We start from the raw sequence: 114,439 nt of genomic DNA on the forward strand, positions 1-114,439 counted from the left end.
GGCGCTGCGCGCCCAGGAGAGAACGGGGGCGCTTCGCGCCCCCGAGCCGCCTTCGGCGGCTAACCCTCCGCTTCGCTACGGGTTCCTGAGCGCTGCGCGCTCAGGAAGGGAACCGCCTCGCTGTGCTCGGCGGGCCCGGCTCCGCCGGGCCAGAGCCGGCCCTCCGGGCCGGTGTCCTGCGCTACGCTGCGGACAGGTTCGGGGTTCCGCTTCGCTCCACCCCAGGCGGGTTGCTACCAGCTTGCGTCATCGACCGTCCGGTGCCAGCGTCGCCCCTCCGGGCAGGACAGGTCAGTCCTGGGTATCGACGGGCAGAGGCTTGACGATCGTATGCGTGATGACCTGCCCCTGGATGTGCTTCGTCTCCAGCTTCTGATGCCCCGCCACAACGGTCGGCTTCTCCACCGGAACCTGCTCGGGGGTGGCCTCGACCTCTTCTTCGTCAGCCATGACGTCTCTCCTTCTTCCACGTACCACTAGACCTGATCAACCTCCCCAGCAAGCCTCCCGGATAACCGACGAATACAAGCCCTCACCGGAGACGACAACCAGGCCAACACTCCACACAGGCCCTTCCCCGTACTCCCGCGCTACACACACGCCGGGCAGTGGCCCGCCGTGCAGCGCGAGGGACTCGCGCAGGGTGAGCCCGGGTACACACCGGGGGGGACCCCGTTTCACCGGGCCCTGGCCTACGGCCCATTGGGCGGTCCGCTCCACAGCCCTGCCCGGGTCCTTCCTGCTTCGCCTCCAGGACCAGCCCGCTTCACGGGCTCTGGCAGCCAGAGTAGGGCGCTTCTGCTTTGTGGGACTGCGGAGCTCCTGCCATGGGCTTAGCCCGAAAAGGGTTCGCACTGTCGTGAAGGTTCTCCTACCGTCTTCGCAGTGGGGCGCGGCAGTTCCCCACTGGTTGCGGAGTCGTGGCAGAGCGGCCAATTGCGATCGGCGTGAGGAAGGCCCTCCTCTCGTCCGACTGACCGGGTACTGGGCGGGCTTGCCTCCCCCGGTCCGCGGGTTCAAATCCCGCCGACTCCGCAACCACCACCCGAACGGCGCCTTCACCAGTCAGGGACCTTCCTGCTTCAAAGTGAGTCACGGATCAGCTCTGGGATATACCGCATGGGGCAGTACCCGCATCCCTAGATCGAATCCCTCGCCCACCTCAGCGAGGAGCGGGTGCGGTGGCGAGGTCGTACTGGGGGCCCACCATCGGCCGGGCCCTCGTTACGGCTCAGCGTGCACTTCCTCGGCCTTGCGACGGTGGTAAGCACGCTGCCTGCACACCGAACCCCAGTACCGGATATCCGCACGCCCAGCCGCAACAAGGCGGCCACATCGGCCCTCGCCCCCCCCGTTACCTTTTTCATGGCTCCGCAACGGGGCCTCCGGCCTTCGGGTCCGGCATGACTTCCCCCCCTTGTTGTTCATGATCCGGGGGGTGGTGTCACCGGGCCCGGAGGCATCGACGGACCGCTGATGAGGGGCTTGAGCACCGGCTTCATCCAGGCCGGAAGAGCTCTCCGTAACGTGGATGTGGCAGCTCGGTGCCGTGGCAGGCCGGACGAAAAGCGTGAGCGGAGGGGCCTGCACGTGATCGACACCGGCGCCATCGACGTCTTCCTCGGCCTGGACGTCGGCAAGGGCGAACACCACGCCACCGCCGTCACCCCGGCCGGAAAGAAGGCCTTCGACAAGCGGTTACCTAACACCGAACCCAAGCTCCGCGAGCTCTTCGCCAAGCTGAAGGCCAAGCACGGAACTGTGCTGGTCGTGGTCGACCAGCCGGCCTCGATTGGCGCCCTGCCGCTGGCGGTCGCCCGCGACATGGGCTGCCCGGTCGCCTACTTACCGGGCCTGACGATGCGGCGGATCGCCGACCTCTACCCGGGCGAGGCCAAGACCGATGCGAAGGACGCGTTCATCATCGCGGACGCGGCCCGCGCGATGCCTCACACGCTGCGGGCCATCGACGGCGAGGACGAGACCATCGCCGAGCTGGAGATGATCGTCGGGTTCGACGACGACCTGGCCGGCGAGGCAACCAGGGTCGCGAACCGGCTGCATGGCCTGCTCACGCAGATCCATCCGTCGCTGGAGCGGGTGCTGGGGCCGCGGTTGCAGCACCCGGCCGTCCTGACACTGCTGGAGCGGTTCGGGTCACCGGCCCAGATCCGCAAGGCCGGACGGCGCCGCCTGGTCACGCTGTTACGGCCCAAGGCCCCGAGGATGGCCGAGCGGCTGGTCGAGGACATCTTCACCGCCCTGGACGAGCAGACCGTCACCGTTCCCGGCACCGAGGCGGCCGCGCTGATCGTCCCGAGCCTGGCCGGATCCCTGGCCGCCGTCCTTGACCAGCGCAAACTCCTGGCCGGGCGGATCGAAGAACTCCTGGACGCCCACCCTCTTTCGAAGGTCCTGACGTCGATGCCGGGAGTCGGCGTCAGGACCGGAGCCCGCATCCTCATCGAGGTCGGCGACGGCAGCACCTTCCCGACCGCAGGCCACCTCGCCGCCTACGCAGGGCTCGCCCCCCGCGACCCGAAGTTCCGGGTCCTCGATCCGCGGCGAACAGCCCTCCAGGAGAGGAAACAAGCAGCTCAAACGAGCCTTCTTCCTCTCCGCCTTCGCCGCCCTGGGCGACCCGGCATCGCGGATCTACTACGACAAGAAGATCGCCCAAGGGAAGCATCACACCCAGGCCCTGCTCTGCCTCGCCAGACGCCGGGCCGATGTCCTCTTCGCCATGCTCCGCGACGGCACCTTCTACGAACCCCGGCCAGCCTCAGCCAGCTGAATCCTCAGCAGCCTCGCCGCACACAGGACAGTCCCGCTCGTCGACCGAGTCCATCACGACCGAATGACCGCAAAAGTCGCACGGCCGCATGCCCTCGACCGCCGACTCCCGAACAGCCACGTCATCACTCATGACAGCCACACTGCCACCCGACCACCTTGACCAAAGACATAGGGGCACCCCCCCGTTACGGATCCGCGTACGGGACGTGCTGCACGCTGGCGAGCACAGGACGTACTCCAGCCGTCCCTCATCACGGCGCACCAGCACCTGCCCGCACACCACGCATGGCTCTATTCACGGGTTGTGGGTTCTGGCACAGATCATGGGGAATCGCCGCGGAGCGTTACCCCTCCGTTCGAGTGCGATGAGACGGGTTCGCGTGAGACCGCGTACGCCTTGTCGTCCAGCGATCTCAATTGACGCTCCCTCAGGTCCTTGCCGCCCCTGCTCCAGCCAGTTGTGGCTGGTGATGGTGCTGGTCATGCAGACCGATACGCCGTTCTGGGACTCACTGGTGTTCGACGGAATCGACGATGTGGATGTCGAGGCCGTCACAGCCGCGTTCGGCACGGTTGAGGTGGCGGCGAGAAGCCGCGCCGCCACCTCTGCCTGTCCGGATTGCGGCCGTTTCTCGGACCGAGTCCACGACTGCTACCAGCGCGGGCTGAAAGACCTTCCACTCGCTGAGCAGGGCTTTGTCATCCAGCTGACGGTCCGGCGCTTCATCTGCGGGGCGGCGACTGCCCGCGCCGGACGTTCGCCAAGCCGTTCTCGCAGCTGGCTGCACCGCACGCACGGTTCGCCACTCGGCTCAACCACGCCCTGGACCGAGTGGGGCTCACGCTGGCCGGGCGGGCTGGCGCCCGGCTGGCCGCCCAGCTGGGCTTCGGAGCCTTCGGGAACCATCACGACGTGCCATCCGTGCTGCCGTACATGCTCGATGACCGTCTGATCCATGCGGTCCGTTTCGTCCCGATCGCCGTAGTCATGGCAGAGGACGCAGCGGCACTGGAACGGATCATCAGTCATGTGCGGAGGGTACGAGGTGGGCATTCACGTCGAGCAACCGGGGTTTGGACCCCTCATTCGAACGGCGCCGTCACCCTCCGCGACGCGCTCCCCAAGATCTGTGCCAGAACCTATTTCTCATGAACATCTACGGGTCTCAAGATCCGCAACTGCTGCCCAAACCGGCGGACAAACGCTGCCTCTAGAAGTGAACAAAGCCACCACGCACGACACCGGCTCCAGCACCCGGCCCCGGCCCACCAGGCCCCACCACTCCACATTCGCCGTGCGCCGGGCCAAAGACAGGCGCGTCAACCCACTCTCCCCATCCGCCGCACCCGCGCGGTAACAGGCCTCGCAGATCACCAGCCAGCGCCTGCGCCAGGCCCGTCGGCCTACCCACAGCACGCGCCCGCAGCAGACGGCACATCAGGACCGCCCCGGCCACCTGCCGGGTCCGCAAGCGGACTCGAAGGCGGGCGCACCTGCGCCGTTCGCCATCTGCGTCAGCCGGACGGCTCCTGACTCTGCGTCGGCACATCCAAGCGGCGCTCATCCCCGGCCGGCTCGGCATGCAGCAGGGCGAGCGCCAAGGTCTGTGACCTCCCCGACCGTGCGGTCCCTGGCCGCCGCCCGCATCAGCCGGGCGGCTACCTCGCCGTGCCCGTTCGTCCCCAGGCTCCTCGCCAGTGCGGCGACCTCCGCCGGGGACCGGGTCGCCTCGGCCTCGACCAGGACGTCGTGCGGGGCGGGCGGGGCCGGCACGGCTTCCCCCGCCGTGTCCGGCGCCGGCTCCTCACGGCTGGTGTGCCAGGCCGACTGCATCCAGGAACCACCGCTCCGGCGTCTCGGCCCCGCAGGCCTCGGTGATCGCCCCCACGACGTCCGGCCTCGGAGGCCAGGGCTGGTTCAGCGCGTCCGAGATCGTGCTCCGGGGCACACGAGCATGCAGTTCGAGCTGCCTGAGCGTCGGGCCGGACGCCCGCACCAACGCCCGCAGCGCCTCCTGGAAGCACTGGAGGTCGGCGCGCGGCGGGAGAGCAGGCCTGGCCCCGGCAGGACTTGGCTGCCGCGACGCGGGGCTCAGCATCGCCCGGTGCCGCTCCCTTTGCGGCTTGTCGTACTGGGCCCATCACGGCCGTCAGCTCATGACCGTCGGCGCCGAGGGCCAGGGCGGCTGTCTCCACGACCCACGCGGAGGGCAGCGGTCTATCCGAGAACAGCCGGGACAGGGTGGCCGTCGACGTCGAGGTGTAACTGCCCGGCCTTCTCGCACTGGTCGCCGTCCTGTGGCTGATCGTGCCCAGGGTCGGGTTCCCGCGACCCTCCCTGGGGCGGCGGAGCGGGCTGCGGCCGGTACACCGCGCCCGGTACTCGCCCGGGACGCGGGCGCGTTCCCGCTGTGGGTTCGCTTCGGCAAGGGCGGCATCGAGAAGACCGGCGGGGTGATGGTCCTCAACATCCGGGACGCTGTCCGGGGAGTCCTCGACGGTAGGCGCCGTGACGCTGCTCGTTCAGCTGCGGCGCAGTGACCCGTAGCTCGGGGTGACGGCCGTCACGGACGGCAGTCGAATACACGAGCCTCTCGGAATCCACCCCCGCAGGCCCGTCATCTTGCCACCGGCCCGAACCCCTGCCTCGTTGTACCAGCTGGGTGCGGCTATCCGCACCCGCGCCGCAACGTCAGGAGAACATGGTGCGTCTGCGCTGGTCCATCCCGCTGCCCGGTCCGCTGTCCCTCGGGGGCTCCATCCCTCTCTGGGGAGGCCGGAGTCGAGGCGGTGGTGCCGGCGGCGGAGCCGCCCTCTTCGTCGGCGCGGTCAGGCTGTGCGGCTACATGCTGGTAGCCGAGATGTGGGTCTTCTGGTGGTCCGTGAAAGGCTGGTACGTCCTCGGTGTCCTGGCGCACCGGAAGATCACCGGCCGGCCCACCCCGATCTGGCGTTCCCCTGGCGGCTGGTGGTAGCCACCGAGGTCGGACTGGGACCGGCCCAGGAATCGGGGCGGCTGTCAGAAGTTCGGAGGGCGGTGATTCGGCGCCGAGCACGCCATCTCTCATAAACAGTCGTTTATGGGACCTGAGCGTGCGGGAGCGGGCCGCAGTGGCGCAGACGCGGAGGCCGTCGGGAACCGGGGCGCCGGGCGCGGTGGGCAGGGCGCGCAACGTGGCGCCGACCATGCGGCCCGCGAGGGGTCAGCAGACCCAGCCGGTCCCTGCGCTGGACTGGTCCGCGACGCCGTAGCCCCAGACGCAGTTGCCCAGGGGCAGGTAGACCGGACCGGCCGCGTACTTGAACACGCCCTTGTCCGGGACGGCGGCGGAGCCCTCCTGGCCGGTCAGGTTGATTCCGGTGTAGAAGGGATAGCCCCAGTAGACGCCCTGGTGGACGTTGACCGCGCACCAACGGGTGGCTTCCCTGTTGATCTCGATGCGGGCCAGAACTTCACCCTGCTGAACGATGTCCCTGGTGGCAACCCTGGTTCCGCCACAGCCGGGCACCTCCGCGGCGTGCGCGGGCGCCCCTGTGAGAGCCAGTGCCGCCGCCGAGAGGATCAGCGACGCGAACACGTTGGCCGTTTTCCTGTGAAACACAGTTCCCCCTTGCCCCGTCCGGTCTGATACGCCGTCACGGTAAAGGACACATGGACGACGGCACGAGACCACCCCTGAGGGTTGGCCCGTTCTCACCGCCAGGCGACCGACAGGCCTCCCCCACGCACTGCCGCCTCACCGCCCCCGGGTTCCGGGGGCGGCGAGCCCCGCCCGGCATAGCCGAGGCCATCCGCATCCACTGGATGTACGTGAGCACCTCCGGCGGGCCCGCGAGTTCAGTCAGGTCCCGCCGGTCCAGTACAGTGCCGGCGCTTGCATGGCGGCAATGGAGCGCCGTGCAGCGGGGCACGCCGGACGGGGCGCAGGGGGCCCGGTGGTACCCCCGATATCGGCACCGGGCCCAGGCGGGCCCGTCCTGTCAACCCTTCTCGCGGCGACGAACGGTGTGGGCCAGCCCGCCACCAGCGGGAGCCGGGTCAGGAATCGGCTCCGGGTCGGGGGCGGCCGGATGGTAGATCTCGGACGTCCAGCGCCGGCACCGTGTTCACCAACTGGGCCGGCTGCGGCCAGCAGAACTCCAGCTCCTGCCACACACCGCCGACGAGCATCTGGATCCGTACCTGACCGGGCTTCAGACCAGGGGCACGCCCAGGTCCCGGATCACCTCGCTCCCGTTGCTGTCCAGCGTGACGGGGAACTCCTGCCCCTCCCCACCCGCCAAGAAGCGTTCCGGGAGCCCGGTCACCGCGGGCACCACCGGAGCACCCTGCTTTCTGCGCTCCGCCGCCGGATCGAGTGCCGACACAGCCGGCGGAACGGCCTCGTTCGCCAGTGCAGAGGAGGCCGGCCAGGCGGCCGGAGTCAGGACCGAGACGGCAGCGAGGACCGCAATGCGGGTGGATTTCAAGGGAATCGTCGTTTCGCAGGGATGGACGGGACGATTCCACCCTGAAACGGTCGGCGCTCCCCCGGTACCCCGCCCCGGATTGTCGACCCGTAGACGGCGCTTATCACCCACCCGCCAACACAGGCCCAGCTCGAACCCGTCGCGGCAATCAACCCCACGTCCAGGCCCTCCAGGCCTGAACCGACCGGTGGGGCCCCGGGCCGTCCTCCGGGCGTTCCTCGGCGCCGCCCGAGGCGCTCGCCGAACGGGAACGCAGCGCCACCCTGATCATCACGACCGGGGACGTCGTCCACCCGCAGAGCCTGGACCCGGACACCGCACAGCCGCAGGGTCGCGGCCTCCCCGCAGGCACGGCGGCGAAGACGCAGCAACGTGTTGAGGCCGCCCGAGTCCATGAAGGTCACCGTCGGCATGTCCACGGTGAGCTCCAGGCCCGTCAGGGTGAGAGCGTTGGTGGGCTCGATCAGGTCGGGGGCTGCTGCCGTGTCGAGTTCACCGGCCACGGGGCGACGCCGTCGTAGCGCGTCTGGCGCCAGCCCTGCTCGTCAAGCGGGTAGGCGATCAGCTTGGCGGGCACGCACCCAGCCTCTCCCCCGTCCTTCCCTACCGGCGCCCGGCCACGCGCGAACGGGTGACGCATGCCACGGACAGCAGCTCGCGGACAGCCGAACCCACGCCTCCGGCCGCGGAGTACCTTCGGGAGTGCGGGGTGCGGCCCTGGCCCCCGCGGCTGCGACGGAGGCCGCGGGCGAGCCGTCCGGCGTCGTTGCGTTGTCGCAGAGGTCGTGAAGGCGATCGACGAGCGGCATCGCGGAGCCCCGCTTGGTGGTACTGGGCATCACCGGCGGGAACGAGGACGTCGTCCGGGCCGTCATGGCCACGCTCGAAGAGCGCGGCCCTCGGCCAGCGGCCCGGTACGACGGGATCCCGGCGAGCCAGGCCTGCGGGCCGGGGCATACGCCGACGTCCTGCGCCCGGGGCGGGAGAGGTCGTAGCCGAAGCCGCCTCTCGCGGGGGGGGGGGCTTGCCCAGGATCGTCTTTGGCCTGCCCAGGCTGTCACGACTGCCGCTACTTCAGAGGGATGCGGAACTCTTCGAAGTCGGGGACCCCGTCGTGGTTCACGTCGGCCGTCATGGCCTTCCTCACCTCTTCAGCGAGGTGCCCCTGGGCGCCCTCGGCCTTGAACCCCTCCGCCCGCTCGACGATGCCGATCCGCCCGTCGCCGTCCGTGTCGATCTCGGCGAACAGCGCCCTGAGCTCGGCCTCGTTCATGACATACCCCTCTCGCGTCGCTCTGGGCTTGACATGAAATTCGGGTGCCGGGCGCTGTATCCAGCAGCCTCCGCGACTCGTCCTGGGATGATCATCTTCTCTGACGGCGTGCCACAATGCCTGCTGGTGTCTGAACATGAGGAGCCGGAAGAGGATGCTGACGGAGTCGGGCCGTACGGCCCAGGACCTGGCTGCCGAGCTGGCGGGCCTGCGTGGTGTGGACTGGGCCTCTGTGTGGGAGGGCCCGCCGCAGGGCGGTTCTTCGGAGTGCAGGACGTGGTGCGAGCGTAACGGCTGGGAGCCGCAGACGGCGGATCGCAACCTCGTCGTGCACAGCAACGCCGGGGGCAGGTGGAAGCTCGAAGCGAACGGCAACTGGCACCCGGTCGAGAGTCTCACCCACTGGGCGTGGCACGTGGGTGCGGCCGACGCGGCGGAGAACCCCGAGGTGCTCGCGCACGCCGCGAGGGTGTGGCCGGAGTTCCTCATGGCAGCCGAAGGGGTATTGGGGCCGGCGGCCTGGAGCGGGCCCTGGGACGCACAGGACTTCCCGGAGCCGCCGGTGACCGGTTTCTGGCCGGGCCGGGACTACCGGCTCAAGACGCGCACCCCGTATCGCATGGCGTTCTGGCAGCCTACGGGCGGTCACCCCGGCCAGCCGTGGATCGTGCTGGTCCAGTCGGTGTCGTTCGCGGCGTGGAGCTCTGACACGCCCGGTGGCTCACGCCTTCGACTCAGCGTGGACGCCCCTGAAGGCGCAGGGCGGCAGCAGCCGTGAGGCCTGATGCTCCTCCTACGCCGGAGGAAGTAGCCAGGGCCTTCGCCTTGCAGAAGCAGCATGCTGAGGCGGCTCCCAAAGACCAGGAAGCGGGGGCCCTGGTGGCGGAGAGGATATACCGGGACTACCAGGCGAGCTATCCGGAGGGGGGGTCCGACGCTTCCGGACTTCATCGAGGGAATCGGGCGGGACGGATCGGTCACCAATGACGCCCGGGGCCCCCACCGGGCCTTCTGGTCCTACGAGTCCGAGCTCGATGGCGTGGATGTCCCGGTGCCGAACCGGTTCCTGGCGCGGGCGTGCGGCGAATCGCGCGGCCTTCAGGTATTGGAGGACACTCCGGCTGGGCACCAGTTGAATTCCTACGCACTGGACAATCGTCACGTGCTGGAAGGCCTCGTAGAACACTTCGCCTTCGATCCGGAGGAACTGGACGCCGTCCACGGCCAGGCCTGGGATTCGCTCTCGGACCGGTTCGCCAAGGCGACCGAGGGGCTGGCGATCCCCTTCGCCGCCGACGTCACCAGGGGCTCGGTGCTCGGCAGGATCGAGACGCCCGCGCTCCTCAAGAAGGCCAACGTCGGCAAGGAGGGCATCAAGTTCGCGACGCCGCTGCCCCCGCACGAGCATCTGCCGAAGGAGATCCACGAGCTCATCTCCGCCGACCCCGTTCGCTGCCAGCTGTTCAAGGACGACTACGCCGTCACGAAGTCCCCGCAGAGCTTCGCGGGTGCGCTGGCCGCCATCGACGTGCCCGAGAGCCACAAGTCGGCGCACAAGCAAGCCGTGGACCGGCTGGCGGGGGCGAGGAGCTACGGCGAACTGAAGGTGAAGACACAGGCCAGCGCCTTCCTGCCCGGCGTGACGCTCCCGACCAGCCTCACCCAGACCGCCACCCGTAGCCGTGGCGGGCACGGCGTACTCAACCCGGTGACCGCCGAACTCCCACCGAACACCAAGGGGTTCGAGCGATGACTGCCGGCCGATTTGGTCCGAGAACAGCTGGGCGTACCGGGTCTCGGGTCTCCTCCGTCGGCTGAGCCCGTCGCGTGGGGCAGTGCCACGCCGCCGGTGATGGCGGTGTCCTGCGGCGAGCACTCGCCACAGCGTTGCCCGGCGCTCGGTGTCGGCGGGGAGTTCCCCGGGCCGAGTGGTCCCGGCTCCGGACGTCCGCGGCTCGCGTGGTCGTGGTCGGCGGGGGAGGCGTTGGACGCGGCCGCCGCGCGGGCTGCGATGCCGCGCGAGCATCCGGTTGAACAGGTGGACGACGCCCGTTCCCGGTCCGGGGGACGGCGACCGATCCGCTGCTCGGTCCTTCAGGGTGTGTAGCGTGGCGTGATAGGGGCACGCCAGAAGCGCCAGAGTTCGGCAGCACGTTCCTCCACCTGTTCACACACGCCGGAACCGACCCGCGGCCCTGGTCACCTCGGCTCTCACACCGCAGGCGGGCGGCCGTCCTGCGGCGGCGCAGGTACACGCCCCCGCAGGGCAGACCGATGCGGCCGAGGCCGCCGAGAAGCAGTGGCGTGCCCCGCATGCCGGGGACTTCGCGGACGAAGGGTGGGAAGGGGTGGGGTCTTCGACGACACCGTTATCGGCAAGGCCTGCGACAGCATCTTCGAGACTGCGGACGACCTCTTCGAAGAAGTCGACGGCATGGTCGGCAGACTCCTTGGCGGAAACGGCTAACGGACCGGCAGATCAGACGGCCACCCCAGGAGCCCTGGTCATGGACCGCTCATGTCACCCTCGCCGCCGCCTCCGAAGCCGATCCGCCGGGCACCCTGTAGCAGCACCCTGCCTCGCCACCGAAACCACACACCACCACCGGCAACACCACGACTGGCGCCGAAAGGGGCATCCCGCGCCCGCGTCCCGCCCGGCAGCCAGCTACGGCCGCCGGCAGGGTGGACCGCGTCCAAGCCCCCCTCCCCCGAAATGGCCAAGGCCGTCCGCGCGGGGCACGACTTGCGGCGCAGGTCGGTGATCGCACCGGGATCGGGCGCGGTCAGCTCCCCGGCTCTCCGGCCACTGCGAGGACGGCGCCCTCCCTGCACTCGAGCAGCGCGGCGTATTGGCGGCTGCTGATCATCAGCAGCGAGCGACATCGTCCCAGGTCAGCGATCTCTATCGCTGTTGCGGAGGCAGCAAGGCCGACCCCAGGACAGCTAGGCGCGGTCAGCGGAGACTGAAGGGGTGGACTGGTGATCCAGCAGCCTGAGGAGCGGCGATGACTGTGTTCACCCCGAACTTGGTCTGGGCCCACGTGGTGCCCGGTACGACCCGTACCCGGGACCTGTGGATCAGTCGTCTCTCCACCACCGGGGCCCTGAGGCTCCGTATCGAAGGTGCCGGTCCGCTTGTGGAAGTGGGCACCGTTGTCGTCTCGGAGCCCTTTCTTCGGCCGATGACACCCATGGAGATCGAGGAGCTGCCCGCGTCCCCACCCGAGATCCGCGAGAGCGCCCGACGGCACGGCCTCGTCGAGGGCGTGGTGGAGCTCCGCCGAGGCACTGGAAGGGAGCCCGTCGAAGTGGGCACCGGCCAGGTGGTCAAGGCCGAGCTGACCTGCACCGCGACTGCGGGAGCCGCTGCGCACTGGCAGCTCGGCCGGCTGGTCGCCGAGGTGGACGGCGCGCCCGTCGGCGAGGTGCCGTTGTACGTCGCGGTCGGTGCGGGCGATCATGAGCCGCTCGTCGAGCCCGAGGACATCGATGTGGCGATGGAGCCGGGCCAGACCGCCCAGGGCTTCGTGTTGGTCGCCAAGGCCCCCTCGGCGCCGGACCTGCGGGCGTTCCTCATGGGAGGCGCCCCGGTGGCCCGCTCCTGGGAGACCGTGGTCTCGCGTGCGGAGCGGCTGACCTACGAGGAGGCGGACCGGCTCGGGCTGCTCGGCGAGATGACACCAGCGCAGCTGGAGCGGGTGCGGCGCGAGGGCCTCTTCACCTTCCATGACATCGACCGCGCCGCGAACACGGATTCCGTGCGGCTGGTGCGCAATGACCAGGTCAGGACGGACATTGCCTTCGCCGCCCCGGAGGGCTGGGGCGGCGTCGTGAACGCGACACTCGCGCTGGTCGCGCCGGGATGGACGCCGGTGGAGATCGATGTGCGGGCGCTCGTCGCGGACGTGTCCGTGGCGTTGGAGAACGACACCTTCGCCATCGGCCAGGGCTTCGGCGTCCATCTGGCGGTTACGGTGTCTTCGGGGCTCGATCTCGGGGGTGAGGTGACGTTCCACATCGAGGGGCACGACATGATTCTGTCGGTGCCGGAGATCCACCTGGCGTACGAGCCGATGGCGCACCGCACTATCAGTCTCCCCTTGAACGTCGCGCGCGACGCGCCCCTGGGCCCGGTGCTCTTCACCAAGCTGGTGGCCTCCTTCCATGGCGGAGAAACCTCCCGCTACCTCGATCTGAACGTGACGGTGGTGCCGGGGGCGACGACGGTGGAAACGAGCCCCCGCAGCCTCGGCGTGCAGACGGGCGGAAGCGGGCAGCTGACGGTCACCGCAACCTCTGGCGGCGGCTACAAGACGATCCGCCTGTCGCCCGCGGCGCTGCCGCCAGGTGTGACGGTCGGGTCCGCAACGCTGGAGCTGGATCCCCTCGACACCCAGAAGACCGTGCCCCTGCGGGTCGACGTCCACGCGGATCTTGCCCGCCCCGCCGTCCGTCTGCCGCTCGGCATCGACTGGGTGTCGAACGACGGCGCGCAGGGCGGCACCGCCGTGTCGGAGCTGACGATCATCCAGCGGCCGGAGACGAAAACGTTCACCCATTTCGTGGTGACGCCGGACGGGATGCCGCTGGGCGGGCGCGTCGACTTCGTCGTCAACAGTGACGGAAGCGGACGGTTCAAGGGGTTCATGGAGGCCACCGGCCTCACCTCGTACGACTTCTGCATCCGCGCTGTGCTGCGCTCGGCGAACGGTCTGGTCGCCACGATGGCCCAGGAGGCCGGGACCGTGTACGGCTGGGACAGTCCAGGAAGCGATGAACAGCACGACTGGGACCAGGAGGTGTCCGACCCCCGCATCCAGGCATTCTGGCCGGACCTGAAAACCGGGACGATGACCGTGACCCGCAGCTCCGAGCTCGCCGGCATCCTCGGTGGCGCGGCGGAGCTGGCGGGCGACATCCTGGAGTTCGCGGCCACATCGTCCCTGCTTCTGCCGCTCGGGCCCGCAGGTCAGTGTCTGGCCGGGCTGGTGTTCGTCGGCAGCCAGACCGGCGCCATCGCAGACGGCTCGATCATCGGTGTGGGCGGTCTGACCGGCCTCGCGGCGGCCGGCGGCGCAGCGTTCCTGCTCGGGCCCCACATGATCATCCCGGCGTTCGTGGGCGGGGCGCTGGCCGGTGCGGCGCTGGTGCACAGCCGTCCGCTCTGGCCCTCGGAACGGGCCTTGGCCGAATCGGTCTTCAAGGACTCCCTGCCCTGGGACAAGATCAGGCTCACGAATCTGTCCGGGCAGGACGGCCAGGCATTCGTGACGCCCAGCGACGACGGCACGATCCTGGTGAACCTCGGTGTCGCCTTCGAGAACCCGCTGACATCGGTCGATCCGCCGAAGGGGTACGAGGCGCCGGGGCAGATCTTCATCCACGAACTCACCCATGCCTGGCAGATAGCCCACAAGGCCTTCCCCTCCGAGTACTTCTGGAAGGCGGCACTCGACAAGATGGGGGGCGAGGCCAGCTATTCCTACGGGCCCGCCGGCCCGCCGCGGCGGCAGTTCGGCATCGAGGCGCAGGCAACCATCGTGGACCGGTGGTACGCGGGATCCACGAACGGGTCAATCGGCGGCTTCCCCCCGAAGTTCATCCGCCCCAAGTGCAGCGAGGACGACCCGTACTTCCGCTACATCGCCGACAACATCCGCATAGACGAGCCGTAGCCACCCCGATCTACCGCCCGCCCCCCCCGCGATCCCTTGCGCGATCCCTTGCGGGTCCCAGCCGGTCACGTCGAGCGGCTGCACGTCCAGGGGGCCGCCGACCACTTCCACGTAGTCATGGCCTGGCCGCGGGCCCGGCTCCGGTTCGTCCGGCTCCGATCGGCTCACACCGAAGGGTCGGCCATCAACGATGACCGACCCTTCGAGCGAGCCGCGCGTCCACACGGTTTCGCCGCAAAAGCACTGGTCACGTGGTTGCACCCGGTAGGCAGGGCATGCGCCACCAAGGCTTGAAGCGGACCGGCTGCCGGTAGACGCCGCCCCGGTCGATCGTGCGGTCGTCGCTGATCTCCGCCACCACCTCCGGGCGGCCGAGGACCGTGTCCACGACGTCGCGCGAGCTCCAGGCGGCCGCGATCCGTACCCGGGTCCACGGGTGTTTGGGGCCGGCGGCGGTCAGGCGCTCGCCGACCTGCCGGGCCTGATCCGGGCGCGGCCTGTCACTTCAGGAGGACGGCGACGGCAAGACGGGCGGAGATGCGCACGGAAGAACTCCATGGGAGGTGGGAACGACGGGACGGTCGGGCCGTCCCCGCAACGACGAGAACCCGAGCCGGGGCGGCCTGCCCATCCATCGGTCACGCCCCTCCCGCCGCCCTACCTCACTGCTGCCGTGGCGGCGGTTAAGTCGGCCCGGCACGGCTCGTTCGGGACGAAGCCACGTCCCGGCCGCCTCGCTGAAACGAGGGCGACGGGTGCACCTCGCCCGCCCGGGGCCGGGGCCCGCAGTGAGGGCTGGGAGGTGTTTCCAGTCAGCCACGAGTACCGGTTGGGAGGTCCTCGTCCAAGTGGTCCGGCAGGCCGAAGAGCGGGAACAGGCGTTCGGTGTCACGGAAGGCCGTGATGCCGGCGATCCGGTCGCCGGAGAACTCCACGACCTGCAGGGCCCAGGGAAGGTAGCCGGCGCCGTCCGGGTGGGGTCGGTACTGTCCGAAGGCGGGGGAGCCGTTCGCCGCAGTCGGGACAAGACGCGAGCCGCGGCAGCCGACCGCGGGGCCGCCCAGCCATGCCTGGATGTCGGGCACACCGCGCATCCATTTCGCGTACGGGGGCAGGCACAGCGTGGCGTCGACATGGAGGAGCATGTTCAGCTCCTCCATGTCGTAGCGGGAGAACGCTGTCGCGTATCGGTCAGCCAGCAGTCGAAGGACCCCGTCGTCGCACGGCCGGGCGGCCGGCAGGTCCGTTCCCCGGCGACGGCCGGCCAGTGTGGCGCGGGCCCGCTGCAGGGCGCTGTTGGCCGACGCGACGGTGGAGCCGTGCAGGTCGGCGACCTCGCGAGCCGAGAAGCCCAGGACGTCCCGCAGAATCAGCGTGGCCCGCTGTCTGGGCGGAAGGTGCTGCAGCGTGGCGACGAACGCCAGCCGCACGGACTCGCCCGACGCCGCGGCAGCCTCCGGATCGCCGCCAGGGCACGGCTCCACCCACAGGGCGAAGTCCTCCGGAGGTTCCGGCGGCGAGCTGCCCGCGCTCGGGCCGGACAGATCCATCGGCAGCGCCCGCCGCTTGCCGGAGGCAACAGCGTCCAGGCAGGCGTTGGTGGCGATGCGGTACACCCACGTCCTCAGCGCAGACCGCCCCTCGAAGCGGTCGATGCTCCGCCACGCCCGGACCAGCGTCTCCTGTACGACGTCCTCGGCCTCGGCGTACGAGCCCAACATCCGGTAGCAGTACCCGGTCAGCTCCCCCCGGAACTCCTCAAGCCCCTCCACCGCCGCGCCGACCGCCGAGATGTCCCCCACACCGCACTCCTCACGACAGAAAGGTCCAGGTCACTGGCCCTGGAGCCTCACTGTAGGGCCGGGCCGGAGCACGATGCCCAGGGCCCCTGGCTGGTCGCTGAGCGCTCCAGTCGGATGCCCGTGCACTCAGTACCGTGAAAGGCTGAGGCATGCCCCATCACCTGCGGTTCTTCTTCGAGTACGGCGTCGACACGCCGTTGTGGCCAGGCTCGTCGGACATACCTGATTTCGACAGCCGCTACGGGTACCCCTGCGCTCCGGAGAAACTGCCCATCACTTCCGTCACCAGCAACGAGCTCACCAGGCTCGCCGACCTTTACCAGTCCTCACTCGACTGGGACCACCCGGCGGGTCCCTCGCCTTGGTCCCGTGAGCAGCAGGAATCGTTCCGGCGGGAAGCCGATATCGCACTAGAGGCGTTGCGCCGCGAGTTGGGGCACGGCTGGACGGTTGAGGACCGAAGGGCCTGATGGCCAACAAGGCTCAACTGGCCAGCTGTGGAGCTCAGTCACACGCGACCGCCACGCAGGACAGCGCGGCAAGTCCCCCGAGTGCCTTCGGGACACGCTGGGGGCGCAAGTCAGCAGCAGGGGCCGGCATGGCGGTTCTCCTCGGCGAGGTCGGTGAAGGGGATGGGGCAGCACGTGCTGGACGCGCGGACGGTGAGGTCGTCGCGGCCGGCTGCGAGGGCGGTGCGGATGGTGGTCAGGTCGGCGGTCTTCGCGTCGACCTCGGCGAGCTTGGCCGCGGCGCTCATAGTGACGCAGAGTCTGGATGTTCACCCCGGCCGCCTCGGCGACCTGGCCGCTGCGCAGGCCCGTGCTCACCGCTGCTCCCTGGCGGCAGAGGTGCGTACGGCGAGGGCGTCCAACTCGCCAACGCCGAACTGTGCACCCCCGGATATCGGGGCGTGGCCGCGTACGCGGGTGCCGGCGCCCGGGTTTCCGCCGAGGCCAGTCCTCACCCCCGGCATCAGGTCTGCCAGCACACCCGAGCCGGGCAGCGGACGCATCGCGTCAGCGGCCCGGCCCGGGGCGGGTGCGCCTTGTCCGCCCGCCCTACGCGCGCCCTCCGCACCCCACTGCGCGAGACCATCACCCGTCCGGCCTCGTGACGCACATAATCGGATCCTGGTGGGTACGGGGACGAGGGGGCGCACATGCGGGAGCGGGACGTGCTGGACGGGCGGTACGAGCTGACCGGGTTACTGGGGCGGGGCGGCTTCGGCGAGGTGTGGCGGGCCTTCGACACCCGGGTGCGCCGGACGGTCGCGGTCAAGATCGGGCATCCGCGGTCGGCCGAGGACCGGGAGCGGTTCGCTTCCGAGGCGCACCTCGCGGGCACTCTCGTCCACCCGTGCATCGCGGCCCTGTACGACTACGGCGAGGCGCAGTACGAGGGGCAGCCGCTGGTCTACCTGGTCATGGAGCTCGTGGAGGGGGAGACCCTCGCCGCCATCGTGCGCCGCGGGGTACCGCCCACCGCGTCCGCCCTCGTCTGGGCCCGTGACGTCTGCGAGGCACTCGGAGCCGCTCATGAGCGGAACGTGGTGCACCGGGACGTCAAGGCCCTGAACGTGATGATCACCGGGCACGGCGGGCCGGGTACGGGCCGCGCGAAGGTGCTCGACTTCGGCATCGCCAAGTACCTGCACCAGCCCGGCCTCACGGCCACGGGCTTCGTCATCGGCTCGTTGGAGTACATGGCGCCGGAGCGCCTGCTCGGCGCGCCCTCCGTCGACGGACGAGCCGACCTCTACGCCCTGGGCTGCCTCCTGATGCAGCTCCTGACGGGGCAGCTCCCCTTCCCCGTGCAGGAAGCCGAGGCACTGTCCTACGCTCACGCCCACACGGAGCCGCCGCGGCCCGGCTCGCTGCGGTCCGGGCTTCCCGCCGGGGCTGATCGGCTGGTGCTGGACCTGCTCGCCAAGGACCCGGCGCGGCGACCGGCCGGAGCCGCCGAGGTGATCGACCGGCTGGACGCCCTGATCCGCGGGGACGCGGAACCGCCCTCCGCCCGCGACACCGCCAAGCAGACTCCCGCAGACCCCCGCGGACCCCACCACCGCACGCCCACCCGCATCCGCCCGGCCGCGGGTGACGACGCCGTACGCCCGGTCCTCGCCGCGCGGCTCGCCCGGATCCTGGCCTCGGGCCGCACGGGTGCCGGCCCGGACTTCGCACGGCAGCTCGACCTGCTGATCGCGGACCTCGGCGAAGCCCTCGGCGCCGACGACCCGCTGACCGCCGAGGTGGCCTACCACCGCTCCATGTACCTGTGGCGGTCGACGGGCGACCCGACGGAGCTGGAACGCGTACTCCCCCGGCTGCTGGGCGTCCTGGGCCCTGAGAACCGGCGGACCATCGACGTGCAGGCGGTCCTGGCCGGCTCCGCCGCCGCACGCGGTCAGGTCGACGGCCGGCCGTGGCTGCCCGTGCTCAGGGAGGTCATCGAACGCTCCACCCGGCTGCTGGGCGCCGACAGCGAGATCACCCTGATCGCCCGGCTGGACCTCGCGGAGGCCCTGGACCGCGAATACGACGGCCATGACCGCCCGTTGCCCACCCCGCGGGAGCGCACCCCGGAGCGGGCCACACGCCGCCGGGACCTGCTCGCGCCGCTGCTGCCCGACCTGGTGCGGGGCCTGGGCCCAGACGACCCGCGGGTCCACGACGCCGCCCTTCGCCTCGCCCTGGACAACTACGTCCTCGGCACGTACCGCGAAGCCCTGCCGTACTACGAGCAGGTGCTGCCGAGCAGCCCCGCGGGCCTGGTGAGGACACCCGTGGGCCTGCGGATCCAGCACGCCCACTGCGTCGCCGAGTCCGGGGACCCTCGGCGGGCGGTGGCCCTGCTCGACGCCGTGCTGGAGCTCCTGTACAGCAAGGCGGACGCCCAGTCCGTCCAGTGGGAGAAGCAGGCGCGCGCCCTGCGGTCGGACGCGAGGAAGAGGAAGCGGCAACAAGGGAAAGGCGGCCTGCGCGGCCGGCTCCTCGGCTGACCCGGCCGGGTCGACCAGGCGCACCACGAGCGGGGCGGGTGGATCCCGACCCCTTCGCCGCGCGACTGCCGTTCCCCGTCGAACGCCGTCTCGCCGAACCGGCCACCGCCAGACCTCCCCGGCTACGACCAGTTCATCAGGCGACGGACCGTCATGCCGACTGCGGTGTCCGTCAGTTCGGCCGTCGCGTCGGCGGCTTCGTCGGTGGACCAGCCCGACAACGCGGAACCGGCGCACAGCTCCCCCGGGCCGGCCAGCATCGGTGCCGACGGCGCCAGTTCACCACCGCGACCCGACCCGCCCGGGCAAGTCCGCGTCGCGGGCGAGTGGGGAGCGGCGGCTGGCTGTGACCGTGCGCACGGGCCGTTCGGCCGTGAGAGCCATCGGGACCCGGATGCCCATGTCCACGGGGCGGGAATCCTGTCTCACGTTGTGTGCACGAGGTGGCAATCTTTGCCAAGTTGTGTAGCTTGATGCCGCGCCGCCTGGACGGGCTGTGCACGCGGGGGCGGCGGGACCGGGAGGGACGGCGGCACGCCCCGCTGAGCGCGCCGGTGCCGGCGCGAGGGGGGACGGTCTGCGATGCCGGTGGCGATGGTCAAGGCGGTTCTGCTCGCCCGCAAGAACGAGGAGCGGTTCAAGGAACTGCAGCGGCGGCGCAAGAAGTTGGAGCGGCACATCCGGCAGGAGGCCGAGGAGCAGGAGCGCCGCAGGCGGGCCGTGTACGACCGGGCGCTCGTCCCGTTCCAGGAGGTTTTCGCACGGCTCAAGCACGTCGATCTGGCGGAGCTGGCTGCGGTGGAGCCGGCCGGAACGGGCGTGGCGGACGTGGAGTTGCGGGAGCTGCGGCACGTGGCGGCCACGGCGGTGGCCTCGCTGACGGGAGGCGCCCTTGCCGGAGCGGGGGTCGGGGCCGTGGCCTACGCGGCGGTCGGAGCCTTCGCGACCGCGTCGACTGGAGCCGCGATCTCGGGGCTGTCCGGGGCCGCGGCCACCAGCGCCACTCTGGCCTGGCTGGGCGGAGGGTCGCTGGCGGCAGGCGGTGGCGGGGTCGCGGCGGGCACCGTGGTGATGGGGGCGCTGGTGGCCGGTCCGGCTCTGCTGGCGGCGGGAGTCCTGCTGGAATGGCGCGGCCGCGCGGTGAACGACGAGCAGAAGAAGTTCGCCCGCCGGCTGGCCGAAGCCGCCCGGGAGCTGAAGGAGGCCCGGGCACAGATGTCGCCGGTGCTCCAGCGCAGCCGGGAGATCCGGCTGGTCCTCAAGGACCTGTGCCTGGCGATGCAGGCCCGGCAGGCGGCGTTCGCCGAACTGGTGGACCGCAGTGAGGACTACGGCTCGTACGGTCCGGGCGCACGGGCTCTGGTGAAGGAGATGTTCGACCTGGCCGTGGCCACCGTCGCCGTGATGGGGGCGCCGCCCGCCGGGGAGGACGGACGCGTCGGCAAGCTGTCGGGACGGGCCGTCGCCGACGCCCGTGCGCGACTGGCGGCGCTGGATCCCGCGGCATGACCGCCGAAGGGGCTGCCGGTACGGGCACGGCAGCGGGCCCGGCCGCATCGGCCGTGCCGTCGGCCGCGGGTGCGGCCGCGTGGATGGCGGCGGATGCGGCGACCCGCGGGTTCGCCGCGGCCACCTTGGAGACCCTGGACGCCAGGGAGACGGTGCAGCGCCTCGCCCGCCGGTACGCGGGCCTGGCCAACGCCCAGCGGGCCGGCCACCTCTTCGAAGTGGAGCACGCTCTCTCCTTCAACCAGGCCGCGGCCCGGGCGGGGTCCGGGGTGCGGGCGGTCGTGTCGGAGTGGATGGTGGGGGGATCGCACACGGCTGCCGCGGACATCCTGCTCGTCGACGGGACCAGGACGGTCGGCGAGGTGCAGGCCAAGCTGATGGCATCGGTGTCCGGCACCGCGCACCAGCTCCGCCGTGAGCACTACACGGGCATGCAGCGCCTGGTGGCCGGGGACAAGGTGGCCGCCGTGGACAGCCTCCTCGAACGGCGCCTGACCATGCGTCCGGACGGCGTGGGCTTCACCGCGTACGCGGACGCCCGCGCCCGACTCGGCGACACCGTCCGGTACGGGGACATCGCCTCGCAGCCGGTGGACCTGGCCGACGCGCACCGCCACGCCACGGACCCCGAGAAGTGGATCGGCGGCCAGGTGCGCGAGGCGGCCGGCCGGGAAGCAGCCGCTGCCGCGGCCACCGGCGCGGCGACGGGCGGGGCGGTGGCGGCCGTCATCGCGGCTGCCGGGCAGCTGGGCCGGATCCGCGCCGGGGAGACCTCACCCGCCCAGGCCGCGCTCACCGCGGCCGCGGCGGCCGCCCGCGGCGCGGCCCACTCCGGCGCCCTCGCCGGGCTCTCCTCGGCCGTCCGCTCCGCGGGGCGCGCCGGCCGCCTGCCGGCGGCGTTCGGCGGCGGTGAACTCGCCCCGGCGACGGCGGGCGCCGCCCTCGCCGTCGCCGCAGCGGGCCTCGACTTCGCGCAGGGACGCATCGACGGGGGCGAGTTCGCCGCACGCGGCGCCGAGGCCGCGCTGCGCGCCTCGCTCGGCTGGGCCTGCGGTGCCGTCGGCCAGAGCGTGATCCCCGTACCGGTCGTCGGCGCGCTGGTGGGCGGACTCGTGGGCCAGGCCGCCGGGACCGTCATCGTCCAGGGGTTGCAGGCAGCCGTCCTCATCGCCCGCGGCACCCGCATCACCGGCACCCGCTCCCTCGAACACGAACTCCTCGCTGCTTCCCTGACCAGCGGACTCCTGGCCGCGGCAGCCGCCTCCCTGGGCCCCCGTACACACGCCCAGGCCACCGTCCTGCCCGCGCTCGGACCGGTCCGCGACCACCTCACCGGCACGGACCCCGCCCGTGCCCTGTCGTCCCTGGCCGCGCTCACCTCCCGTCACGCCGGACTCCCCCTGCACCTCACCCCCGAGGAATTCGACAGCTGGATGACCGGCCCCGACCGGATGCCGCTCGTGCTGGACCCCAACTGGTGAACCCCACCCGCCCTCTTGAGGGTGTGATGGGGCGCTACGGTGCCGGGACGAGTGACCCCTTCGCCTCGGGCGAGGATCATCCGGCGCGCGAGGTCCGTCCCTCGAAGCGGCTGCCGGGCGAGGGTCGGGGAGTCGCCGCACGGCGGCCGGATCGCTGGTCCCGACGGGCCGCTGGGCCTCCTTCTCGGCGGCACGGCGCTGTGCCTCCGCCGTGTCGGCGCGGACAGCCTGGGCATGGTGGACGGCGTCGCCGTCAGCGTCTGCTCGCGTCCCTCCCAGACGTGGAGGCGCAGGGACGGCCGGATACGCCAAGGGCCTCCCCGCGCGCCATCGGGCACGGCATGATGGGGTGCCGCGGGAGTACCAGGGGGAACCGTGAACGGCCGCTTACGCTTCGACGACCTCATCGTGGTGCTGCCCGGGATCGGGGGCAGCACGCTCCACCGCGGACACGTCCCCGTGTGGAAGCCGCCGTTGGCCCTGGGGGGCGGACTGCGCCCCTTCGGCCGGGCCCTGGAGGAGCTGGCCGGGGACCCCCGCCTCCTCGACGAACCCGAGTACGACGACGGCATCGTCCCCTCGGGCCTCATCGGACTCCCCGTCACCATCCCGGGCCTCACCAAGCTCAACCAGTACGGCAGACTGCGCCGCGCCCTCCGCGAGCACTTCGAGCTCGTTCCGGGCGACTGCGCCGCCGACGGGCCCCCGGCCAACCACTTCGAGTTCGCCTACGACTGGCGGCGCGACAACCGGGTCTCCGCGCTGAGACTCAAGACCCTCATCGACCGCGAACTGCCCAAATGGGCGAGGACCCTGCCCTACGGCCGTCCCAAGACCGTCCTCCTGTGCCACAGCATGGGCGGCCTCGTCGCCAAGTACTACCTCGACGTCCTCGGCGGGTGGGAGCACTGCCGCGCGCTGATCACCTTCGGCACCCCCTTCCGCGGCACGCTCGCGGCCCTCGACCTCCTCGCCAACGGAGTGCACGTCCTCGGCACCCGTCTGAACGCCGTCGCCGACGTCCTCGGCGCCTTCACCTCCGTCCACCAGCTCCTCCCGCGCTACCCCGTTCTCCTCGACCGGCGCCCCGGCACTCCGCCCGGGCAGGGCCCCGGCCACGTCCACCGCTCCCCGGTCCGCCTCGGTACGCTCGACCCCGCGCGCGCGACGGACGCCTACGAGCAGTTCCACCGCCGCATGGACCGGCACTCCCCCGGCCCGGCGGCCCCGCTGCTGCCCATCGTGGGGTACGGCCACCGCACCCCGCAGACGGCGGTGTTCGACGGGACCCGGCTGCGGATCACGACCGACCCGGCCGCCCTGGGCGCCGAACGGCGGCAGTTCGCCACCGGCGACCGGAGCGTCCCGGCCGTGTCCGCGATCCCCGTCGAACTCTCCGAGCGCTCCACCTGGGGCTGGGAGAACGCCACGCACTCCACGATCCACGCCACCCGCGACGTACTGGAGCGGCTCCTGCGCCTGCTCGCCTCCGGCGGGAACGTACTCGCGGACCTCCAGTCGCCCGGGGACCCGCCGCCGGGAACCGACGACGCGCGCGGCTTCTTCCCCCTCGCGCCCGACCCCCACGCCCTCGGACTCGAAGTCGGCGACGTCCACGCCGCGGGCCGGCCCGTCGTCCTGACCTGCCGCGGCCACGGCATCACCACGGGCCCCCACCCGCCCACGCTCGCACTCTCACCGCCCTGCCCGCCGGACCGCATCACCCTGGACGAACACGGGGGCGCGGCACGCTGGACCGTCACCGGCCTCGCCCCCGGCACCCACGAGGTCACGGTGTCCTTCGCGGGGCGAGCGGTGACCGACTTCTTCGAGGTCTGGTGACCGGACCGACGCCGACGCCCGGCCGGTGGGAGAAGTGGAAGAAGACCGAACCGGCCCGGCTCGCCTGCTACGTGGACCCCGAGGAGATCGCCCGCCGGTACGCGGGACCCTCACCGGGCCCGACGTACCTCCAGCGCGCGGCGGACCGCCGCGCCGCCGTCGGGACGGTCTACGACGCTCTCGCCGCGCAGGGGCTGCGCTACGAGACCGCCGCGATCGACTTCCGTCGCTTCCACCCCGCCGAGCAAGTCGTCCGGACCCCCGCCGAGATAGCGGAGCAGGGCGGCAACTGCCTCGAACTGACGCTGCTGTTCGTCGGCCTGTGCCTGGCCAGCAAACTGCGCGCCCTCGTCGTCCTGCTGGAGGACCACGCCCTGGCGGCCGTCTGGCTCGGCGGCGACCTCGACCCCCTGTGGGCGCCCGGCAGCCCCGCGGCGACCGGCCACCTCATCATGGACCAGGGCCTGATCAACGCAGCGGCCGGCTTCACGGCCGTACGGACCACCCTGACCGGACAAGTCGCCGACGGAACCTACCTGCTGGTCGAGTGCACCGGTGTCACGGCCGAGGAGGAGCCGGGGACGCGCTCGCTGCGCCGCACCTTCGACGAGGCGGTCGCCGAAGGACTGGACCGCACCGGACGGGGGAGCCTGGTCGACCTCGTCGACGTCTCCTTCCACCAGCGCGGCACGCTCTACCCGCCCTACGCGATCCCCGCCCCGCCACCCCCGCCACCCCCGCCCGGGCCGCCGGAGCCGGCGAGCCCGGCACCGGGCCGCCGGAGCCGGCGAGCCCGGCACCGGCCCGCCCCGAACACCCCAGCGCGCTCGGAGAACGGGCCCTGGACACCGCCCTGCGCCGGGCCGCCGCGGCCCACCCCGCCCTCGCGGCCCGGCTCGACCCGCCCCGCCGCACCCTCGCGGAACTGGTCCGCGTCCTCGACACCACCGACACGGCACCCGAAGGCCCGGAGCTGCGGCGGCTGCGCGAGGTCGCCGGAGCCCTCGCCCTGGCCCTGGACGCCCACGCCTTCATCGCCGCCTGGATGCCCCAGGCCGCCCACCCGGCCGCGCTGCGCCGCGCCCTCCTCGACTGCGTCGCCGACACCCCCGGACTGCGGCCCGGCGGACTCGCCGAACACCTCGACGCCGCCGTCCTGCACCGGCCCGTCGACGACCCCGACGGCCGCGCGACCCTGCTCCGCTTCGTCGTCCGCCTCGCGGCCACCGCCGGGCTCGACACCGGGGACGATGCCTTCACCGACTGGTGCCACCGCGCCGGCCAGGACCTCGCCACCGCCGAACTGCTGCACCGGAGGTTCAGGAACCTCGCCGACGACGCCCGCCGACGGCTCGTCGTCCACCTGCGCGGCACCACACCGGCCGACGACCGGCCCGGCTCCGCCGACGCCTGGCTCCTCGACGACAGGGGCCGCCCCACCCACACCCGCCCCACCACACCCTGCGGGCCCGACCCCGACGGCCTCGCCGACACCCTCGCCGACATCCTCGACTGGGCGGACGGCGTCCTCGGCACCGCCCTGCTCCACCGGGTGGACATCGCCCTCCCCGCCCCGACCCTCCTGCACTGGCGCCCCGAGGAGGCCGACGTCGGGATCCGGCTCGGCGCCCACCACCAGGTCGTCCTGCACTGGGGCGCCCGCATCCACCCTCCCGGCCACCTGCGCCGGCTCTCCCGCCAGGCCGCGTACCGGCTGCGCCACGTCGAGGACGGCGGCGACGCCGTGTACGGCAGCGTGGACTGGGTGGACCCCGCGACCGCCGGGAACCGGGAGGACTTCGAGGAGCGCCTCGGCAGGAACGACTACCCCGGCGCCCTCGGCCTGCGCTTCGCACCCGCCGACCCCGACCCGGACCACCAGTTCGAGGCACTCCTGGCCCGGTTCCCGATCCTCATGTGGCAGGACCGCGCCGTGACCGCCTGGCCGGCCGTCGAGGAGGAAGTACGCGACCGCTGGGTGACCCTGCCCGACGGATTCACCCACGCCTACCGCACCGCCTGGACCTGCGCCGAGGACGCGGCGCCCCCGCTGGCCCGGCTCCGCGCCGTCTGGGACGACGGGCACTGGCTCGCGTTCTGCCGCACCAGCAGCACGCACACGGCCGGCATCACGGCGGCCGCCGGCGGCCGCCGCACGAGAGGACGACGATGAGCTGGACCCCTTACTACCGCGGCGACGGCACGGCCCGCGAAGACGAACTGCCCGGCCCTCCGCCCTGGCGGCTGGCCCCACCGGCCACCGCCGCAGCCACCTTCCGCCCCCCGGACGGGCTCCGCGAGGCCGTCAACGCCGCCCTGTGCCTGCGCCGCCCCCTGCTGCTCACCGGCTCGCCCGGAACCGGGAAATCCACCGTCGCCTCGGCCGTCGCCCACGAACTGACCCTCGGCCCCGTCCTCAACTGGCACGTCACCTCGCACAGCACCCTCACCGAAGCCCTCTACCGCTACGACGCCCTCGGCCGCCTGGAAGCCACCCGCCGCAACGAGGACGACGGCATCGGCCGGTTCCTGCGGCTCGGGCCCCTCGGCACCGCCCTGACGCCGGCCGACCGCCCCCGGATGCTCCTCGTCGACGAGATCGACAAGAGCGACATCGACCTGCCCGGCGACCTCCTCAACGTCATCGAGTCCGGCAGCTTCGAGATCCCCGAGCTCACCCGGCACGCGGAACCCGACGTCGCGGTCCGGCTGTGGGAGTCGGACGCCACCGCGACCGTCCACAAGGGCGTCGTCCCCTGCACCGAGTTCCCGTTCATCGTCATGACCAGCAACGGCGAACGGACCTTCCCGGCCCCGTTCCTGCGCCGCTGCATCCGCTTCCGGATGCCCGACCCCGACCACGGCGAGCTCGTCAAGATCCTCGAAGCGCACCTGGGCGGAGCCGCCGCCCGGCAGGCCGGCGGCGTCCTGTCCGAGTTCGAGGCCCGGATCGCGCGCCGCGAGAGCCTGGCCACCGACCAGCTCCTCAACGCCGTCCACCTCGTCACCGGGGAGCTCGGCCCCGACGACCCGCTCCGGGCCGGCCTGGTAAACCTCCTCCTCCACGACCTCAACGCCCCCTGACATGCTCGAATCCCTCATCCGCGGACTCCGCCGGGCCGGCGCCGACGTCGACGTCGTCGCACTCGCCGACGCGCTCTGGCTGGCCCGCGCCATGGGGGACACGGCCGGCCCGACCGGACCCCCGGACCCGGCCGGCGCCCCTGCCGTGCCGGCCCCCGGCCGGGAGCCGTCCGAGGACCCAGCCGGCCCGGAAGGAACTCCGGAACCGCTCGCTCCGTACCCCTCCCGGCCGGAACCCGGCACCTACGACACGGACGGCGTCCCCGACGGCCCCGGCACCCTCGCCGCCGTCACCGGCCGCGTCCGGCGCGGCAGCGCCCTGCCCGACGGCCCCGCCCTCGCCCGGGCCCTGCGCCCGCTCAGACGCCGCCGTCCCGGCGGCCGGGAAGTCGGGCTGGACGTCGACGCCACCGTCACCCTGTACGCGCGCACCGACGAGCTGACCCCGGTGTTCACCGCCCTGCCCGAACGCTGGTTCCGGCTCGACCTGGTCGTGGACGCCTCGCCCTCCATGCAGGTCTGGCGGGACACGGCCGACGACCTGCACGTCCTGCTGCGCCGCCTGGGCGCCTTCAGCACCGTGCGCCGCTGGACCCTGCACCCCGGCCCGGACGGCGCACCCGTCCTCCACGGCCCGGCCGGCGGGCCCGTACCGCACGCGCTGCTCCGGGAACCGCGGGGCCGGGCGCTGCTGCTCGTGCTCTCCGACTGCGTCGCGGACGGGTGGCACGCCCCGGACACCTGGCGGATGCTGCGCGACTGGACCCGGTCCACGGCCACCGTCCTGCTCAACCCCCTCCCGCGCACGCTGTGGCCCCACACCGGCCTGGACGGTCCCGTGGTGCCCCTCGCGGCCCGCGGACGCGGCGCCCGCTCCGCCGATCTGGCCGCCGGGGTCCCCGACGGCCTGCGGCGGCTCCTCGCGGCCGCCTACCCGGAGGTGACGGGCCCGTGGCTGCCCTGCCCGGTGGCGGGGATCTCGGCCGCGGCGGCGCAATCCTGGGCCGGGACGCTGATGGCCGTGGGGGAGGCGGCCTGCGAGGGGGTCCTGATCCCCCCGGACGGCCGCCCGCCCGAGCCGCAGGACGAAGACGACCCGTACGACTACCCGTACGTCTACCCATACCCGCACCCCGACCCGGATGCAGAGCTCCCTATCGCGGAAGCGGAGCTGCTGGTGGACGCCTTCCGCCGGGTCTCGTCCCCGCAGGCCCGCCGGCTGGCCGTCCTGTGCAGTCCCCAGACCGAGCTGTCGCTGCCCGTCCTGCGCGCGGTGCAGGCGGCGATGGAGCCCGGCTCGGGGGTGGACGTCCTCGCCGAGCTGGTGGTGAGCGACCTCTTCGAGCACGTCCCCGGTACGGAGTCCGGGGAGCTGCGGCTGCGGTTCCGGCCCGGGGTGCGCGAGGAGCTGCGTACGTCCCTGTCGGCGGAGGACGCCTGGCAGGTCTACTTCGCCCTCAGCCGCTTCGCCGACGCGGAGGCGACGCGGGGCACGGGCCACGCGGTCGCGGTCGCCGCCGAGCGGGGCACGGCCCGCATCCCGGACGGGCTCCCGCCGTTCGCGGCGGCGAGCAGGGCCGTGCTGCGTCTGCTGGGCGCGGAGCCGGAGCCCGCCCCGCCGGAGGCGGTGACGGCCCGTCCGTTCCCGCAGGACGGACTGTGGATCCGGATCGGCAACAGCGTGGCGGACCCGAGGGCCTACACGGTGGAGGCCCGGACGCTCGGCGACCGGCGCTTGACCGCCTCGGAACACGTCCCGGGGTTCCGGCAAATGCAGAGCCTGGTGACCAGCACCATGGACGGCTGGGCGGCGCTCGGCCCGCAAGCACCCGGAAGCACGATCACGCTCGACGTGCCCTGGGAACTGCTGGGCTTCCTCTTCGAGACGTGGGCCGGCCCCGGGAGCGAGCCGCACGCACTGCGCCACCCCGTGGTGTTCCGGTCCACCCTGGCGGACCGTGAGCCGCACGCCGGGCACGACCGCTGGGAACGCCTGCTCAGGGCGGGCGGGCGGGTCCGTCCCCACGAGGTGCACTGGCCGGGCGACGGGTTCACCTCGTCGGCGCTCGTGAGCACGCTGCGGGCCGACGAACAGCTCATGTGCCTCGTGGTCGACCACCCCCCGATCAGTGACCCGTTTTACGACGAGCAGTTCCGGATCGCCCAGGCGGAGGGGATCCCCGTCGTGGTCTGGAGCCGTGAGGAAGGGGACGGGACGCGCTTCCGGGAGTACGTGAACCTCCTGTTCGCCATGGAGACCAGCCTGCCCGAGAGCCTTCTGGCCCTCCACCGGCGGGCATGGCTGGAGTCGGGGGCACTCGCCCCCCTCGCCCTGCTCTGGAACGACCCCGCACTGGAGCAGCCGACGGCCGCCGTGCCCCCGGTCGCGGCACCCGGGCCACTGCCCCGGAGCCGCACGTACGCGGTCGTCGTCGGGGTCGAAGCGTACGGCGCCGAGAATCACCGCCTGGACCTGGACGGCCCCGCGCACGACGTCAGGGGCATCACCGAGTGGCTGCTCTCCGAAGGCGTACCGCCGGACCACATCACGGCGCTCGTCTCGCCCGTGGAGGACAACTTCGAGGTGACGGAGGGGATGGGTGTACCGACGCGCGAAGCCACCACCGCCAACGTCATGAGGGCCCTGCTCCAGGAGACGGCCGCACGCACCGACGCGGACCTCCTCCTGGTCTTCTGGAGCGGACACGGCACGATGGACGCGGACGGCTCGCAGTACCTGCTGACCGCTGATGACACCGCCGGGACGAACGTCTCGCTCACCGACCTGCTCGGCCGCTTCCGCTCCCCGCAGGTCAGCACGTGCGACGAGCAGTTCTGGTTCATCGACGCCTGCGCCACCGCGGGGGCCCGGGTCGAGGAGGAGGAGGAGGGGGGCCGCTCTGAACCCCCCAACCCCGGGGACGACCTCCCCGGACGCCCGCACCCGCGCCGCCGTCAGTACGTCTACATGGCGAGCGGGCCGGAGAACGGCGCGGTCGAGGAGCCCGGCAGGGGCGGGCTGTTCTCCCTCCAGCTGATCGAGGCGCTGCGCGAGGTCAGGCCCTGGGACGCGGACGCGCCGTCAACGCTGTACGAGACGATGCGGGAGCGCATCGCGCGGCAACGGGAGCGCGGCCGGACCCGCCAGACCCCGATGTTCGTCCACTACGGCGGACAGCGGCCCCGGGGCGACTCGGCCGGCCGCCCGTGAGTCGACCGGGCCGGTCCGCGTATGCGCCCCGTGGAAGTGGTCTTGCGTCGTGCGGCGCCGCGGTCAGGCGCCATGCGGGTGGAGGTCGAGTGCGATGTGCGGGGCGAGTGCGTGCAGGAAGTCCGCTGCGTCGAAGATCTCTCCGGCGGAGGCGACGCCCGTGGACTTGGTGCGGCCGGTCAGGACGCGTTCGAGGGCCTCGGCGACCAGGGGCGCGGTGACGGCGTAGATGTCCTGGCCGCCGGCCGTCGCCCGGCGTTCGACTCCGCCGGAGCGTACGACGGCGTCGACGAGGAAGGTCTGGTCCGAGCGCCCGTCCTCCTCGGCGGCGATCGGTGCCGGTGTGTGGGGGGCGGCGACGTCCCGGACCGCCTCAACGGTCATGTAGGTGGTCACGTCGGGGATGGACAGGTGCTGGGGAACGGTGACGACGTCCGCCATCGTGAACTCCCCGATCACGTCCCGGACCCCCATCGGTTCCGGGAAGGTCCACCGGAGGGTGGGCGGGGCATCGGTGCGGCGCTCCCACTGCCCGCCGCTGTAGCGCAGGCGGACGTCCCCGCGCCGCTCGCGGGAGACGGCACCGGACAGGCGGGTGCCGGCGGTGGGGCGCCAGCTGCTGAGCGCGTAGGCGATGTGGGCCTCGTCCGCTGCGGTCCAGTCGCCCATCGCCGCAGTGGCCAGCAGGTCGCCGAGGCCGCCGAAGAAGGCCATGGCCGGGACGATCACCGCGCCCGCTTCTCGGGCCCGGTCCCGGTAGTGGGCGAAGGTGTCGAGGTTGGCCTCGAGCTCGGCGGCCACGTCCAGGTACGGGATCTTCGCACGGAGCGCGGCCTCGATCACGGGACCGGTGGTCGTCGCGAAGGGGCCCGCGCAGTTGATGACCGCCACCGTGCCCGCCAGGGCCCGGTCCAGCGACGCCGCGTCCTCGGCCGTCGCCGGCCGGGGCTCAAGGCCGTGCTCGTCGGCCAGCTCCCGCAGGGCCTGGGCGTTGCGCCCGGAGGGCACCGGGACGTACCCGCGCGCGGCCAGCTCCGCGACCACGAACCGGCCGGTGTGACCGTACGCGCCGAACACCGCCACCAGCTGACCTGACCCCATGAGACTGCTCCCGTGTACTCGAACCACCCCGCCGCAGTGTCGATCCGCCGCGGCCTGACACCCACATCCTGTCCTCGCGACAGCCCCACGCACGAGCGTCGGAAACGACATGACGCGTACAGTTTCGGACATGCCCTCTGTCGTGCTGGCCGTCACCGACGGCATGCTCCACTACGAACTCTCCGTGGCCCTCGAGGTCTTCGGCGCCGATCTGACCCACATCGTGGATCCCTGGTACGACTTCTCCGTCTGCGGAAGCGGTCCGGTGCACGTCGACCGCTTCCGCCTGGAGCCCGACCACGGACTCGACCAGCTCGCGCACGCCGACACGGTGATCGTCCCCGGCTGGGCCGACACCGACCGCGAACCGCCCGCCGACCTGGTCCAGGCGCTGCGTACTGCCCACGAGGCCGGCGCCCGCGTGGCCTCTCTGTGCACGGGCGCCTTCATCCTGGGCGCAGCCGGACTGCTCGACGGCAGACGCGCCACCACCCACTGGGCACACACCCGGGAACTGGCCCGGCGCCACCCTGCGGCCACCGTCGACCCCGACGTCCTGTACGTCGACAACGGCGACGTCCTCACCTCGGCCGGCAAGGCCGCCGCCATGGACCTGTGCCTGCACCTGGTCCGCCTCGACCACGGCGCGGCCAACGCCAACAAGATCGCCCGCCGCCTGGTCATCCCACCCCACCGCGACGGCGGCCAGGCCCAGTTCATCGCCACCCCGCTGCCGGAGCCCGGCAACCACCCCCTGGGCGAACTCTTCCCCTGGGCGCTGGAGCGACTGGACCAACCGCTCACCGTGGAGGACCTGGCCCGCCGGGCCCGGATGAGCTCACGCCACCTCGCCCGCCACTTCAAACACCTCACCGGCACCACACCGCTGCAGTGGCTCCACACCCAGCGCATCCGCCACGCCCAGGAACTTCTGGAAACCACCAACGCCACCGTCGACACCATCGCCACGGCTACCGGCATGGGCACCGCCACCACGCTGCGCCGCCACTTCCACCGCAGCGTCGGCGTCCCACCCGACACCTACCGCCGCACCTTCCGCCCCCAAGAGCCAGTCCCGAGCGCACATCACGGAGTCGGAAGCTGAACTTCGACGGCGGCCGCGAAGTGGAACCACCGGGGGCGGGATCGCCGCCACGGACTACATCCGCTTCAACATCGCCAGGATGAAGGGCGCCGGACAGGCCAAACGAGGGCGGCGCTCCGGCCTACTCGGGGAGGCTCTGCGCGGCCGAGACGGGAACGGACATGGAGGTGGCCACCAGCTCGCAGGGCATCGCGGTGGTCGAGGCGACGGGGGCCACCGTGCACGACCCGAAAGCCGTGGGCGCCGACAACCCGGATCTGGTCACGACCCCCGTGAAGGTCGTGGAGGTGGTGAAGGGGCAGTTCGCCCCCGCCATCGGTGTCTCCCAACGCGTCAGGCCGGGCGGCTCGCAGGGGTCCTTCGAAGTGGCCACGTCGAACCGGGAGGTGATGATGGAGCCGGGCGGCCGGTACGTCGTCGCGATCGGCCCCGGAGACCTCCAGGCCCATCCAGGAACCACCACCTCCGCCACGCTGATCCAGCCCGCGACCAGGGGAGCGGGCGCCGAGGCCGACTACTGGCGGAAGGTGGTCGCGCAAGCCCCACCGCGCCCGGTGTGCGACGACACCCCATAGGCCGCGGGTGCCTACGGGCCCGCCCCACGGGGTGGTGGTCAGCGGGCAGTAAGCCGGATCGCGTGGAAGGCCCGGCTGAGGCGCTCCGCCTCCCCGAGCATCTCCCTCTGCTCAGCGGTGGGCAGTTCCGTTCGGCAGTAGTTCTTCACCTCGGCGCGTAGCTCCTCGGGAATGTCAACGGCATCGCTGAGGTAGAACAGTTCGGTCCGCGCTTCGTCGAGGTCCGGATCCTCTGGCCACGCCATCGCGGAAAAGAGGGCGATTCCCTGCAGGAGCTTGCCGACCTCGAACCAGCGGAACTCGGCGCGTGTGGTCCGCTCCTCCACCAGACCGACCACTCCCTCCACCACGTGCCCGCACGCGATCAGGGTGTCCCTGCCCGGAGGGTCAATCTGCTCCAGCAGGGTCCTGACCTCACGCAGTTGTGCGGTTTCGGCCTCGCTCAGACCGACCCGGCGAAGCGCGCCGAGGAAGTCCTCGAACCGACCGGACGCGGTCAGCTGGAGCGTGAGAGCACTGCCGACGGCTGACCCGGCCTGGAAGAGCGCCAGCAGACGGTCCTCGGCGGGCGCCGGGGCCGGCACGGCGGGCCGCCCGACAACCGTGCTCCTGAGGAGGCGCCCCGCTCTCGCCGCTCCCTCGGCTCGCCCAGCCGCGACCTTGCGCAGTTCGCGCAAGGCGTTCACGTCCATACCCAACACTTTGCCCAGTGCCACGACCGTGCTTTCCCTCGGTACAGCCCCATTGGCGAAGTTGTGGAGGGTGGTGCGGCTCACCCCCGCCAGTTCGGCTAGCCGGGCTGCTGTCATCCGCTTGTTGATTCGTCTGTCGTGCACCCGCCTGCGTAGCTCGACGAGTGCCTCCTGAGGCCCAGGATTCTCCGTGCCCATTCGCCCCCCCCTGCGTCGGGAGTCCGGCAGCAGTTGTCCAGGTGTACAGCTTTGTCCACGTGAACCGCGTTGCACACCGGTTCCAGGAAAGTCGGTCACGTCAACACCCCGACCTCTGCTTGGAGATCGCCGTGAACCGCATCGCCGTCGCCCTGCTCACCATCGCCCTGGTCGTCGTGCTCGCCCTCTTGGCCGGCGCTGCCGCGGGCGTGCTCGCCCGCCTCGACGGCGTCACCTACCCCGCCGCCGTAGCCCGCGCTTGCGCAGCCTTCGCCGCAGTCCTCGCCCTTGCCGCCGCGACCGCCGGCGTGCTCTCACAGGTCCTGATCTGATGCTGCGGCGCCGGACGCCTGACGCCTGACGCCTGACATGACGGTGGGCCCGTACGCGTTCTCACGCGTACGGGCCCACCGTGCCGGTTGGCAGGTAGCGACTCGTCGTCGCCGTCACCCGGCCGCCGGAGCCCCGGCATGTGCGGTTCCGCCCGCCCGCCCCTGAACGGACCGCGCCCGTGTTCCGGACACGCACACCCACCTGTGTCCTCACCGGAACCGCCTTCGTCCACATGGCCGCAGCAGGCCTGCTGGACCCCGCCGACCCACCAGCCGAGCAATGCCTGTACCCGACGGGGCTCTTCGGACGGGGCCACCGCGTACGCCGACTGCGCACAGGGAGAGGTGGGGCAGTCACTTCCGGTACGGCGGTCCGGCACCGCAAGGGTGCTGTCCGTGCCGGAAAGTTATTGGCTTGCCTTTCGAGTAGAGCGCATACAGACTGATCGCCGTTGAATCGAACGCGTTCAACTGAACGTTTTCCACATGGGGGGTAAGGAATGGACTTCAACCGCAAGCGTGCCGCCTGGACGGGTGTGCTCGCCGCCGCCGTCTCGGTGGGTGTACTCGCCTCTCCGGCGGCCCAGGCCGCCGGTGGCAAGACCGACACCCCGGCCGCCGTCAAGGTCGCGGTCAAGAAGCCGCAGGGTGGTGTCCCGGCCAAGAGCGCCGCCAAGAACCAGCAGCGTGCGACGGCCCTCGCCGCGACGGCCAACGTCTCGCTGAATCCGGGCGACGTGCTCGCCTCGAACGAGTACATCGAGACCGAGAACGGCTTCCTCTACATGCAGCCGGACGGCAACCTCGTCCTGGACCACAAGGCCGGCGCCGAGCTGTGGGCCTCGGGCACCTACGGCAACACGGGTGCGTACGCGCTCTTCCAGGCGGACGGCAACTTCGTCGTCTACAAGAAGGACGGCGGCCCGACCAAGGGCGGGGCCTTGTGGAGCTCCCGCACCTGGGGCAACCCGAACGGCCACCTGGACTTCCAGGACGACGCCAACCTCGTCGTCTACCGCGCGGACAACTCCGCCGCCTGGTCGACCAGGACCTGGAAGGTGGGGAACAACACGCTCACAGGTGGTCAGAACCTGGAGCGCGGCACCTGGATGTCGGCCGCCAACTCCATCCTCGCCCAGGACAACCGCGGTTACTTCGCGGTGTTCTACCGCGGCAAGGACTACGGCCGCGGCTTCTGGAACTACAGCCCCGGCGCCTACACCCGCATGCAGAACGACGGCAACCTCGTCACGTACAAGAAGGACGGCGGCGAGGGCAAGGGCGGCGCGCTCTGGGACACCAAGACGTGGGGCCAGAACGGCGCCTACCTCACCTTCGGGGCGACCGACTCCACCCTGTTGCTGCACAAGTCGAACGGCGACGTCCTCATCGACTTCAAGACCGGCGACGACCAGCAGTAGATCCGGTTCTGAACAGGCAGCCGTTCGGCACCGGTGCGGCCTGCTGGAGGTTGCACGGCCGGCAGGCGGGCCTCGACCACGCGATCGTGGACGAGGCCCACGGAACCGCCGGTGACCTTGGGCCGCGATCCACGACAGCGCCCGCATGCCGGCGGGCTTCCGGCTCTGCCTGACCGCGAACTCCGCGGTTCCTGGCGGCGGCACAGGCTGTCCGGGGCGATCGAGCGGGGCACCTTCGCGGGGTTCGGATCTACGTGTGTGAGATCCGGGCCCCGTCTCCGCGTTCGCGGGAGGCCCGGGTCTGGTCGGCCTGGCTGTGCGGCGACCACCTCCTGACCGAGCGGCGCGAGGCCCTGCGCTCAGGGGAGCGTGTGGGGGCCAGACGAGGAGACCTGGGAGGCCACGCTCGCCGCGGTCGACAAGGACTGGAACTGCCCCTGGCCTTCGGCCGGCAGCGGGAGTACCGCGTGCCAGCGGACCTGGTCGACGCCGTCGGGCAGCTGCCCAAGGCCTTCCCGCGTCGGGGCGGGAAGGGCTGCTCCTACGTCCCGGCCCGCAGGGCGGGCTGCGGCAGGGGCGGCTTCGCTGGCGGCGGCGCTCCCAGGAGGGTGGTGGCGAGGGCGTGGGACTGGGTGCGGAGTTCGGGGATGGCGGTGGATTCCAGGAGGGCTCCGCGGCGGAGGGAGCCCAGGGTCCAGAGGGGCGACGGCGGGTGGCCGGGGGCGGGGTGGAGGCGGCCCGTGGGGGTGACGCGGAAGCCGAGGCCGGTGGGGTCGGGGGTGGCCAGGCGGGAGGCGAGGAGGGCGGTGATGAGGGGGTCGTCCAGGCGGCGGACGTCCTCCTCGGGGCCGGTGCAGTTGATGACGGTGCCCGCGTGGAGGGTGCGGCCGTCGCGGAGGTGGATGGTGAGGGAGTCGGCCGCCTCCCGCACGTCGGTCACCTCCCCCTGGGTGACTCCGATCCGGCCCGCGGCCATCTCCTGCCGGAGGGCGCGGGCCGTGGCCGGGGGGATGCGGTGGCGGTGCACGTTCCACAGGGTCTGGTGGTGGCGCAGGAAGCGGATCCGGTCGGTGAGGGAGAGCTGCTGCCAGAGCTCCGCGGTGACCGGGCGCAGGCTGTCGATGCCGACCCGCCAGTCGCCGTAGCCGCGGCGGCAGGCCGAGACGTGGCTCAGCAGGGCGCGGCGGAGTTGCCGGAGGCCCGCGCCCGGGTCGGGGGTCGGGGGCGGGGCGGTGGGCAGGGGTGAGCCGGTGTGCGGCTGGGGCAGCAGGCCGTGCCGGGAGATCGCCCGTACGGTGCGGCCGGCGCGGGTGAGGGTGAGGGCGACGTCGACCATGGTCAGCCCGGTGCCCACCAGGAGGACGGGTCCTTCGCCCGGCAGGGCGTCGAGGGCGCCCGGCGCCCAGGGGTCGGGCAGGTAGCGGGGGGAACGGCGCAGGGCGGCCGGGGCCCATGCCTGGCCGGGCGGAGAGTTGCCGGGGGCGAGGACGGCCGCGTCGGCGCGCAGCGGTGTCCCGGAGCCGAGGGTGAGGGTCAGGCCGCCGCCGGCGGGGCGTACGTCCACGACCCGCTCGTGGACGCGGTGCAGCCGCGCCGGGCCGGGCGCCGAGGCAGCATCGGCCAGCACGTCGGCGAGGTACGCGCCGTAGAGCGCCCGGGGTACGTGGTCGGCGGGGGTGTGGACGCCGGGTGCGCGGCGGTCCAGCCAGGCGGTGAAGTCCCCCGGCCGGTCGGGGTGCGCGCTCATCCGGGCGGCGGGGACGTTGAGCAGGTGGTGCGGGGAGGCGGTCGCGTAGGCCAGGCCCCGGCCGGTGGTGGCGGCCGGGTCGATCAGCGATACCTCCAGGGCGGCCCGGAGCGCGGCGGCCCGGTGGAGGAGGTGTGCGGCGGTGAGGGTTCCGGCGGCTCCGGCGCCGATCACGGCGACGCGCACGGGTGCGCCGGTCACGGCCGGCCTGCCATGGCGGCGGTGAGGGTGGTGCCTTCGGCCGGGTCGATCAGCAGGAACGATCCGGTGCCGCGCTGGTCGGCGTACGCGTCGATCGCGAGCGGCTCCGCGGTGCGCAGCACCACGTGGCCGATGTCGTTGGCGTTCAGCCCGTCGGGGGCGGGGTGCTGCTGGAGGGTGTTGATGTCGAGCCGGTACGCGACCTTCTCGACCCGTGCGCGGACGGTGCGGGTGGTGTGCTTGAGCAGGACCCTGTCACCGGTGCGCAACGGGCGTTCGTGGAGGTGGCAGACGGTCGCGGTGATGTCCCGGGTGGGGGCGGGCGCGGCTGTGGCGGGAGCGATGAGGTCGCCCCGGGAGACGTCCACGTCGTCCGTGAGGCGCAGGGTGACGGACTGGGGGGCCCAGGCGGTGTCGACGGGCTCGCCCAGCGCGTCGATGCCCTGGATGACGGTGGTGCGGCCCGAGGGGAGAACGGTCACGGGGTCGCCGACGCGCAGGACGCCGGAGGTGACGCGGCCCGCGTAGCCGCGGTAGTCGGGGTGTTCGGGGGTCTGCGGGCGGATCACGTACTGCACCGGGAAGCGGGCGGGTCCGGTGGTGAGGCCGTCGTGCAGGGGGACGGTCTCCAGGTGGTGCAGGAGGGTGGGGCCGTCGTACCAGTCCATGTGGGCGGAGGGTTCGACCACGTTGTCGCCGGCGAGGGCGGAGAGGGGCAGGGCGGTGATGTCGTGGAGGCCGAGGGCGGTGGCGTAGGCGGTGAACTCGGCTGTGATGGCGGCGAAGACGCCCTCGTCGTAGCCGGCGAGGTCCATCTTGTTGACGGCGAGGACGAGGTGCGGGACGCGCAGGAGGGCGGCGACGGCGGTGTGGCGGCGGGTCTGCTCGGTGACGCCGTTGCGGGCGTCGACGAGGACCACGGCGAGGTCGGCGGTGGACGCGCCGGTGACCATGTTGCGGGTGTACTGCACGTGGCCGGGGGTGTCGGCGAGGATGAACCGGCGGCGGGCGGTGGCGAAGGAGCGGTGGGCCACGTCGATGGTGATGCCCTGTTCGCGTTCGGCGCGCAGGCCGTCGGTGAGGAGCGCGAGGTCGCAGGTGTCGCGGCCACGGTCGGCGGAGGCCCGCTCCACGGCTTCCAGCTGGTCGGCGAGGACGGACCGGGAGTCGTGGAGGAGGCGTCCGATCAGAGTGGACTTGCCGTCGTCCACGGAGCCGGCGGTGGCGAGGCGCAGCAGGGGGGCACGGGTCGTCACGGCTAGAAGTACCCTTCGCGTTTGCGGTCTTCCATCGCGGTCTCGGAGGTTCTGTCGTCGGCGCGGGTGGCGCCCCGTTCGGTGAGGCGGGAGGCGGTGATCTCGGTGATGACGGCGTCGGGGGTGGTGGCGTGGGAGTCGACGGCGCCGGTGCAGGACATGTCGCCGACGGTGCGGTAGCGGATCGTGCGGCGCTGGAGGGGTTCGGTGGGGTGGGGGCCGCCCCAGGGGCCGGGGGTGAGCCACATGCCGTCGCGCCGGAAGACGTCCCGTTCGTGGGCGAAGTAGATGCCGGGGAGTTCGATGCCCTCGCGGGCGATGTACTGCCAGACGTCGAGCTCGGTCCAGTCGGAGAGGGGGAAGACGCGGACGTGCTCTCCCGGGGCGTGGCGGCCGTTGTACAGCTGCCAGAGTTCCGGGCGCTGGCGGCGGGGGTCCCAGGTGCCGAACTCGTCGCGCAGGGAGAAGACGCGCTCCTTGGCGCGGGCCTTCTCCTCGTCCCGGCGGCCGCCGCCGCAGACGGCGTCGAAGCGGCCGGTGCGGATGGCGTCCAGGAGGGGGACGGTCTGGAGGGGGTTGCGGGTGCCGCCGGGGCGCTCGCGGAGCCTGCCGGTGTCGAGGTACTCCTGGACGGAGGCCACGTGCAGGCGCAGGCCGTGCCGGGTGACGGTGCGGTCGCGGTGGGCGAGGACCTCGGGGAAGTTGTGGCCGGTGTCCACGTGCAGGAGGGCGAAGGGGAGCGGCGCCGGGGCGAAGGCCTTGAGCGCCAGGTGCAGCATGACGAGGGAGTCCTTGCCGCCGGAGAAGAGGACCACCGGCTTCTCGAACTCGCCCGCCACCTCCCGGAGGATGTGCACCGACTCGGCTTCCAGGGCCTCCAAGTGGGAAAGGGAGTACGGACGTTGCGTGCCGTGGCCGGGCCCGTCGGCGCGGACCGGGGTGTCGGTCGCGATGGTCACGCGGGCTCCTCTCGGTCGGGTCTGGGCGGGTACGGGCAGCACGGTGTGCGGGACGGGGCCCCTCGGGGCGGGTTGACGCACATCGGCGGGGTGGGGCGGGCCGTTCGTGGCGGCCTGCGGGAATCCTCGCCCGGGGGCGGGCGGGCGGCACAGTCCCGAGTGGGCGGGGCCGGGCCGGCGGTCCCGGCGGCGCGGGACCTGGCGGCCGGGCCGAGGGGGTGTCTTGTGGATCAAGCCGGATCAGGGAGCGGCGTCTGGTGCCGTGCATCGCAAGGCCGAGGAGGGAGTCAACGCGGAGCGTTGGCGACCGACGAGAACGCGGCGAGGCGCGGTGCCAGACGCCGCGAGCCCGGCTTGATCCACAAGACACCCCCTAGAGGGGTGGAGCGGGGGTCAGCTCGCCACGGTCAGGGCGTCGACCGCCCGGCGCACGGCCGGGCGGCCGCCGGAGCGGGCGGCGAGCAGTTCGGCTGCCTCGGCGAAGGGCAGCCGGACCGGGGGTTCCGGCTGCTGGAGGGCCCGGGCGAGCTGTGCGGTGGCGCGGCGTTCGACCGCCGCGACGGCCAGTTCCACGGCCTCGGCGTCGCCGACGGCGGCGGGCGGGGTGAACTGGCGCCAGAACCGTACGGCGTGCTCCAGCGCGCTGGGCAGGTTCACGCCGGCCAGGAAGGGAACGGCGAGTTCGTCGGCGAGCTGCCGTACGTACCGGCGCGGGCCCCGGCTGCCCGGGGTCACCCCGGAGAGGGACAGCAGGGCGAGGGTGCGGACCCGGTCGTTGACCACGCCGCCGGGCAGCCCTCCGGCCGACTCGCCGGAGGGCAGGAAGACCGGTGCGAGCATGGCGTGGTAGGAGTCGGTGCGGGGCGCCGTCCAGGCGATCCGTTCGAAGGCGAACCCGCAGTCGATGACGGTGAGTTCGCGTCCGGCCGTGTCCTCCACCGTGCCGTACCAGTTGATCTCGCCGATCTCCAGGCCGCCGCTGTTGAGGTCGGCGCGGAGGCCCGCGTACGGGCCGTAGGCGCAGCTTTCGTCGGACAGGGCGACGGTGGTGTCCCGGGCGGTGACCCCGACCGCGGAGAGGCAGTCGAGCCAGAGGTCCAGGTGGTCGGCGAGCCGGTCGATCAGGGCGGGCCCGCCGACCTCCAGTGAGGAGAGGTTGACGAACGACGAGGAGACGGCTTCCTCCCGTCCGGCGACGGGCAGGTACCGCCACCGCACGCACGGCTGGGCCAGGACCATGGGCCCGGACGGCGCGGGAGCGCCCTGGTGCACCACCGGGTCGAGGTACTGCAGCGCGGAGACCACCAGGTCGGTGTCGCGCGCGGTTCCGCGCAGCCCGGGCATGGCGAAGGGGGTCAGGCCCCGCGTCTCCAGGACACGCCGGATCCGGGTCCACTGGGCGGCCGGGCCGGGGTGCGGTGCGCCCGCCGGCGCGGTGGCGGGGGTGGTGCCGGGGCACCAGTCGCTGCCGCAGACCGGGCTGCCCTTGCCGTAGTAGGAGCGTCCGCAGGACGGGCAGGCGGTGAGCCGCCAGCCGTTCGGCAGGAGGTAGCCGGCGAGGGCCCGGTGGAAGGGGGTGTCCGTCGGGTTCGTCGTCGTCATGGCGTCACCGGACGGCCGGGCGCTGCCCGCCGGCGGGACGGACGGCGATGACCTCGGTGCCCAGGTAGGGCACGAGGAGATCCGGTACGCGCACGGAGCCGTCCTCCTGCTGGTGGTTCTCCATGATGGCGATGATGAGGCGGTCGCAGAATCCGGTCGCCGAGATGGTGTGCGGGAAGCCCTTCTCCTCGCCCACCTTGTAGCGGATCCGGCCGCGCCGGGTCTGGAAGTCGCCCATGTTGGTGTTGGACGTGGTCTCCCGGTAGCGCTCCTGGAAGGGCAGCCATGCCTCGGTGTCGTACTTGATGCGGCCGGGTGCGCCGAGGTCCTTGGAACCGGTCAGGACCACCTGGTAGGGGATGCCGAGCTCGCGCATCAGCCATTCCTCGTTGTCCAGGCAGAGCTGGTGGTACTTCTCGCTGTCGTCGGGGTGGCAGTAGACCAGCTGCTCCAGCTTGTGGAACTGGTGGACGCGCAGGATGCCCGCGGTGTCGCGTCCGTAGCTGCCGGCTTCGGTGCGGAAGCACATCGAGTCGCCGAGGTACAGCAGGGGCAGTTCGGTGAGGGTCTCGCCGATGTGCATGCCGAGGAGCGACTGCTCGCTGGTGCCGATCAGGGACAGGTCGCCGTCGTTGACGGTGAAGTTGTCCTTGTCCTGGAAGGGCAGGTAACCGGAGGCGAAGAGGGTCTCACGTCGGGCCAGGTAGGGCGGGGAGACCAGTTCGAAGCCCTGGGCGCGGGCACGCTTGACGAAGAGGTCGGTGAGCGCGTAGCGCATCTGGACCGCCTCGTTCATCAGCAGGTAGAAGCGGGAGCCGGCGACGTTGACACCGCGGGGGATGTCGATGGTCGCGGTGAGGCGGCCGATCTCCTCGTGGGAGCGGGGGGCGAAGTCGAACGTGGTGGGTTCGCCGACGGTGCGGACGACGACGTTCTTCTCCTCGCCGCCGACGGGGACGCGCGGGTCGAGCATGTTGGGCAGCCAGGAGACGAGCTCCTGGAGCCGGCTCGCGACCTCTTCGAGCTCCTGTTCCAGGCGGGCCCGCTCGGCCTTGAGCTCGTTGGCCTTGCGGCGGTGCTCGTCCTGGTCGGTGGTGTTCTTCCACTCGCGGCCGAGGACGGCCACCTGGTGGCGGGTGTCCTCCAGCCGGGCGAGTATCCCCCGGCGCTCACGGTCGAGGGCGGTGATCCGCTCGATGTCGACGTCGTATCCCCGGCGCGCGCAGTTCTCGGCCACCTCGTCCGGATTCTGCAGAATGAATTTGAGATCGATCATGGTTCACCCTTTGACGATGTTCTGTGGTGTTGCGCTCACCATGGCGAGAAAGCGCTGGTAGGCGGTGACTTCAGCCTCTGCCACGACGCCCCACGAACAGTATCGTGCGGCGAACTTCCTGGCCGCTGAGCTTTTCTGGCGTAGCGTCACCTCGTCGAGCAGCTCGTCGGCGGCCGCGGCGAGGGCGGTGGTGTCGCCGTAGGGCAGGGCGCGGACGGCGGTGGTGTCGCCGTAGACGGCGCGGGCGAAGGGTACGTCCCAGCAGACGGCCGGCAGTCCGCAGGCGAGTGCTTCCAGGAGGCAGAGCGAGAAGGTGTCGGCGGATCTCGACGGGTAGCAGAAGACCTTGGCGGAGCTGAGCGCCCGGTACTTCTCGGGGCCGGTCAGCCAGCCGGTGAGGTCGACGGCGCCGCGCAGCCCGTACCGTTCGACGGTGCGGCGGAAGCGCCTTTCGACACGCGGCTGTTCGAAGGATCCGATCACCAGCATCCGGGCGCCGGGCCGGACGGCGCGTAGCCGCCGCAGGGCCGCGAGTGCGTCGAAGAGCCCTTTGCCCTCGGTGAGTTTGGCCATGAAGGCCAGGTCGTAGACCCGCCCGGGGGCCTGGGCGCCTTCGATGGCGGGCAGGTCGATGGCGTAGCCGGGGACGGCTCGGACGCTGGGCGCGGTGGGGAAGTAGCCGTCGAGGTAGTGCTCGACGGTCTCGTTGATCACCACGCGGGGCAGGGTGCGCATCAGCGGGGCCTGGTGGGCGTGGGTGAGCAGGTAGCGCAGTGCGTGGCCGCGGCGCTCGGCGAGGACGCGGCGCACGAGGTCCCTGCTGAAGGAGCGGGAGGGCCGGGGAAGCGCGTCGAGGAAGGGTACCGAGTGCGGCATGACCAGGAAGGGCGTACCGAGCCGGGCCAGGACCGCGGGCAGGGCGTGCATGAGATCCCAGATCTCCCGGTAGAGCACCACCAGGTCGGGCTGTTCCCGGCGGACGGCGGCCTCGATCACGGCGAGGAGCCCGGGCAGGTCCCGTACCCGCCAGCCGTCCAGGGCGAAGGGGGCCGGGTGGGCGGTGACACCGGCGGCGGCGATGGCGTCGGCGCAGAACGGGTCGGGCTCCCCCAGGACCACCAGGGAGACCTCGGCGCGGTGGCTGAGCTCGGGCAGGACGTGGGCCAGCCGGGTGACCGGGCCGCGCCCGGTCTCCACGCGGGCATCGCTGATCAGCAGCACTTTCATGGTGCCGCTCCTTCCAGTTCGCCGGCCCGGGTCGCGTCGGCCAGCCGGTCGGCGGCGCGGGCGGCGAGGGCCATGATGGTCAGGGCGGGGTTCTGCCACCCCGCGGTGGGGAAGCAGGCGCCGTCCGTGACGAGCACGTTGGGCACCCGCCAGAGCCGGTGGCCGGCGTCGACGACGCTGTGGGCGGGGTCGGTGCCCATGGCGGCGCCGCCGAGCTCGTGGACGGAGGATCCGGGGGGCAGCGGCCGGTCGTTGACGTCGAGGACGGTGAAGCCGGCGGCCCGGGCCATCGCGGTCATCTCGGTGGCCTGGTCGAGGGCCATCGCCCGTTCGCCCGGTCCGTACACGAGCCGGATCCGGGCCTGCGGGACGCCCCAGGCGTCGGTCCGGTCGGCGAGGGTGATCCGGTTGTCGGGGTGCGGCAGCACTTCGCCGCTGGCCCACATGCGGAACGGGGTGCCCCCGGCCGATGCCCAGGCGGCGCTGCCGCTGTTCTTGGGCAGCACCTCGGGGGCGAAGACGTTGATGCCGTAGCCGCCGGGGAACGGCCGGGTCGCGTCGCCGAAGTCGGGGATGTGGCAGACGGGGACGAACCCGGGGCCGGGCAGCGGGCGGGGCGGCCCCTCCAGCCCGGGGACGAGGCCGCTGACGCAGACCCCGGCGGTGTGGTCGAGCAGGTACCGGCCGAGCTGGTCGGTGTGGTTGCCCAGGCCGTCGGGGTGGTGGCGGGTACGGGTGTTGAGCAGGATACGGACCGATTCGACGGCGGAGGCGCACAGGAGGACGGCTGCCGCCCGCTGCCGGTGGGTGCGTCCGGTGCGGCGGTCGACGAAGACCACGCCCTCGGCGCGGCGGCCCCGGTCGTCGAGCTCCAGGCGGGTGACCACGGCGTCGGGGCGCAGCCGGGCCCGTCCGGTGGCGAGGGCCGCCGACAGCACCGATCCGGCCTCGGCGACGGCGGTGCGGCTGGTGATGACCTGCCGTCCGGGCCAGCGGGCGGCGACCGCTTCGGCGAGCCGCCGCTCGCCCCGGGTGAGCGGACGGCGGCGGACGGCGGCGGACGGCGGGGCGGCGGGGGTGGGCTCGCCGCCGCCGGTCACCCGCAGGAACTCCTCGACGCGGGTGTAGTACGGGGCGAGGTCGCGGTGACGGACCGGCCAGGCGCGGTGGTGGGGGGCGTCGGGGGCGGTCCCGGCGAACTCGCGGTCGGACATCCGCAGGCTGACTCCGGCCCACAGCAGCATGCGTCCGCCGGCCTGGCGGCCGCGGAACCAGTGGAACGGTGCGTCGGGGGGCGTCTGGTAGGGGTTGTCGAGGTCGTCGACGAAGAGGTGGCTGTTGGCCTGTTCGTACGCCGAGCAGCGGGACTGCACGGGCTGGCGCGCGCCCGTGTGGGCGGCTCGGTCGACCCGGTGGTCGCCGGCCAGCAGCGGCCCGGCTTCCAGCACCAGGACCCGCAGCCCCCGTTCGGCGAGGGTCTTGGCGGCCCAGCCGCCGGCCGCGCCGGATCCGACCACGATCACGTCGTAGGTCATCGTGCGGCGGCCTCCGCCCGGGCGGGGGCGAGCATCCTGTGCCCCTCGGCGACCAGCCGGATCAGCTGGTCGTCGGTCAGCACCAGGGGTTCGAGGTAGGGGGCCTCGGGCAGGGCGTGGCCGTCCGCGGACCCCTGCGGGCCGGTCAGGCAGCGGGCCACCGAGCCCAGCAGGCCGTGGGCGACGACCAGCCGGGGGCCGGGGAGGGCGAGGCAGTCGAGCAGCCCGTCCAGCATGCGTGCGACGGCGTCGCGCCAGGACTCCTCGCCGCCGGGGGGTACGGCGCCGCGGCCCGCGTCGCGCAGCCAGGTGCCGTAGGCGAGCCAGGGGCCGCCTTCGAAGGAGCCGTAGCCGATCTCGTTCAGCCGGTGGTCGGCGTCGAGGGGCACCGTCCGGCCGGCCAGCAGGGCGTGCGCGGTCTGGCGGGTGCGGGTGAAGCCGCTGGTGCGGCAGGAGACCACCCCGGCCAGCCAGCCGGGCCGGTAGGCGCGGCTGGCGGCCAGTCCCGCCGCGTCGAGGGGCACGTCCGCCCGGAGGGAGCCGTTGACCAGGTGGCGGGCGCTGTAGGAGGTCTGCGCGTGCCGGATCAGGTAGGTGGTGTCGGGGTTCACCGGTAGCTCCCTTCGGTGGCCGGCGTGAGGTGGTACTCGGGGACGGGCCCGTCGGTGAGGCCGAGGAGCCGGGCGACGGCGGCGGCGCAGCGCGGGGCGGCCCGGCCGTCGCCGTACGGTCCGACGGCGGCGGCCATCGCCTCGTGGAGCTGCCGGTCGGTCCAGAGCAGCTCGATCTCGGTGCGCACCCGGTCGGGGTCTGTACCGACCAGGCGGGCGCCGCCCGCGGTTACGGCCTCCTGGCGCTCCGTCACGTCCCGCAGGACCAGGAGGGGTTTGCCGAGGCCGGTGCATTCCTCCTGGACGCCGCCGGAGTCGGTGACGACGAGGTGGGCGCGCCGGATCAGCCGCAGGAAGGTCGGGTAGGGCTGCGGGGGCACGGTCAGGACGTTGGGGCGGTCGCGCAGGACGGGCAGCAGCATCGCCCGGACGGCGGGGTTGGCGTGCAGGCAGGCGACGACCAGCATGTCCGGGTGCCGGTCGGCGGTCTCGGCCACCGCTCCGGCGATGTGCCGCAGGGGGTCGCCCCAGGACTCGCGGCGGTGGACGGTCAGCAGCAGTACCCGGCGCGGGTCGTCGTCCAGGACGGTGAGCCGGGGGTCGTGCCAGCCGTCGGCCCGGGCGAGGGTGTCGCGCATCGCGTCGATGACGGTGTTGCCGGTGACCACGACGGTCGCCGGGTCGACGCCCTCGGCGAGCAGGTTCTGCCGGGCGTGCGGGGTCGGTGCCAGGTGGAGGTTGGCGGCGAGCGCGGTGACCCGCCGGTTGAACTCCTCCGGGTAGGGGGCCCAACGGTTGCCGGAGCGCAGTCCGGCCTCCACGTGGACCAGCGGCACCCTGCGGTAGAACGCGGCCAGGCTCGCCCCGAGGGTGGTGGTGGTGTCGCCGTGCGCGACCACCGCGTCCGGGGCGATCCGTTCGAGGGCCCGGTCCAGTCCTCCGAGCACGGCGCCGGTCAGCTCGGCGAGGCTGTGGCTGGTCCGCTTCACGCCCAGGTCGAGGTCGGGGCGGATACCGAAGCCGGGCAGGACCTGGTCGAGGAGTTCCCGGTGCTGTCCGGTCGAGATGACGACCGGGCGGAACCGGGGGTCTTCGCGGAACTCCCGGATGAGCGGGGCCAGTTTGATCGCTTCGGGTCTGGTCCCGAGGACGACGGCGACGCGCTGTTGCACTGTTGCTTTCCTTTACTGTCGGGTCCCCGGCTCAGACCAGCAGGCGGATCCATGCGTCGGGGACCGGGCGGCCCGCCGTGATCCGGGCGTGGAAGGCCAGGGCCTGGTGGGCGAACATGGCGCACCAGGTGTTGCCGTACGCGGCGCCGTCGTCGAAGGGCAGCGCGCCGTCCGGGCCGATCCGGTCCGCCAGCAGGGCGGCCAGCCGGTCCAGGGCGGCGCGCCCGGCGCCGTCCAGTTCGCCGCGGCCGGCCAGGACGCAGCCGATCCGCAGCAGTTGGGCCACCACGTCGCTGCGGACGCGGCTGTCGGGCCGGCCCGCGTATTCGCGGGGTACGCCGTCGGGCTGCGCGGCCAGCCGGAGGTAGCCGGGCAGCAGTTCCCCGGAGTGCTCCCGGTGTCCGGCGGCCTCCGCCTGGAGAAGGCCCTCCAGGGCGTAGAGCCCGGGGTGGCTCATGGCGGGCAGCCGCGCCGCGAGTCCGGGGGCGTGGCGGGCGACGGTCTCCCGGGCGGCCGCCAGGACCGTGGGGGCGTGACCGGGTCCGGCCAGGGCCAGGACGCCGCCCGCGGCCTTGAGCAGGTGCGGGCCGGAGGTGGTGGACCAGCGCTCGGGCAGCGGGGCGGCGCCGGGGTGCGGGCGAGCGCCGAGCCAGGAGCCGTCGGGGGCGCGCATCGCGTCGAGCAGGTCGGCGGTGCGGGCCAGCAGGGCCGCGGTGCCGGGGCCCGGGGCGGCGGCGGCCCCGCGGTGGACCATGCCGAGGTCGAAGGTGAACCGGGCGTGGTTGCGCCAGTCGGCGGCCGCTTCGGGGGTGGCGGTGAGGTGGCAGCGGGTCCGCGGGCCGTCCGGGCGGCCGAGCTCGCCGGTCAGCCAGCGGACGGTGGCCTCGCGGGCTGCGGCGGTCGGGGCGGCGTCGGCGGTCCGGGCGGGGTCGGCGGGGGTGGTGTCGGCGGGGGTGGTGTCCGGGTGCGGGTCCTGGTCCGTCGCGGTCAGGAAGGCCAGCCAGGTCAGGTAGTAGCCGGCGATCTCGGGATAGACGTAAGCGGCGGTCCCGGTATCGCCCATCACCCCGCCCGCGTGCGGGCCTTCGGCGAGCCGGGGGTGGTCGAGGAGCCAGGCGCGCAGCCTGGCGGAGGGGGTGCTCATGGGTGTCCTCGCTTCGGTCGGGGCGGCTCAGTAGAGCCGGACCCGCGCGGCCAGGAGGTCCTCGGTGATCTCGGTGATGTCCGCCAGCTCGGACTTCACCATGACCTCGACGAGGTTGGGGTCGACCGGGCCCTCGTGCGCGACGGTCACCTCCCACGGGTCGCTCAGCTCACGGCCGGCCTGCCCGACCACCCAGACCTGGAACGCGGTGCCGTGCTCGGCGGCGAGCGCGTCGGCGATCCGCTGGGCGGCCACGGTGTAGATCTTGCCGGTGTGGTAGACCGGGTTCTTCCCGGCGACGCCCTCCATGGTGTACGGACGGGCAGTGGCGATCAGGCCGTTGGCCCGGTTGCCGCGGCCGACCAGGCCCTCGTCGCCGCTCTCGATGGAGGAGCCGGTGGCGGTCAGGTAGAGCTCGGGGATCGCCGGGTTGTCGCGGGTGTTGGTGTGCAGGGTGATGTCGCGGCCGGGCAGCAACCGCTCGGCCAGCTCGGTGATCAGCCGGCGGGCGGTGGCGATGTTGGCCAGGTAGGTGTCCAGGTCGGGCACTTCGTCGGCGATCTGCGGCAGACAGGTGGTGATGTCGACGGTGAGGCCGTTGCGCACCGCGAGGACCTTGATGTCGGTGCCGAGCCAGGGCAGGTCGTTGTTCTCGTGCAGCTCCCGCTCGACCGCGAGCACGAACTCCTCGAGCGGGCTGTACGGGGCGTAGGCGGTGCCGATGGAGGTGTCGTTGCAGACCAGGTGCTGGAGCTCGCGCAGGTCGGAGAGGTCGCGCGGGGAGAACCAGTGGCGGCGGTAGGACTCCTTGTCGGTGCTGGCGTCGACCTGGCCGGGGCTGCTGCCGCTGCTGAGGTTCCACAGGAAGGTGAGGTCCTGGGTGGGGTCGATCTTGGGCAGCCGCTCACCGAGGAACTGCCGGGTGGTCTCGACGATCAGCTCCTCGACGGGGATCTCGCGGTCGCCGAAGCGGTGGGAGGCCCGGCCGTTGACCAGGACGCGGATCGGCGAGGTCATCCGTCCGCTGCCGAAGTCGACCTCGCTGCGGCCGCCGAGCAGGCCGACCTTGTCGAAGTTGTGGTGCAGGACCGCCCCGAACTCCTCGCGGGTGTAGTTCGAGTAGGCCACCGACAGCGCCTCCGCGAGCCCGTCGGACAGCGAGTCGGGGTGTCCTGTGCCCTTGCGCTCGATGACCTCGAAATCGGCGGCCGGCGGCACCTCTGAAATGTTGAAACGCATGTCGGTCTCCTGTGTTTGCGACTTTCGGACCGCGCTTCGATGCCCGGTCCGTATGCCATTGAATTCTTCACGGAGAACCGCATCGGATGTCAATTCCCGAGCGCTCGAGTATGCCGGGAATATACCGCCCTCGAAATATGGCGCACATATACCACGACTCATATACCGGAACTGTTCCGACGCCTTCTAGCATCGCCGGTATGAATGATTCTCTCGTTCCGCCGGTTGTCACTCCGGAAAGCCGGAGGGACCCGTACCCGCTCTTCCGTCAATTGCGCGAGCATGCGCCGGTGCACTTCGACGGGGCCACCTCCTCCTGGTACGTCAGCCGCTACGCCGACGTGGCCGCGCTGCTGCTCGACCCGCGGCTCGGCGCGCACGACTTCCCGGAGTGGATCCACACGCTCCCCGAGCCCGGCCGGTCCGCGATCGTGCCGGTCGAGGAGCATCTGGCGCGCTGGCCGGTCTTCTCCGACCGCCCCGCCCAGCTCCGGCTGCGGCGGCTGCTCCAGCCCGCGCTGACCCGTGCGGCCGCCGGCAAACTGGAGCCGGAGATCGCCGGCGCGGCCCGGCGGCTCGCGGCGGCACTGCCCGCCGGGCCGGCCGACCTGCTGGCCGGCTTCGCCCGCCCGGCCGCCCGGTGGACCGTGGCGCGGCTGCTGGGCCTGCCGGAGGAGGCCGGGCGGCAGCTGGAGGAGTGGTCGGACCCGCTGATCGACTACGTGGGCACCCCCGGGATGGACCTGCCGGCGGCGCTCCGCGCGGCCCCGGCCGTCACCGCGCTGACCGGCTTCGTCCACGAGGAGCTGTTGCCCGGGGCCTCGACCCCGGTCGCCCGGGCGCTGGCCGGGGCCGTACGGCATCCGGAGGTCGAACCGGAGGACGTGGTCGCGATGGTCGCCCAGCTGGTCACCGGCGGTATCGAGCCGACGGCGACGGCCACCTGTGTGGCGGCGCTGCGGGCGGCCGGCCCGGGGGGCGGGCCGCAGGGCGCCGAAGCCGGGGTCGAGGAGGCGCTGCGGGCCGATCCGCCGTTCCAGATCGCGGTACGGGAGGCGAAGACCTCGTTCGACTACCTGGGCCACCGTTTCACCGAGGGCCAGCGGGTGGTGCTGCTGCTGGCCTCGGCCGGGCAGGACGACTCCGTCCCCCGGGGCGGCGGCTGTCCGGTGACCGGTGCGGGGCGCGGCGGCCCGTCGCACCTGGCCTTCGGCCGGGGCCGCCATTACTGCCTGGGCGCCCCGCTGGCGCGGCTGCATCTGCGGGCCGCGCTGTCGGCGCTGTACGAAGCGGGGGTCCCGGCCCGGATCGACGGGGCGGCGGTGGTGCGCGGCGAGTTCTTCGGCCTGGCCGCCTACCGGGCCGTGCCGCTGCGGGCCCGGTGACCGCGCCGCAGGGCCGGCCCGCGCCGATCGCGGGCCCGCGCCCCGTCACGGGGCGCGGCGCGGCGGGCGTCCGGCGGCGTGCTTCAGTCGTGGTAGCCGAAGCGGCTCAGGTTGTCGCGCATCAGGAAGGTCGACAGCAGCCGCTCGGCGGGCTTCATCTCCTTGCGCCAGCGGCCGGTCTTGCCCGGGTTGAACGGCTGGCGGTAGAGCTGCTCGGTGAAGTACGCCCCCTCGAGGGCGACTCCGGTCTCGTGCTCGGTGATCGTCTCCGGGTGGTGCTGGCGTTCCTCCACGCTCAGGCCGAGGAACCGGAACAGCCGCTGCAGTTCCGGCTCGGGGTCGGAGACCAGCTTCTCGAACTCCACCAGGTGCACCCGGTCGCGCAGTTCGGGGCGGGAGGTCAGGGCGAAGTACTGCTCGGCGCTGGCGTTCCAGTAGCGGCAGACGTTCAGCAGGGTGTCCGGTTCGGGGTTGCGCTCGCCGAGCTGCCGGTAGCGGCGGTTGACGTCCTGGTGGGAGAGCAGGACGTCGCGCCCGTCCCGGACGACGGTGACGAAGACGGCGTCCGGCCAGAGCGTCAGCAGGGTCTCGGCGACGGCGAGGTTGCTGGGGGTCTTCTCGGAGACGAAGGCGGCGCCCGGCTTGCGGGCCGCGACGCCGGTGAAGAAGCCCTCGTAGAACTGCTTGAAGGAGTCGGCGAGCCCGGCGGCGTCGTAGTAGTAGGACTGCCGGGCGAGCCGCCAGGGGACGTTCATGTCCCGGTAGGTCCGAAAGAGCGTGGCCGTGTGGTCGAACTCCGGGCCGCCGGCGATCGCGGAGTGGCTGACCAGCAGCTTCTGGACGAGCGAGGTGCCGGAGCGGGCCGAGCCGCCGACGAAGATGAACCGCATGTGTCTGCTCCTGTCTCAGGGGACGGGTGGGTGGGGCAGTGGAAGGGGAAGGGGGAGGCGCGGTGCGCTGGTTCAGCGGGAGGCCGACAGGACGGCACGGTGGTGGCCGCTGTGCCGGGAGGCCGGGACGGCCGGCGCCGGGTGGGCGCGTACCGTGTCGGCCAGGATCCGGTCGTGGAGTTCCCGCAGCTCGCGGCAGGGCTCGATGCCCAGGTCGTCGACCAGCAGGCGGTAGCCGCTGCGGTAGACCCCCAGGGCGGCCGCGCGGTCCCCGGACCGGCTGAAGGCCAGCATCAGCTGGAAGCGGAACCGCTCCTGCCGCGGATGGGCGGCGACCAGGCGGTGCAGTTCGGGGAGGATCTCCCGGTGCCGGCCGGTGTCCAGCCGGGCCTGGAAGTAGTCCTCGTGCAGCAGCAGCCGCAGTTCCTCCAGGCAGCGGACCTCCGCGGCCAGCGTGGCCGAGCCGGCCAGCGCCGCGAGGGGACGGCCGCGCCACAGCCGCAGCGCTTCGCGGAACAGCCGGGCGGCCTGCTCGGGGTCGTCCGCCCGGCGGGCGGTCCGGCCGTCCCGGGCCAGGCTGCGGGCCCGCGCGAGGTCCAGTTCGGCGGGCTCGGCGGCCAGGAGGTAGCCCCGGCCGACGGTCTGGAGCCGCCGGCCGGGTTCGGCCGCGGCCAACACCCGGCGCAGGCGTCCGATGTAGAGGTGGATGTTCTTCACCGCGGAGGCCGGCGGGCGGTCGCCCCACAGCGCGTCCACGATCTCGTCGACCGTCACCTGGCGGTTGGCTTGCAGCAGCAGGTGGGCGAGCAGCATCTGCTGCTTGGTGCCGCCGAGCGCCAGTTCGGTGCCTTCGTGCACCGCGGTCAGCGGCCCCAGGAGGGTGAAGTGCATTGCTGTTTTCCGTTCTTCGGTGTTCTGCGAAAGGCAGGTCGGGTCCCGGCATGAGGACGTTCACGGATTTCCGGATCTTCGTGGAGCCCCAGGAGGGCGCCTCGTACGAGACGCAGCTGCGGTTCGCCCTGGCGGCGCAGGAGCTGGGCTTCGACGGGTTCTTCCGTTCCGACCACTACCTGCGGATGGGCGGCGGGGACGGGCTGCCGGGGCCGACCGACGCCTGGACGACGCTGGCAGGGCTGGCCCGGGAGACGGAACGCATCCGGCTCGGCACGCTGATGACCTCGGCGACCTTCCGGCTGCCGGGGGTGCTGGCGGTCCAGGCGGCCCAGGCCGACGCGATGAGCGGCGGCCGGATCGAGCTGGGGCTCGGGGCCGGCTGGTACGAGGAGGAGCACCGGGCTTACGGGATCCCCTTCCCGGGGCGGCGCTTCGACCGGCTGGAGGAGCAACTGGCGGTGATCACCGGGATATGGGCGACGCCGCCGGGCGGGACCTTCGACTTCGCCGGGGAGCACTACCGGCTGGAGGGCTGTCCGGGACTGCCCAAGCCGGTGCAGGAACGGCTGCCCTTGATCATCGGCGGGACGGGGGCGCGGCGCACCCCCGCGCTGGCGGCGCGCTACGCGGCCGAGTTCAACGTGCCGTTCGTCTCGGTGGCGCGCACGCGGGAGCTGGGAGAACGGGCCCGGGAGGCGGCCGCCGGAATCGGGCGGACGCCGGGTGACCTGCTCTGCTCGAACGCGGTGTTCACCTGCGTGGGGCGCGGCGGCGGTGAGTTCGCCCGGCGGGCGGAGCGGACCGGCCGCGATGTGGCTGCGCTGCGGGCGGACGGGCTGGTCGGCTCGCCCGCCGAGGTGGTCGAGCGGATCGGCCGGTTCCAGGAGGCCGGCTCGCGCCGCTTCTACCTCCAGCTCGCCGACCTCGACGACCTGGACCACCTGGAGCTGATCGCTTCCGAGGTGGTCCCGCAGCTCGGCTGAACGTCGCACGGCCCTGCCCTTTCCCCTGGTCCCTCGGCACCGGGGGGCTGGCCGCCCGGGCTGGGTCTCATCGTGGAACGGGGCGGGCGGGGGCGGACAGTCACGGGTCGACGCCTCCCCTGGTCCCGTGACCGGGCGACCGGGACGGGACGAGGGGGGCGGGACGGGGCGCGGCGGAGCGGGCGCGGCGGCCGCGGGAGGTACGGGCCCGGCCCGCGGAGAAAGGGATTCTCCGCGGGTCCGGGTCTTTTCCGGTAAAGGATCCCGCACGCGTGCGCAGCCGCGCGTACGAGGGCTCCGGGGCGCCTCGCCGAAATGCTACCGATTACCCTCCCGCAATCCGGCCACGGATGTGGAAAATATACCGTGAATATGGCGAGGAGCCCTCTTTTCCGGGTGTTCCGTCCGGTTTTGCGTGCCTATGGAGAGGGATTCTGGCGAGGTCCCTGAAATCCGTGATTGAAAGTGCGGAAGACATCTCCCTATTGTTTGGTCATCGGCAGGCGCCGGGGATCATCCCGAAAAGCGCAGGAGCCGGATTACCGAATGGAGAAAATCATGGAGAAGGTCATGGAGACCCAGGTGGACATCGTTGCCCTGTCCGACGAGGAGCTGGACGACATCGTCGGCGGCACCCTCTCGGTGAGCGCCGGCTGCGTCTCCTAATCACCGCGCAGTGAGCCGTCGTGGGCCGGGGGCTTCCCCCCGGCCCACGCGGCCGTCGTCGTCTCGCGGGCAGGAGTCCGCCAGGCAGGAGGCAGGAGCCATGACCGACCGACCGCGCTTCCGGACCGAGGCGCTCGACCACCACCAGAGCCGGGACGGCCTCGGGCCGCCCGTCGGCGCCGGCGCGCCGGTCCGCCGGTCCGCCGGGTGGGCCGAACGGGCCGCTCTGCTGCGCGCACGGCTGCGCGCCGGCAGGCGTCTCGCGCGCGTACCCGTGTGCTTCCAGACCCAGGTCAGCGACTGCGGTCCGGCCGCCCTGGTGATGGCCCTGCGCCACCACGGCATCGAGGCGGAGCTCGACACCGTCCGCGCCCGCGCCGACTCCGGCCGCAACGGGGCCTCGGCCCGTACCCTGCTGGACGTCGCCCGCAGCTTCGGCCTCCAGGGCCGCGGGGTCAGGGCCGAGCTGGACGGGCTGGCGCACCTGGCGGCGGGCACCATCCTCTTCTGGAACTTCAACCACTTCGTGGTCCTGGAGTCCGCCGCCAAGGACCACGTCGACGTCATCGACCCGGCCTTCGGGCGGCGCCGGCTCAGCCGGGCCTCGGTCGCCGAGTCCTTCACCGGTGTGGCCCTGGAGTTCGAGCCGCCGCTCGCCGCCGCCCGTGCCGCGCGGGCCGGGCGCGGCGGCGCCGACCGCTTCGGTCCGTGGGGACAGTTGCGCCGCTTCCTGCCGCGCGGCCGGGAGCTGTACCGGCTGGCCGCCGTGTCGGCGGGGCTGATGGCCTTCGAGCTCGTCCTGCCCCTGACCACCGGCTACCTGGTCGAGAACATCGAGCCCGGCGGCCCCGCGGGCCGGCTGGGGATCGCGGCGGCGGGCCTGGGGCTGCTCGTGCTGCTCTTCCTCGTGCTCCAGCTGGTCCGTTCCTTCCTCGTCACCCGGCGGCAGGCGGTGGTCGACAAGCAGTTGACCTGGGGCGTGGTCGAGCACCTGGCCTCGCTGCCCTACGACTGGTTCACCGTCCGGAGCTCCGGCGACCTCGCGATGCGGGTCCGCACCAGTACGGCGCTGAACCAGGTGCTCGGCCTCGGTGCCGTCGGCGCCGTCTTCGACAGTCTGCTGATCGTCATCTACCTGATCGCGATCGTCTTCGCCAACCCCGTACTCGCCTGCCTGGTGATCCTGCTGACGGGGTTCCAGGCCGCCCTCATGGCGGCCACCTGGCGCCGGCAGACCTCGATGAGCCAGGAAGTGCTGGAACGGCAGACGAAGGCGCAGACCGAACTGGTCGAACTGCTGGAGAGCATCACCACCCTCAAGGCGAGCGGGGTGGAGGGCAAGGCCGCCGAGCGCTGGTCGCACTCCCTGGTCCGCGAGGTCAACAAACGGCTGGCGGCCCGCCGCAGCCTGGCCGTCTCCACCTCGCTCAGCCGCACCCTGCAGTTCGGCGCCCCGGTGGCGGTCGTCCTGGCCGGGGCCTGGCGGGTGCTGGACGGGCATGACTCGCTGGGCTCCGCGCTCGCCTTCATGGCCCTGACCATCGGCCTGTTCGCCCCGCTGGGCGGCATGTTCGAGGCGGCCTCCCAGCTCGCCGCGATCCGGCCGACCCTGGCCCGTCTGGACGACGTACTGCGGTCCGCGCCCGAACCGCGCGGCGTGCTGGCCGGGACCGGCGTCCACGAGCCGGGCCGGATCACCGCCGAGGACGTCGCGTTCCGTTACCCGGGGGCCCGTCGCCCCACCCTCAGCGGGATCACGCTGAAGACCTCCCCCGGCGAGTTCGTCGCCGTCATCGGCCGCTCGGGCTCGGGCAAGTCCACCCTCGGCATGCTGCTCGCCGGACTCCACCTGCCCACCTCCGGCGCCCTCACGGTCGACGGCGTCGACCTCGCCGCACTCGACCGGCCCACCTACCGGGCTCAGATCGGCTACGTCAACCAGAACGCCCACCTCTTCGGCGGATCCATCCGCGACAACATCACCTTCGGGGCCGAGGACATCGACGCCGCCGAGCTGGTCGAGGCCGTCCGGCTGGCGCACGTGCACGAGGAGATCGAAGCCCTGCCGATGGGCTACAACACCCTGGTCGGCCCGGGCGGGCACGGCCTGTCCGGCGGCCAGCGGCAGCGGATCGTGCTGGCCCGGGCGCTGGCCCGCAAGCCGCGGCTGCTCATCCTCGACGAGGCGACCAGCGCGCTCGATCCGGCGCTGGAGCAGGAGATCCTCGACGGCCTGCTCGCCGCCGGCGTCACCGTCGTCGTCATCGCCCACCGGCTCACCGTGCTGGACCGCGCCGACCAGGTCCTCGTGCTGCGCGACGGCCGGATCGTGGAAGCCGGCACACCCGCCGAGCTGGCGGGCTCGGGAGGGGAGTACCTGTGCCTGTCCTGAACGGACCGACCGGGCCCGTACCGCTCACCTTCGAGCAGGAGCGCTACCTCGCCAAGACCCGGGCGGGCGGCTGGACGACGAAGAACGTCCGGCTGTCGTACGAGATCCTCGGCCCCTTCGACGCGGAGCTCTTCACCGAGGCGGTCCGCGCCTTCGTCGCCCGCCACGACGCGCTGCGGCTGCGCCTGGCCGAGGACGGCGCCGGCGGGTGGGCCCAGCAGGCGCACCCGCTCGGCGACGGCGAGACGGTGGTGGAGCGGCAGGCCGTCACGGCGGCCTCCGCCGAGCAGTTCTCCCGCTACGCCTCGGCCGTGCTCTCCCGCGACTTCGTCCACCCCTGGGACGGTGAGCGGCGTCCCTTCGCGCTGCGGCTGCTGCGCCGGGACGCCGGCCACCACGCGTTCCTCGCGAACTTCCCCAACCTCGTCTTCGACGGCCGCGCCCACCAGTTGTTCGCCTCGGAGATCTGGCGCGACTACCGGGCGCTGCTGCGCGGCGAGCCTGCGGCGTACGACGCGCCGTCCTTCGCCGCCGCCGCGCTCGGCCAGCGCACGCGCACCGGCCCGCTGCTGCTCGAACGGGCCCGGGACAGCTGGCGGGAACGGCTCGGCGAGGCCGTCCGCAGCCCCTGGGAGCGCCCGTCGGGGGCGGTGGCCACGGAGGACGGCAGCTGCCGGGCGGAGCTGTCCGGGCCGGCCGTCGAGGCCCTGCGGGCCGCCTGCGAGCGGGAGCGCTGCACGCCCTTGCAGCGGGTGGTGGCCGCGTTCGTGCGGGCGCTCGCCCGGCAGGCCGGGCAGCGCCGGGTGGCGCTGTGGACGTCCATGGACTCGCGGCTCAGCCGGCAGCAGGACGTGGTCGGCATGTTCGCCGCCTCCTGCCCGCTGGTGGTGCGCGAACCCGGCGCCGCGCCGGAGGCCGTGCTGGGCACGGTACGGGGACAGCTGCTGGAGGCGCTGCGCCACCAGAGGGTGACCTCGGCGGACGTGGCCGCGCTGACCGCGGAGGCGGAGGCCGGGGCGGGGCGCCCGTACGGGCGGGACATCGTGCTGAATCTGCGCCACTTCGGCGGCCCGTCGGGCCGGACCGCGCAGGACGGGGCCCTCGGGATCACCCCCGACGCCTACCCGCTGCGCCGAATCACCTTCGACAACCCGGCCGCGCTCCATCTGCGCTGCGACGAACACCGGGACCGGATCGTCCTCGACCTGCTGTACGACGGCGGGCGGGTCGGCCGCCCGCTGGCGCGGGCCGTACTCGACGGGCTGGTCCACGGCCTGGTCCGGGGCGCGGCCCCCTCCCCCCGCGGGCCGCGGTCGTGACGACCGCCCCGCGCCGACCCCTTCCGACCGAACCCCCTGGAGACACCGTGCCCGAAACCGTGCTGGAGCTGGTCCTGGCCGCCGCGAGCGAGGTCTTCGCGTGCCCGGCCCGCGCCGAGGACGACTTCTTCGCCCTCGGCGGCGACTCGATCGCGGCCGTCGAACTCGCGGTCCGCCTGGAGGAGGGGCTGGAAGTGGCGGTGGAGACCGAACTGATCGTGGACTCGGCCGACTTCGCCGCACTGGCGGCGGTGCTGGCCGCCGCCCGCGCGGGAGGCGGGCGGTGAGGCCGTACCTGTGGAGCCCCTGGGAGAGCGCCGCGGCCGACCCCGGCCGGATCGCCGTGATCGCCGACGGGGAGTCCCGGACCTTCGGTGAACTGGTGGCGCGGGCCGACGCCTTCGCGGGCGGCCTGCGCGCCACGGGGCCGGCGGACGGGGCGGTGGTCTCCACCGACCTGCCCGCCGGCCCGGACTTCTTCGCCCTGGCGCTCGCCGCGCTGCGCCACGGCTACGGGCTGTTCCCGGTCCACCCGTGGCTGTTCGACTCCCCCGTGGCCGCCGGCCTGCTGTCCCGCATGGCCGCCGCGGTGCACGTCTCGGGCCGCGCTCCGGCCGGGCTGCCCTGCCCGGTGGTGGGCCCGGACGAGCTGGCGCGGGCGGCTGCCCCCGGTCCCCCGGGCAGCGGGGCCTCCCCGGGGGCGGGCGCCCGTGTTCCTCCGCGGGCCGGGTACCTGGCGTTCACCACCTCCGGGACCACCGGGGAGCCGCAGGCGGTGCCCCGGCCACGGCCGCCGCGTCCTTACAAGGGAGTCGTGGTCGACCGGCGCGGCGGGGCCGGGCCGGACCGTGGACCGCACCTGATGAGCAATCCGGCGTACCACCTCGGCACACTGGGCCCCGCGCTGCACGCCCTTCAGGCGGGAAGTGCCGTGGTCGTGCAGCGCGACTGGTCCCCCGGGCTCTTCGCCTCCCTCATGGACCTGCACCGGCCGGACAGCCTCTTCCTCGGCCCCGACCGGATGCTGGAAGTGGTCGAGGCGCGGATCGCCCCCCGGCACCGGCCGGCGGTGGTCTTCCACGGCGGGGACGCTTGCCCGCCCGCCGTCAAACGGGAGGCCATCGAGCTGTTCGGGCCGGTGCTCCACGAGTACTACGGCACCTCACACGGCGTCATCACCGAGATCACCACGGAGGAGTGGCTGCGCCACCCCGGTTCGGTGGGCCGCCCGCTCCCCGGCATCACGGTGCGGATCCTCCGGGACGGCCGCCCGGTGGCGGCGGGCGAGCCGGGCGAGATCACCGTCCGGCTGCGGGCCGCCGACGAGGGCACGGTCGTCCCCACCGGTGACATCGGCTTCCTCGACCCGGAGGGCTACCTCACCGTCCTGGGGCGGGCCGAGCGGCCGGAACTGATGGGCCGGGCCCGGCTCGAACACGAGATCCGGCTCCTCCCCGGCGTCTTCGACGCGGCGGTGGTGGGCGGGCCGGTGCCCGTCTGCTTCGTCGAGACCCGGCGCGGCCACGGGGCCGACCCGGCGCCGGCCGTCCGCGCGGCGGCGGCCCGGCTCGGGCTCGGCGTCCCGGTGGTGCGGTGCCACGCGTACGGGACGCTGCCCCGGACCCCGAGCGGCAAGATCCGCCGCGTCGGGCTGGCGGACGGCGCGTCCGGGGGCCACGCATGAGGCCGGACGGGCTGTCTGACGGGCTGTCATTTGACGGGGCGCCGGACGGTGCCTCGCCGTGGGCCGGTGTGCCGGATCCGGACGTGCCGGCGGAGACCGTGCGGGCCCGCGTACGCCGGCATGCCCGGGAACGCCCCGGGGCGGTGGCGGTGACCGTGCTGAGCGACGGGCGGACCACGGAGCAGCTGACCTACGGGCAGCTGGACGCGCTCGCCGACCGCGCGGGGGCGGCCCTGCGGGCGGCCGGGGCGCGGACCGGGGACCGGGTGGTCCTGGTGCTGCCGAACGGCGGGGCCTTCCCGGCCGCTCTGGTGGCGGCCGTCGGAGCCGGTCTGGTGTGCGTACCCGCCCCGGCACCGGACGCGTCCCGCGGAGACGCCGCGCGGGAACGGCTGCTCGGGGTAGTCGCGGACTGCCGGCCCGCGCTGGTCGTCACGCTCGCCCGCTGGACGCGGGAACTGCGGGCCCTGCTCGGGCCGTCCGGACCGCCCTGCCTGGCCTGGGAGGACCTGGCCGCGCACGCCGCGGACGGGCCGGTGGGCGAAGCCCGTACGGAGTTCGCCTTCCTCCAGTACACCTCCGGCTCGACCGGCCGCCCCAAGGGGGTCGGCGTCACCCACGAGGCGGTGCTTGCCAGTTGTGCGCAGGCGGCCCGGGTGTACGGGGAGCGCCCGGCGGACGTGGCGGTCACCTGGGTGCCGCTCCACCACGACATGGGCCTCGTCACCGGCGTGCTGCGGCCGCTCTTCGGCGGGTACCGGTCGGTGCTGCTGACCCCGCGCGAGTTCGTCCGCTCGCCCGGCTCCTGGCTGGCCGCCGTCACCGCACACCGGGGCACGCTGTCCAGCGCACCGGACTTCGCGTACGAGCTGTGCCTGCGCCGGATCCCGGCGGCGGAGCTGGGCGGATTCGACCTCTCGTCCTGGCGGGTGGCCCGCAACGCGGGCGAGGTGGTGCGGGCGGCCACGGCCGAGCGGTTCGAGGCCCGGTTCGCCCCTGCGGGCCTGCGCCCCGGCACGCTCTGCCCCTCCTACGGGATGGCGGAGGCCACCCTGACCGTCACCGCCTGCACGCCCGACGTGCCCGCCGTGACACTGCGGGCCGACCGGGAGCTGTACGCGCGGGGCACGGTGGCGCCCGCCCGGCCCGGGGCGGAGGCCGTCCGGCTGCTGTCCAGTGGCGTCCCCGTGCCCGGGACGCGGGTGCGGATCCGTGCCGCCGGGGCGGGGCAGGTGGGAGAGGTCTTCGTACGCGGGCCCCAGCTGTTCACGGGCTACTGGCCCAAGCAGCGCGCCCCGGGCTGGCACCGGACCGGCGACCTGGGGTTCCTGCACCGGGGGCACCTGTTCGTGGTCGGCCGCGCGGACGACGTCCTGGTGCACCGGGGGCGGAACTTCCACCCGGCGGACGTCCAGGCCGTGTGCGCCGGGGTGCCGGGGCTGCGGGCCGGGCGGTGCGTGGTGTTCCTCGTCCCGGACGCCGGGTCCGGCCGGGTGTGCCTGGTGGCCGAGACCGGCGGTACGTCCGATCCGCAGGCGCGCCCGGCCGGGGAGGTCCGGCGGCGGCTGGCGCGCTCGCTCGGACTGTACGTCTCGGAGGTGGTGCTGCTGCCCCCGGGCGGCCTTCCGGTGACCACGAGCGGGAAGGTCCGGACGGCCGAGACCGCCCGCCGCCACCGGCTGGGGCTGCTCCCGGTCGCGCGGTGAGCCCGGCCGTGATCCGTCGGCGCACCCGTCAGAGCCCGGTGCCGGGGGCGGCGGCTGCCGTGGTCGGTTCGGGGTGGGCCGGGGCCGGGCCGCAGGAGGAGAATCCGAGGCGGGTGGCCAGGACGGCGAGTTGGGTGCGGTTGGTGGTGCCGGTCTTGCCGCGCAGGCGCCGGACGTACGTGTCGACGGTGTGCGGGCTCAGGCCCAGCCGACGGGCGATGGCCTGGTACGTGTCCCCGTCGGGCAGCTGGGAGAGGATCTCCCGCTCGCGCGGGGTGAACGAGTGGGCAAGGGCGGTTTCGTGCGACATGGCGGGCTCCCTGGGGGGTGGGCGGTGCTGGCTCCGTCACCCCAGCCTGGCCGGTCAGGTGTCGGGCCTCCAGCCCTCGCGGGCCTCAGCAAGGTGCCTGGCAGCAAAGCGAGGCGAGGGCAAAGGGGACCTTTCGGGTGATTGCGGTGGGGGGAGCGGTGGGTTGCACCGGGATCCCGTGACTGTCGGGGAGACGGCTGGTGCACCAGGCTGGTCAAGGGCGCGGACAGCAGGGTCCGGCATGCCTGCGCGCGGGCCGGGCACCCGTACCGCTACCGGGAGTTCGTACGGCGTGAACAGGGGGAGACATGCGGACCAGTGACAGCGGGGCCCGCCATCTGGAGGAGCTCGCGCTCTTCCTCTCGGTCCACCGGGGTACGGCCCCGGGGATCCTCTGGGCGGATCACGACCACCCCGGCTGCCGCACGCACGCGACCGACGCCGATCTCGCCGCACTGGGCGCCGGGCTGTCCGCCCTGCTCGGCGCCCCGGTGCGGGTCACCCGGGGCGCGCCGGACGCGCCGCGGCAGGTCCGCGGCGGGCCCGACGCGGCGCGCGTCCTCGTCCGGCAGGTGTCGGGCGGCGGCAGCTGGACGCTGGGCCCGGGGGCGGAGAGCGTCCCGGCGGAGCCGTTCCACTGCCGGCTGCGCGCCGGAGAGCTGCTCTACGCGCCGCCCGGGCGCGCGTGGACGGGTGAGCTCACGGCCTCCGGGCGGTACCTGCTGATCCGGATCGGGGCCTGACGCCCGAGCCGGCTCAGTTGGCGGCTTCAGGCTCCGCGTCGATGGGTGCGAGCAGCTCCTCGGCGTCCAGCAGCCCGCGCTGTACGGCGGCCACGCCCGCCTGGAAGCGGCTCTCGGCGCCCAACTGCTCCATGATGTCGGCGATATGACGTCGCGCCGTGCGCAGGGACATGCCGAGGCGGCGGGCGATCGCCTCGTCCTTCAGCCCGGCGGCGAGGAGCCGCAGGATGGTGCGGTCGACCTCCTGGGCCACCTCGCCGAGGCCCTGGCTGGCGGCGTCGGCGAACGGGGTGGCGTGCGTCCAGGTCTGTTCGAAGACGTCCGCGAGGTAGGACACCACCGAAGGCTCGCTGATGGCCACCGCGCCGCGCGAGCCGTCGTTCAGCGGGATGAAGGCGAGCTCCCGGTCGAAGACGATGAGCCGGCCGAAGAGCTCGTGCGCGGTCCGGTACTGGGCACCGAACTCCGAGGCGGCGGCGACGTACGCCTGGCTCGGGCCGTGGAAGCGGGCGGTGTGGTGGTAGAGGGTGCGCATCCGGACGCCGCGTTCCAGGATCGCCCGGTCGCGGGCCAGCGCCTCCCCCATCGCCTCGATCATCCGGCTGCCGCCGCCGGGCTGGCTGGACAGCACCTCCCGCGCGCACTGCTCGGATGCCCGGGTGAGGACGACCCGGACCTCCAGCATGTTGCCGATCAGGCGGAACTGGCCGTTGCCGCGCTGGGCGTGGCGCAGGTACTCGGCGGAGAAGTGGTCCAACCCCTGCTGGGCCCGGTCGAGTTCCTCCTCGACCTGGCGGATCCGGGACCGTACGGGGGCGGCCAGCTCTGCGCGGGCGACATCGGGCGAGACGGCGAAGCCCACGGCCGGTTCGCGGGGGTCGGTCCGGATCAGCCGGGAGGCGGTGAGCCGGGCGAGGGCTTCGCTCACCTCCTCCTCCCGCAGACCGACGCCGGCCGCCACCTCCGGGGCGTCGAGCCGGCCGTGCTCCAGGACCCACCCGTAGACGGCCGTGTCGGCCTGCCGCCAGCCTTCCGGGACCGCCGATAGACCGTATTCATCGCTAATGTCCATTGATGTCCCCTCCTCGCCTTGCTGCCACGCACCTTGCTGAAGGGGGTGGCCAATTGCGGTCAGGATATGCGCCGACAAAGCTTTCTCCCGAAAGCAGGAACACGGCGAGCTGTCGAGTTACCTCGCACCGCGTTCGCCCAATACATCCCTTGGAGAAGCCCCATGAACCGCATTGCCCGCGTACTGACCATCGCAGCCGCCGTCGCCGCCCTGCTGTCACCGGTCGCGGTCGAGGCGTACCAGGCGAACCACCCCGGGCAGGGGCGCGTGACCTCGGCCGACAGCGTGCCGACCGACACCTCCTGGGGCTGGGGCGACGTGCAGCCCAAGCTTCAGTAGCCACCCCCGGAGCCCTGGCCGCCGCCCCGGAGGGGACGGCGGCCGGTCGGCCGGGGTTCATTATCGGCGGGCAACGAACCGGTAAAATATTGTGCTTGCGTTAATTCGCCGTACGCCCCGCCGTCGAATGGTTCTGCCGGGCCGCCGCGCCGATGCGGGCTCCGCTGTATTCGCGTATGCGCGGCCCCGCGTCCGGATGCCAGCATCGCGGTCATGGACACAGAACCGGCCCGGGACTCCGGGCCAAGACAACCCCGTATCGATGACGCCTTCGGCCGCATCCTGGCCCGCTGCTGGGACGCCGGCGCCGCGCCCTGGTCGGCGGTGGAGGTGATCGAACGCGAGGACGGCCTGATCGAGGCCAATGACGCCGCGCGCTACTTCGCCGCGCCCGAGCAGTGGACGCCCCTGCACCGCTGGGGATGGGAGCAGCCCTCTGGCCGGATCCTCGACGTGGGCAGCGGGGCGGGGCGGCACTCCGTTCCCTGGCTGGCCCGTGGCCTGGAGGTCGTGGGGCTGGAACCGTCTCCCGGGGCGGTGCGCATCTCGCGCGCGCGGGGCGTCGATACGGTGACCGGCTCGGTGCCGGATCTGCCCGAGGGACTCGGAACCTTCGACACGATCGCCCTGTTCGGCAACAACCTCGGCCTGCTCGGCGGCCCCGCGCAGGCATCCGCGGTCCTGACGGCACTCGCCTCGGTGGCCCGTCCCGGCGCCCGGCTGATCGGCTCGGGCCTGGACCCCGGTGACGGGGGCACCGACCACGCCGAGTACCACGCGTGGAACCTGCGGCGCGGGCGCGCCCGGGGTCAGCTGCTCCTGCGGGTGCGGGACGGCGCCACGACGACGCCCTGGTTCGACTACTGGTTCGCGACGCCGGACGAACTGGCCGCCGCCGTCGCCGAATCGCCGTGGACCCTGGAGTCCCTGGACCGCGACCCGGCCGGCCCCGGCTACGTCGCCTGCCTGCGCCGCTGAGCGAACCCCCGGTGGGAGCGTCGGGCCCGCACGCGGACGGTTCCGCGTGCGGGCCCGGCGTGCGCCGGCTCGGGGCGGCGCGGAAACCCCGGCATCGCGGCGGCGATCGAGGCCGTCGGAAGGACGACCATGGTGTGCGGGGCCGCCGGGAAGGGGTGTTGCGGTTCCGTGTCAGATGGCGGACGGAACGCGTCCGCCGTCCATGTCGAGGGTGGCGACCGCGCCGCCCTCCGGAGCGTTCGCGAAGGTCAGCCTGGCGCCGAGGACCTTCGCCTGCCCGAGCGCGATGGTCAGCCCGAGTCCGTGCCCGCGCCCCCGCTCGGGGGTTCCCGTACGAAAGCGCTGCGGGCCTTCCGTGAGCAGCGCGGCGGGATAGCCGGGCCCGTGGTCCCGTACGAGGATCCGCGCGCCAGTGGCGGTGGCCTCCACGGCGACTTCGACGGGGCCGGCACCGTGCCGGTGGGCGTTGGTGACGAGGTTGACCACGATCCGTTCCACCCGGCGCGGGTCGGTCTCCAGGGTCCTGGTGGCACGGACCGCCACGGCCGTCGGCGTCCCCGTGCGGCGGACGATGTCGGCGACCAGTTCACCCAGCGGTACCGCGTCGGTCCGGGCCCGTTCGGCTCCGGCGTCGAGCCGGGAGATCTCCAGGAGGTCCTCGACCAGCCCGTTCAGGGCCCGGGCGCGGTCCCGGACGAGCTCGGCGACCTCGTCGCCCTCCGGGAGCAGCCCGGCGGCGGTGGACAACCCCATCAGCGGGGTGCGCAGCTCGTGGGCGACGTCCGCGGTGAAGCGGCGCTCGCCCTCCAGCTTGTGCTGCAGGGCGGCGGCCATCTCGTCCACGGCCGCCGACATCTCGGTGATCTCGTCACGGGCCCGGCCGTCCGGTCCGATCCGGGCGTCGAGGTCGCCGTCGGCGATGGCCCGGGCCGTACGGGATCCCCGGCGCAGCCTGCGGTTCATCGGTTCGGTGGCCAGGGCCGCGAGCGGCACGACGACCAGGAGGGCGGCGAGCACGGCCTTGACGATGCTGCGGTCCAGGAGCTGGAGGCCGCGTACCTCGGAGCTCATGTCCGTCCGGGCGACGAGTACCCGGCCGCCCTCGACGGGCATGGCCGCCCACATCCAGTACCAGTTGGGGGGTTTGCGGTCGTACCAGGTCGCGTACAGTGCGGCCGGATCCTTGGCGGCCAGCGCCCGTGCGAGCGGTGCGTCGAGCCGTTCAGGAGTGAGGACTTCGACGTCGAGCGGCGCGCTGCCCGTGCGGGTGTACTCGCGCTCCGCGGCTGCCAGGCGCGTGGAGAGGCGGTCGTTCCCGGTGCGGTCGCCCCGTTCGGCCATCGCCTGGTGGACGAGGACGCCGATCACGGCGGCCACCGCGCAGCAGGCGGCCGCGGTCAGGGCGGCGATCTTCCAGCGCAGGGCGCGCGGGTTCAGGAGTGCCATGGGTGCGGACGGCCCGTCAGCCGCGGACGAGTTTGTAGCCGAAGCCCCGGACGGTCTCGATCCGCTCGGCTCCGATCTTCTTGCGCAGCCGCAGCACGCACAGGTCCACGACCCGGGTGTCGCCCTCCCAGCCGTAGTCCCACACGTCCCGCAGGAGACGGCGGCGGTCGAGCACGGCGCCGGGAGCCGCCGCGAACTCCAGCAGCAGCCGCAGCTCGGTGGGGGTCAGCGGAACGGGCCGTCCGCCCCGGTGCACCTCCAGACCGAGGGTGTTCACGGACAGGTCCCCGAAGACCAGCTCCCCGGGGGCCGTCCCGGCGTCCGCGGAGACGACCGCGGGATGCGCCGGTCCGGCGGGCCGGAAGCTGGCTCGGCGCAGCAGCGTCCGGATGCGGGCGACGAGGACGGGGATGTCGACGGGTTTGACGACGTAGTCGTCGGCGCCCGCCTCCAGTCCGGACACCACGTCGAGGGCGTCCCCGCGCGCGGACATCATCAGGACGGGGACCAGGCTCTCCTCGCGGATCCGGCGGCACAGCCCGATGCCGTCGAGCTCGGGCAGCATCACGTCCAGGATCAGCAGGTCGTACCGGTCGGCCCGGAACGCCTCCAGGCCGTCGAGTCCGTTCGCGGCCACCGCGACCTGATAGCCGTACCGCTCCAGGGACAGCTGTACGGCGCGGCGGATGGTGGCGTCGTCCTCGACGACGAGGACGCTGACGGGGTCCGGGACCCTGGGTGCCGACACGCCACCTACCTGCTCAGAAACGGACATTTATGGAGTTCATCCTAGTCAGTGGGACCTGCGGTGGAGTCACGGTCGCAGTCGCGGTCGCAGTCACAGCCGGAGGGAGGCGGCGACGGGGAGGTGGTCGCTGCCGGTGGCGGGGAGGGTCCAGGAGGAGGTCGCGCTCATCCCCTTCACCAGGATCTGGTCGATGCGGACCACGGGGAACGCGGCGGGCCAGGTGAAGCCGAAGCCGGCACCCGCCTCGCGCTGCGCGGACGCCAGCAGGGAGGTCACCGGCCGCAGGGCCGAGTCGTCCGCCGTCCCGTTGAAGTCGCCCATCACGACGACCCGGGGGAGCGGCTCCGCCCGCACGGCCGCGGCCAGCTTCCGGGCCGCGTCATTGCGGCGGGCGGTGGTGAATCCGGCGTCCGGGGTCACGCGTACCGAAGCGAGGTGGGCGGCGAAGACCGCGACGGGGCCGCCCGGGGTCTCGACGGTGGCCCGTACGGCACGCGTCCACGGCATGATCGGCACCGCTTCCACGCCGTTCAGCGGGTGCTTGCTCCACAGTCTGACGCCGAGGGTGTCGGAGCTGTACGGATAGCCGGCGGCGAGCTCGCGCTCGTAGACGGGCGTGGCCTTCGAGGACATCTCCTCCAGGGCCAGTACGTCCGCGCCCGATGCGGCGAGCGCTCGCGCGGTCCGCGCCGGATCGGGATTCTCCTCGTCCACGTTGTGACTGACGACGGTGAAGTTCCCGCCGCCGGACCGCTCGGACCGCTCGGACCGCTCGGACCGCTTGTCGACCAGGGTCCCGCCGAACAGGCAGCCCCAGACGACCGCAGGGGCCAGGACGGCGACGGCCGCGAGCCGGGAGCGGCGTACCGCCGCCGCCACGAGGAGGACGGGGACGCTCAGCCCGGCCCAGGGCAGGAAGGTCTGGAACAGGCTGCCGAGGTTGACGGCCCCGTTCGGGATCCATGCGTGCAGGGCCATCGCCAGGGCCGCGCACACCGCGCCGGCGGCGACCGGCCGGCCGCGGCCGGTGGGCACGAGGGCGCGGGAGCGGCCGGCGGGAAGGGGCGGGAGCGGGCCGGGCGGCTCCTCTTCCCCGGTGGCCTCGGAACGGTGCGGGGTGCTCAGCACGGCAATTGCCCTCCGATGTCGCGTACGCCGGTGATCCGGTACCGGCACAGCCTCGGAGAGGCGCGCTTCCAGGGCGTCAGAAGAGCCCTTCGAGCGTCCTGCGATCACGTTTCAGCTGCGTATCGGCCGTATGCGGGGGCGATGGGACGGCGCTCACCAGGGTCCACGACCTGGTCCGGGAAGTGGGCCGCGGGCCGGTGCCCGCAGGCCGGCCGGAACGCGCCGGACCAGGCCCTCGGCGTGGACGTGTCCTTCCCCAACATCACGGCAGACGCGCCACCACGGCAACGGATATCACCCGCCGTGTTTAACGCCATTCATTCCGGTAACAATGAGTTACTACAGACATTCGAACCCGACGGAAGGCAGGAACATGACCCTCGTCACCGCCCTCATCCTCGTCGCGGTCGCCGCCCTGATCGGCCTGCTGGCCCTGGCTCCCGCCGTCCCCGCACGCCGCAACCCCGTGCCCGGCCGGCGGCACCGGGCCGCTCGCCGCCGCACCGCCCCGCGGCTGGACGACATCCCCGGCCAGCGGGGAATCCACCGCCACGCCCGCTGAGAGACCGCGGGCAACACCCCGCACCGGCGCCGGAACACCTCGGGCAGGAGAAGGCCAAGGCGCACGCCGAGCAGGCCAAGGGCAAGGCCCGCCCGGCCGAGGAGACGTCAAGGACACCCTCCGCCAATAGACGTTCGGACGCGCTGCCCCCTTGCACCGGCCCCGCCCCACTCCCCCAGGTCGGTGCACGGGGGGTGGGACGTGTCGGTCGGGTGACCTCACCCTTCCGAGCGGGCACGTATCCGGCATATGCGGTGACGCCTGTGGCTTCGTGTGCAGCATGACTCCTCCCCGCTGGTCCCGTCTGCTCGCGCTCTGCGTGGCCGCCCTGGCCTCACTGCCCCTGACGAGCGCCTCCGCCACCGGTGTCTCCGCCGCCCCTGCCGTCACCCGGGCCCCGTCACCCTCGGACGGCGACGGGGCGGAGGTGCTCCGCGACCGCACCGTCCCACTCGCACTCGACGCCTTCCGGATGCTGTGCACCACGGCCCCGTTCGGCGCCCCCCGCGAATGGACCTTCGACTTCTTCGACAACGTCCGCCTCACTGCCGTCGAGGACGGCATCGACGACGACGGGGGCACCCGCACCTGGTCCGGCCACGTCAAGGGGAGGCCGGACACCAGCGTCATCGTCTCCCTGCGCGGCGTCTGCTCCACCGGCCGCACCCTGCTCGACACCACCGTCGTCGAGGTCGTCGCCGACCTCAAGGAGCACGTCTACCACCTGGAGACCCTGCCCGGCCGTCCCCTGCGCGCCCGCATCACGGAGGAGGACCCGGCCAAGCAACCGCACCACGCTCCCGACGAGCTGGCGGTGGACCCGGCCGCGCGCACCGCGCCACGCCGCTCCCTCGCCGGTCGGGCAGCGGCCACCTCGCAGAACCCGGCCGTCATCGACGTCATCGCCGGATACACCCCCCTCGCCGTCCAGCGGGCGGGCAGCGAGCAGCAGGTCGTCAACACCATCCACTGGGCCGAGCGCAAGATGAACGAGGCCCTCGCCGACAGTGGCGTCCCGGCCAGCATCGACATCATCGGCACCTACAACACCAGCTACACCGGCAACAACACCTCTTCGGTGATGTGGAGCAAGCTGCGCAACCCGCAGGACCTCGAACTGGGCAGCACCGCCGCCGATCTGCGCCGTCGCTACGGCGTGGACCTGATCACCGTCGTCAACAGCGTTCCGGGCCAGTCCTCCGGGCAGGGCAGCCTTCCGGTGCGCGGCAACTTCGACGAGAGCCTCGCCTTCTCGGTCGTCGACTACGACTCGCTCACCGGCTGGTACAACCTCGGTCACGAGATCGGCCACAACCTCGGCCTGTTCCACGACCGGCGGACCCTGTCCCAGCAGGTCCCCGACGGCAGCTGGGTCAACGATCTCAACACCCCTTACGGGACGGGCTGGATCACGTCCGACGAGGAGCACACCTCCCTCATGGCGTACGCCAGCTCCTGCCGCCGGCCGTGCCGCACGGAGAACGTGTACTCCGCGCCGGAGCTGAGCGTCTACGGCCGGCCCCTCGGCAACGAGAGCAACGACAACGCCAAGCTCGCCCGCCTCACCACTCCCATCGTGGCCGGCTACCGCGCCCTCACCATCCCCCGGACCCGCCACGCCCTCACGCTGGAGGCCTCCGACGGCGGCAGCGTCCGCCCCGCCGTCTACGGCCCCTACAAGCCGGGCACGGTCGTCGCCGTCACCGCCACCCCGGCCCCCGGCTACCGCCTGGCGGCCTGGATCTACGATGGCCGACAGTACGGACCGAACGAGCAGGTCAACGTGACCATGGACGCCGCCCACACCCTCAGGGCGGTCTTCATCGAGGCCTGAGGCCCGGCCCGGGCGAACGCGTAGGTGGGCCCGCACCCGCTGGAGATGCGGGCCGCCTACGCCGACGCGGCGACGCCCGGGGTCGCCGTCACCGGCCCGGCTCCGCGGCACGGCGGCGGATGCCCCACCAGACGGCCGCGACGAGGAGGAGGGCCACCGCGACGCCCACGGCGAGGAGTCCCGCGCCGACCCCGCCTGCAGAGAGCTGGACGGCGTGGGAGCTGCCCCGTGCCCGCCGGGAAAACGGATCCGTCACCGTGGGGTGCCGTCCGCGCGAGGCGGGTTCGCTGTCACCGCCTGCGTCTGTCCACGTGTGCAGCGCTCGTCCGCGTCTCAGTGCTGGCGCGACACCACGTACAGGTAGGAAACGAGGGCCAGACCGGCTGCCAGGAAGGCCAGGACGGTCAGCAGGACGAAAAGCCGGCGGACCCAGGCCTTTCGCTCGTTCTCCGCGACCGCTCTCGCCGGCCAGCTTTCGGGGAACTGGCGAGGATTTCTGGCCTGATCATCCATGGTGAGTGCCGTTTTGCGAATACCCGCGGTGAAGAACGCAAATCCCGCGATGATGACCGCGATGTAGAAGATCTCGCCTCCGTTCGCGGATTCCCCGCCGGGGGTCATCCACTGCACGACTTTGCGCAGCCCCAGAATCGTCAGTGTGTTCAACGCGAGGAACGCACCCCAGTAGAAGACGCGCAACGTCTGGGCCGGCCGCCCTACCAAGGGCTTCAGGAGGAGGAGTCTGCGCAGTTTCGAGAGCTGGGGCCTTCCGCCGACTTCCCGGACCACCGCGTCGGCCGACCGATAGCAGCGGTCAAGCCAGTCTTCGGCCTCCTGCATGACCCCGGCCGAGTTCCCGAGCGCCTTCCTGACTTGCATCCAGTTCGTAATGAACTGGACTTCCAGAGCGGCCACCTCAAGCCGCGCCTTGCACTGGTGCTCGACATCCCTCCTGCTTCGGACGTCCTTGACCATCAGCCCCAGGCCGCCGAGCGCGGCCGTGAGAATGGGCACCGCCAACACGGGAACGAGGTCGCTGACGACTTTGCTCGGCATACGACGACTGTGCGGCCCGGGCTGCCCCTTGAGAGGCACCAGCACGGACAGTGTCATTCGAACGGGACCTCGGACGGGGCGATGTTGAGCCGCTCGGCTCCCGCCGCCCGCGCTTCGGGGCGTCCCGTTCGGAGTCCGGCAGGCGCACCGCGGCCGAGTCACGGGTCACGCGGCGGAGCGAGCCGTCCCGCGCGCCGGACCGTCGGTGCGGTGGACCCGGAGTGCCCACAGAACGAGCGGAGCCTGGAGCGGAAGGCGGGCCAGGGCCGCCGCCCGGAGCGGGGCGGGCCGGTGGCGCCAGTCGTAGGCCATCTTCACGTTCGCGGGGAACACGGCGACGAAGAGTCCGGCCGCAGCCAGCGCGCCGGCCCGTCGTGTGCGGGGCACGGCGATCGCAGCGCCGACCGCGATCTCTGCGAGCCCGCTCACCTGCGTCCACATGCGGGGAGAGCCGGGCAGGGCGCGGGGCACCATGGCGTCGAACTGCCTCGGCGCCGCGAAATGCGCCGCGCCGACCGCCAACAGCAGACCGCTGAGCAGACGAGCGGAGGATCCGGATGCGGGCATGTCTCATTCCTTCGCGTAGACCTTGCGGGAAAGCAGCCTGACTACTCGGCGGTAGCTTACTGGGATCGCGGATGGCCGCCCAGGGGCCTGCCCCTTGTGCTGTCGCCACCAGGCGGATCGCCGGACGTCGGGACCGGCAGCAGCACGTCAGGAACGGACGTCCCGTCAGCTCCCGTGCACGAGCGTGTGGTTGTGGCCTCTCGGGAGAGGGGTGTCGGCGTCGTGGAGCGGGGTACACGCGCCTGCACGGTACGGAGCCGGCCACGGGAGGAGCGGTCGATGGACGTGCGCGGGAGGCTCGCCGCGGTGCGCCGGGCGAAGTGGATGCGGCGGACGGAACGTGGGAGGAGGGTGCGGGAGCCCGCAGCACGGGCCGTACGGCCTCCCGCACGGCCCGTGCTGCGGGCACTGGCGATGTTGGCCGCCTTCGCCGGAACGGTGCTGTTCAGCCTGGCCCTGGCACAGGTCACCCTGGAGCCTTCGGCGGCTTCGGCGGCACTGGTGCACAGCAACACCCGCCCGGGCGCTTCGATCGGCCCGTACCTCGACGGGGCGTCCGTCGCGGAGGCCGGCAAGCAGCTCGGCGGGAACGTCCTGCTCGGCGTTCCCTTCGGGCTGCTGCTCCCGGTCCTCCTGCCGCAGGCGCGCGGGCTGCTGAGGGTGGCGGCGGTGACGGCCCTGGTGATGACGCTCGTCGAACTGATCCAGGGCTCCCTGGTCACCGGGCGCGCCTTCGACGTGGACGACGTCATCCTCAACACGGCTGGGGCATTGCTCGGATACCTCCTCCTGGGCCGCCGGATGGGCCGGGCCGTCCACCCGCGCCGCCACCACTGGTGGCACCGCCTGACCCGCCGCGGCGACCGCGAGCCCGTCGGCGGGTCTCCGGTGCCGCCGGCCCGATAGGTCCGAACGGGTGGGCAACCCCACCTCGATGCCGCCCGGCGTCCCGGTGGCCCGGTAAGTCTGCTCCGCGCGGGACGGGTGGCGAGGCGCGGCGGCCGACCCCGGGCGTGGGGCCCGGGTCGGTGCGGGCGGGCGCCTCGGGGTCGCGGTGTACGGGGGGTGGTCTGCCGGCTCGGTACCCGACCGGGTTCGCGGTGGCGTACGCACTTCTCCGGGTTCACCGGGCGGTGCCCGATCAGCTCGACGCCGCCTCGGCTGGGCGGCTATTGGTCGAGGAACGGCAGCAGCACCCGGTACAGCGGCAGGTAGGCCGGCTGGTCGCGTCGGCCGATCTGGTAGCCGCGCATCCCCGCCGCAGAGGCCGCGGTGACCTCGTCGGGGTTCTCGCCCTCGAACACCGCCCGGCAGCCGCCGGATTTCTCGACGCCCCGCTGGAACAGGACCGGCGCCGGCTTGTACTCCTCGGTGCCGCGCGGGGTGAGGATCCGGTCGCCGAAGTACTCCCAGACGAACGGCTCCGCCTCCGACCAGCTCGCCGAGATGTACTTCATCGTCGCCGCCGCTCGTTCGGCATCGGTCGTGCCCCAGCTCGGCGGGACGTTGGTGATGATGCCCACCGGAACCCCGGTGTGGTGCAGCTGCCGCAGGTACCGCAGCGCCCCCGGCATGTACCTGAGGTGGTCCCGGTCGGAGGTGTCGATCAGGGTGTCGCCCAGATCGAACCAGACCACCGAGCAGGCCGGCACCCGCTGGTCGGCCGCCGATCCGGCTGCGGCCGCGGGGCCGGCGGGAGCGGACAGGATCGTCGCGGTGAGGGCCACCGCGGCCAGACGAGTGAACAACTTCACGAGATCCCCCATCTTCTTGTGCTGCTTCCGGCAGGGTCACAATGATCGCGGGCCGATCCGGGCCGACGGAACCTCCTGGTGCCTCCGAGGCGCGAAATCACCCGCACGTCACCCGAGCGTCGGCTCGGCTGTGGGGGAAGCCGAGCCGTCCGATGCCGCGGGGGCGTTGATGTCGCATCGAAGCCAAGATCCGCCAGGGGGAACCATGAACAGCGCAGACGGCGGACGAGGCCCGGCGGTCGCGGGACTGCTACTGGTGGCGGCGCCGGCCTCGGATCCACCGAGAAGAAGGTGTACGAACGCGATCCGGAGCGGGCCCCCGCGTCCGTCGGCGATCCCGACTGCGTCCTGCTCGCCGACCCGTACCGGGAGGGGCCGCGGCCCACGACCGTGATCCAGACGTTCCGCAGCAAGGAGAACCCGGCCCGGCGGCAGCCGTCGCCGACTTCGACCGGCTCCGCGGGGCCCTGCGGGGCTGCCGCGACGTCCACCGGCGCGACGTCCACAGCGGCGACGGCACCGGCACCGGCACCCGGGCCACCCTCACCATGGTGCGGGCTCCGGCGCGGGGCGATGGGGTTCCCGGCCGAGCTCATGGCCCGCCAGGTGCAGCGGCTGCGCGACCTTCCCTGACGGGGTTTCCCTGGGCCCCCAGCTTTCTTGCGGTGCAAGGTACTGCCGATTATCTTGTACCGCATGACAAAGGGACTGCCCGCAGCCGGTGACCAACGGCGCAGCCAGCTCCTGCGCGGCGTGCTCGACCTGTGCCTGCTCTCGCTGATCGCCGAACGGCCCATGTACGGCTTCGAGTTCACCGAGGCCCTCGCGGCCGGCGGGCTGGAGCTGGTCAGCGACGGCAGCATCTACCCGCTGCTCGCCCGGATGGAGCGGGCGGGGCTCATCTCCTCGTACCGCGCTCCGTCCCCGAGCGGCGGCGCCCCGCGCAAGTACTACCGGCTGACCGGGGCGGGGCAGGCCGAGCTGAGCGGCGGCCGGGCCGACTGGCTCGCCTTCGCCGGGCAGGTGGGCCGCATCCTGACCGCCACGGAACCCACGGGGGAAACCACACCATGACCAACGCGCAGATCCTCGCCGCCTGCCGCAGCAACTGGGAGTACCGGGGAATCGACGACGCTTCCGTGAGGGAGATGCTCGACGAGCTGTCCGCCCACCTGGAGGACGCGGAGGCGGCCGGCCGCACGGGGCAGGACGTCGTCGGCCGCAACGTCCGTACGTTCGCCGCCGCGTGGGCGCGGGCGCACACCCCGTTGCCGCGCCGGGTGCTGCGTGCCGCGTCCCTGGGGTGTTTCGTCACGGGCTGGGTCCTGCTGTTCGCGTACGCGGTCCGGTGGACCACCAGCCTGGACGTGACCCCCGGCTACCTCGCCCTCTGGGCGGTACTCGGCACGGTCACCGTCGCCTGGAAGATGCGGCGCGGCAGCCTCGGCATCCGCCGGAGCTGGGGCGTCGCCCTCGCCGCCGCTCTGACCGCTGCGCTCCTCGACCGGCTGGCCGGCGAAAGGGTCCTGTTCGAGCTGCCGTTGTGGGCCGCTCCCCTCCTGCTCCTGCCCGGACTGCCGTACGCGGTCGGCGACGCACGAGCCAGGAGGAACGGCGGCCGGGCCTGAGCGCCGCCGACGCATCGCGGCCGACGCCAAGGCCGGCGAGGCCGGCGCCGCCATCACTTCGGGCGCGTCCGGCCACCGGAGGCTCGACCAGTGGATCTCGCCCCCCGTCCGTATCGTTCGCCGCCGCGAAGGCGTCCTCGAAACCCCCGTGGCCCGCACTGAGGCAGTTGCCTCGCCAGCCGCCTCACCTCGGCGAAGGAGTCGAGGACGGGCTTCTGCACTGCGAACTCGGTTCTGAGATGCATCAGTGAGCGGCCGGATCGGGCGCCGGACTCCAGCCGTTCTCCCCGGGCCAGGAGTACTCGCTCATACGCCGATCATGGCACGCGGCCTCGACGCCGAACCGAGTTGGCTCAGCGTCTGGTCGAGGAGGTGGAGGGCACGGCAGGGGTACTGGCCCGCCAGCGTCCTCAGCCGGGGCAGCTCCTCCTGGGAGGCGCCGGCCGTCGGGAGGGCCGCCGCGAGCACGGCGGGAAGGGGTACGGCTTCGTGAGTGTGCTCGCCGGTGGTCGCTGGGGGCGAACGCTTCGCCCCGCTCGTCGCGGGCCCGGCGGCGGGCCTGTGCCGACACACCCCGGAACACCGGCCGGAGCCGTTTCGCGGGGCGTGCATGATGATCGGGATCGCCGGAGGTTCGGGAGGAAGTGTGGACGAGGGCGAGGGGGTGGACCTGATCCGACTGATCGACCCGGACAGCAGCGTCCGGGTACGCGTTGTCGGGCGGAAGGAGCCCGGGGGTACGCCGTACAACGATTGCCTTCAGGCCGAGCTCGTCACCACCAGTTGCTTCGTCGGCGGGCGGCTCGGACTGTGCTTGTCACCGGATGCCATGGACGACTGGGCAGAAGCCCTGGACGAGCTCTCCGACGGGCAGGGCATCCGATGGAGGGCCATGGGCGACACCGAGATCCGGATCGAGATCGACCGCCACTTCTCGGTGCCCCGTCCCGTCGTCACGGTGGACGACGGCGGCGAGTCCGGGGTTTCGGTCCGCGTCGGCCTGGATCCGGGGGACGGTTGGGTGGACGAGCTGCGTGACCGGCTGGGACGGGTCCGGCAGACGTGGCCGAACGAGGTGGTCGCGACGCCTCGGCCGGGGAGCTACTGGCAGTGAGCCGGGGGCCGGTCAGCGCGGCCGACGCCGTGTACGGGCCGGGTGACCGGGACGCGCTCGCCTCTCCGCCGGCACCTGTGCCCGAGGGGGCACGTCGCCGGGCGGGGTGTCGGCCTCCGTCTCAGCGTTTCGTCTCGTACCTGGCCAGGATCACCCCGCAGGGGAACGTCCGCGTCTCCAGCAGGTTCAGGTTCACCCAGCTGTCCAGGGCGGTGAAGAACGGCGTGCCGCCGCCCACCAGGACCGGCGCGGTGGCCAGTACGTACTCGTCGATCAGCCCGGCCCGCATGGCCGCCGCGGCGAGCGTCGCGCCGCCGATGTCCATCGGACCGCCGTCCTCGGCCTTGAGCCGGGTGATCTCGGCGACCGCGTCGCCGGTGACCAGCCGGGTGTTCCAGTCGACTTCGTCGATCGTCGAGGAGAACACCGCCTTCGACATGTCCCGCCAGCGGCGCGCGAACTCGTTCTCCGCCGGGGTGGTGTCGGGCCGCCGGTCGGCGGTCGGCCAGTAGGAGCTCATCGTCTGCCACAGCTTGCGGCCGTAGAGCGACAGGTCGGTCGCCTGCAACTGGTCGGACCAGAACCGGAACAGCTCGTCGCTCGGCACGCTCCAGCCGATGTCGTCGCCGGGCGCGGCGATGTAGCCGTCCAGGCTCAGGTTCATGCCGTAGATCAGCTTCCGCATGGCGCCAGCCTTCCGTGGACCGGTCGCGCGGGTGCGGACCGACGCGGCGGGGGACACTCGTTCGACCCCGGCCGTCACCCCGGCCGTCCGGCGGCGCGTGTCCTCACGGCCGGGCGGTGCCGGTGAGCGAGAGCGCCAGGCCGTCGGTCAGCCATCGGTGGGCCACCGTCATGTTCAGGACGCGGCCGCCCGTGGCGGCGGCGACCAGGGACCAGTACCGCTCCAGGCGGGGGTCGAAGCCCGACGACCGCGCCACCAGCCCGTGCAAGTGGGCGCGGAAGGCGAGGGTGTCCGCCTCGCCGCGTGCCCGGGCGTGGGCCGACACGAACGCGTCCACCGCGGACCCCGGTCCGGGCGGCAGTCCTCGGGCGAGGGCGGAAACCGTCAGGGCCGCGGCTTCGTCGATCTCCGCGTAGAAGGCCGGGCCGTCCCTCATCTCCTCGTCGTGGTCCTGGGTCCAGCGGGTGAAGCCGGGCGTGGCGATGAGCAGGTGCAGCTCGGCGTAGGCCAGGGCCGTGGCGGGGGCGGGGTCCTGCGGCGGATCGGGGGCCAGCATGGCGGTCATGATGTCGAGCCGGCGGGCAGGCATGGCCGCGGACAGCTCCCGGTACCAGTGGTCGGTGAGCGTACGTCGCGCCTGCGGAAGGTTCTGGACGCGCGCGAGCACCTCCAGCCTCCGCAGTCGCTCCTCCCCCGCGCAGTCGTCCAGCGCCTTGAGCTTGGCTTCGCGCCACCGCAGTTCGGTCAGGCGTTCCTGCACCGCTGCGAGCTCGGAGGAGACCAGTTCGTCGAGCGTGCGCTCACCGGTGACCACTCGGGTGATGGTCGCGATCGGGGTGTCCAGCGCCCGCAGGCGTCTGATCAGCCGTATCCGCTCCCACGCCTCGGGGCCGTAGCGGCGATGGCCGCCGCTGCTACGGGCGGCCACCGGCAGCAGTCCGCTGTCGGAGTAGTAGCGGACCGTCTTGACGGGCAGGCCCGTGCCGGCCGCGAGCTCACCGATGCTCCACGTGTCTTGCGTCACAGCTCTTGAACCTCCAGCGCACGGGAGCTCCTAGCGTATTGATCACCGACGGCGCCCCGCCGCACCGCGTGCGACCGTGCGGCCTCCTCGTCCCGCGCCGTCCCCGACCCGAGATTGGTGGGTGTGCATGTCCCCGACCACGAAAGCCACGCGTCCCGGCCGGAGGGCCGGACTGCGCGCGGTCCTCCTCCCCCTGCTGTGCACGGCTGCGCTGCTCACGGCCGCCGCATCACCCGCCGTCGCCCGCCCCGGTCCCCCTGACGGCGCGGCGGGGCAGGGCGGTACCGTCGTGCGAACCGAACAGGGGCTGGTACGCGGGGTGTCGCGCGGCGCGTACACCTCCTTCGCGGGCCTCCCCTACGCCGCGCCGCCCACCGGACCGCTGCGCTGGCAGGCCCCGGCGCCCGCCGCCCCGTGGCAGGGCGTACGCGACGCGACGAAGCCGGCCGAGCGCTGCGTGCAGATGCCGGCACCGGGTGCGGGCGGGGGCGCACCCACGGATGCGGGCGCCGTCGTCGGCTCGGAGGACTGCCTCTACCTCAACGTCACGGTGCCCGCGACGAAGCCGGCCGGGAAGCACCGGCCCGTGCTGGTGTGGATGCACGGCGGCGCGTTCCTCGGCGGTTCCGGCAGTGACTACGGCACGGAACGCCTGGCGGTCCGGGGTGACGCCGTCGTCGTGACGGTCAACTACCGTCTGGGCGTCTTCGGCTACTTCGGCCATGCCGGGCTGGGCTCCGCGCCGCCCTTCGGCCTCGCCGACCAGCAGGCCGCCCTGCGCTGGGTGCGGGACAACGCCGAACGTTTCGGCGGCGATCCGGGCAGGGTCACCCTGTTCGGCGAGTCCGCGGGCGCGCTGAGCATCTGTGCGCACCTCACCTCACCGACGGCCGCGGGGCTCTTCCAGCGCGCCGTGCTGCAGAGCGGATCCTGCCTCACGTCCTTCCCGCGCGGCGCCCTCGCCCCGGGAACGCCCGCGTACGAGCCGTTCGCCCCGCAGAGCGAGGTCCAGGCGGCCGGAGCGGAGGCCGCCCGGCAACTGGGCTGTACCGAGGGCGGCGGCAACGAGGTGCTCGCGTGCCTGCGCGGACAGAGCACCGCACGTCTGGCCACCGCGCAGCTGATGCAGTCCTTCAACCGGCCCGCCTACGGCAACGGGCTGCTGCCGGCCGCGCCGGACGCGGCGTTGGCGTCGGGACGCTTCCACCGCGTGCCGGTCGTACTGGGCACCAACCACGACGAGATGCGGATGTTCGTGGGCATGACGCTCGCCGCGTTCCCCATCCGCACCGAGAGTGACTACCGCGCCCGTCTGGTGGACGCGTTCGGGCCCGCGGCCGCGGCCGTAGAGGCACGGTATCCGGCAGCACGTCACGGCTCCCCCGCGCTGGCCTGGGCCGCGGCGCTGACCGACCGTTCCTTCACGTGCACCACGCTGGCAGCCGGCCGGGCCATCGCGGCACACGCCCCGGACCTGCCGCTCTACGCCTACGAGTTCAACGACCCGGACGCTCCCGTCCTCGCCGGCCTGCCCGCGAACCCCGGCTTCCCCTACGGTGCGGCGCACGGGTTCGAGCTGCCGTTCCTGTTCTCCTCCTTCGCCACCGAGCGACCGCTGACCGGTGAACAGGCCGTCCTGTCGGACCGGATGGTCGGGTACTGGACGAGGTTCGCGCGCACCGGCAACCCCAACAGCGCGGGCGCACCACACTGGCCGGGGCTCCGCCCCTCGTCACTTCCCGGGCCGTCGGTGCAGTCGCTGACCCCGGGCCCGGGCGGGATCCGTCCCGTCGACGCGTACTCCGCGCACGGATGCTCCTTGTGGGACCGTCTGGCCGGCTGAGCCGCCAGGTCACGGCCGGGGGCCGTCACCGAGGAGGCGGCTCAGCCCCGGGCTGCGGTGAAGAAGGCGGTGAGGGCGGCCGCGAGGGCGTGGGGCTCTACGGCGTGGTCCTGGCCCGGGAGGGTGTGGAGGGTGAAGCCGTCGGAGCGGGAGGCGAGCTGTGCGGCGGCGCCGGCCATGTACGGCTCACCCGCGCCACCGTGGCAGACGAGGACGGGAAGGGCCACGGTGCGCCAGCGGTCGGACGGCAGCGGTCGGCCCGTCATCAGGTCCCGCATGAGCAAGCCGTCGTAGGGCAGGGTCCGGGCGGCGGCCCGCCAGGCCGGCCACGCGGGACCGCTGCGCAGGCCGGCGGCGGCCTGCGGCGGCAGGGCCAGGCCCGCGGTCAGGAAGTACGTGAGGGCTCCGTCCAGGTCGTCCCGGGCGAGCAAGGCCGTCAGGCGTTCCACGTAGTCGGCGGGCAGCGGCGGGCGGGAGCCGTCGACGACCAGCGGCGGTTCGCACAGGGCCAGGGCGCGGACGCTGCTGCCCCCGGCCACGGCCTCCAGGGCGAGTACGGCTCCGGAGGACATGCCGAAGAGCAGCACCGGCCCGCCCGCGCGGCCGATCACGGCGTCCAGGTCCTCGATCTCCCGGCGCACGTCGTACTCGGGGTTGTCGCCGCTGTCGCCGCGGCCGCGGCGGTCGTAGTTGTAGACGCGGAAGTCACGTGCCAGCAGGTCGGCGAGGGGGGCGTGCCGGGCCCGGGTCATGAGGGTGCCTCCGACGAGGACCAGCGCCGGCCCGGTGTCCCCGTGGCGTTCGTAGTAGATGGGTGTACCGTCCGACGACACCACCGTGCCCATGCCCCGACCCCTTCGCATCCGTCGAGGTCCGGACGCGCTCCCGCCCTGGGCCCCCGTACCGCCATGCGAAGGCTACGTCCGCCCGGCATCGGAATGATCTTGTGCGGAAGGACGAGATCACTCGGATGCGCCCGGCCGAACCGCCATGCGCGGGCACGGTCACAGCACTAGGAGGTCCTGCTCCCGTCCGCGCACACGACCGTCAGGGCGTCCAGGCGCACGGCCCGCGGGGTTCCGTTCGCGCCGAGGACGGCCTCGACGAAGTTCTTGTTGTCGCCTTCCCCCGTCCAGTCGACCTGGACGAGCCGGTAGTCGCCCGCGGTGAGCCAGGGAGCGGTGCTGATGAGCTTCTTGCCCTGAGGGGTCCAGACCCTGAGTTCGAACTGGAGGTCCTGGTCGGGCCTTACGTAGACGCGGGCCGTGCAGTAGCGGTAGGCCCCCTCGAACGAGGCCCAGGTGCCTTCGCGGGCCCATCCCCGGGTGGCGGAGAGCCGGCCGTTGCCCTGGCCGGTCAGGGCGGTACCGGTGCCGATCTCGAAGCCCGCCCGGCCGTCGCCGCCGGCGAGGCGGTCCCATTTGCCGATGTCGGATTCCTCGAAGCCGTTGTAGAGGCCCCGTGTGCCGGCGTGTGCCGGCGCCGCCGCCATCAGGACCGTCAGGGGCAGGAGGGTGAGGGCGGCACACCTGGCCCCGATCCGCGCGCGCTTGCTCATGGCTTTCACTCCGTCGTCGTACGGATGGGCGCGTCCACCAGGCTCGCACCGCCGGTCCGGGCGCTCCCAGGCGAGAACCCGCCGAAATCGGCACTGTCCTGTGCCTGCGGTCGGACGTCAGCCCTGCGGGTCACCGTCCTGCGGGTCACCGTCCTCGGGGTGCAGGCGCTCCCATGCCGCGGCGAACATCTCGTGCAGCGGAGCGGTCGGCAGTACGCGCCCGAACGGCGAGCGGATGCTGTTGCCCCACAGCGGGCGCACCTCGTGCGAGGCCAGCTTCGCCGTTTCCAGCGGCAGGTGCGGAGCCTTGAGCTCCGTCCACTCCCCGGGCAGGAACAGGGTCCGGCCGGCCCGTGCCCGCTTGGCCTCCACGACGGCGCCCGTGCCGAGGAGCTCCGCCCGGACCTCGGCGTGCCGTTTGGTGGTCCAGCCGTTCCAGCGGCGTACGTTCCGGTCGGTGGGCGCCGCCAGCGTCGCCAGCTGGAGGTACAGCGCGGCCGCGTCGGCGCCCGCTCCCAGCCGCCGCGCGGTCCGGGCCACCAGCTCGGGGCAGGACCGCCGCGGGTCGGCTTCGTACGCCCCGGCCGGCACCGCCCCGGAGCCCGCCCTGCGCATCATGCGCTCCAGGCCGCCGCCGGCCAGCAGCGGTGCCGCCCGGTCCAGTTCCTCGGTCAGGTCGGTGAGCTCCCGCACCCGCTCCCACACCTCGGGATCGGCGACGGCCGCCGGCCGCAGGAAGGAGGCGCCTCCGGGCGCGCACACCACCAGCGGCCCCGAGTCGAACGCGGTCACCGGGACGGGCCCCTCCTCCTTGCGGGCGTCCATGGCGACCGGCAGCCGTCCGGGCCCGAACCGCTCCTCGATGTCCGCCGAGGTCTGCTTGACGCGTCCGCCGCCCAGCGGCAGCAGGAGCTCCGGGCGGTCCAGCTCCGCCCGCAGCCGCTCGTACAGGGCCGTCGCCCCGGCCACCGCCGGATCGCCCGCGGGCCGGTCCGTCCACGCCCACACCAGCGCGCTCGCGATCTCCCCGAGGTCGAGGCCCACCGGGGTGCGGTACGGCAGTTCCGGCCCGGCCGGGCGTACCGGCCGGACTTCCACCCCGATGCCGTACGGGGTCGCCGCCAGCTCCCAGCCGGCCGCCTCCACGGTGGAGTCCGCGGCCGCCCCGTATCCGCCGGCGAGCCGCCGCGCCCACACCTCGGGCAGCCCGAGCGCGTCTTCCAGGGCGTCCGCCGCCTCGTCGTGGACGGCGGGCAGCGCGCCCAGCAGGTCCCGCCACACCGCGGCCATCCGCTCCACCGCCGCCAGGACCCCGCCGGGCCGCCACAGCTCGGCCGGGTCGTCCGGCAGGGCCGCCGCCAGGACGGCCCGGCGGCCCGCGCCGCCGAGCCGGGCGCGCAGTCCCTCGTAGGCCTCCGCGGTCAGCGGCGTCGCCTTGTACGGGGCCTTGCGCACCAGGGAGCGCTGCTCCTCGCGGTCGGACCGGCCGACGAGACCGGCGACCACGAGCCGGGCCACCGCCCGCCGCACGCCGGTCAGTTCGGCGAACCGGGCGGCCGCCGACTCCGGCACCGGGAGCGGGCCGTGCTCCTCGACCGCGGCGATCAGGGACCGCAGCCGGGCCGCGTCGTCCCGTTCCACCCGGACCCGCCGGGCCTGCGGAACTGCCGCCGGGACCGGGTCGTGCGTCCCGTCCCCGGCGGCGGCCGCCACGAACCAGCACTCCGAGCCCCCGGGCCGCACCGCGGCGGACACCACCGCGGTGCCGCCCGCACGCAGCCCGTCCAGGACTTCGGCGGCCGCCCGGCCGGCCCACCACCGGCTGCCCTCCCGGGCGAGCGGCTGGTCGGCCCAGGTGTCCAGCAGGGCGATCAGCGCGGCCCGTTCCCCGTCCGGGGTCGGGGCCACGGCCGCCCGCCAGGCCGCCGCGTCGATCGTGCCCAGCAGCTGCGACCAGTCCTGCGGCGGCGCCGGCGGAGACAGCCGCCGCACCTCCTCCACGACGGTCCCCGCCAGGCAGGCGCCGTCGGCGGCCAGTGCGCTCAGCGTCGCGGGCAGAGCGGTGTCCGCGGTGCGCTGCCAGGCGTCCTGCCGCCCGTAGGACACCAGCCCGCACAGCGCGGGCATCAGCTCGCCGTCCGGCACGGACCGGCCCGGCAGGACCGGCGGCGCCTGCGCGAGCAGGGTCACCCGGCGGTGCAGGGCGAGCCGGCGCTCCTCCACCCGCAGGGCCCGGGCGGCGACCGCCGCCACGGCCCCGGCCAGCACCGGGTCGGTGACGGCCGGCAACTCCCGGGCCACGGCGGCCCGCAGCGCCTCCGCTCCGGTGCCGGCGGCCGCCAGCAGTGCCTCCGCCGTCTGACGGCCCACGGACCGCAGCGCCCGGGAACCGGCCGCGTCCCGGGTCCGCAGCAGGTACCAGAAGGCGGGCGGCAGTGCCGTGCCGCCCGAGGCGGTGGCCTTGCGGACCGGCTTCACCCGCGGGTGCCGGGGGGAGGCGTGCCCGTCCAGCTCCCACAGCAGGCTCCCGTCCGCCGCGTACGCGCGTACGCCCGTCCGGGTCTCCGCCTCGGCGAGCACCACGTCCTGCGCCGCTCCCTCCGGCGGTGCCCACAGGCCCCACGGCTCCTGCCCCGCCCGGTCGATGTCGAACAGGGCCTTGCGGCCGTCGACGCTCTCCACGAGGTAGTGGTCGGGTGCGTTGCCGCGGTGCCGGGTGCGGAAGAGGATCCGGGTGCCGACCAGACCGTCCCGGCTGCCCAGGGGGGATCCGGTGAGGCCGTCGGGCAGCGGCGCCAGTTGCAGGGCCTCCCCGGCGACGCTCATCCCGGTCTCGGACGGCTCGGCGGCGGGGTCGGCGCCGGCCGGGCGGCCCGGGAAGTCCGGCAGGTCCAGCGGGCCCTGCGGCTCGCCGGTGGCCGGGTCCACCACCTCCCACTTCCGGTCGTTGTAGACGCCGTTGACCCAGATCCGGGCCCCGTCGCCGAGCTGGAGCTCGTCGCCGTCGATGCCCTCGTGGCCGCCGGGGCGCAGGGCCCGCTGCCCGCTGTGGCGCCCTCGCCCGTCGGCGGTCTCGAACTGGAAGCCGTACGCCCCGTCCAGGCTGCCGCCGAACGGCACCAGTCCTCTCGACTGCTCCGGCTCGAACGGCGCGTCGGGCCGGTCGGCCCACACGGCGGTGTCGCAGCAGTACGGCCTCGGTTCGAGGGTCCAGCTGACCAGGAAGGAACCGCCGACGTAGTGGACCGCGAACATGGTCGCGCCGTCGGGCACCGTGAAGCGGCAGGAGCCGCGCACCCCGTCCGGGGCGACGGCCACGGCCCGGTCCCGTCCGAAGACCGTCAGGACCGGCCAGGTGGAGGTGACCCCCTCGACACCCGGCAGGGGTCCTGCGGTTTCCTCGGGGTCCGCGGCCGACGCGAAACCGTCGTACACCGACTCCAGCTCGGGCCAGGCCAGTTCCTCGGGCAGGCCGGCGGCCAGCGAACGCCGCAGCGCGCCGGCCGCGCCCGTTGCGGCCAGGGCCTCGGCGATGCCGCCGAGCGCCGTCACCGTGGGCCGGTCCAGCAGGGTCTCCAGCTCGGCGAGGGACTCCTCGGCCCCGGCCATGCCCCCGCCGCCGACGGTGTCGACCAGCTTGCCCACGCGGGCCGCGACCTCCTGGGCGATGCCCTCGTTGCCCGGCAGCAGGGTGATGGCCGTCCCGGCCCGGCGGACGCGCGCCATCGGCCAGTTCGGCCGCAGGTGCTCGTGCACGGTGCCCTCCAGCCTGGGGCCGAAGTCCGGGTGCGCGGCGAGGGCGGCCAGGTCGCGCCGGGAGCGCTCGCCCCAGAACCGCATCCGCGTCTCAGGGCCGGGGTCGACGACGGTCACGCCCGCCGCCAGCAGGGCGTCCAGCACGTCCGCGTCGAAGCCCTGGTGGTGGTGGCGGGTGGTGTGCGCCGTCACCGGGCTGCCCTCCGCCCGCAGCCTCGGCCCCAGTACGCCGACCAGGTCGAGGAATTCGGCGGGCAGCGGCTGCCGTGTGACGCCGCCACCGCCGGCCCGGGTGTACTGGTACATGTGCACGAAGTGCCCCGCCCAGCGGTGCAGTCCGCCGTCCGGAACGATCCGCCCGTCGGCCAGCGCCGCGACCGCGCCGCAGCCGTTCAGCAGCCGCAGCCACGGCCCGCCGTCGGTCGCCCCGTCCGGGAACACCTCGACCAGTCCGGCGGACACCGCGTCCGTCGGCGGATGGGCCGTCAGGACCGCGCACGCGGCGTCCAGCAGGGCGTCCGGTACGGACTTCTTGCGGGTGACCGACAGGATCGCGCCGGTCATCCGCGCGACCTCCTCGTCCCCGTGCCCGGCGGCCTTGGCGGAGGCCCGGACCCGTCGCACCAGGTCCGCGGGCAGGTCGGCCCGCGAGCCGGCCCACGCCGTCAGGAACTTCTCCAGCTCCGTGTGCGCGTCGGCGGGGTCCAGCGTCGCGGTGAGGAACCGCTGGTGGGCGCCGAACTCCTTGGCCGGCATGGCCCCGCCCGCCGCGAACAGCAGTGCGTTCGCCCGGCGGTAGCCGGGATCCACCGGCAGCCCGTGCTCCGTCTCGGCCGCGCGCGCCGCGGCGTAGGCCCGCCCGCCCGGGCGGCTCCCGTGCCCGATCAGCCGGTGGCCCACCGTGTCCCAGAACCACGGCAGGTGCGCCGGGGGCAGCTGCCGCGCCCGGTACGCCATCGTGTCCACAAAGCCGCCGGGCTTGCCGTAGGACCGGCCGAGCTCGGCGCTCATGAACTCGACCAGGTCGCGCGCGGCGTGGGCCGCGCCCGGATCGTGGGCGGCGGCCCAGTCGGCGTAGGTGGCCGAGGTGTGCGTACCGGCGGAGGGGAGCAGGGATTCCAGGGAAACGATCACGCCTGGATCGTCGCACGGCCCCCTGACAGGCCCACCGGCCGCCTGGTGGCCCTGTGCTCCGGCGTCAGCGGGGCCCCGGCCGGTGTCCGAGGGAGCTGGGCCACCAGCTGCGGGGGCCGATGTCGATCACCAGCGCGGGCACCAGCAGCGACCTGACGACGAGGGTGTCGAGGAGGACGCCGAAGGCGACGATGAAGGCGATCTGCACCAGGAAGGCGAGCGGGATGACCATGAGGGCGGCGAACGTGGCCGCGAGGACGACGCCGGCCGAGGTGATCACCCCGCCGGTGGTGGTCAGGCCGCGCAGGACTCCCCGGCGCACTCCATGGGTGAGCGTCTCCTCCCGGACCCGGGACATCAGGAAGATGTTGTAGTCGACGCCGAGGGCGACGAGGAACACGAACCCGTACAGGGGGACGGACGCGTCGGTTCCGCTGAACCCGAACAGGTGCCGGAAGACGAGTGCGCAGACTCCGAGGGTGGCGAGGAAGTTCAGGGCGACGGTGGCCACCAGGAGCACCGGGACGAGCAGGGAGCGCAGGAGCAGGACGAGGACGAGCCAGATGACGGCCAGGACGACGGGGACGATGACGGTGCGGTCGCGGGCCGCGGTCCGTTCGGTGTCGTACTGCTGGGCCGTGTAGCCGCCGACGATCGCGTCGGCGCCGGCCACGGCGTGCACCCGGGTCCGCAGCTCGCGTACCGCGGACTTGGCCGCGTCGCTGTCGGGCGCGGCCTTCAGGGTGGCGTCGATGCGGACCCGGCCCTCCACGACGAGGGGCTCGCCGCCGCCGGGGCGCCCCGGGGCGGTCACCGGCTGGGTCGATGCGACGCCCGGAGTCCGCTGGGCGGCGGCCCGGACCGCGGGTGCGGCGGCGGCGTTCGCGATGATCACGGCGGGCTGGCCGGAGCCGCCGGGGAAGTGGCGGCCGAGGGTCTGCTGGGCGGCCACGGAGGGAGCGTCCTTGACGAAGATCTCGTCCAGCGGGACTCCCTTGGAGGAGAGCATCGGGGAGAACGCGGCGAGGGCCAGCATCAGCAGGGCCGTCGAGATCCAGACGCGGCGCGGGCCGCGGTCGACGGCGCTCGCGATGCGGCGCCAGACGCGGTGCCCGTCGGCGGTGGCGTCGGCCGGTCCGGGGGTGGCGGGCCAGTAGGCGGCGCGGCCCAGCAGGACGAGTACGGCGGGCAGGAAGGTCAGCGCGGCGAGGACGGCGCAGACGATGCCGATGGCGCCGACCGGCCCGAGCGCCCTGTTGTTGGTCAGGTCACTGGCCAGGAGGGCGAGCAGCCCGAGGGCTACGGTCGCGGCGCTGGCGGTGATCGCACCGGCGGAGCGGCGTACGGCGGCCGCCGCCGCGGCCATCCGGTCGTCGCGGGCGGCGAGTTCCTCCCGGAACCGGGCGGCGAGGAGCAGTGCGTAGTCGGTGGCGGCGCCGATGACCAGGATGGAGAGGATGCCCTGGACCTGGCCGTCGACGCGCACGATGTCGCGGGCGGCCAGGGCGTAGACGACCGCGCAGGCCAGACCGAGGGCGAACACCGCACTGATGATGATCATCACTGGCAGGAGCAGGCTGCGGTAGACGAGCAGCAGGATGATCAGCACGGCTCCCAGGGCGACGCCGAGCAGCAGCCCGTCGATCCCTCCGAAGGCGTCCGCGAGGTCGGCCCGCGTGGCGGCCGGCCCGGCGATCTCCACGGTGAGTCCCGCCGCCGTCCGGGCCGCCGCGCGCAGCTCGTCCAGGACGGCCGGCAGCTCGTCGCCGAGGTCGGGCGCGAGGAGGACGACGGCCTGCAGCGCCCGGCCGTCCGCGGAGCGCAGTACGGGCGAGGCCGGGCCGGTGATGCCGGGCTGCCCGGCCAGGCCCGCGACGGCCGTCGCGGCCGCGTGCTGCTGCGCCTCGTCGGTCCGACCGCCTCCGGGGGCCTTCCAGATGAGGACGGCGGGGATCGACTCGGACTTCTCGAAGGCCTTGCGGGCCTCGATCACGCGGGTGGACTCGGCGCTCCGCGGGAGGAACGCCGCCTGGTCGTTGGTGGCCACCTCGCCCAGCTTTCCGGCGTACGGGCCCAGCGTCCCGCCGATGCCGAGCCAGACGACGAGCAGGACCACGGGCACCAGCCAGCGGGCCCAGGGCGGGGTGCGTGTCATGCGGCCCTCCGATTCCGATTACTCAATGATGAAGTATCTCAATTGTCGAGAGATCTTATGCTGGGGAGATGCCCAGTGCCGACACCCCTCCCCCCGTACTTCCGTGCGACGACCCGATCGGGTTGCAGTCCTTCGCGGTCCTGCTGAGGAGGATGAACGCGGAGTTCAACCGGATCGCCCAGGAGTTCGCCCACTCCCAGGGTCTGCACCCCACTGACGTGCAGGCGCTGATCGCGGTCCTGGACGCCGATCACGACGAGGACGGCGGGGGCCCCATGACGCCCGGACGGCTCGGCTCCCGGATGAACCTGACCTCCGGCGCGGTCACGGCGTGCCTGGACCGGCTGGAGAAGGCGGGCCACGTCCGCCGGGTCAGGGCCGCCGACGACCGGCGCGTGGTCCACGTCCACTACGCCCAGGCCGGCCGCGAGGCCGCCCGCGAGTACTTCCGCCCCCTGGCCGGGTCCACCGATGCGACGCGGCAGCTCTTCAGCGCCGAAGAACTGCACACCGTGGTGCGCTTCCTGAGCGAGATGAACCGCCGGCTCGTCGAGGTACGCCGCTGACCCCTCCGCCGAGGTGCCGGTGCGCCGGGCCGGCCTCGGACGCGGCGCGTCCAGCCCCGCGGCACAGGTGCCCGTGCGTAGCCTGGCAGGAGCCGCAGCAGTCGCAGCGGCCCTCGTCGGGCCGGGAATGTGAGGGCGTTCATGGCCGGAACGCGGGACCACGGGCACGACGTGGCGGTCGTCGGCGCCGGAGCCGCCGGCCTGGCGTGCGCATCCGACCTCGTCGGAGCCGGCCTGACGGTGTGCCTGGTGGAGGCGGAGGAGACCGTGGGCGGCCGCGTCCGCACCGACCGCGTCGCGGGCTTCACCGCCGACCGGGGCTTCCAGGTGTTCAACACCGCCTACCCCCAGGTGCGGCGCCGCCTCCAACTGCCCGCCCTGTTCCTGCGGCCGTTCACTCCGGGTGTGCTGGTCCACACCGACGGCGGCAGGCTCCGCCTCGCCGATCCGACACGGCGCCCGCGCGACGGCATGGCCCTGCTCACGGGTGGTCGCGTCAGACCGCGCGATCTGCTGGCCTTCGGTGTCCTGTCGGCACGCGCCGCGCTCGAACCCGCCTCCCGCGTCCGGGGCCGGCCTGACGTCACCACCCGCACCGCGCTGGCCGACGCCGGGTTCTCAGAGGAGTTCGTGGAGACGTTCTTCCGGCCCTTCCTGGCCGGGGTCTTCCTGGAGGACTCCCTGGAAACCTCGGCCCGCTTCTTCCATCTGGTCTGGCGCAGCATGCTGCGCGGCACCCTCTGCCTGCCGCGCGACGGCATCGGTGCCGTACCGGCGCAGCTCGCCGCCGGACTGCCCCACGGGGTGCTGCGCACCTCGTCGCCCGTCGCACGGCTGACACCGCGGGGAGCGGCCCTCGCCGAGGGGGAGCTGCGTGCGCGGGCCGTCGTCGTCGCCACCGGGGCCGGGGCCGCGGCGCGCCTGCTGCCCGGGCTCGCCCCGTCCGCCGGCCGGACCGTCACGACGCTCTACCACGCCGTCGACCGCTCACCGCTGCGCGAGCCCACCCTGCTGGTCGACGCCCGCCGCAGGTTCCTGAACACCTGTGTCCTCACCGAGGTCCAGCCCGGATACTCCGGTGACGGCAGGGCCCTGGTGTCGACCTCCGTGCTCGGCGTGCCCGGGCCGGTGGAGGAGGCCGCCGTGCTGAGCGCCCTCGCAGAGGTCTACGGCGCGGACACCGGCACCTGGGAGCCGGTGCACCGCGTGACGGTCCGCGGCGCCCTGCCCGCAATGCCCCCGCCCTTGCGCTTGAGCCGGACCACCCGCTTCGCCCCGGGCCGCTACGTCTGCGGAGACCACCGGGCGACGGGGTCGCTGCAGGGAGCCCTCGCCTCGGGCGCGCGGGCGGCCCGCGAGGTGATCGCCGACCTCAGGGCCACCGGTGTGGCCTGAGTACGAGGAAGACGTGGGCTCCTGCGGGTGAAAGCGCGGGAGCCCGGCCGCGAACGGCCGTACTCGAGATGCGGCGGACCCCTCGGGGGGTGAAGTTGGGCCCGGGTGGGTCGTGGGAGCCCGGGAGGTGCTCGATGCGTGGAGCCGGCCAGGTCAGGTGGGCCGCGGGCGTGATGGCCGTCGCGCTCGCGGCGGCGGCGTGTGGTGGTGGGACGGGTGGTGGCGGAGGTGGTGACGGAGGTGGTGACGGAGGTGGTGACGGAGGTGCCGCCGACATCGTCAGCTCCTCCTGGGGTGATGCGCAGAACCCCCTGGAGCCGGGAAACACCAACGAATCGCAGGGCGGCAAGGTCCTGGACATGGTCTTCCGGGGCCTCAGGCGGTACGACCCGAAGACCGGCGAGGCCAGGAACCTGCTGGCCGAGAGGATCGAGACGGCTGACAGGCAGCACTTCACCGTCACCGTCAAGGACGGCTGGAAGTTCAGCAACGGTGAACCCGTGACGTCACGGTCGTTCGTCGACGCCTGGAACTACGCGGCCGACGTACGCAACAAGCAGAAGAACGGGTACCACTTCTCGAACATCGTCGGCTACGACGATGTTCACCCGGCCACCGGCGATCCCAGGGCCACGGGCATGTCCGGCCTCGTCGTCAAGGACGACAGGACCTTCACGGTCGCCCTCAAGAAGAAGTACGCCACCTGGCCGCAGACCCTCGGCCACCACACCTTCTACCCGCTGCCCAGGACCTTCTTCACGGATCACGCCGGCTGGCTGGCCAAGCCCGTCGGCAACGGCCCGTACACGGTGGACTCGTACGCCAAGGGCACCGCGCTGAAGCTGCGCAGGTGGAGCGGATACCCCGGCGAGGACAAGGCTCTGAACGGCGGCGTGGACCTGAGGGTCTACAACGACGCCAACACCGCGTACACGGACCTGCTCGCGGGGAACCTCGACCTCGTCGACGACATTCCCACGCAGCAGCTGAAGCAGGTGCACAAGGACCTGGGCGACCGGTACATCACCCGGCCGGCCCTCGTCATCGCGACCCTCGTCTTCCCGATGTACGACCCCCAGTGGAACAAGGAAGGCATGGAGAAGGTCCGCAAGGGCATCGCCATGGCCATCGATCGCGACGAGATCACCCGGCAGATCTTCCACGGCACCCGCACCCCGGCCACGGACTGGACCTCCCCGGCCCTGGGCACCAAGGGCGGGTTCTCCAAGGACGCGTGCGGCAAGGCCTGTACGTACGACCCCGCCGAGGCCAAACGCCTCGTTCAAGAGGGCGGCGGGCTGCCCGGCGGCAGGATGACGCTGACCTCGAACGTGGACGCCGGCTCCCACCGGGAATGGATGGACGCCGTCTGCAACGGCATCAACAACGTGCTCGGCGAGGGCCCGGTCTGCACCGTCAACCCGATCGGCACCTTCGTGGAGTTCCGCAACCAGGTCACCGAGCACAGGGTCCCCGGCCCCTTCCGGTCGAGCTGGCAGGGCGACTACCCGTACATCCAGGAGTTCCTCCAGCCCCTCTACTACACAGGAGCCACCGACAACGACGGCATGTTCAGCGACACGCGCTTCGACGGTCTCGTCGACGCGGCCCAGGAAGCGGCAGACGTCGAAGAGGCGACCCGCCTCTTCCTGGACGCCGAGAAGATCCTCGCCGAGCAGGTGCCGGTGGTCCCGCTCTGGTACCAGGACGGAACCGCGGGCTTCTCGAAGCGCCTCTCGAACGTGACGCTCAACCAGTACGGCACCCCGGTCTACGACCGGATCGAGATCGGCTGACGACGCGGCGGAGGCCGGCCCTCGCCCCCTGGCCGGGAAGGGCGGGCACCGGGCGTACGGGTTGCCGCCCGCGCGGACCGGGCGCACGGTGGAGCTTGGGGGCGATCGTCGGGAGATGGTCATGCGATACGGCGAACGCACGGTCGGCTGGTGCGCGGCCCTCTCCGCGCCGGCCGCGCTGACCGGTGTCACACCCGGCGCTGCGGCACCGGCACCGGTGCCGCAGCCCACGCCCACCGGTCGGCCGGAGGCCGCCCAGGACATCCCCGCCGGCACCCCCGCGGGGCTCTCCGAATACCTGAGCTTCTCCTACGGGAACATCGCGGACTACTGGGCGGCGCACTTCCGGGAACTCGGCCTGTCCCCGCCGTCCGCCTTCTACGCGATCCCCATGGCGGGCGAGATGAGCTCCGGCACGGGCATCGCCGGCCGGTACGGAGGAGGAGCATGTCCCAGGTCGAGGTGAACGGCGTCGAGCTGTTCTACGAGGTGGGCGGGGACGGTGATCCGCTGGTCCTGGTGCACGGTTCCTGGGGCGACCACGACAACTGGGCTCCCGTCCTGCACGCCCTCGCGCTGCGGCACCGGGTCCTCGTCTACGACCGGCGGGGGCACAGTCGGAGCGGGCGGCCGCCGGGGCCGGGATCCCGGTTCGAGGACGAGGAGGACCTCGCGGCGCTGATGGAAACCCTGGGGTTCGCGCCGGCGTACGTCGCGGGGAACTCCTTCGGCGCCTCGACGGCACTCGGCCTGGCCGCCCGGCGTCCCGGGCTCTTCCGTGCCCTGATCGCCCACGAGCCTCCGCTCATGGGCATCGTGGCCGACGACGCCGAGCAGCGGCCGCTGCTCGCGGCTGCCGCGGAGGGGATCGAATCCGTCCTGGGCCGTCTGCGGGCGGGCGAGACCGTCGCGGGGGCGCGGCAGTTCGTGGACGAGGTCGCCCTCGGGCCCGGGTCCTGGGAGCAGTTGCCGGACCGGGTCCGCGAGACGTTCGTGGCCAACGCCCCCACCTTCGCGGACGAGCAGGCCGACCCCGGCTGGGCCGACCTCGACCTCGACCGGCTCTCCGGCTACACCGGGCCGGCGCTGCTGACCGGGGGGAGCGACAGCCCGCCCTGGTTCGCGGCCATCACCGCCCGGCTGGCCCGCGCGCTGCCCCGGGCGCAGACGCACACGTACGCCGGGGCCGGGCACATCCCGCACGTCACGCACCCGGACGCGTACGCGAACCTGCTCACGGCCTTCACCGATTCCCTCCGGCGCCCTTCCTGACCGGCGGCACCCCGGGCCCGTTCGCGGCCGGGGTCAGCGCGTGCGTACGCCGTCGATGGCGATCGACAGCAGGCGGTCCGCCTCGGCCGGGCCGTCGGTCTCCCGTTCGGTGGCCAGCGCGATGGCGCCGACGAGCTTCAGCAGCTGGGTGATGGTGATTCCGTCGCGCACGGCGTCTGCCGCCCGGGCCCGTGCCAGGAGGGCGTCACCGGCGGTGGTGACCAGGTCGTGGCAGGTTTCGCCCAGCGCCGGGTCTCCGTCTCCGTCCCGCATCAGGGAAGCCCCCAGGCCCCGGCTGGCCACGGCGTGCGCGCCGACGGCGTGGAGCCAGATGAAGAGCGCCCGGCCCGGGTCGGGTTCGGCGAGGAGGTCGTCCGCCTTCGCGCAGAGGGCCTTCACCCGGTCCTTGAAGACCGCCTCCAGGAGCGCCTGCCGGGAGGGGAAGTGGCGGTGCAGGGTGGCCGAGCCGACTCCGGCACGGCGGGCGACCTCTTCCAGAGAGGCATCGGCGCCGTGCTCGGCGATCAGGGCCCCGGCGGCGGCCACGATCTTCTCGGCGTTGCGGCGGGCGTCGGCCCGCATCGGCCGACCGGGCGGGGCTGCGGCGTCCTTGGGCACGGGCACTCCTGACGGCTTGATAAACGGGGTGGCACTCCATATCGTAGCGAACAAGAAACGGAGGGCCACCCCACTTAGGGGGCGGCTCCGCCTCCGCATGGACGTGATGGAGATGACCGTGAAGCTGACACCGAAGACCGTCGTGGTGGCGGGCGCGACCGGCCAGCAGGGCAGGGCCGTGACACGTCACCTGCTCCGCGACGGCTGGCGGGTGCGCGCACTGACGCGCGACCCGGACGGACCGCGGGCCACGGCGCTGGCGCGGGCCGGCGCACAGGTGGTCCGGGCGCGGATGGAGGACGTCGGCTCCCTGACCGCCGCGGCCGAGGGCGCCTGGGGCATGTTCAGCGTTCAGCCCACCGTCGGCTCACCCGGCACCGCGCCCGACTTCACCGCCGACGACGAGGTGCGCTGGGGGATGAACGTCGCCGAGGCCGCGCACGCCGCGGGCATCGGGCACTTCGTCTTCACCTCGGTCGCCGAATCGGACCGGCACCCCGAGGAGAAGCTGCCGGTGAACCTGGTCAGCAAGTGGCGGATCGAGCAGCACGTCGCCGCGCTCGGCCTGCCCGCGACGATCCTGCGGCCGGTGTCCTTCATGGAGAACTTCACGGGCGGATACGCGCTGCGGAACGGGACCCTGTCCACCGGGCTCGCGCCGGAGGTCCCCCAGCAGATCATGGCCGTCGACGACGTCGGCGCCGTCGCCGCGCTCGCGTTCGCCCAGCCCGCGGAGTGGATCGGCCGGGCGGTCTCCCTGGCCGGGGACGAACTCACGCCGGCCCGGATCGCCGAGGCCATCGGGCGGGCGCTCGGCATACCGCTGCCCTACGTCCAGATCCCGATCGACACGATCCGGGCCCTGAGCGAGGACTTCGCCTACGCCAACGAGTGGCTCAACGAGCACGGCTACCGTGCCGACCTCCACGCCACCCGGGAGATCCACCCCGTCGCGATGGACTTCGGCACGTGGCTGGAGCGCACCGGCGCGTCCCGGATCGCCGCCTTCCTGGACTCCGCGAGCACCGCCGCGCAGGAGGCGTGAGTTCCCCGCGGCGTTGCGCGCCCCGTCCCGTCCCCTCACGGAAGCGTCCGGAGGGGGCGGGGCGGCTGTACCGGGTGCGGGCGCCGCTACTGGCAGCCGTCGGCGAGCTGCTGTTCCAGCTTGCGGACCCGCTTCACCACGGCCGGCTTGACCCGGCGGTTCTCCAGGGTCCGGGCAAGTCCGCTCATCAGCCGCGTGGCCGGCTCGCCCTCGCCCTGCCGGTCGAGCGAGCGGGCGAGGTGTGCGACGTTGCGGGTCAGGCGGATGTGGCCGAAGGTCTCGGCCGCGGCGTCCAGGTCTCCGTACGCCTGCTCGGCACGCTGCCGCCCCGACTCCGTGTCGGGCACCGTGAGTTCCAGGCGCGGACCCGCCCCGTCGGCACCACCGCCGCGCATGATCTTGCCCGGGACGGTCTCCGCCAGCGCCAGGCACGCCGCGGCGTGCTTGGCGACGGCCGCGTCCGGGATCCGGTCCGCGACCTCGCGCAGCACGTCGTTGGCTCCGTGCAGCACCCGGCTTCCGCCCAGCGCGAGGACGCGTCCCACCGAGTCCGTGAAGACGTCGTCCGCCAGCCGCTCCTGCTCACGGTCGGCCGGGCGTTCCACCCGGAGCATGAGCGGTTCGGCCATGACCTGCCCGGCCGGGGCACCGCCGGCGGCCGTGCGCAGAGCGGCGTACACGCGGTAGGCGCCGGGTTCGGAGATCTGCCAGCCGCCGATTCCGGAGCTGAGCGCGATCTGCCCGTACAGTGCCTCGCCGGGCTGGAGCACCACGGGTTCGGGGCGCGTGCAGTACTTCACGTAGGGGCGGTGCACGCGGGCCTCGGTCTCCCCCTCGCGCTGGATGACGATGCCGAGGTCGTCGCCCGTCAACTTGTTGCGGTCGACCATCACCGGGTCGGAGGAGGTGTTGGCGAGCTTCAGCTCCCCGATCACCGGTTCGAGCATGCCGTACCGGTACATGCCCTGGTGGTCGGGGTCGCGGCTGACGCGGAGCGAGAGCGTCAGCGCGCCGGGGGCGGAGTAGTGGCGCGCCTGCTCGAAGGCGTGGTGGTCGAACCAGGGGATGTTGCCCATCTCCACGAACCGCTCGGGTGCGTGCCGCAGGAAGCGCAGCTCGTTCTCCGAGAAGAAGTACGGGAAGTCGGCGAAGAAGGCCTGGGGCCCGCCGGGCACCCGGAACGGGTAGTTCATGAAGCTCCGGGCGCCGGGCTCGTTGACGAGCGGCAGCCACGGGACCCCGAGCGACTTCTGCCAGGAGTGCGCGAGGTTGAAGCAGTGTCCGATCTCGTGCACGGCCGTCCAGAAGCGCATCCGGCGGACGAACGCGTCGGGGGCGGGGTCGTTCGGCGGCAGCTCGGAGATGAACGAGTCGGAGAAGATCGCGCAGCCCTGCCGCTGGGCGGTGCCGATGCTGTCGAACATGATGCCGCCGAGGCTGCGTCCCTCGTCGTGAACGCCCGCGAACAGGGTCCACACCTGCCACTGGGCGATGCCCTGTCCGCCGGGTCCGGGCTTCCACTCGGACCAGTGCTGCTGCATCGCGTCGTGCATCTCGATGTCGGACCACTTGTCGTTGACGGAGGCCGACCGCGGGATCACGTTGCTGCCGCGGGTGCGGCTGACCTTGATTCCCTGCCGGGTGAAGGCGTCCTCCACGGTGAGGGTGATGTCGGGGAGGCCGGGGGGCCGCACCGGGTGGTCGTGCAGGGCGTACGCGTCCGTCTGCTCGGCGCCCTCGACGCGGTCGAACTCGATCCCGACCTCGCGGAACGCGGACCGGGCGAAGGCGTAGCCGAGGACCAGGTCGGCCGCGCCCGGCCGGCTGAAGGTCACCCGGGCCGCGAGCGGCTGAAGCGGCGGGTTGCCGGTGAGCCGTACGCGGATCGAGGTGGCGGGGCGCAGGGATTCGTTGCCGTCGTGGTAGCCGATCGGGCCGGCGTACGAGCCGTCCGGCTGTTTGGTCACCTTGGCGATCCAGGTGAGACCGCCGGTGAGGAGCCGCCAGATGCGGCCCGAGACGGTCATCGTGGGGGCCGGCCCGTCCACGTCGACGCGGAGTTCCTCGAACAGGTCGAGGGCGGCGCCGGGCGCGAACGTCTCGGCCGCGGGCTGCCCCGTCTGAGGATGCCGGTACGCGGTGGCCGTCTCGTCGGGAAGGGCGCCCGCGGGCATGGCCGTACCGGTCGGCCCCGCGTCGGGCATGAGCGTCGCCGGCGTCGTCTGCGCATTGTGCACGCCCTGCGTGCCGTCCGGGTCCGGGGTGGGGACGGGGAGGTCGGTGCGGACGTACACGCCGCTGCGCTGGACCAGGAGGGCCGCGGCCGCCGCCTCCTGCCGGGCGCCGGACGCCACCTCCCAGCTGCCCCGGGCGGGCTCGGCGTACGGGCCCGAGCGTTGCCCGGCGCCGGCCCGGCCGTCATGGGTGAGGCGGGAGATCTCCTCGACGACGGCTCGGACGAGCTCGTCGAGCCCGCTCTGCGGGTGGTGCTTCTGCGTGGTCATGCCGGCCTCTCCTCAGCCGGGGCTCCGTCGCCCGGGCGTGGTGGTGCAGCGGAAGGGGTGGGTGTCCGGCCGCTTCGGGGCCGCGTGGCGCGCGGTCTGCGGACGTACGGCCTGTGCCGTCGTCAGGTCCTGGCCACATCAGCGCGGGGCGCTGCGACGGGCGGGATGCCTGGTTGAGACGGGGTCGGCCGGCGGACCGGCGGCGGAGGGGTGCTCCGTCCGGGTCGTGCCGCCGGGCTCACACCCCTGCCACGGGAAGGCCTGACCCTTCAAGTGGAAGTGTCACCACCTCGGGGCGCAATCCGGCCGCGTCCGATCGGGCCCGTTCGCGGAGCGCCCGGCCGGGGACCCGCAGGTCACATGAACCGGGGGAGGTCCGCGCTCGCGCGGACGGTGAGGCGGCCGTCGGCGTCGAGGTCCACCAGGACCGCCTTGGTGACGGTGGTGTCGATCTCCAGGCTCTCCCGCGGCCCTCCCTGGACCGAGACCTCGACCGTGACGGCGCCGTCGCGTACCGGGACCTCGATGGAGCGGGCCAGGCCGACCTGCGTTCTGGTGTGCACCGAGGGTTCGTCGAGGACGACGGTCGCGTCGACGGCGACGACGACGTGTTCGCCCCCGAAGCCCTCCTGCAGTGCGATCTGGAGCACGCCCATGGCATCCGCCTCACTTCGTCGGCCTCGTGCACTCCTCTGACGCCCCGACGATACGGCGGCCGGGCCGTCCCGGCCTTCCGGCGCGGGGCCGCGCCCGGCCCGCCGCGTTGTCCACCGGTCGGTGGACAACGGGTCCAACCGGCCGGTCCTGTCGGCGCGGCGCCCCCGACGGCGAGGCTGAGCGGCATGAAGAACCTCACCGTACGCATGGCCGGGTACAGCGCCCGGCACCCCTGGCGGGCCATCACCGGATGGCTCCTCTTCGTCGTCCTCTGCCTGGGTGCCGGCGTCGCCCTCGGCTCCCGCCCCGCCACCTCGGAGGACTTCCGGATCGGCGAGGCCGGCCGGGCCGAGGCCCTCGCAGCCGACGGCGGGCTCCAGCAGAAGCCCCTCGAGCGCGTGCTCATCCAGGCCGCGCCCGGCCTCGGCCGGCTCGACCGGGCCGATGCCGAGGCCGCCGCACGGGACGTGGGCGTGCGGATGCGCCGGCTGCCGGAGGTCCTGTCGGTCGCCGATCCGGTCGCCGCCGCGGACGGCACCGCCCTGCGCGTCGACGTCACCATGAGGGGCGCCGAGTTCGACGGCAAGAAGCACGTCGACGCCCTGCTCGCGCAGACCGCCGAGGTCCGGGCCGCCCACCCGCGGCTGACCGTCGAGCAGGTCGGCAGCCCGTCCATCGGCAAGGGTGTCGACGAGCTCCGCGGGGACGACCTCTCCCGCACCGAGGTCATCGCCCTGCCCGTCACCCTCGTCACCCTGCTGCTGGTGTTCGGCTCCCTGGTGATGGCCGTGGTACCGCTGCTGCTGGCGATCTCCTCGATCGTCGCCGCGATCGGCCTGTCGACGCTCGCCTCGCACGTCTTCCCCGACGCCGGGGTGGGCACCAACGTCATCCTGCTGATCGGACTGGCCGTCGGCGTCGACTACACCCTCTTCTACCTCAAGCGGGAACGCGAGGAACGGGCCCGGGCCGGCGGGCGCCTGACCACCGGCGCGGTCGTGGAGATCGCGGCGGCCACCTCGGGCCGGGCCGTGGTCGTCTCCGGACTCGCGGTGGCCGTGTCCAGCGCCACCCTCTACCTCGCGGACGACGTCATCTTCTCCTCCATCGCCACCGGCGCCGTCGTCGTCACCCTCGTCGCCGTCCTCAGCTCGCTGACCGTCCTGCCCGCCGTCCTCGCCAAGCTCGGCGACCGCGCCGAACGCCGCAGGGCGCGCGCGGAACGGCCCGCCACGGCCCGCGCGGCCGCCGGCCTGCCCGTACGCCGTTCCCCGTCCGCCGCGCGGACCCGGCGCGGCCCGCGGACGGGCAGGCACACCGGTGGCGGGCGCATCACCGCCGCCGTCCTCCGCACGGTCGCCAGGCACCCCGCCGCCACCCTCGCCGTCTCCGGCCTCGCCCTCCTCGCCCTCGCCCTGCCCGTCCTGAACATCAACATCACGGAGATGAGCCGTGAGACGCACTCCCGCGCCATCCCCGCCATGAAGACCTACGACCGGCTCATGGCGGCCTACCCCGACCTGAAGGCCATGCACCAGGTCGTCGTACGCGCCGACGCCGGCCGCGCCGACGCCGTCGCCGCGGCACTGCGCGAACTCGGCGACCGGGCCGCCGCGCAGGACCCGGCGATCGGCGGCCGCCCCGTCCTGCGCGTCTCCGACGACCGGCGCGTCGCCCTGCTGGAGATGGCCGTGCCGCACTCCGTCAGCAGCCCCGAGGCCGGGGCCTCCCTGGAGCTCCTGCGCACCGAGCTGGTGCCCGCCACCGTCGGGGCCCTCGCGGGGACGGAGGTCGCCGTCACCGGTGAGGTCGCCCGGTACGCCGACTACCCCGCCCACCAGAAGCGGAAGCTTCCGCTGATCGTCGGGGCGCTGCTGCTGGTCACCTTCGCCATGACCGTGCGGGCCTTCCGGTCCGTGGTCCTCGGCCTGATCGGCGTACTGCTCAACCTGCTCTCGGCCTTCGCCTCGCTGGGCCTGCTCGTCCTGGTCTTCCAGAACGAATGGGCCGAGGGGATCCTCGACTTCACCTCCACCGGCTCCATCGGCGCCCGCGTGCCGCTGTTCCTCTTCGTCATCCTCTTCGGGCTGTCGATGGACTACCAGGTGTTCGTGATCAGCCGGATCCGGGAGGCCCGGCTGAACGGCACGCCCACCCGGCAGGCGGTCCTCGACGGGCTCTCGTCCTCGGCCGGCGTGGTCACCAGCGCGGCCGTGGTCATGGTGACGGTCTTCGCCAGCTTCGCCGCCCTGCACCTGATCGAGATGAAGCAGATCGGCTTCAGCCTCGCCGCCGCGGTGCTGCTGGACGCCTTCGTCATCCGCGTCCTGGTCCTGCCCTCCCTGATGCTGCTGCTCGGGGAGGCCAACTGGTGGCCGGCCCGAGGAGCGCTCCCCGCCGTCCACCCCGGGCGGACGGACCGTCAGCCGGCCTCCGTACGCTGATCACATGAGGACGACCACATGAGGCTGACCACGTGAGCGACCGACGGGCCCTGAGGGACGTCCACCGCTGGTACACGGCCGCCTGGCTGCTCCTGGGCCTGATCCCCCCGGTCATCGCCACGGGGAACGACTCGGGGCCTGCGAAGACGGCCTCCCTGGCCCTGGTGGGAGCGGCCCTCGCCTACACCGCCGTCCACCGGGCCCGGGCCCACACCCTGCTCTACCTCGGGGTGCTGGCCCTCGGCCTCGGGGCGATGGCGGCCCTGCCGGGGGGCGGCGGGGCCCTCTTCGTCGTGGCCCTCCCGCAGTTCTGGTTCCAGTCCCGCGGGCCCCGGGCGGCCGTGCTGCTCAGCGGCGGCGCCCTGGTGGCCACCGCGGGCGTCAGCCTCTGGGCCGGATCGCCGGGGGACGCCGCCGCGGCCCTCATCGGCTACCTCGTGTCCGTCGTGGCCGGCCTGCTGCTGCACCGCGTACTCGTGGACGCCGCGGCACGCGCCGAGGCGCTGGCCCGGGAACTGTCCCTCACCCAGCGGGAACTGGCAGAGGCGCACCGCCGCGAGGGCGCCGCCGACGAAAGGGAGCGGATGGCACGCGAGATCCACGACACCCTCGCCCAGGGCTTCGCCTCGATCATCGTCCTGGCGGAAGCGGCCCGGGCCGGCCTCGGCGGCGATCCCGAGGGCACCGAGCGCCGGCTCCGCTCCATCGAGCGGACCGCCCGCGAGAACTTCTCCGAGGCCCGGGTCCTCGTCGGCTCCGCCCCGCACGGCGGCCTGACCCCGGGCTCCGTGATCCCCACCCTGCGCCGCACCCTGGAACGCTTCACCCAGGACACCGGGATCGCGGTGGACGCGGACCTCCCCGAGGAGGTCGACTGCGACCAGCAGACCCGGATCGCGCTGCTCCGCTGCACCCAGGAGTCCCTGGCCAACGTACGCAAACACGCTGACGCGAGCACCGTCCTCGTGGTCCTCGCCCGGCAGCCGGACTCCATCGAGCTCGAAATCACCGACGACGGACGGGGCTTCGTGGTCGCCGAAGCCCGCGGGTTCGGCCTGGACGGCATGCGCAAACGCCTCACCGAACTCGGCGGCGAGCTGACGGTGACCGGCTCGGTCGGCGACGGCACCCGGATCCTGGCCGGCCTCCCCACGAACGGACGGTGCTGACGTGCCCGAGCAGCGAACCGGTCGAGCGCGCCCCGTCCGGGTCGTGGTCGTCGACGACCACACGGTCATGCGCGCCGGGGTGATCGCCCTCCTGGCCCCCGTCACGGACATCGAGGTCGTGGGCGAGGCGGGCGACGGCCGCGAGGCGGTCGGACTCGTGGCCCGGCTGGCCCCGGACGTCGCCCTGGTCGATCTGCGCATGCCGGTCATGGACGGCGTCGCGGCCACCGCGGCGATCGCCGCCGGCCCGGCCCCCACCCGGGTGCTGATCCTCACCACCTACGACACCGACGTGGAGATCGAGCGGGCGGTCGAGGCGGGCGCGATCGGCTATCTGCTCAAGGACACGACCGCCGACCAGCTCGCCGAGGCGGTCCGCTCGGCGGCCCGCGGCGAAACCGTCCTGGCGCCGCGCGTCGCCGAACGCCTGGTCGCCCGTATGCGCCGCCCCGCCCCGGTCGTCCTGACGGCTCGCGAGCAGGAGGTCCTCGCAGCCGTGGCCGACGGCCTCTCGAACGCCGAGATCGGCAGGCGCCTGGTCATCGCCGAAGCCACGGTCAAGACCCACCTCCTGCGCGTCTTCGCCAAACTCGACGTCAGCGACCGCACCCACGCCGTGGTCGTGGCCCTCGACCAGGGCCTCCTCCCCCGCCGCGGCCCCCGGACCCCCGGGCACCGGCCTCCGGGGGCCTCACCCTGATGAGCCGCGATGTGTCAAGGGGGCTGACTGCCCTGCCGTTCGGGGGCCAGGTGCAATGATCTTGTGGCGGTTCCCTGGAAGAGTCGTCGTCAAGCGAACGGCCGGCCCGGACGGGCCGACGACCAGGGGGAATGCTCATGTACCGCACGTCGATCGCCACCACCGCTCTGCTCGCCACGGCGGTCATCGGGATGTCCGTCCCCGAGGCCGCGGCCCGGCCCGCCGACCCGGTGCAGCAGCAGCTGGACCTGCTCGTCAACAGCGACGGGGTTCCGGGCGCGCTGGCGTACGACGGCAGGACGACGCGGACGGCCGGGGTCGCGGACCGGGAGACGGGCCGGCCCATGCCCGATGAGCGGGGGCGGGTCCGGCTGGCCAGCGACACCAAGGCGTTCACCGCGACGGCCGTGATGCGGCTGGTGGCGGACGGGCGGATCCGGCTCGACGACCGGGCCGGCCGCTACGTGCCGCAGCTCGCCGAACGCCCCATCACCGTACGTCAGTTGCTCAAGCAGACCAGCGGGCTGCCGGAGTACACCGCGCTGGTCGACTGGACCCGGGCCGGCACGCCCGAGGACTACCTGGCCCTCGCCCTCAAGGAGAAGCCGGTCTTCGAGCCCGGCGCCGACTGGGGCTACTCCAACACCAACTACCTGGCACTGGGGATGGTGATCGACAAGGCGTCGGGGGTCGGCTTCCGGACGTACGTCGAACGCACGATCCTGCGCCCGCTGCACCTGGACGACACCTACTGGCCCGCACCCGGCGAACTGTCCCTGCGCGGACCGCACGCCCGCAACTACGGCGTCCACCCGGCCGCCCCGGAGGCCGGCCGCGTGGACGTGACCGAGCTCCCCGGCTACGAGTTCGGCGCGTCCGGCGGCCTCGTGTCCACGCCCAAGGACCTCAACGCCTTCTGGGACGGCCTGTTCGGCGGCCGCCTCCTGCCCGGCTGGGCGCTGCGGCAGATGACCCAGGACACCACCGACATCGGCGGGCGCGACGTCTACCCGGCGGGCAGCCGTTACGGCTACGGCGTCGCCTCGATCCCGCTCAGCTGCGGCGGCGTCTACTGGGGCCACGGCGGCGACCTGCCCGGCAACTCGGTGGGCGGGGGCCGGGCCACGGCCGGCCGCGGGACCGTGACCGTGTACACCACGACCTGGGCGGCCGAGGGCGACAGCCTGCGCCACCTCCAGGGGGCGGTGGACGCGGCCCTGTGCGCCAAGCGGCGGTGAGCGGCGGCGGCCACCGCCACGCGGCGCGTCCGCGGCCCGCGGGTGGGTGAGGGCTTCAGAGCGGCCGGTGCGTGAGACCCGCCGGGCCATGGCTGAAGGCGCGCAGCAGGTTCTCGGTGACCGTTCTGGCGAACGCTCCCGTCCGCCCGTCCATGCCGTGGTTGGTCCTGTGCTCCCCGCCGGTCGCGTCCAGGGCTTCCACCCACCTCATGGTCCCGGTCGCGAAGACCCCCGCGCCCGACGGCAGGGTCAGGTAGACGGACTCCGCCTGTGTGCGCCGTCCCTTGCAGATCACGGGCGAGCGCGCGATGACGTCGATCGGACCGGGTGCCGGAAAGTCGGGGTGCACCCGGTCGTACTCGACGCCGACCAGGTGCGCGAACGCGTCCCCGTACCGTGCTCCGGTCCCCGCCAGCAGCCAGTGCGAGGGCTCCGCCACCACGTACGGGGCGTCCACCGGGTAGCCGTCGTACATCATTCCGTGCAGCTCGCTCTCCGGCTGCGGCAGCGGGGCCCGGCGGAAGTCGTTGGTGGGCGGCAGGCCGGCGCGGTAGCCGGGGTCGTCCCCGTAGTCCTCCTTGAAGCAGACGACCGTCCGGTCCGGGCCCACGGCCGAGGGCTCGAAACGGACGCGCCGGTAGCAGCAGTTCGCGCCCAGGACCGCCAGGTTCGAGCCCCGGTCGCGGGCCCGGATCACGTGCAGGCGCTGCGGCGGGCTCCAGTACTCGTCGTGCCCCGGCGAGACGATGCCCGCCGCCCCGATCAGCAGGCCGGGCTCGCGGGCCACGTCCACACCGGTCGCGTAGGCCAGCGGCAGCCCCATGCGTTCGGCGAGGGCGATGAGCGGGGCCTCGAAGAACAGGAACTGACCGGCGCCGTTGCGTGCCGCGTAGGGGCGGTCGAAGGAGACGGCCAGGGAACGCGAGTCCTTCTTCCCGGTCCCGCCCCGGTAGAGGTCGGCGCCACCCCACCGGTTGTACGCCTGCCAGGTGGCGACCGAGTTCACCACGACCAGGCGCCCCGCCGTCCCGCTGGAGCGGACGGTGACCGGAACGAACCTCTGGGCCCTCCCGTCGGCGGTGTCCAGCCGCAGCAGGTAGCAGCCTTCCGGCCAGCCCGTCGTGTCCACGCGCATCGACGGCCGCCAGTCGGCGCGCACCGTGCGGGTGTGGCCCTCGACGACTGGGGCCGTCTGACGGGTGCCGGGCGCGGGGGCCGAACGCCACACCAGCCGGGCCCGTGCGCCCGCGTACCAGCCCATCCGGTAGGCGGAGACGGTGTAGGAAGCGGCCTGTGTCGACACGTACAGGTCGAACGGCTCCCCCGGCGGCACGCTGGTCCGGCTCGCGAACCCCTCCACGGCGTGCGGGGCGCCGGGCCGCACGATCCGCCAACCGGGGTCGCCGGGAAGGGTGTTCTCCGCCCACACGTCAAGCCCGCCTCCGGCCGTCGCGGGCCGCCCGCCACGCGCAGCCGCCACGGCGTGCCCGGGCCCGGCCGGCCAGACGCCGGCCAGACCCGCGGCCACCGCCAGCACGCGTCGGCGGTCCGGCCGCCGCGACCACGGTCCCGGACCGCCCGGCACCCGCTCGTCCCCGACACCCACCACGCCTCCCGTCCCGCCGTCCATCCCCCCTTGTAGCGCACCGCGCACCTCGGCGGACACCGCCGAAGCGGTGCTCGCGCACCTTCTCGGCGGGCATCCGCCGCCCGGGAGCCGGGGCCGTCCCGCGCGGCCGTCCGCCGCCACCTGGCCGCCGGATCCGTCCACGGGCGGGTGACCGCCGCAGGCGCCCAAGGCGCCTGCGGCCCAGGAGACGGCCTCGGGACGAGGATGCGGCGTTCCCGTCTTCTCCCGCGGAGGTCGCGTTGCTCGAACGCAAGCAGCTCAAGGGCCGCACCAAGGTCACTTTCATCCTGCCCGACGACGTCCCGGACGGGCCGGTCAGCGTGGTCGGCGACTTCAACCACTGGAACCCCTCCGCCCACCCCCTCACCCCGCGCGGGGACGGCACCCGCACCGCCACCGTCGCCCTCCCCGCCCACGGCGCCCACTCCTTCCGCTACCTCGCCGCCGGCGACCACTGGTTCGACGACGAACACGCCGACGGCCACGACGGCACCAACGGCCGCCTCCACACCTGACCGGCACGGCGGAAGGGGCGGCCGGCTGCCCGGCCGCCTCCGGTGCCCGCCCGGACGCGGCCGGCCGGACCGGCGGGGCGGGGCGATTGCCGGCCCGTCCGGGGGGTAGGGGCGTCCACGGGCAACGGAAAGAGGTGCCATGTCCGAAGAAACCGAGGCCGTCGTCGAAGCGGCCCTCCAGCCCCACGAGCCGTCGCCCGGCGAGGCCGAGGCCCGCGACCGCGTACGGGCGCAAGCCGAGGGCATGACCCACCACCAGGCGGCTTCCGAGCTCGCCCGTGCCCTGGAAGCCGTCGGCAGCGCGGCCGACGCCGACGCGCCCACTCGGGCGGCGCTGGCGGAATGGCATCGGATCACCGAGCTCCTCGCCGGCCACGGCGGCCCGTACACCACCGGGGCCGACCCCTACGCGCAGGGCCAGTCGACGGCCCGCCGCCTCTGATCCTGCCACCCGCGGCCCCTGCTCCCCCGGGGCGGTGAACCCCGCCGGCTCCTCCTGGCCCGGCTCCGTGGCCCCCCGCCTCGTTCGTCATCCGGCAGGGCACCGTAGGGTTCACCCGACTGGTCAGTCGGACAGCACGACAGTTCCCGGGGAGGGTGAGGGCCGTGGACGGCATGGCGACGAACGGTGGATCCTGGCAGGTCAGCGACCGGGAGGGTGGCGCCCTGGCCGCACGCTGGTGGCAGTGGGCCCTGTCCGCCCCCGAGGACCGCAGCCCGGTTTCCGACACGACCGGCGAGCACGCCGGCTGGCAGCAGCCCGACGACCTCTGGTTCCTCGCCGGCACCTACGGCGGACGCGTGGTCCGCCGTTGCGAAGTGCCGTCCGACCGGCCCCTGTTCCTCCCCGTGCTCAACGTCCAGCACACCAAGATGCACTCCCGGAAGCCGCTGAAGCTCGACGTGGCCGAGGCGAAGGCCTTCCTCAACGGCGCCCCCCTCGAACTGCGCGAGTTCACCGCCCCGCCCTTCCCCGTGGGACTGCGCACGCACCTCGCGTGGGGAATCTGGACGGGCACCTCACCCCTGATCCCGGGCCAGTACGTCCTGGAGATCAAGGGCGGCACGACCGGCGGCTTCTGGGTCGACACGACCTACCACCTCACCGCCGTCGGAGGCTGACCCCCTTCTCCAAGTACTCCGCCGGCGGCGTTACGGCGTATGGTCCTGATATGCGACGTGCGGTACCCGGCTTCGGCGAGCGGCCCGGCGAGCCGGGGCCGCTAGGCACCGCGCTGACCGACACCGTGCGGCGCACCGGAGCCTCCGCGGGCGTGCTCTACCTGCTCGACGCAGCCGCGCGGACGCTCGCGCTCGCGGTGCTGTGCGGTCTGCCCGAGGAGGTTGCCTGGCCCTGGCACCGCATCCCGCTCGCGAGCCACGCCCCGGTCTGCGAAGCCGTCCGGGAGGAGCGGCTGGTGTGGGTCGGCTCCCAGGAGGACATGGCCCGCGCGTACCCCCGGGTCGCGGCGAGCCTGCCGTACCGCTTCGCCCTCGCGGCCGCGCCGCTGACCGGACGCTCCCGCTGCTGGGGCGCCATCGTCCTGCTGTGGCCCGCCTCCCACCCGGCACGCGCCACCCGCCGCGAGCTCGGCCACATCACCGCCGAGGCCGGCCGCATCGCGCACGCGCTGGACCGGTCCACCGAACCGCCCGAGGCGCCCGAACGGCCCCGACGGGTGGCGATCAGCACGCCCCACCCGTACGCGGGCCGGGCCCCGCAGGCGGCTGCGGACTACGCCGAGCGGCTGCCCGAGGGCACGCTGGCCCTGGACCTGGAGGGCCGGATCACCTTCCTGAACGGCGTCGCGGCCGCCCTGCTCGGCCGGACCGCGGACCGGCTCCTGGGAACCCGGCCCTGGCAGTCCCTGCCCTGGCTGGACCAGCCCGCCGTCGAGGACCGCTACCGCACCGCCGTCATCAGCCGCGAGCCCGTCGAGTTCAGCGCCGGCCACCCGCCGGACCGCCGGCTGCGCTTCGAGCTCTACCCCGACGCCAGCGGCATCAGCGTCCGCATCACCCCCGCACCCGCCGGTGACCCGGCGGAACCGACCCGAACCGCACCGACCCGACCCGAACCGGCCCCGCCCGCGGTCGCCCCCGCTCCGCCCGCCCACAGCGGCCGCCTCTACCAGCTCCTCCACCTCGCGTCCGCGCTCACCGAGACCGTGGCCGTCAGCGACGTCGTCGAACTGGTCTCCTCCCAGATCCTGCCCGCCTTCGGCGCCAACGGGCTGGTCCTCTCGGCGGCCGAAGCCGGCCGCCTGAAGATCACCGGCTGGCACGGCTACGACCGGCAGGTCATCGACCGCCTCGACGGGCTGCCCCTGAGCACGGACGTCACTCCGGCCGGACGAGTGCTGTCCACCGGCGTCCCGTCGTTCTTCGCCGACGTGGAGGAGCTGGCCCGCGAGTTCCCCCGGGCCCCGCTCATGAGCGGCAAACGCGCCTGGGCCTTCCTGCCGCTGCTCGTCTCCGGGCGTCCCGTCGGCTGCTGCATCCTCTCCTACGACCAGCCGCACGCCTTCACCGCCGACGAGCGGGCGGTGCTCACCTCTCTGGCCGGCCTGATCGCCCAGGCGATGGACCGGGCCCGGCTCTACGACGCCGCCCACGGCCTCGCCCTGGGCCTGCAGGAATCGCTGCTGCCGCACGGCCTGCCCGCCGTGCCCGGCCTCACCATGGCCGCCCGCTACCTGCCCGCCAGCCATGGCATGGACATCGGTGGCGACTTCTACGACGTCATCCGGCTCGACGCCACCACCGTCGCCGCCGTGATCGGTGACGTCCAGGGCCACAACGTGGCCGCCGCCGCCCTGATGGGCCAGGTGCGCACCGCCATCCGCGCCACCGCCGACGCCCCGCCGGACCAAGTCCTCACCCGCACCGACCGGGTGCTCGTGGACCTCGGCACCGACCTGCTCGTCTCCTGCCTGTACGCCCGGATCGACCTGGCCCGCGGCCGGGCCACGCTCGCCAGCGCGGGCCATCCGCCGCCGCTCCTGCACCGGCCCGGTCAGCCCGGCCACGTCGTCGGACTCGACCCCGCCCCGCTGCTCGGGATCGGCATGGGAACGGACTACCCGCTCACCGAACTGCTGCTGCCCCCGGGCAGCACCCTCGTGCTGTACACCGACGGACTCGTGGAAGTGCCCGGCACCGATGCGGACCGGATGGCCGCCGACCTCGCCGAGCACCTCGCCCGCCATCACGGGGCGGACCCGGAGCAGCTCGTCGACCGGCTCATCCGCCATGCCCGGCCCACCGGCCGGTACACCGACGACACCGCCCTGCTCCTGCTGCGCACCACCGGGCTCCGTCCCGGTCCCCGAGGATCCGCGGACCTCCTCTGACACGTCGCGAAGTTCCGCTCCCCGCCGGGCTACACGGCGTTCTCGGACGGGGCGGAGGGGCCGTGGTGGCCGTGCCCGCCGTGCTGTTCGAAGAGGCGGTCCGCGAGGAGGGCGTGGGCGAGGGTGCCGCCGGCCCGGACGGAGGCGGTGACGAACGCGGTCTCGGCGAGTTCCTCGGCGGTGACCCCGTGCCTGCGGGCGGCCGCGGTGTGGACGTCGAGGCAGTACGCACACTGCGTGACGAGGGCCACGGCCACGGAGATCAGCTCGCGGTAACGGCGCGGGACGGCGCCGTCCTCGCGGTCTACCGCGTTCTGGAAGGCGAGCCAGGCCGCGAACTCGGGCGCGGCGGCGGCGCCGACGGAGCGGGCGCGGTGGAGGTCGTCGGGGTGGGAGTACACGGGTGCTCCTGATGGAAGTCGATGAGTGGGTGGGACGTCTCCACCTCATCCCGGATCCCGTCCCCGCGTCCAAGACCGGTTCCGTAGGGGCGGTGCCGTTGTCGGTATCGTGGCCGGTCATGGACTTGAGGGCGTTGCGCTGTTTCGTCGCGGTCGCGGAGGAGGGCCACTTCGGCCGCGCGGCCGTGCGGCTGCACATCGCCCAGCCGCCCCTCAGCCGCCGGATCCGCGATCTGGAGGCGGACCTGGGGTGCCGGTTGTTCGACCGGATCCCGACCGGTGCGCGCCTGACCCCGGCGGGAAAGGTGCTGCTACCGGAGGCGCGCGACCTGCTGGCGCGGGCCGAGCGCGCCCGCGAGCGGGTGCGGGCCGCGGAGTCCGTACGCGAGGTCGTCCTGGGCACCGTCGCCGGCGCGGGTCTGGACTCCTGCCCCGCGGCCCTCGCCGTGCTGCGCGAGACACGGCCCGGACTGCGGCTCAGGCTGCGCGAGGCGCCCGTGACCGATCCCACGGGCGGGCTGCGCGAGCGCCGGGCGGACCTGGCGCTGACCCGTCTCCCCTTCGACACCGCAGGGCTGACCGTACGTCAGCTGGGCGTGGAGCCCCTGGTCGCGGTGCTGCCCGCGGACGACGCGCTCGCCGCGCGGTCGCGCCTGCACGTGGGCGAACTCGCGGGGAGGCCGCGGTTCCGGCTGCCGGCCGGGACGGACGCGCGGTGGCGCGCGTACTGGCTCGCCGCCGACGAGGACACTCCCGGCCCGGTGGTGGCGTCCGTCGAGGAATGCCTGCACGCGGTGGTGTGGGACGGGGTGACCGGGATACTGCCGGCCGGCGCCGCGCGCCGGCACGCGCGCCCGGGCATCGCGTTCGTCCCGGTAGACGGCCATCCGCCGAGCCGCGTGGTGCTGGCCCGCCGCGCGGACGCCCCCGACCCGCTCGTGGACGCGGTGGCGGCCGCCCTGGCAGACGCCCACGCCCCGGCGGTCCCTGCGGCCGTCCGGTCATCCGCGGGCAGCCCCTAGTCTTACGATCATGGCATTGCGACCCGATGAGTTCTATGACCACGCACGTGCGGCCGCGGATGACGAACTCCGGCTTCCGCTGGCGCGGATGACCGGTTGGGACATCAGTCCCTTCGAGGCGGACGGACTACGCGTCTCCGCGCTCCGCCCGCCCGTCCTGCCCGAACGGCCGCGGCACGGCGAAGACCCTGCCGACTGCGACGAGTGCCGCGCCCGCGACGAGGGCGTCTGGCTCGACGAGCACTGGCGGCTGGCCCGGATACCCGGCGTCGGCGTGCCCCTGGTGCTGATGCTGTACCCGCGAGACCACCACGACATGGCCGACCTGCCCGACGAGCTGGCCGGCGAACTGGGCGTGCTCACCGCGCACGTCGTCCGCCACGTCCAGGCGCTCCCGCACGTCTCACGGGCCCACGTCTACCGCATCGGGGACGGCGCCGCACACCTCCACGTGTGGTTCTTCGCCCGGCCCGAGGGACAGGCCCAGCTGTTCGGCTCGTGGCTGCCCGTCTGGGACGACCTCCTGCCGGAGTACCCCGCGGACGTCGCCGAGGCCGACGCGAGCGCCGTCGCGGACGCCCTCGTGGCCTCGTACGGAGGACACCGTCCGGAGGCCTGACGGCCGCGGACGGGCGCCGCTGCCCCGGGGACGGCCGGAACGCCGCCCCCCAAGGGCGGTCCGCCGCAGCGCCGTCCGGAGGCCTGCGACAAGGTGCGCGAGCGCGAGGAGAAGGACCGCCGGGACGCCTTCGACGAGCTCCGGGACGAGCTCGACGACCGGACGTGAGGGCCCCGGCGCCCTGCCCGGGCGGTTCGGCCACGACCACGCCCACGGCCTCGGCACGGTGCGTCGTCGTGGGATGGCCGCCGCGCCAATCGATCAGGTCGCGGTCGCTGCGGGCGGTGCCGGAGGTGATCGCGGACGGCGGCCCGTGCCGTCGCTTCGGTGGGGGCGTACGGTGGATGGGCCCCGCTGCGTCCGGGGTGGCCTCGCCGACGGGTGCGACGGACCTGTACGGCGGCTCTCGCCGCCGCGCGCGGTGTGCGCGCCGGTGCCGGGGCCAGGAGGCGGCCGCATGAGCACCGACCCGGCGAACCTGCCCCTGCCCGCTCCCGATCTGAAGACCGACATCGTGCGGGTCGGCGCCGCCGTGGTGTGCGTCCTGTCCGGCGGCGTCCACCTGGGCACCCTGTCCATCGGCGACGACGCGCTGCGCCGGGCGCTGGACCTCCGCCCGGCGCTGCTCGCGGTCGCCCTCGATGCCGTGGAGCGCTCCACGCTCGCCGCGGCGAGCGCCCGTCACAGCACGTGACCGGCGCGCGCCGCGCGTGCTGCGGGGCGGCGCGGCTACGCTGGAAGGGCGGTCGGCCAGGTGAGCGGCCTTCCGGCCGCCGGGCCCGGTCGTGAGCGTCTCCTCCCCCTCAGCAGACGCCCGCGCCGGGCTTCGAGCGTCGGGCGCCGTCCCGCCGGCGGGCCCGGGGGCCGCTGTGTGGTCAGCGGGCGCCGGGGGCCTGGCCTGGCCGCGTGCGCGGGGAGGCGTCGACGCGGCCGGGCGGCCGGGCCTGCGGCGGGACGACGGACCGGTGCCGTGACGACGGCCCACGGGCGGCCGCCCGGAGGAACGGGGGTCGCCCGCGGTCGCCGGCCGCGTCGGCCGCCGGTCCGGCGAGACGTGCCGCCGTCACCGGCGCGTGTGTCCGCGATCGGCCCCCGCAAACCCCACGCGCGTCGAGCGTGCCGCCGGCGGGGTCAGTCGACCTGCACGCCGATGACGCAGGTGTCGTCGTCGGTGTCGGACCAGCTCTCCGTGAGCAGGGCGTCGAGCCTGCCGTCGAGGTCTCCGGCTCCGGCTCCCGCCCCCGCGGTGTGCAGCAGGTCGGCCAGGGAGTCCTGTACGGAGGCGTCCCGGCGCTCGACCAGGCCGTCCGTGAACATCAGCAGGGTGTCCTGCGGTTCGAGACGGATCTCCCCCTCGGCGTACGTGACGTCGGGCAGCGCGCCGAGGAGCAGGCCGTCGATGAGGGGGAAGGCCCGGGCCCCGTCCTTCCTGACGAGTACGGGCGGGAGGTGTCCGGCGCGGGCCCAGCGCATGACGCGGGTGCGGGGGTCGTAGAGGCCGCACACGGCGGTCGCGGTGACCTGTTTGGTCAGGTGGTGGGTGACGGTGTTGAGCCAGGACATCAGCTGGGCGGGGCCGGCGCCGGTGACGGCCAGGCCGCGCAGGGCGTTGCGCAGGACGACCATGCCGGTGGCGGCTTCGATGCCGTGTCCGGCGACGTCGCCGACGGAGAGCAGGATCAGGCCCGAGGGCAGCACCAGCGTGTCGTACCAGTCGCCGCCGACGAGGGACTCCGTCTCGGCCGGCCGGTAGCGGACGGAGACGCGCAGTCCCGGCGCCTCGATGTGGTGGTGCGGGGGCATGATGGCGTGCTGGAGCTGGAGGGCGAGCCGGTTCCGTTCGGCCGATTCGGCCTCGGTGACGGCGAGTTGGTCCCGGGTGGCGGCGAGGGCCACCTCGGTCCAGTGCTGGGCGGAGATGTCCTGGTACGCGCCGCGGACGGCGTGCAGCCGCTGTGCCGCGTCGAGTACGGGCTCGGCGACGACCCGGATGTGGCGCAGGATGCCGTCGGAGCGCCGCAGGCGCAGGTTGACGGAGGCGGGGCGCCGGTAGCGCAGCACGGCTCGCAGGAAGCGGCCGAGGGCCGCGGAGTCGTCGGGGTGGGCGTGGTCGGGCAGGTCGCGCAGGGGTACGGGGGGTGCGGTGGGCGGGAGTCCGTGCAGGGCGTAGAGCTCGGAGTTCCAGGTGATCTCGCCGGTGGCGAGGTTCTCCTCGAAGCCGCCGATGCGGCCCAGCCGCTGGGCGTGCTGGAGGAGGTTGGCCAGCCGGGCGGTCTCGTCCTCGATCCGCCAGATGAGGAGGACGGCGGCGCCGTGCCGGCTCACGCTGATGTCGGCGACCGAGGTGAGCGGGATCTGGTCGACCAGTGCGGTGAGGCTGACGCGTTCGGCCCGGAAGGGTTCGCCGGTGGCGTGGACGCGTTCGATGGTGTCGAAGAGGCCGCTGTCGCCGCCGGCCATCGGGTAGGCCTCCAGCAGCAGTGCTCCGTTGACGTCGGCGCGCGGGCGTCCCGCGGGGTCGGCGAAGCGGCTGTTGGCGTGGCGGATGCGGAAGTCGGCCAGTCGGCCCTCGGTGTCGAGGACGGGGGTCAGGATGACCGTG

At 73.3% G+C, this 114,439-nt stretch carries 98 protein-coding genes, 1 tRNA gene and 2 pseudogenes (1 of these 101 cut by a window edge); 53 read left to right on the top strand and 48 right to left on the bottom strand.

All coding sequences use genetic code 11. The annotated features are described in order from the left end of the window. Positions 1–291 precede the first annotated feature (291 nt). Positions 292–450, bottom strand: coding sequence for a hypothetical protein (locus tag OG553_RS00005; RefSeq protein ID WP_405976903.1), 159 nt, complete (start codon positions 448–450; stop codon positions 292–294). Positions 451–914: 464 nt separating this feature from the next. On the opposite strand from OG553_RS00005, the gene OG553_RS00010 reads away from it, so the two are divergent. From OG553_RS00010 to OG553_RS00020, 3 genes and pseudogenes are all read left to right on the top strand, one after another. Further along, positions 915–1,035 (top strand) — tRNA-OTHER (locus OG553_RS00010). 555 nt (positions 1,036–1,590) lie between these two features. Then, positions 1,591–2,794, top strand: a pseudogene (locus OG553_RS00015) (IS110 family transposase). Positions 2,795–3,278: 484 nt separating this feature from the next. Next, the gene (locus OG553_RS00020) at positions 3,279–3,749 is read left to right on the top strand and encodes a transposase family protein (RefSeq protein ID WP_405976904.1); all 471 of its coding nucleotides are present in this window, start codon (positions 3,279–3,281) and stop codon (positions 3,747–3,749) included. An 852-nt stretch (positions 3,750–4,601) separates the two neighbouring features. Here OG553_RS00020 and OG553_RS00025 read toward each other — a convergent pair. Then, positions 4,602–4,895 (bottom strand): helix-turn-helix domain-containing protein, encoded by a 294-nt coding sequence (locus OG553_RS00025; protein ID WP_405976905.1) that lies wholly within the window; start codon positions 4,893–4,895, stop codon positions 4,602–4,604. Between the two features lie 603 nt (positions 4,896–5,498). On the opposite strand from OG553_RS00025, the gene OG553_RS00030 reads away from it, so the two are divergent. Beyond that, complete coding sequence (locus tag OG553_RS00030) at positions 5,499–5,771, top strand: hypothetical protein (RefSeq protein ID WP_405976906.1); 273 nt, start codon at positions 5,499–5,501, stop codon at positions 5,769–5,771. Positions 5,772–5,999: 228 nt separating this feature from the next. On the opposite strand, the gene OG553_RS00035 is transcribed toward OG553_RS00030, so the two are convergent. From OG553_RS00035 to OG553_RS00045, 3 genes are all read right to left on the bottom strand, one after another. After that, positions 6,000–6,374, bottom strand: a complete 375-nt coding sequence (locus tag OG553_RS00035) for a hypothetical protein (protein ID WP_405976907.1) — start codon at positions 6,372–6,374, stop codon at positions 6,000–6,002. A gap of 888 nt (positions 6,375–7,262) precedes the next feature. Further along, positions 7,263–7,769, bottom strand: coding sequence for an STAS domain-containing protein (locus OG553_RS00040; RefSeq protein WP_405976908.1), 507 nt, complete (start codon positions 7,767–7,769; stop codon positions 7,263–7,265). Between the two features lie 566 nt (positions 7,770–8,335). After that, complete coding sequence (locus OG553_RS00045) at positions 8,336–8,539, bottom strand: hypothetical protein (protein WP_405976909.1); 204 nt, start codon at positions 8,537–8,539, stop codon at positions 8,336–8,338. A 154-nt stretch (positions 8,540–8,693) separates the two neighbouring features. On the opposite strand from OG553_RS00045, the gene OG553_RS00050 reads away from it, so the two are divergent. From OG553_RS00050 to OG553_RS00060, 3 genes are all read left to right on the top strand, one after another. Beyond that, a complete protein-coding gene (locus OG553_RS00050) occupies positions 8,694–9,317 on the top strand; it encodes a hypothetical protein (protein WP_405976910.1) in 624 nt (207 codons plus the stop codon). Positions 9,318–9,701: 384 nt separating this feature from the next. Beyond that, complete coding sequence (locus tag OG553_RS00055; RefSeq protein WP_405976911.1) at positions 9,702–10,292, top strand: hypothetical protein; 591 nt, start codon at positions 9,702–9,704, stop codon at positions 10,290–10,292. Positions 10,293–11,547: 1,255 nt separating this feature from the next. After that, on the top strand, positions 11,548–14,217 hold the full coding sequence (locus tag OG553_RS00060) for a hypothetical protein (RefSeq protein WP_405976912.1): 2,670 nt from the start codon (positions 11,548–11,550) through the stop codon (positions 14,215–14,217). Positions 14,218–14,464: 247 nt separating this feature from the next. On the opposite strand, the gene OG553_RS00065 is transcribed toward OG553_RS00060, so the two are convergent. Continuing rightward, positions 14,465–14,605 carry a hypothetical protein gene (locus tag OG553_RS00065; RefSeq protein WP_405976913.1) on the bottom strand — a complete coding sequence of 47 codons (141 nt, stop codon included), beginning with the start codon at positions 14,603–14,605 and terminating at the stop codon, positions 14,465–14,467. A 424-nt stretch (positions 14,606–15,029) separates the two neighbouring features. Then, positions 15,030–16,019 carry a sigma-70 family RNA polymerase sigma factor gene (locus tag OG553_RS00070; protein WP_405976914.1) on the bottom strand — a complete coding sequence of 330 codons (990 nt, stop codon included), beginning with the start codon at positions 16,017–16,019 and terminating at the stop codon, positions 15,030–15,032. A gap of 149 nt (positions 16,020–16,168) precedes the next feature. Here OG553_RS00070 and OG553_RS00075 point away from each other — a divergent pair, with 149 nt between their 5' ends. After that, complete coding sequence (locus OG553_RS00075; RefSeq protein ID WP_405976915.1) at positions 16,169–16,489, top strand: hypothetical protein; 321 nt, start codon at positions 16,169–16,171, stop codon at positions 16,487–16,489. Positions 16,490–16,599: 110 nt separating this feature from the next. On the opposite strand, the gene OG553_RS00080 is transcribed toward OG553_RS00075, so the two are convergent. Next, a complete protein-coding gene (locus OG553_RS00080) occupies positions 16,600–16,776 on the bottom strand; it encodes a hypothetical protein (RefSeq protein ID WP_405983216.1) in 177 nt (58 codons plus the stop codon). 4 nt (positions 16,777–16,780) lie between these two features. Beyond that, positions 16,781–16,846, bottom strand: a pseudogene (locus tag OG553_RS00085) (MerR family transcriptional regulator); the annotation flags it as partial. 332 nt (positions 16,847–17,178) lie between these two features. Between OG553_RS00085 and OG553_RS00090 the strand changes: the two are divergent. Beyond that, positions 17,179–19,020, top strand: coding sequence for a protein kinase domain-containing protein (locus OG553_RS00090; RefSeq protein WP_405976916.1), 1,842 nt, complete (start codon positions 17,179–17,181; stop codon positions 19,018–19,020). A gap of 122 nt (positions 19,021–19,142) precedes the next feature. On the opposite strand, the gene OG553_RS00095 is transcribed toward OG553_RS00090, so the two are convergent. After that, positions 19,143–19,280: a hypothetical protein gene (locus OG553_RS00095; RefSeq protein WP_405976917.1), complete on the bottom strand. Its 138-nt coding sequence runs from the start codon at positions 19,278–19,280 to the stop codon at positions 19,143–19,145. 322 nt (positions 19,281–19,602) lie between these two features. On the opposite strand from OG553_RS00095, the gene OG553_RS00100 reads away from it, so the two are divergent. From OG553_RS00100 to OG553_RS00110, 3 genes are all read left to right on the top strand, one after another. After that, positions 19,603–20,529 carry a hypothetical protein gene (locus OG553_RS00100; protein WP_405976918.1) on the top strand — a complete coding sequence of 309 codons (927 nt, stop codon included), beginning with the start codon at positions 19,603–19,605 and terminating at the stop codon, positions 20,527–20,529. Then, the gene (locus OG553_RS00105; RefSeq protein ID WP_405976919.1) at positions 20,526–22,010 is read left to right on the top strand and encodes a hypothetical protein; all 1,485 of its coding nucleotides are present in this window, start codon (positions 20,526–20,528) and stop codon (positions 22,008–22,010) included. The genes OG553_RS00100 and OG553_RS00105 overlap by 4 nt, the downstream gene beginning before the upstream one ends. 375 nt (positions 22,011–22,385) lie before the next feature. After that, positions 22,386–23,852 carry a lipase/acyltransferase domain-containing protein gene (locus OG553_RS00110; RefSeq protein ID WP_405976920.1) on the top strand — a complete coding sequence of 489 codons (1,467 nt, stop codon included), beginning with the start codon at positions 22,386–22,388 and terminating at the stop codon, positions 23,850–23,852. Positions 23,853–23,962: 110 nt separating this feature from the next. Here OG553_RS00110 and OG553_RS00115 read toward each other — a convergent pair whose 3' ends face one another. Beyond that, on the bottom strand, positions 23,963–24,532 hold the full coding sequence (locus tag OG553_RS00115; protein ID WP_405983217.1) for a hypothetical protein: 570 nt from the start codon (positions 24,530–24,532) through the stop codon (positions 23,963–23,965). Between the two features lie 173 nt (positions 24,533–24,705). Between OG553_RS00115 and OG553_RS00120 the strand changes: the two genes are divergently transcribed. Genes OG553_RS00120 through OG553_RS00130 form a run of 3 tightly spaced genes read left to right on the top strand, consistent with a single transcriptional unit; the run spans position 24,706 to position 30,147 of the window. Continuing rightward, the gene (locus OG553_RS00120) at positions 24,706–26,025 is read left to right on the top strand and encodes a hypothetical protein (RefSeq protein WP_405982908.1); all 1,320 of its coding nucleotides are present in this window, start codon (positions 24,706–24,708) and stop codon (positions 26,023–26,025) included. Beyond that, complete coding sequence (locus tag OG553_RS00125; protein WP_405976921.1) at positions 26,022–26,936, top strand: AAA family ATPase; 915 nt, start codon at positions 26,022–26,024, stop codon at positions 26,934–26,936. Before OG553_RS00120 ends, OG553_RS00125 begins: the two co-directional genes overlap by 4 nt. 1 nt (position 26,937) lies before the next feature. Next, positions 26,938–30,147 carry an SAV_2336 N-terminal domain-related protein gene (locus tag OG553_RS00130; RefSeq protein ID WP_405976922.1) on the top strand — a complete coding sequence of 1,070 codons (3,210 nt, stop codon included), beginning with the start codon at positions 26,938–26,940 and terminating at the stop codon, positions 30,145–30,147. Positions 30,148–30,210: 63 nt separating this feature from the next. On the opposite strand, the gene OG553_RS00135 is transcribed toward OG553_RS00130, so the two are convergent. Then, positions 30,211–31,248: a saccharopine dehydrogenase family protein gene (locus OG553_RS00135; RefSeq protein WP_405976923.1), complete on the bottom strand. Its 1,038-nt coding sequence runs from the start codon at positions 31,246–31,248 to the stop codon at positions 30,211–30,213. A 130-nt stretch (positions 31,249–31,378) separates the two neighbouring features. Between OG553_RS00135 and OG553_RS00140 the strand changes: the two genes are divergently transcribed. Beyond that, on the top strand, positions 31,379–32,353 hold the full coding sequence (locus OG553_RS00140; protein ID WP_405976924.1) for a helix-turn-helix domain-containing protein: 975 nt from the start codon (positions 31,379–31,381) through the stop codon (positions 32,351–32,353). Between the two features lie 161 nt (positions 32,354–32,514). After that, positions 32,515–32,928, top strand: coding sequence for a hypothetical protein (locus OG553_RS00145; RefSeq protein WP_405976925.1), 414 nt, complete (start codon positions 32,515–32,517; stop codon positions 32,926–32,928). 38 nt (positions 32,929–32,966) lie between these two features. Here the strand turns inward: OG553_RS00145 and OG553_RS00150 are convergent, their stop codons facing one another. Then, a complete protein-coding gene (locus OG553_RS00150; protein ID WP_405976926.1) occupies positions 32,967–33,818 on the bottom strand; it encodes a helix-turn-helix transcriptional regulator in 852 nt (283 codons plus the stop codon). A 131-nt stretch (positions 33,819–33,949) separates the two neighbouring features. On the opposite strand from OG553_RS00150, the gene OG553_RS00155 reads away from it, so the two are divergent. Continuing rightward, positions 33,950–34,150, top strand: a complete 201-nt coding sequence (locus tag OG553_RS00155; protein ID WP_405976927.1) for a hypothetical protein — start codon at positions 33,950–33,952, stop codon at positions 34,148–34,150. Positions 34,151–34,650: 500 nt separating this feature from the next. Next, on the top strand, positions 34,651–35,571 hold the full coding sequence (locus OG553_RS00160) for a hypothetical protein (protein ID WP_405976928.1): 921 nt from the start codon (positions 34,651–34,653) through the stop codon (positions 35,569–35,571). A gap of 541 nt (positions 35,572–36,112) precedes the next feature. Here OG553_RS00160 and OG553_RS00165 read toward each other — a convergent pair. The 11 genes from OG553_RS00165 to OG553_RS00215 form a co-directional block, all read right to left on the bottom strand. Then, positions 36,113–37,519 carry an FAD/NAD(P)-binding protein gene (locus tag OG553_RS00165; protein WP_405976929.1) on the bottom strand — a complete coding sequence of 469 codons (1,407 nt, stop codon included), beginning with the start codon at positions 37,517–37,519 and terminating at the stop codon, positions 36,113–36,115. After that, the gene (locus OG553_RS00170) at positions 37,516–38,775 is read right to left on the bottom strand and encodes a sulfate adenylyltransferase subunit 1 (protein WP_405976930.1); all 1,260 of its coding nucleotides are present in this window, start codon (positions 38,773–38,775) and stop codon (positions 37,516–37,518) included. Before OG553_RS00170 ends, OG553_RS00165 begins: the two co-directional genes overlap by 4 nt. A 2-nt stretch (positions 38,776–38,777) precedes the next feature. Then, on the bottom strand, positions 38,778–39,734 hold the full coding sequence (gene cysD, locus OG553_RS00175; RefSeq protein WP_405976931.1) for a sulfate adenylyltransferase subunit CysD: 957 nt from the start codon (positions 39,732–39,734) through the stop codon (positions 38,778–38,780). Between the two features lie 393 nt (positions 39,735–40,127). Continuing rightward, on the bottom strand, positions 40,128–41,336 hold the full coding sequence (locus OG553_RS00180; RefSeq protein WP_405976932.1) for a hypothetical protein: 1,209 nt from the start codon (positions 41,334–41,336) through the stop codon (positions 40,128–40,130). 4 nt (positions 41,337–41,340) lie between these two features. Next, positions 41,341–42,612 carry a serine--tRNA ligase gene (gene serS / locus OG553_RS00185; RefSeq protein WP_405976933.1) on the bottom strand — a complete coding sequence of 424 codons (1,272 nt, stop codon included), beginning with the start codon at positions 42,610–42,612 and terminating at the stop codon, positions 41,341–41,343. Positions 42,613–42,615: 3 nt separating this feature from the next. Further along, positions 42,616–43,839 carry a glycosyltransferase gene (locus OG553_RS00190; protein ID WP_405976934.1) on the bottom strand — a complete coding sequence of 408 codons (1,224 nt, stop codon included), beginning with the start codon at positions 43,837–43,839 and terminating at the stop codon, positions 42,616–42,618. Then, entirely contained in the window at positions 43,836–45,374 is a 1,539-nt protein-coding gene (locus tag OG553_RS00195; protein ID WP_405976935.1) for a GMC oxidoreductase, read from the bottom strand. The genes OG553_RS00190 and OG553_RS00195 overlap by 4 nt, the downstream gene beginning before the upstream one ends. Continuing rightward, positions 45,371–45,985 (bottom strand): histidine phosphatase family protein, encoded by a 615-nt coding sequence (locus tag OG553_RS00200; protein WP_405976936.1) that lies wholly within the window; start codon positions 45,983–45,985, stop codon positions 45,371–45,373. Before OG553_RS00200 ends, OG553_RS00195 begins: the two co-directional genes overlap by 4 nt. Beyond that, a complete protein-coding gene (wecB, locus tag OG553_RS00205) occupies positions 45,982–47,157 on the bottom strand; it encodes a non-hydrolyzing UDP-N-acetylglucosamine 2-epimerase (protein ID WP_405976937.1) in 1,176 nt (391 codons plus the stop codon). Before wecB ends, OG553_RS00200 begins: the two co-directional genes overlap by 4 nt. A 31-nt stretch (positions 47,158–47,188) precedes the next feature. Continuing rightward, positions 47,189–48,301, bottom strand: a complete 1,113-nt coding sequence (locus tag OG553_RS00210; protein ID WP_405976938.1) for a hypothetical protein — start codon at positions 48,299–48,301, stop codon at positions 47,189–47,191. A gap of 27 nt (positions 48,302–48,328) precedes the next feature. Next, a complete protein-coding gene (locus OG553_RS00215; RefSeq protein ID WP_405976939.1) occupies positions 48,329–49,540 on the bottom strand; it encodes a methionine adenosyltransferase in 1,212 nt (403 codons plus the stop codon). Positions 49,541–49,830: 290 nt separating this feature from the next. On the opposite strand from OG553_RS00215, the gene OG553_RS00220 reads away from it, so the two are divergent. Further along, entirely contained in the window at positions 49,831–50,925 is a 1,095-nt protein-coding gene (locus OG553_RS00220; RefSeq protein WP_405976940.1) for a hypothetical protein, read from the top strand. A gap of 83 nt (positions 50,926–51,008) precedes the next feature. On the opposite strand, the gene OG553_RS00225 is transcribed toward OG553_RS00220, so the two are convergent. Both OG553_RS00225 and OG553_RS00230 read right to left on the bottom strand, forming a co-directional pair. Beyond that, entirely contained in the window at positions 51,009–51,815 is an 807-nt protein-coding gene (locus OG553_RS00225) for a sulfotransferase family protein (RefSeq protein ID WP_405976941.1), read from the bottom strand. Between the two features lie 72 nt (positions 51,816–51,887). Next, positions 51,888–52,706 carry a BTAD domain-containing putative transcriptional regulator gene (locus OG553_RS00230; protein ID WP_405976942.1) on the bottom strand — a complete coding sequence of 273 codons (819 nt, stop codon included), beginning with the start codon at positions 52,704–52,706 and terminating at the stop codon, positions 51,888–51,890. Positions 52,707–52,756: 50 nt separating this feature from the next. Here OG553_RS00230 and OG553_RS00235 point away from each other — a divergent pair, with 50 nt between their 5' ends. The 6 genes from OG553_RS00235 (at position 52,757) to OG553_RS00260 (ending at position 61,459) form a co-directional block, all read left to right on the top strand. Continuing rightward, entirely contained in the window at positions 52,757–53,692 is a 936-nt protein-coding gene (locus OG553_RS00235) for an LLM class F420-dependent oxidoreductase (protein ID WP_405976943.1), read from the top strand. 766 nt (positions 53,693–54,458) lie between these two features. After that, positions 54,459–56,750 (top strand): peptidase domain-containing ABC transporter, encoded by a 2,292-nt coding sequence (locus tag OG553_RS00240; protein WP_405976944.1) that lies wholly within the window; start codon positions 54,459–54,461, stop codon positions 56,748–56,750. Next, positions 56,738–58,069 (top strand): condensation domain-containing protein, encoded by a 1,332-nt coding sequence (locus OG553_RS00245; RefSeq protein WP_405976945.1) that lies wholly within the window; start codon positions 56,738–56,740, stop codon positions 58,067–58,069. Before OG553_RS00240 ends, OG553_RS00245 begins: the two co-directional genes overlap by 13 nt. A 47-nt stretch (positions 58,070–58,116) precedes the next feature. After that, positions 58,117–58,356 carry a phosphopantetheine-binding protein gene (locus OG553_RS00250; RefSeq protein ID WP_405976946.1) on the top strand — a complete coding sequence of 80 codons (240 nt, stop codon included), beginning with the start codon at positions 58,117–58,119 and terminating at the stop codon, positions 58,354–58,356. Further along, positions 58,353–59,753, top strand: a complete 1,401-nt coding sequence (locus OG553_RS00255; RefSeq protein WP_405976947.1) for a class I adenylate-forming enzyme family protein — start codon at positions 58,353–58,355, stop codon at positions 59,751–59,753. Before OG553_RS00250 ends, OG553_RS00255 begins: the two co-directional genes overlap by 4 nt. A gap of 83 nt (positions 59,754–59,836) precedes the next feature. Next, positions 59,837–61,459 carry an AMP-binding protein gene (locus OG553_RS00260; RefSeq protein ID WP_405976948.1) on the top strand — a complete coding sequence of 541 codons (1,623 nt, stop codon included), beginning with the start codon at positions 59,837–59,839 and terminating at the stop codon, positions 61,457–61,459. Between the two features lie 28 nt (positions 61,460–61,487). On the opposite strand, the gene OG553_RS00265 is transcribed toward OG553_RS00260, so the two are convergent. Further along, entirely contained in the window at positions 61,488–61,769 is a 282-nt protein-coding gene (locus tag OG553_RS00265) for a response regulator transcription factor (RefSeq protein ID WP_405976949.1), read from the bottom strand. Between the two features lie 308 nt (positions 61,770–62,077). Here OG553_RS00265 and OG553_RS00270 point away from each other — a divergent pair, with 308 nt between their 5' ends. Beyond that, positions 62,078–62,512 (top strand): hypothetical protein, encoded by a 435-nt coding sequence (locus OG553_RS00270; RefSeq protein ID WP_405976950.1) that lies wholly within the window; start codon positions 62,078–62,080, stop codon positions 62,510–62,512. A 13-nt stretch (positions 62,513–62,525) separates the two neighbouring features. On the opposite strand, the gene OG553_RS00275 is transcribed toward OG553_RS00270, so the two are convergent. After that, positions 62,526–63,584: a LuxR C-terminal-related transcriptional regulator gene (locus tag OG553_RS00275; protein ID WP_405976951.1), complete on the bottom strand. Its 1,059-nt coding sequence runs from the start codon at positions 63,582–63,584 to the stop codon at positions 62,526–62,528. A 162-nt stretch (positions 63,585–63,746) separates the two neighbouring features. Between OG553_RS00275 and OG553_RS00280 the strand changes: the two genes are divergently transcribed. Next, entirely contained in the window at positions 63,747–63,923 is a 177-nt protein-coding gene (locus tag OG553_RS00280; protein ID WP_405976952.1) for a hypothetical protein, read from the top strand. A 213-nt stretch (positions 63,924–64,136) separates the two neighbouring features. Continuing rightward, on the top strand, positions 64,137–64,901 hold the full coding sequence (locus OG553_RS00285) for a class I SAM-dependent methyltransferase (protein ID WP_405976953.1): 765 nt from the start codon (positions 64,137–64,139) through the stop codon (positions 64,899–64,901). Between the two features lie 171 nt (positions 64,902–65,072). Here the strand turns inward: OG553_RS00285 and OG553_RS00290 are convergent, their stop codons facing one another. The 3 genes from OG553_RS00290 to OG553_RS00300 all read right to left on the bottom strand — a co-directional run bounded on the left by OG553_RS00290 (position 65,073) and on the right by OG553_RS00300 (position 68,073). Further along, on the bottom strand, positions 65,073–66,347 hold the full coding sequence (locus OG553_RS00290) for a sensor histidine kinase (protein WP_405976954.1): 1,275 nt from the start codon (positions 66,345–66,347) through the stop codon (positions 65,073–65,075). A gap of 16 nt (positions 66,348–66,363) precedes the next feature. Beyond that, positions 66,364–67,122 carry a two-component system response regulator CseB gene (gene cseB, locus OG553_RS00295; RefSeq protein WP_405976955.1) on the bottom strand — a complete coding sequence of 253 codons (759 nt, stop codon included), beginning with the start codon at positions 67,120–67,122 and terminating at the stop codon, positions 66,364–66,366. A 63-nt stretch (positions 67,123–67,185) separates the two neighbouring features. Continuing rightward, complete coding sequence (locus OG553_RS00300; RefSeq protein WP_405982909.1) at positions 67,186–68,073, bottom strand: endonuclease/exonuclease/phosphatase family protein; 888 nt, start codon at positions 68,071–68,073, stop codon at positions 67,186–67,188. Between the two features lie 523 nt (positions 68,074–68,596). On the opposite strand from OG553_RS00300, the gene OG553_RS00305 reads away from it, so the two are divergent. After that, positions 68,597–68,785 (top strand): hypothetical protein, encoded by a 189-nt coding sequence (locus OG553_RS00305; protein ID WP_405976956.1) that lies wholly within the window; start codon positions 68,597–68,599, stop codon positions 68,783–68,785. Positions 68,786–69,065: 280 nt separating this feature from the next. Continuing rightward, the gene (locus OG553_RS00310; protein ID WP_405976957.1) at positions 69,066–70,619 is read left to right on the top strand and encodes a M12 family metallo-peptidase; all 1,554 of its coding nucleotides are present in this window, start codon (positions 69,066–69,068) and stop codon (positions 70,617–70,619) included. A gap of 88 nt (positions 70,620–70,707) precedes the next feature. On the opposite strand, the gene OG553_RS00315 is transcribed toward OG553_RS00310, so the two are convergent. The 3 genes from OG553_RS00315 to OG553_RS00325 form a co-directional block, all read right to left on the bottom strand. Beyond that, the gene (locus tag OG553_RS00315) at positions 70,708–70,875 is read right to left on the bottom strand and encodes a DUF6479 family protein (protein WP_405976958.1); all 168 of its coding nucleotides are present in this window, start codon (positions 70,873–70,875) and stop codon (positions 70,708–70,710) included. A gap of 77 nt (positions 70,876–70,952) precedes the next feature. Next, positions 70,953–71,675, bottom strand: coding sequence for a hypothetical protein (locus OG553_RS00320; protein WP_405976959.1), 723 nt, complete (start codon positions 71,673–71,675; stop codon positions 70,953–70,955). Positions 71,676–71,840: 165 nt separating this feature from the next. Beyond that, complete coding sequence (locus tag OG553_RS00325) at positions 71,841–72,242, bottom strand: hypothetical protein (RefSeq protein WP_405976960.1); 402 nt, start codon at positions 72,240–72,242, stop codon at positions 71,841–71,843. 279 nt (positions 72,243–72,521) lie between these two features. Between OG553_RS00325 and OG553_RS00330 the strand changes: the two genes are divergently transcribed. Beyond that, positions 72,522–73,148: a VanZ family protein gene (locus OG553_RS00330; protein WP_405976961.1), complete on the top strand. Its 627-nt coding sequence runs from the start codon at positions 72,522–72,524 to the stop codon at positions 73,146–73,148. Positions 73,149–73,411: 263 nt separating this feature from the next. Here OG553_RS00330 and OG553_RS00335 read toward each other — a convergent pair whose 3' ends face one another. Beyond that, on the bottom strand, positions 73,412–73,996 hold the full coding sequence (locus OG553_RS00335; RefSeq protein ID WP_405976962.1) for a hypothetical protein: 585 nt from the start codon (positions 73,994–73,996) through the stop codon (positions 73,412–73,414). A gap of 696 nt (positions 73,997–74,692) precedes the next feature. On the opposite strand from OG553_RS00335, the gene OG553_RS00340 reads away from it, so the two are divergent. Both OG553_RS00340 and OG553_RS00345 read left to right on the top strand, forming a co-directional pair. After that, positions 74,693–75,070 carry a PadR family transcriptional regulator gene (locus OG553_RS00340; RefSeq protein ID WP_405976963.1) on the top strand — a complete coding sequence of 126 codons (378 nt, stop codon included), beginning with the start codon at positions 74,693–74,695 and terminating at the stop codon, positions 75,068–75,070. Beyond that, positions 75,067–75,624: a hypothetical protein gene (locus OG553_RS00345; RefSeq protein ID WP_405976964.1), complete on the top strand. Its 558-nt coding sequence runs from the start codon at positions 75,067–75,069 to the stop codon at positions 75,622–75,624. Before OG553_RS00340 ends, OG553_RS00345 begins: the two co-directional genes overlap by 4 nt. A 306-nt stretch (positions 75,625–75,930) precedes the next feature. Here the strand turns inward: OG553_RS00345 and OG553_RS00350 are convergent, their stop codons facing one another. After that, complete coding sequence (locus OG553_RS00350; RefSeq protein WP_405976965.1) at positions 75,931–76,092, bottom strand: hypothetical protein; 162 nt, start codon at positions 76,090–76,092, stop codon at positions 75,931–75,933. A 178-nt stretch (positions 76,093–76,270) separates the two neighbouring features. Between OG553_RS00350 and OG553_RS00355 the strand changes: the two genes are divergently transcribed. Then, positions 76,271–76,738, top strand: coding sequence for a DUF5959 family protein (locus OG553_RS00355; protein ID WP_405976966.1), 468 nt, complete (start codon positions 76,271–76,273; stop codon positions 76,736–76,738). A gap of 121 nt (positions 76,739–76,859) precedes the next feature. Here OG553_RS00355 and OG553_RS00360 read toward each other — a convergent pair whose 3' ends face one another. Then, positions 76,860–77,423, bottom strand: coding sequence for a dihydrofolate reductase family protein (locus OG553_RS00360; RefSeq protein ID WP_405976967.1), 564 nt, complete (start codon positions 77,421–77,423; stop codon positions 76,860–76,862). Positions 77,424–77,526: 103 nt separating this feature from the next. Beyond that, positions 77,527–78,447: a MerR family transcriptional regulator gene (locus OG553_RS00365; RefSeq protein ID WP_405976968.1), complete on the bottom strand. Its 921-nt coding sequence runs from the start codon at positions 78,445–78,447 to the stop codon at positions 77,527–77,529. Positions 78,448–78,574: 127 nt separating this feature from the next. Here OG553_RS00365 and OG553_RS00370 point away from each other — a divergent pair, with 127 nt between their 5' ends. Next, the gene (locus tag OG553_RS00370) at positions 78,575–80,290 is read left to right on the top strand and encodes a carboxylesterase/lipase family protein (protein ID WP_405976969.1); all 1,716 of its coding nucleotides are present in this window, start codon (positions 78,575–78,577) and stop codon (positions 80,288–80,290) included. A 41-nt stretch (positions 80,291–80,331) separates the two neighbouring features. Here the strand turns inward: OG553_RS00370 and OG553_RS00375 are convergent, their stop codons facing one another. The 4 genes from OG553_RS00375 to OG553_RS00390 form a co-directional block, all read right to left on the bottom strand. Next, entirely contained in the window at positions 80,332–81,135 is an 804-nt protein-coding gene (locus OG553_RS00375) for an alpha/beta fold hydrolase (RefSeq protein WP_405976970.1), read from the bottom strand. A gap of 167 nt (positions 81,136–81,302) precedes the next feature. Continuing rightward, the gene (locus OG553_RS00380) at positions 81,303–81,848 is read right to left on the bottom strand and encodes a hypothetical protein (RefSeq protein WP_405976971.1); all 546 of its coding nucleotides are present in this window, start codon (positions 81,846–81,848) and stop codon (positions 81,303–81,305) included. A gap of 117 nt (positions 81,849–81,965) precedes the next feature. Further along, positions 81,966–86,738, bottom strand: a complete 4,773-nt coding sequence (locus tag OG553_RS00385) for a hypothetical protein (RefSeq protein ID WP_405976972.1) — start codon at positions 86,736–86,738, stop codon at positions 81,966–81,968. Between the two features lie 64 nt (positions 86,739–86,802). Beyond that, the gene (locus OG553_RS00390; RefSeq protein ID WP_405976973.1) at positions 86,803–88,893 is read right to left on the bottom strand and encodes an MMPL family transporter; all 2,091 of its coding nucleotides are present in this window, start codon (positions 88,891–88,893) and stop codon (positions 86,803–86,805) included. 68 nt (positions 88,894–88,961) lie between these two features. Between OG553_RS00390 and OG553_RS00395 the strand changes: the two genes are divergently transcribed. The 5 genes from OG553_RS00395 to OG553_RS00415 all read left to right on the top strand — a co-directional run bounded on the left by OG553_RS00395 (position 88,962) and on the right by OG553_RS00415 (position 93,922). Next, the gene (locus tag OG553_RS00395; protein ID WP_405976974.1) at positions 88,962–89,459 is read left to right on the top strand and encodes a MarR family winged helix-turn-helix transcriptional regulator; all 498 of its coding nucleotides are present in this window, start codon (positions 88,962–88,964) and stop codon (positions 89,457–89,459) included. A 141-nt stretch (positions 89,460–89,600) separates the two neighbouring features. Continuing rightward, positions 89,601–90,854 carry an FAD-dependent oxidoreductase gene (locus tag OG553_RS00400; protein ID WP_405976975.1) on the top strand — a complete coding sequence of 418 codons (1,254 nt, stop codon included), beginning with the start codon at positions 89,601–89,603 and terminating at the stop codon, positions 90,852–90,854. A gap of 134 nt (positions 90,855–90,988) precedes the next feature. Continuing rightward, positions 90,989–92,650 (top strand): ABC transporter substrate-binding protein, encoded by a 1,662-nt coding sequence (locus OG553_RS00405; RefSeq protein ID WP_405976976.1) that lies wholly within the window; start codon positions 90,989–90,991, stop codon positions 92,648–92,650. Positions 92,651–92,765: 115 nt separating this feature from the next. Next, positions 92,766–93,116, top strand: a complete 351-nt coding sequence (locus OG553_RS00410) for a hypothetical protein (protein ID WP_405976977.1) — start codon at positions 92,766–92,768, stop codon at positions 93,114–93,116. After that, positions 93,098–93,922, top strand: a complete 825-nt coding sequence (locus OG553_RS00415; protein WP_405976978.1) for an alpha/beta fold hydrolase — start codon at positions 93,098–93,100, stop codon at positions 93,920–93,922. Before OG553_RS00410 ends, OG553_RS00415 begins: the two co-directional genes overlap by 19 nt. 33 nt (positions 93,923–93,955) lie before the next feature. Here the strand turns inward: OG553_RS00415 and OG553_RS00420 are convergent, their stop codons facing one another. Beyond that, positions 93,956–94,540, bottom strand: a complete 585-nt coding sequence (locus OG553_RS00420) for a TetR/AcrR family transcriptional regulator (RefSeq protein WP_405976979.1) — start codon at positions 94,538–94,540, stop codon at positions 93,956–93,958. Positions 94,541–94,658: 118 nt separating this feature from the next. Between OG553_RS00420 and OG553_RS00425 the strand changes: the two genes are divergently transcribed. Next, positions 94,659–95,585, top strand: coding sequence for an NmrA/HSCARG family protein (locus OG553_RS00425; protein WP_405976980.1), 927 nt, complete (start codon positions 94,659–94,661; stop codon positions 95,583–95,585). 86 nt (positions 95,586–95,671) lie between these two features. Here OG553_RS00425 and OG553_RS00430 read toward each other — a convergent pair whose 3' ends face one another. Both OG553_RS00430 and OG553_RS00435 read right to left on the bottom strand, forming a co-directional pair. Beyond that, positions 95,672–98,089, bottom strand: coding sequence for a hypothetical protein (locus OG553_RS00430; RefSeq protein WP_405976981.1), 2,418 nt, complete (start codon positions 98,087–98,089; stop codon positions 95,672–95,674). Between the two features lie 356 nt (positions 98,090–98,445). After that, complete coding sequence (locus tag OG553_RS00435; RefSeq protein ID WP_405976982.1) at positions 98,446–98,745, bottom strand: hypothetical protein; 300 nt, start codon at positions 98,743–98,745, stop codon at positions 98,446–98,448. 186 nt (positions 98,746–98,931) lie between these two features. Here OG553_RS00435 and OG553_RS00440 point away from each other — a divergent pair, with 186 nt between their 5' ends. From OG553_RS00440 to OG553_RS00455, 4 genes are all read left to right on the top strand, one after another. After that, positions 98,932–101,190 carry an MMPL family transporter gene (locus OG553_RS00440; protein ID WP_405976983.1) on the top strand — a complete coding sequence of 753 codons (2,259 nt, stop codon included), beginning with the start codon at positions 98,932–98,934 and terminating at the stop codon, positions 101,188–101,190. A gap of 32 nt (positions 101,191–101,222) precedes the next feature. Then, positions 101,223–102,359 (top strand): sensor histidine kinase, encoded by a 1,137-nt coding sequence (locus OG553_RS00445; RefSeq protein ID WP_405976984.1) that lies wholly within the window; start codon positions 101,223–101,225, stop codon positions 102,357–102,359. A gap of 1 nt (position 102,360) precedes the next feature. Further along, complete coding sequence (locus OG553_RS00450; RefSeq protein WP_405976985.1) at positions 102,361–103,059, top strand: response regulator; 699 nt, start codon at positions 102,361–102,363, stop codon at positions 103,057–103,059. Between the two features lie 137 nt (positions 103,060–103,196). Continuing rightward, on the top strand, positions 103,197–104,297 hold the full coding sequence (locus tag OG553_RS00455; RefSeq protein ID WP_405976986.1) for a serine hydrolase domain-containing protein: 1,101 nt from the start codon (positions 103,197–103,199) through the stop codon (positions 104,295–104,297). Positions 104,298–104,352: 55 nt separating this feature from the next. On the opposite strand, the gene OG553_RS00460 is transcribed toward OG553_RS00455, so the two are convergent. Further along, the gene (locus tag OG553_RS00460; protein WP_405976987.1) at positions 104,353–105,927 is read right to left on the bottom strand and encodes a N,N-dimethylformamidase beta subunit family domain-containing protein; all 1,575 of its coding nucleotides are present in this window, start codon (positions 105,925–105,927) and stop codon (positions 104,353–104,355) included. 239 nt (positions 105,928–106,166) lie between these two features. Here OG553_RS00460 and OG553_RS00465 point away from each other — a divergent pair, with 239 nt between their 5' ends. From OG553_RS00465 to OG553_RS00480, 4 genes are all read left to right on the top strand, one after another. Continuing rightward, positions 106,167–106,442: an isoamylase early set domain-containing protein gene (locus OG553_RS00465; protein WP_405976988.1), complete on the top strand. Its 276-nt coding sequence runs from the start codon at positions 106,167–106,169 to the stop codon at positions 106,440–106,442. 139 nt (positions 106,443–106,581) lie between these two features. After that, positions 106,582–106,884 carry a hypothetical protein gene (locus tag OG553_RS00470; protein ID WP_405976989.1) on the top strand — a complete coding sequence of 101 codons (303 nt, stop codon included), beginning with the start codon at positions 106,582–106,584 and terminating at the stop codon, positions 106,882–106,884. Between the two features lie 173 nt (positions 106,885–107,057). Beyond that, positions 107,058–107,564 (top strand): hypothetical protein, encoded by a 507-nt coding sequence (locus tag OG553_RS00475; RefSeq protein ID WP_405976990.1) that lies wholly within the window; start codon positions 107,058–107,060, stop codon positions 107,562–107,564. Between the two features lie 50 nt (positions 107,565–107,614). Continuing rightward, positions 107,615–109,795, top strand: a complete 2,181-nt coding sequence (locus tag OG553_RS00480) for a SpoIIE family protein phosphatase (protein ID WP_405976991.1) — start codon at positions 107,615–107,617, stop codon at positions 109,793–109,795. A gap of 29 nt (positions 109,796–109,824) precedes the next feature. Here the strand turns inward: OG553_RS00480 and OG553_RS00485 are convergent, their stop codons facing one another. Next, complete coding sequence (locus OG553_RS00485) at positions 109,825–110,196, bottom strand: carboxymuconolactone decarboxylase family protein (protein WP_405976992.1); 372 nt, start codon at positions 110,194–110,196, stop codon at positions 109,825–109,827. A gap of 119 nt (positions 110,197–110,315) precedes the next feature. On the opposite strand from OG553_RS00485, the gene OG553_RS00490 reads away from it, so the two are divergent. The 3 genes from OG553_RS00490 (at position 110,316) to OG553_RS00500 (ending at position 112,531) form a co-directional block, all read left to right on the top strand. After that, complete coding sequence (locus OG553_RS00490; protein ID WP_405976993.1) at positions 110,316–111,218, top strand: LysR family transcriptional regulator; 903 nt, start codon at positions 110,316–110,318, stop codon at positions 111,216–111,218. Positions 111,219–111,306: 88 nt separating this feature from the next. Continuing rightward, positions 111,307–111,837, top strand: coding sequence for a hypothetical protein (locus OG553_RS00495; protein ID WP_405976994.1), 531 nt, complete (start codon positions 111,307–111,309; stop codon positions 111,835–111,837). Between the two features lie 457 nt (positions 111,838–112,294). Further along, positions 112,295–112,531, top strand: a complete 237-nt coding sequence (locus OG553_RS00500) for a hypothetical protein (protein WP_405976995.1) — start codon at positions 112,295–112,297, stop codon at positions 112,529–112,531. A gap of 437 nt (positions 112,532–112,968) precedes the next feature. Here the strand turns inward: OG553_RS00500 and OG553_RS00505 are convergent, their stop codons facing one another. Then, positions 112,969–114,439, bottom strand: the 3' portion of a protein-coding gene (locus OG553_RS00505; protein ID WP_405976996.1) for a SpoIIE family protein phosphatase. Its footprint extends 941 nt past the window's final position; only the last 1,471 of its 2,412 coding nucleotides appear in the window; its start codon lies off the right edge, out of view; it ends in the stop codon at positions 112,969–112,971.

Source organism: Streptomyces sp. NBC_00158 (genome assembly GCF_045160885.1).
Classification (GTDB): domain Bacteria; phylum Actinomycetota; class Actinomycetes; order Streptomycetales; family Streptomycetaceae; genus Streptomyces.

What these genes read in the sequence shown, in the direction of transcription:
- OG553_RS00005 (WP_405976903.1), bottom strand. Translation starts at nt 450, where the DNA reads ATGGCTGACGAAGAAGAGGTCGAGGCCACCCCCGAGCAGGTTCCGGTG.
- OG553_RS00020 (WP_405976904.1), top strand. Translation starts at nt 3,279, where the DNA reads ATGCAGACCGATACGCCGTTCTGGGACTCACTGGTGTTCGACGGAATC.
- OG553_RS00025 (WP_405976905.1), bottom strand. Translation starts at nt 4,895, where the DNA reads ATGCTGAGCCCCGCGTCGCGGCAGCCAAGTCCTGCCGGGGCCAGGCCT.
- OG553_RS00030 (WP_405976906.1), top strand. Translation starts at nt 5,499, where the DNA reads ATGGTGCGTCTGCGCTGGTCCATCCCGCTGCCCGGTCCGCTGTCCCTC.
- OG553_RS00045 (WP_405976909.1), bottom strand. Translation starts at nt 8,539, where the DNA reads ATGAACGAGGCCGAGCTCAGGGCGCTGTTCGCCGAGATCGACACGGAC.
- OG553_RS00050 (WP_405976910.1), top strand. Translation starts at nt 8,694, where the DNA reads ATGCTGACGGAGTCGGGCCGTACGGCCCAGGACCTGGCTGCCGAGCTG.
- OG553_RS00060 (WP_405976912.1), top strand. Translation starts at nt 11,548, where the DNA reads ATGACTGTGTTCACCCCGAACTTGGTCTGGGCCCACGTGGTGCCCGGT.
- OG553_RS00075 (WP_405976915.1), top strand. Translation starts at nt 16,169, where the DNA reads ATGCCCCATCACCTGCGGTTCTTCTTCGAGTACGGCGTCGACACGCCG.
- OG553_RS00080 (WP_405983216.1), bottom strand. Translation starts at nt 16,776, where the DNA reads ATGAGCGCCGCGGCCAAGCTCGCCGAGGTCGACGCGAAGACCGCCGAC.
- OG553_RS00090 (WP_405976916.1), top strand. Translation starts at nt 17,179, where the DNA reads ATGCGGGAGCGGGACGTGCTGGACGGGCGGTACGAGCTGACCGGGTTA.
- OG553_RS00095 (WP_405976917.1), bottom strand. Translation starts at nt 19,280, where the DNA reads ATGCTGGCCGGCCCGGGGGAGCTGTGCGCCGGTTCCGCGTTGTCGGGC.
- OG553_RS00100 (WP_405976918.1), top strand. Translation starts at nt 19,603, where the DNA reads ATGCCGGTGGCGATGGTCAAGGCGGTTCTGCTCGCCCGCAAGAACGAG.
- OG553_RS00105 (WP_405976919.1), top strand. Translation starts at nt 20,526, where the DNA reads ATGACCGCCGAAGGGGCTGCCGGTACGGGCACGGCAGCGGGCCCGGCC.
- OG553_RS00125 (WP_405976921.1), top strand. Translation starts at nt 26,022, where the DNA reads ATGAGCTGGACCCCTTACTACCGCGGCGACGGCACGGCCCGCGAAGAC.
- OG553_RS00130 (WP_405976922.1), top strand. Translation starts at nt 26,938, where the DNA reads ATGCTCGAATCCCTCATCCGCGGACTCCGCCGGGCCGGCGCCGACGTC.
- OG553_RS00135 (WP_405976923.1), bottom strand. Translation starts at nt 31,248, where the DNA reads ATGGGGTCAGGTCAGCTGGTGGCGGTGTTCGGCGCGTACGGTCACACC.
- OG553_RS00140 (WP_405976924.1), top strand. Translation starts at nt 31,379, where the DNA reads ATGCCCTCTGTCGTGCTGGCCGTCACCGACGGCATGCTCCACTACGAA.
- OG553_RS00145 (WP_405976925.1), top strand. Translation starts at nt 32,515, where the DNA reads ATGGAGGTGGCCACCAGCTCGCAGGGCATCGCGGTGGTCGAGGCGACG.
- OG553_RS00150 (WP_405976926.1), bottom strand. Translation starts at nt 33,818, where the DNA reads ATGGGCACGGAGAATCCTGGGCCTCAGGAGGCACTCGTCGAGCTACGC.
- OG553_RS00160 (WP_405976928.1), top strand. Translation starts at nt 34,651, where the DNA reads ATGGACTTCAACCGCAAGCGTGCCGCCTGGACGGGTGTGCTCGCCGCC.
- OG553_RS00180 (WP_405976932.1), bottom strand. Translation starts at nt 41,336, where the DNA reads ATGACGACGACGAACCCGACGGACACCCCCTTCCACCGGGCCCTCGCC.
- serS (WP_405976933.1), bottom strand. Translation starts at nt 42,612, where the DNA reads ATGATCGATCTCAAATTCATTCTGCAGAATCCGGACGAGGTGGCCGAG.
- OG553_RS00190 (WP_405976934.1), bottom strand. Translation starts at nt 43,839, where the DNA reads ATGAAAGTGCTGCTGATCAGCGATGCCCGCGTGGAGACCGGGCGCGGC.
- OG553_RS00195 (WP_405976935.1), bottom strand. Translation starts at nt 45,374, where the DNA reads ATGACCTACGACGTGATCGTGGTCGGATCCGGCGCGGCCGGCGGCTGG.
- OG553_RS00210 (WP_405976938.1), bottom strand. Translation starts at nt 48,301, where the DNA reads ATGAGCACCCCCTCCGCCAGGCTGCGCGCCTGGCTCCTCGACCACCCC.
- OG553_RS00215 (WP_405976939.1), bottom strand. Translation starts at nt 49,540, where the DNA reads ATGCGTTTCAACATTTCAGAGGTGCCGCCGGCCGCCGATTTCGAGGTC.
- OG553_RS00225 (WP_405976941.1), bottom strand. Translation starts at nt 51,815, where the DNA reads ATGCGGTTCATCTTCGTCGGCGGCTCGGCCCGCTCCGGCACCTCGCTC.
- OG553_RS00230 (WP_405976942.1), bottom strand. Translation starts at nt 52,706, where the DNA reads ATGCACTTCACCCTCCTGGGGCCGCTGACCGCGGTGCACGAAGGCACC.
- OG553_RS00235 (WP_405976943.1), top strand. Translation starts at nt 52,757, where the DNA reads ATGAGGACGTTCACGGATTTCCGGATCTTCGTGGAGCCCCAGGAGGGC.
- OG553_RS00240 (WP_405976944.1), top strand. Translation starts at nt 54,459, where the DNA reads ATGACCGACCGACCGCGCTTCCGGACCGAGGCGCTCGACCACCACCAG.
- OG553_RS00265 (WP_405976949.1), bottom strand. Translation starts at nt 61,769, where the DNA reads ATGTCGCACGAAACCGCCCTTGCCCACTCGTTCACCCCGCGCGAGCGG.
- OG553_RS00270 (WP_405976950.1), top strand. Translation starts at nt 62,078, where the DNA reads ATGCGGACCAGTGACAGCGGGGCCCGCCATCTGGAGGAGCTCGCGCTC.
- OG553_RS00275 (WP_405976951.1), bottom strand. Translation starts at nt 63,584, where the DNA reads ATGGACATTAGCGATGAATACGGTCTATCGGCGGTCCCGGAAGGCTGG.
- OG553_RS00280 (WP_405976952.1), top strand. Translation starts at nt 63,747, where the DNA reads ATGAACCGCATTGCCCGCGTACTGACCATCGCAGCCGCCGTCGCCGCC.
- OG553_RS00285 (WP_405976953.1), top strand. Translation starts at nt 64,137, where the DNA reads ATGGACACAGAACCGGCCCGGGACTCCGGGCCAAGACAACCCCGTATC.
- OG553_RS00290 (WP_405976954.1), bottom strand. Translation starts at nt 66,347, where the DNA reads ATGGCACTCCTGAACCCGCGCGCCCTGCGCTGGAAGATCGCCGCCCTG.
- cseB (WP_405976955.1), bottom strand. Translation starts at nt 67,122, where the DNA reads ATGTCCGTTTCTGAGCAGGTAGGTGGCGTGTCGGCACCCAGGGTCCCG.
- OG553_RS00300 (WP_405982909.1), bottom strand. Translation starts at nt 68,073, where the DNA reads ATGGCCCTGCACGCATGGATCCCGAACGGGGCCGTCAACCTCGGCAGC.
- OG553_RS00305 (WP_405976956.1), top strand. Translation starts at nt 68,597, where the DNA reads ATGACCCTCGTCACCGCCCTCATCCTCGTCGCGGTCGCCGCCCTGATC.
- OG553_RS00310 (WP_405976957.1), top strand. Translation starts at nt 69,066, where the DNA reads ATGACTCCTCCCCGCTGGTCCCGTCTGCTCGCGCTCTGCGTGGCCGCC.
- OG553_RS00320 (WP_405976959.1), bottom strand. Translation starts at nt 71,675, where the DNA reads ATGCCGAGCAAAGTCGTCAGCGACCTCGTTCCCGTGTTGGCGGTGCCC.
- OG553_RS00325 (WP_405976960.1), bottom strand. Translation starts at nt 72,242, where the DNA reads ATGCCCGCATCCGGATCCTCCGCTCGTCTGCTCAGCGGTCTGCTGTTG.
- OG553_RS00330 (WP_405976961.1), top strand. Translation starts at nt 72,522, where the DNA reads ATGGACGTGCGCGGGAGGCTCGCCGCGGTGCGCCGGGCGAAGTGGATG.
- OG553_RS00340 (WP_405976963.1), top strand. Translation starts at nt 74,693, where the DNA reads ATGACAAAGGGACTGCCCGCAGCCGGTGACCAACGGCGCAGCCAGCTC.
- OG553_RS00345 (WP_405976964.1), top strand. Translation starts at nt 75,067, where the DNA reads ATGACCAACGCGCAGATCCTCGCCGCCTGCCGCAGCAACTGGGAGTAC.
- OG553_RS00360 (WP_405976967.1), bottom strand. Translation starts at nt 77,423, where the DNA reads ATGCGGAAGCTGATCTACGGCATGAACCTGAGCCTGGACGGCTACATC.
- OG553_RS00370 (WP_405976969.1), top strand. Translation starts at nt 78,575, where the DNA reads ATGTCCCCGACCACGAAAGCCACGCGTCCCGGCCGGAGGGCCGGACTG.
- OG553_RS00375 (WP_405976970.1), bottom strand. Translation starts at nt 81,135, where the DNA reads ATGGGCACGGTGGTGTCGTCGGACGGTACACCCATCTACTACGAACGC.
- OG553_RS00380 (WP_405976971.1), bottom strand. Translation starts at nt 81,848, where the DNA reads ATGAGCAAGCGCGCGCGGATCGGGGCCAGGTGTGCCGCCCTCACCCTC.
- OG553_RS00390 (WP_405976973.1), bottom strand. Translation starts at nt 88,893, where the DNA reads ATGACACGCACCCCGCCCTGGGCCCGCTGGCTGGTGCCCGTGGTCCTG.
- OG553_RS00395 (WP_405976974.1), top strand. Translation starts at nt 88,962, where the DNA reads ATGCCCAGTGCCGACACCCCTCCCCCCGTACTTCCGTGCGACGACCCG.
- OG553_RS00400 (WP_405976975.1), top strand. Translation starts at nt 89,601, where the DNA reads ATGGCCGGAACGCGGGACCACGGGCACGACGTGGCGGTCGTCGGCGCC.
- OG553_RS00405 (WP_405976976.1), top strand. Translation starts at nt 90,989, where the DNA reads ATGCGTGGAGCCGGCCAGGTCAGGTGGGCCGCGGGCGTGATGGCCGTC.
- OG553_RS00410 (WP_405976977.1), top strand. Translation starts at nt 92,766, where the DNA reads ATGGTCATGCGATACGGCGAACGCACGGTCGGCTGGTGCGCGGCCCTC.
- OG553_RS00415 (WP_405976978.1), top strand. Translation starts at nt 93,098, where the DNA reads ATGTCCCAGGTCGAGGTGAACGGCGTCGAGCTGTTCTACGAGGTGGGC.
- OG553_RS00430 (WP_405976981.1), bottom strand. Translation starts at nt 98,089, where the DNA reads ATGACCACGCAGAAGCACCACCCGCAGAGCGGGCTCGACGAGCTCGTC.
- OG553_RS00435 (WP_405976982.1), bottom strand. Translation starts at nt 98,745, where the DNA reads ATGGGCGTGCTCCAGATCGCACTGCAGGAGGGCTTCGGGGGCGAACAC.
- OG553_RS00440 (WP_405976983.1), top strand. Translation starts at nt 98,932, where the DNA reads ATGAAGAACCTCACCGTACGCATGGCCGGGTACAGCGCCCGGCACCCC.
- OG553_RS00455 (WP_405976986.1), top strand. Translation starts at nt 103,197, where the DNA reads ATGTACCGCACGTCGATCGCCACCACCGCTCTGCTCGCCACGGCGGTC.
- OG553_RS00460 (WP_405976987.1), bottom strand. Translation starts at nt 105,927, where the DNA reads ATGGACGGCGGGACGGGAGGCGTGGTGGGTGTCGGGGACGAGCGGGTG.
- OG553_RS00470 (WP_405976989.1), top strand. Translation starts at nt 106,582, where the DNA reads ATGTCCGAAGAAACCGAGGCCGTCGTCGAAGCGGCCCTCCAGCCCCAC.
- OG553_RS00475 (WP_405976990.1), top strand. Translation starts at nt 107,058, where the DNA reads ATGGCGACGAACGGTGGATCCTGGCAGGTCAGCGACCGGGAGGGTGGC.
- OG553_RS00480 (WP_405976991.1), top strand. Translation starts at nt 107,615, where the DNA reads ATGCGACGTGCGGTACCCGGCTTCGGCGAGCGGCCCGGCGAGCCGGGG.
- OG553_RS00490 (WP_405976993.1), top strand. Translation starts at nt 110,316, where the DNA reads ATGGACTTGAGGGCGTTGCGCTGTTTCGTCGCGGTCGCGGAGGAGGGC.
- OG553_RS00495 (WP_405976994.1), top strand. Translation starts at nt 111,307, where the DNA reads ATGACCGGTTGGGACATCAGTCCCTTCGAGGCGGACGGACTACGCGTC.
- OG553_RS00500 (WP_405976995.1), top strand. Translation starts at nt 112,295, where the DNA reads ATGAGCACCGACCCGGCGAACCTGCCCCTGCCCGCTCCCGATCTGAAG.